This window comes from Pseudomonas sp. DWRC2-2 (assembly GCF_049897885.1).
In the GTDB taxonomy this organism is placed as follows: domain Bacteria; phylum Pseudomonadota; class Gammaproteobacteria; order Pseudomonadales; family Pseudomonadaceae; genus Aquipseudomonas; species Aquipseudomonas azotoformans_A.
Map to the genome: position 1 here is coordinate 1332872 of NZ_JAFCXD010000001.1, position 113109 is coordinate 1445980.

General features: G+C 60.0%; 105 protein-coding genes, 4 tRNA genes, 2 pseudogenes and 1 riboswitch (2 of these 112 only partly in view). Of the genes and pseudogenes, 47 read left to right on the forward strand and 64 right to left on the reverse strand.

Annotated elements, in window-relative coordinates; genetic code table 11:
- A protein-coding gene (locus ACP7EW_RS06535) for a Maf family protein (protein WP_426216010.1) crosses the window boundary here: on the forward strand, positions 1–153 show its 3' portion. The gene continues 426 nt to the left of window position 1, outside the view; 153 of the gene's 579 nt are visible here — the last part of the coding sequence; its start codon lies off the left edge, out of view; it ends in the stop codon at positions 151–153.
- Between the two features lie 48 nt (positions 154–201).
- On the opposite strand, the gene ACP7EW_RS06540 is transcribed toward ACP7EW_RS06535, so the two are convergent.
- From ACP7EW_RS06540 to rluC, 3 genes are read right to left on the reverse strand one after another with little or no spacing between them, the layout of a single operon-like run.
- The gene (locus ACP7EW_RS06540; RefSeq protein ID WP_033901271.1) at positions 202–1185 is read right to left on the reverse strand and encodes a S49 family peptidase; all 984 of its coding nucleotides are present in this window, start codon (positions 1183–1185) and stop codon (positions 202–204) included.
- Positions 1186–1206: 21 nt separating this feature from the next.
- Positions 1207–1869, reverse strand: coding sequence for an HAD-IA family hydrolase (locus ACP7EW_RS06545; RefSeq protein WP_038846346.1), 663 nt, complete (start codon positions 1867–1869; stop codon positions 1207–1209).
- The gene (gene rluC, locus ACP7EW_RS06550) at positions 1856–2815 is read right to left on the reverse strand and encodes a 23S rRNA pseudouridine(955/2504/2580) synthase RluC (protein WP_033901273.1); all 960 of its coding nucleotides are present in this window, start codon (positions 2813–2815) and stop codon (positions 1856–1858) included. The genes ACP7EW_RS06545 and rluC overlap by 14 nt, the downstream gene beginning before the upstream one ends.
- Positions 2816–3574: 759 nt before the next feature.
- Between rluC and rne the strand changes: the two genes are divergently transcribed.
- Positions 3575–6721 (forward strand): ribonuclease E, encoded by a 3147-nt coding sequence (gene rne / locus ACP7EW_RS06555; RefSeq protein WP_426216013.1) that lies wholly within the window; start codon positions 3575–3577, stop codon positions 6719–6721.
- Positions 6722–6784: 63 nt separating this feature from the next.
- On the opposite strand, the gene ACP7EW_RS06560 is transcribed toward rne, so the two are convergent.
- The 3 genes from ACP7EW_RS06560 to ACP7EW_RS06570 form a co-directional block, all read right to left on the reverse strand.
- Positions 6785–7369, reverse strand: coding sequence for a nucleotidyltransferase family protein (locus tag ACP7EW_RS06560; protein WP_426216015.1), 585 nt, complete (start codon positions 7367–7369; stop codon positions 6785–6787).
- Positions 7366–8352 carry an XdhC family protein gene (locus ACP7EW_RS06565; RefSeq protein WP_426216016.1) on the reverse strand — a complete coding sequence of 329 codons (987 nt, stop codon included), beginning with the start codon at positions 8350–8352 and terminating at the stop codon, positions 7366–7368. The genes ACP7EW_RS06560 and ACP7EW_RS06565 overlap by 4 nt, the downstream gene beginning before the upstream one ends.
- Positions 8353–8491: 139 nt before the next feature.
- Complete coding sequence (locus ACP7EW_RS06570; RefSeq protein WP_426216017.1) at positions 8492–9823, reverse strand: dicarboxylate/amino acid:cation symporter; 1332 nt, start codon at positions 9821–9823, stop codon at positions 8492–8494.
- A gap of 339 nt (positions 9824–10162) precedes the next feature.
- Between ACP7EW_RS06570 and ACP7EW_RS06575 the strand changes: the two genes are divergently transcribed.
- Positions 10163–11161 (forward strand): AraC family transcriptional regulator, encoded by a 999-nt coding sequence (locus ACP7EW_RS06575; RefSeq protein WP_038846351.1) that lies wholly within the window; start codon positions 10163–10165, stop codon positions 11159–11161.
- Between the two features lie 25 nt (positions 11162–11186).
- On the opposite strand, the gene ACP7EW_RS06580 is transcribed toward ACP7EW_RS06575, so the two are convergent.
- The 3 genes from ACP7EW_RS06580 to ACP7EW_RS06590 are packed head-to-tail and all read right to left on the reverse strand — an operon-like array spanning position 11187 to position 13534.
- Positions 11187–12533 carry an ATP-binding protein gene (locus ACP7EW_RS06580; RefSeq protein ID WP_426216019.1) on the reverse strand — a complete coding sequence of 449 codons (1347 nt, stop codon included), beginning with the start codon at positions 12531–12533 and terminating at the stop codon, positions 11187–11189.
- Positions 12530–13207: a response regulator transcription factor gene (locus tag ACP7EW_RS06585; protein ID WP_016973689.1), complete on the reverse strand. Its 678-nt coding sequence runs from the start codon at positions 13205–13207 to the stop codon at positions 12530–12532. Before ACP7EW_RS06585 ends, ACP7EW_RS06580 begins: the two co-directional genes overlap by 4 nt.
- A gap of 18 nt (positions 13208–13225) precedes the next feature.
- Entirely contained in the window at positions 13226–13534 is a 309-nt protein-coding gene (locus ACP7EW_RS06590) for a hypothetical protein (protein ID WP_016979766.1), read from the reverse strand.
- A 146-nt stretch (positions 13535–13680) separates the two neighbouring features.
- Between ACP7EW_RS06590 and ACP7EW_RS06595 the strand changes: the two genes are divergently transcribed.
- Complete coding sequence (locus ACP7EW_RS06595; RefSeq protein ID WP_426216021.1) at positions 13681–14397, forward strand: 4'-phosphopantetheinyl transferase family protein; 717 nt, start codon at positions 13681–13683, stop codon at positions 14395–14397.
- Here ACP7EW_RS06595 and ACP7EW_RS06600 read toward each other — a convergent pair.
- Positions 14394–16004: an ATP-binding protein gene (locus ACP7EW_RS06600; RefSeq protein WP_426216023.1), complete on the reverse strand. Its 1611-nt coding sequence runs from the start codon at positions 16002–16004 to the stop codon at positions 14394–14396. The genes ACP7EW_RS06595 and ACP7EW_RS06600 overlap by 4 nt on opposite strands.
- The gene (locus ACP7EW_RS06605; RefSeq protein ID WP_269131769.1) at positions 16001–16726 is read right to left on the reverse strand and encodes a response regulator; all 726 of its coding nucleotides are present in this window, start codon (positions 16724–16726) and stop codon (positions 16001–16003) included. The genes ACP7EW_RS06600 and ACP7EW_RS06605 overlap by 4 nt, the downstream gene beginning before the upstream one ends.
- Positions 16727–17279: 553 nt before the next feature.
- Between ACP7EW_RS06605 and ACP7EW_RS06610 the strand changes: the two genes are divergently transcribed.
- Positions 17280–20177: a ribonucleoside-diphosphate reductase subunit alpha gene (locus ACP7EW_RS06610; protein ID WP_426131628.1), complete on the forward strand. Its 2898-nt coding sequence runs from the start codon at positions 17280–17282 to the stop codon at positions 20175–20177.
- A gap of 91 nt (positions 20178–20268) precedes the next feature.
- Here the strand turns inward: ACP7EW_RS06610 and ACP7EW_RS06615 are convergent, their stop codons facing one another.
- The 7 genes from ACP7EW_RS06615 to ACP7EW_RS06645 form a co-directional block, all read right to left on the reverse strand.
- The gene (locus ACP7EW_RS06615; RefSeq protein ID WP_426216025.1) at positions 20269–21354 is read right to left on the reverse strand and encodes a hypothetical protein; all 1086 of its coding nucleotides are present in this window, start codon (positions 21352–21354) and stop codon (positions 20269–20271) included.
- Between the two features lie 184 nt (positions 21355–21538).
- On the reverse strand, positions 21539–22849 hold the full coding sequence (gene flgE / locus ACP7EW_RS06620) for a flagellar hook protein FlgE (RefSeq protein WP_177074043.1): 1311 nt from the start codon (positions 22847–22849) through the stop codon (positions 21539–21541).
- A 31-nt stretch (positions 22850–22880) separates the two neighbouring features.
- Positions 22881–23609, reverse strand: coding sequence for a flagellar hook assembly protein FlgD (gene flgD, locus ACP7EW_RS06625; RefSeq protein WP_426216028.1), 729 nt, complete (start codon positions 23607–23609; stop codon positions 22881–22883).
- A gap of 16 nt (positions 23610–23625) precedes the next feature.
- On the reverse strand, positions 23626–24069 hold the full coding sequence (flgC, locus tag ACP7EW_RS06630) for a flagellar basal body rod protein FlgC (protein ID WP_010208347.1): 444 nt from the start codon (positions 24067–24069) through the stop codon (positions 23626–23628).
- 3 nt (positions 24070–24072) lie between these two features.
- Positions 24073–24480 (reverse strand): flagellar basal body rod protein FlgB, encoded by a 408-nt coding sequence (gene flgB / locus ACP7EW_RS06635; RefSeq protein WP_010208346.1) that lies wholly within the window; start codon positions 24478–24480, stop codon positions 24073–24075.
- A 311-nt stretch (positions 24481–24791) separates the two neighbouring features.
- Complete coding sequence (gene cheR / locus ACP7EW_RS06640; RefSeq protein ID WP_016979774.1) at positions 24792–25619, reverse strand: protein-glutamate O-methyltransferase CheR; 828 nt, start codon at positions 25617–25619, stop codon at positions 24792–24794.
- A gap of 43 nt (positions 25620–25662) precedes the next feature.
- Positions 25663–26595 (reverse strand): chemotaxis protein CheV, encoded by a 933-nt coding sequence (locus ACP7EW_RS06645; RefSeq protein WP_033901287.1) that lies wholly within the window; start codon positions 26593–26595, stop codon positions 25663–25665.
- Positions 26596–26689: 94 nt separating this feature from the next.
- On the opposite strand from ACP7EW_RS06645, the gene flgA reads away from it, so the two are divergent.
- The 4 genes from flgA (at position 26690) to ACP7EW_RS06665 (ending at position 29284) form a co-directional block, all read left to right on the forward strand.
- Positions 26690–27454: a flagellar basal body P-ring formation chaperone FlgA gene (flgA, locus tag ACP7EW_RS06650; protein WP_426216030.1), complete on the forward strand. Its 765-nt coding sequence runs from the start codon at positions 26690–26692 to the stop codon at positions 27452–27454.
- Positions 27455–27595: 141 nt separating this feature from the next.
- Positions 27596–27919 carry a flagellar biosynthesis anti-sigma factor FlgM gene (gene flgM, locus ACP7EW_RS06655; RefSeq protein WP_033901289.1) on the forward strand — a complete coding sequence of 108 codons (324 nt, stop codon included), beginning with the start codon at positions 27596–27598 and terminating at the stop codon, positions 27917–27919.
- A 48-nt stretch (positions 27920–27967) separates the two neighbouring features.
- Positions 27968–28438, forward strand: coding sequence for a flagella synthesis protein FlgN (locus tag ACP7EW_RS06660; protein WP_426131621.1), 471 nt, complete (start codon positions 27968–27970; stop codon positions 28436–28438).
- A gap of 96 nt (positions 28439–28534) precedes the next feature.
- Entirely contained in the window at positions 28535–29284 is a 750-nt protein-coding gene (locus ACP7EW_RS06665; protein WP_426216033.1) for a flagellar brake protein, read from the forward strand.
- Positions 29285–29345: 61 nt separating this feature from the next.
- On the opposite strand, the gene ACP7EW_RS06670 is transcribed toward ACP7EW_RS06665, so the two are convergent.
- Together ACP7EW_RS06670 and ACP7EW_RS06675 are read right to left on the reverse strand one after the other, a co-directional pair.
- On the reverse strand, positions 29346–30731 hold the full coding sequence (locus ACP7EW_RS06670; protein WP_426216034.1) for an MFS transporter: 1386 nt from the start codon (positions 30729–30731) through the stop codon (positions 29346–29348).
- Between the two features lie 269 nt (positions 30732–31000).
- A tRNA-Arg gene (locus ACP7EW_RS06675) sits at positions 31001–31077 on the reverse strand.
- Positions 31078–31402: 325 nt separating this feature from the next.
- On the opposite strand from ACP7EW_RS06675, the gene ACP7EW_RS06680 reads away from it, so the two are divergent.
- The 3 genes from ACP7EW_RS06680 to ACP7EW_RS06690 all read left to right on the forward strand — a co-directional run bounded on the left by ACP7EW_RS06680 (position 31403) and on the right by ACP7EW_RS06690 (position 32525).
- Positions 31403–31630, forward strand: a complete 228-nt coding sequence (locus ACP7EW_RS06680) for a hypothetical protein (protein WP_061449300.1) — start codon at positions 31403–31405, stop codon at positions 31628–31630.
- 10 nt (positions 31631–31640) lie between these two features.
- A complete protein-coding gene (locus ACP7EW_RS06685) occupies positions 31641–31820 on the forward strand; it encodes a PA3371 family protein (protein ID WP_269131776.1) in 180 nt (59 codons plus the stop codon).
- A 378-nt stretch (positions 31821–32198) separates the two neighbouring features.
- The gene (locus tag ACP7EW_RS06690) at positions 32199–32525 is read left to right on the forward strand and encodes an Arc family DNA-binding protein (RefSeq protein ID WP_003175643.1); all 327 of its coding nucleotides are present in this window, start codon (positions 32199–32201) and stop codon (positions 32523–32525) included.
- Between the two features lie 102 nt (positions 32526–32627).
- Here the strand turns inward: ACP7EW_RS06690 and mgtE are convergent, their stop codons facing one another.
- The 8 genes from mgtE to ltaE form a co-directional block, all read right to left on the reverse strand.
- Positions 32628–34070 carry a magnesium transporter gene (gene mgtE, locus ACP7EW_RS06695; protein WP_033901295.1) on the reverse strand — a complete coding sequence of 481 codons (1443 nt, stop codon included), beginning with the start codon at positions 34068–34070 and terminating at the stop codon, positions 32628–32630.
- Positions 34071–34410: 340 nt separating this feature from the next.
- Positions 34411–34487, reverse strand: a tRNA-Arg gene (locus ACP7EW_RS06700).
- A 72-nt stretch (positions 34488–34559) separates the two neighbouring features.
- Positions 34560–34636, reverse strand: a tRNA-Arg gene (locus tag ACP7EW_RS06705).
- Positions 34637–34744: 108 nt separating this feature from the next.
- Positions 34745–34835, reverse strand: a tRNA-Ser gene (locus ACP7EW_RS06710).
- Positions 34836–34897: 62 nt separating this feature from the next.
- Positions 34898–35086, reverse strand: a complete 189-nt coding sequence (csrA, locus tag ACP7EW_RS06715; RefSeq protein ID WP_003175645.1) for a carbon storage regulator CsrA — start codon at positions 35084–35086, stop codon at positions 34898–34900.
- Positions 35087–35261: 175 nt separating this feature from the next.
- The gene (locus tag ACP7EW_RS06720; RefSeq protein WP_010208327.1) at positions 35262–36503 is read right to left on the reverse strand and encodes an aspartate kinase; all 1242 of its coding nucleotides are present in this window, start codon (positions 36501–36503) and stop codon (positions 35262–35264) included.
- A gap of 95 nt (positions 36504–36598) precedes the next feature.
- Positions 36599–39217 (reverse strand): alanine--tRNA ligase, encoded by a 2619-nt coding sequence (gene alaS / locus ACP7EW_RS06725; RefSeq protein ID WP_426216037.1) that lies wholly within the window; start codon positions 39215–39217, stop codon positions 36599–36601.
- 146 nt (positions 39218–39363) lie between these two features.
- Positions 39364–40368, reverse strand: a complete 1005-nt coding sequence (gene ltaE / locus ACP7EW_RS06730; RefSeq protein ID WP_426216039.1) for a low-specificity L-threonine aldolase — start codon at positions 40366–40368, stop codon at positions 39364–39366.
- A gap of 191 nt (positions 40369–40559) precedes the next feature.
- Positions 40560–40729, forward strand: a riboswitch (FMN riboswitch).
- Positions 40730–40825: 96 nt separating this feature from the next.
- Between ltaE and ACP7EW_RS06735 the strand changes: the two genes are divergently transcribed.
- Together ACP7EW_RS06735 and ACP7EW_RS06740 are read left to right on the forward strand one after the other, a co-directional pair.
- Positions 40826–41332 (forward strand): 6,7-dimethyl-8-ribityllumazine synthase, encoded by a 507-nt coding sequence (locus tag ACP7EW_RS06735; protein ID WP_056861672.1) that lies wholly within the window; start codon positions 40826–40828, stop codon positions 41330–41332.
- Positions 41333–41470: 138 nt separating this feature from the next.
- Positions 41471–42946: a M91 family zinc metallopeptidase gene (locus ACP7EW_RS06740; RefSeq protein ID WP_426216041.1), complete on the forward strand. Its 1476-nt coding sequence runs from the start codon at positions 41471–41473 to the stop codon at positions 42944–42946.
- Here the strand turns inward: ACP7EW_RS06740 and astE are convergent.
- The 7 genes from astE to ACP7EW_RS06775 form a co-directional block, all read right to left on the reverse strand.
- Positions 42943–43947 (reverse strand): succinylglutamate desuccinylase, encoded by a 1005-nt coding sequence (astE, locus tag ACP7EW_RS06745; RefSeq protein ID WP_426216043.1) that lies wholly within the window; start codon positions 43945–43947, stop codon positions 42943–42945. The genes ACP7EW_RS06740 and astE overlap by 4 nt on opposite strands.
- A gap of 11 nt (positions 43948–43958) precedes the next feature.
- On the reverse strand, positions 43959–44249 hold the full coding sequence (locus ACP7EW_RS06750) for a hypothetical protein (protein ID WP_003214319.1): 291 nt from the start codon (positions 44247–44249) through the stop codon (positions 43959–43961).
- A gap of 24 nt (positions 44250–44273) precedes the next feature.
- Positions 44274–45620 carry an N-succinylarginine dihydrolase gene (astB, locus tag ACP7EW_RS06755; protein WP_426216045.1) on the reverse strand — a complete coding sequence of 449 codons (1347 nt, stop codon included), beginning with the start codon at positions 45618–45620 and terminating at the stop codon, positions 44274–44276.
- A gap of 47 nt (positions 45621–45667) precedes the next feature.
- Positions 45668–47137, reverse strand: coding sequence for a succinylglutamate-semialdehyde dehydrogenase (astD, locus tag ACP7EW_RS06760; protein WP_426216403.1), 1470 nt, complete (start codon positions 47135–47137; stop codon positions 45668–45670).
- A complete protein-coding gene (gene astA, locus ACP7EW_RS06765) occupies positions 47134–48159 on the reverse strand; it encodes an arginine N-succinyltransferase (protein WP_426131609.1) in 1026 nt (341 codons plus the stop codon). Before astA ends, astD begins: the two co-directional genes overlap by 4 nt.
- A gap of 51 nt (positions 48160–48210) precedes the next feature.
- Complete coding sequence (aruF, locus tag ACP7EW_RS06770) at positions 48211–49230, reverse strand: arginine/ornithine succinyltransferase subunit alpha (RefSeq protein WP_003175655.1); 1020 nt, start codon at positions 49228–49230, stop codon at positions 48211–48213.
- Positions 49231–49353: 123 nt separating this feature from the next.
- A complete protein-coding gene (locus ACP7EW_RS06775) occupies positions 49354–50574 on the reverse strand; it encodes an aspartate aminotransferase family protein (protein WP_426216047.1) in 1221 nt (406 codons plus the stop codon).
- Positions 50575–50877: 303 nt separating this feature from the next.
- On the opposite strand from ACP7EW_RS06775, the gene ACP7EW_RS06780 reads away from it, so the two are divergent.
- Positions 50878–53493, forward strand: coding sequence for a dermonecrotic toxin domain-containing protein (locus ACP7EW_RS06780; protein WP_426216049.1), 2616 nt, complete (start codon positions 50878–50880; stop codon positions 53491–53493).
- Positions 53494–53527: 34 nt separating this feature from the next.
- Positions 53528–55882, forward strand: coding sequence for a leucine-rich repeat domain-containing protein (locus ACP7EW_RS06785; protein ID WP_426216051.1), 2355 nt, complete (start codon positions 53528–53530; stop codon positions 55880–55882).
- A 7-nt stretch (positions 55883–55889) separates the two neighbouring features.
- On the opposite strand, the gene argR is transcribed toward ACP7EW_RS06785, so the two are convergent.
- From argR to acs, 7 genes are all read right to left on the reverse strand, one after another.
- Complete coding sequence (argR, locus tag ACP7EW_RS06790; RefSeq protein ID WP_065909207.1) at positions 55890–56870, reverse strand: transcriptional regulator ArgR; 981 nt, start codon at positions 56868–56870, stop codon at positions 55890–55892.
- A gap of 116 nt (positions 56871–56986) precedes the next feature.
- A complete protein-coding gene (locus ACP7EW_RS06795) occupies positions 56987–57751 on the reverse strand; it encodes an ABC transporter ATP-binding protein (RefSeq protein WP_016973723.1) in 765 nt (254 codons plus the stop codon).
- Positions 57752–57778: 27 nt separating this feature from the next.
- Positions 57779–58891, reverse strand: a complete 1113-nt coding sequence (locus tag ACP7EW_RS06800; protein WP_426216054.1) for a succinylglutamate desuccinylase/aspartoacylase family protein — start codon at positions 58889–58891, stop codon at positions 57779–57781.
- A 1-nt stretch (position 58892) separates the two neighbouring features.
- Positions 58893–59591: an ABC transporter permease gene (locus ACP7EW_RS06805; RefSeq protein ID WP_038848988.1), complete on the reverse strand. Its 699-nt coding sequence runs from the start codon at positions 59589–59591 to the stop codon at positions 58893–58895.
- Positions 59588–60277, reverse strand: coding sequence for an ABC transporter permease (locus tag ACP7EW_RS06810; RefSeq protein ID WP_010208305.1), 690 nt, complete (start codon positions 60275–60277; stop codon positions 59588–59590). The genes ACP7EW_RS06805 and ACP7EW_RS06810 overlap by 4 nt, the downstream gene beginning before the upstream one ends.
- 91 nt (positions 60278–60368) lie before the next feature.
- Positions 60369–61154, reverse strand: a complete 786-nt coding sequence (locus tag ACP7EW_RS06815; protein ID WP_038848991.1) for an ABC transporter substrate-binding protein — start codon at positions 61152–61154, stop codon at positions 60369–60371.
- A gap of 560 nt (positions 61155–61714) precedes the next feature.
- Positions 61715–63670, reverse strand: a complete 1956-nt coding sequence (gene acs / locus ACP7EW_RS06820; protein WP_033902234.1) for an acetate--CoA ligase — start codon at positions 63668–63670, stop codon at positions 61715–61717.
- A gap of 412 nt (positions 63671–64082) precedes the next feature.
- On the opposite strand from acs, the gene ACP7EW_RS06825 reads away from it, so the two are divergent.
- From ACP7EW_RS06825 to ACP7EW_RS06835, 3 genes are all read left to right on the forward strand, one after another.
- Positions 64083–64352, forward strand: coding sequence for a DUF2790 domain-containing protein (locus ACP7EW_RS06825; protein ID WP_124528183.1), 270 nt, complete (start codon positions 64083–64085; stop codon positions 64350–64352).
- Positions 64353–64836: 484 nt separating this feature from the next.
- Positions 64837–66087, forward strand: a complete 1251-nt coding sequence (locus tag ACP7EW_RS06830) for a ribonucleotide-diphosphate reductase subunit beta (protein WP_005790649.1) — start codon at positions 64837–64839, stop codon at positions 66085–66087.
- A 297-nt stretch (positions 66088–66384) separates the two neighbouring features.
- The gene (locus ACP7EW_RS06835) at positions 66385–67029 is read left to right on the forward strand and encodes an HAD-IB family hydrolase (RefSeq protein ID WP_426216058.1); all 645 of its coding nucleotides are present in this window, start codon (positions 66385–66387) and stop codon (positions 67027–67029) included.
- A gap of 144 nt (positions 67030–67173) precedes the next feature.
- Here ACP7EW_RS06835 and ACP7EW_RS06840 read toward each other — a convergent pair whose 3' ends face one another.
- Positions 67174–68133: a LysR family transcriptional regulator gene (locus tag ACP7EW_RS06840; protein WP_426216060.1), complete on the reverse strand. Its 960-nt coding sequence runs from the start codon at positions 68131–68133 to the stop codon at positions 67174–67176.
- A gap of 193 nt (positions 68134–68326) precedes the next feature.
- Between ACP7EW_RS06840 and argH the strand changes: the two genes are divergently transcribed.
- The 7 genes from argH to ACP7EW_RS06875 all read left to right on the forward strand — a co-directional run bounded on the left by argH (position 68327) and on the right by ACP7EW_RS06875 (position 75105).
- Positions 68327–69754 (forward strand): argininosuccinate lyase, encoded by a 1428-nt coding sequence (argH, locus tag ACP7EW_RS06845; RefSeq protein WP_426216062.1) that lies wholly within the window; start codon positions 68327–68329, stop codon positions 69752–69754.
- 119 nt (positions 69755–69873) lie between these two features.
- Positions 69874–70752 (forward strand): amino acid ABC transporter permease, encoded by an 879-nt coding sequence (locus ACP7EW_RS06850; RefSeq protein WP_314534478.1) that lies wholly within the window; start codon positions 69874–69876, stop codon positions 70750–70752.
- 24 nt (positions 70753–70776) lie between these two features.
- On the forward strand, positions 70777–71541 hold the full coding sequence (locus ACP7EW_RS06855) for an amino acid ABC transporter ATP-binding protein (RefSeq protein ID WP_010208290.1): 765 nt from the start codon (positions 70777–70779) through the stop codon (positions 71539–71541).
- Positions 71542–71566: 25 nt separating this feature from the next.
- Positions 71567–72388 (forward strand): ABC transporter substrate-binding protein, encoded by an 822-nt coding sequence (locus ACP7EW_RS06860; RefSeq protein WP_426216064.1) that lies wholly within the window; start codon positions 71567–71569, stop codon positions 72386–72388.
- An 86-nt stretch (positions 72389–72474) separates the two neighbouring features.
- Positions 72475–73644, forward strand: a complete 1170-nt coding sequence (locus tag ACP7EW_RS06865; RefSeq protein ID WP_426216066.1) for an MFS transporter — start codon at positions 72475–72477, stop codon at positions 73642–73644.
- Positions 73645–73698: 54 nt separating this feature from the next.
- Positions 73699–74646 (forward strand): hypothetical protein, encoded by a 948-nt coding sequence (locus ACP7EW_RS06870; RefSeq protein ID WP_426216068.1) that lies wholly within the window; start codon positions 73699–73701, stop codon positions 74644–74646.
- Between the two features lie 93 nt (positions 74647–74739).
- Positions 74740–75105: an XRE family transcriptional regulator gene (locus ACP7EW_RS06875; protein WP_426216070.1), complete on the forward strand. Its 366-nt coding sequence runs from the start codon at positions 74740–74742 to the stop codon at positions 75103–75105.
- A 4-nt stretch (positions 75106–75109) separates the two neighbouring features.
- On the opposite strand, the gene ACP7EW_RS06880 is transcribed toward ACP7EW_RS06875, so the two are convergent.
- Entirely contained in the window at positions 75110–76048 is a 939-nt protein-coding gene (locus ACP7EW_RS06880) for a GlxA family transcriptional regulator (protein ID WP_033901940.1), read from the reverse strand.
- Between the two features lie 114 nt (positions 76049–76162).
- On the opposite strand from ACP7EW_RS06880, the gene ACP7EW_RS06885 reads away from it, so the two are divergent.
- Complete coding sequence (locus ACP7EW_RS06885; protein WP_426216072.1) at positions 76163–76966, forward strand: SDR family NAD(P)-dependent oxidoreductase; 804 nt, start codon at positions 76163–76165, stop codon at positions 76964–76966.
- Here ACP7EW_RS06885 and ACP7EW_RS06890 read toward each other — a convergent pair.
- The 3 genes from ACP7EW_RS06890 to ACP7EW_RS06900 all read right to left on the reverse strand — a co-directional run bounded on the left by ACP7EW_RS06890 (position 76950) and on the right by ACP7EW_RS06900 (position 80468).
- A complete protein-coding gene (locus ACP7EW_RS06890; protein ID WP_426216074.1) occupies positions 76950–78452 on the reverse strand; it encodes an amidase family protein in 1503 nt (500 codons plus the stop codon). The two genes, ACP7EW_RS06885 and ACP7EW_RS06890, sit on opposite strands and share 17 nt — an antisense overlap.
- Before the next feature lie 97 nt (positions 78453–78549).
- On the reverse strand, positions 78550–79311 hold the full coding sequence (locus ACP7EW_RS06895; RefSeq protein ID WP_426216076.1) for a hypothetical protein: 762 nt from the start codon (positions 79309–79311) through the stop codon (positions 78550–78552).
- A gap of 107 nt (positions 79312–79418) precedes the next feature.
- Positions 79419–80468, reverse strand: coding sequence for an MBL fold metallo-hydrolase (locus ACP7EW_RS06900; protein WP_426216078.1), 1050 nt, complete (start codon positions 80466–80468; stop codon positions 79419–79421).
- A 123-nt stretch (positions 80469–80591) separates the two neighbouring features.
- On the opposite strand from ACP7EW_RS06900, the gene ACP7EW_RS06905 reads away from it, so the two are divergent.
- From ACP7EW_RS06905 to ACP7EW_RS06925, 5 genes and pseudogenes are all read left to right on the forward strand, one after another.
- Positions 80592–81218 carry a TetR/AcrR family transcriptional regulator gene (locus ACP7EW_RS06905; RefSeq protein WP_033896259.1) on the forward strand — a complete coding sequence of 209 codons (627 nt, stop codon included), beginning with the start codon at positions 80592–80594 and terminating at the stop codon, positions 81216–81218.
- A gap of 193 nt (positions 81219–81411) precedes the next feature.
- Positions 81412–82470 carry a diguanylate cyclase gene (locus ACP7EW_RS06910; RefSeq protein WP_033896260.1) on the forward strand — a complete coding sequence of 353 codons (1059 nt, stop codon included), beginning with the start codon at positions 81412–81414 and terminating at the stop codon, positions 82468–82470.
- A gap of 265 nt (positions 82471–82735) precedes the next feature.
- Positions 82736–83503, forward strand: a pseudogene (locus ACP7EW_RS06915) (PAS domain-containing protein); the annotation flags it as partial.
- Between the two features lie 117 nt (positions 83504–83620).
- Positions 83621–84055: pseudogene (locus ACP7EW_RS06920) on the forward strand (methyl-accepting chemotaxis protein); the annotation flags it as partial.
- A gap of 76 nt (positions 84056–84131) precedes the next feature.
- Positions 84132–84650 (forward strand): DUF1003 domain-containing protein, encoded by a 519-nt coding sequence (locus tag ACP7EW_RS06925; protein ID WP_426216081.1) that lies wholly within the window; start codon positions 84132–84134, stop codon positions 84648–84650.
- Here ACP7EW_RS06925 and ACP7EW_RS06930 read toward each other — a convergent pair.
- On the reverse strand, positions 84647–85525 hold the full coding sequence (locus ACP7EW_RS06930) for a LysR family transcriptional regulator (RefSeq protein WP_426216083.1): 879 nt from the start codon (positions 85523–85525) through the stop codon (positions 84647–84649). The genes ACP7EW_RS06925 and ACP7EW_RS06930 overlap by 4 nt on opposite strands.
- Positions 85526–85605: 80 nt before the next feature.
- Between ACP7EW_RS06930 and ACP7EW_RS06935 the strand changes: the two genes are divergently transcribed.
- Positions 85606–86307 carry a CTP synthase C-terminal region-related (seleno)protein gene (locus ACP7EW_RS06935; RefSeq protein WP_426216085.1) on the forward strand — a complete coding sequence of 234 codons (702 nt, stop codon included), beginning with the start codon at positions 85606–85608 and terminating at the stop codon, positions 86305–86307.
- On the forward strand, positions 86304–86627 hold the full coding sequence (locus ACP7EW_RS06940) for an antibiotic biosynthesis monooxygenase family protein (RefSeq protein WP_426216087.1): 324 nt from the start codon (positions 86304–86306) through the stop codon (positions 86625–86627). The genes ACP7EW_RS06935 and ACP7EW_RS06940 overlap by 4 nt, the downstream gene beginning before the upstream one ends.
- Here ACP7EW_RS06940 and ACP7EW_RS06945 read toward each other — a convergent pair.
- Positions 86624–86947: a DUF2025 family protein gene (locus ACP7EW_RS06945; RefSeq protein WP_033896266.1), complete on the reverse strand. Its 324-nt coding sequence runs from the start codon at positions 86945–86947 to the stop codon at positions 86624–86626. The two genes, ACP7EW_RS06940 and ACP7EW_RS06945, sit on opposite strands and share 4 nt — an antisense overlap.
- Before the next feature lie 232 nt (positions 86948–87179).
- On the opposite strand from ACP7EW_RS06945, the gene ACP7EW_RS06950 reads away from it, so the two are divergent.
- Both ACP7EW_RS06950 and ACP7EW_RS06955 read left to right on the forward strand, forming a co-directional pair.
- Positions 87180–88307 carry a glycerophosphodiester phosphodiesterase family protein gene (locus ACP7EW_RS06950; protein WP_033896267.1) on the forward strand — a complete coding sequence of 376 codons (1128 nt, stop codon included), beginning with the start codon at positions 87180–87182 and terminating at the stop codon, positions 88305–88307.
- On the forward strand, positions 88308–88961 hold the full coding sequence (locus ACP7EW_RS06955; protein WP_426216089.1) for a helix-turn-helix domain-containing protein: 654 nt from the start codon (positions 88308–88310) through the stop codon (positions 88959–88961).
- Here the strand turns inward: ACP7EW_RS06955 and ACP7EW_RS06960 are convergent.
- On the reverse strand, positions 88953–89816 hold the full coding sequence (locus ACP7EW_RS06960; protein WP_426216091.1) for a sterol desaturase family protein: 864 nt from the start codon (positions 89814–89816) through the stop codon (positions 88953–88955). The two genes, ACP7EW_RS06955 and ACP7EW_RS06960, sit on opposite strands and share 9 nt — an antisense overlap.
- Before the next feature lie 153 nt (positions 89817–89969).
- Here ACP7EW_RS06960 and ACP7EW_RS06965 point away from each other — a divergent pair, with 153 nt between their 5' ends.
- Together ACP7EW_RS06965 and ACP7EW_RS06970 are read left to right on the forward strand one after the other, a co-directional pair.
- The gene (locus tag ACP7EW_RS06965) at positions 89970–90275 is read left to right on the forward strand and encodes a PepSY domain-containing protein (RefSeq protein WP_033896270.1); all 306 of its coding nucleotides are present in this window, start codon (positions 89970–89972) and stop codon (positions 90273–90275) included.
- Between the two features lie 183 nt (positions 90276–90458).
- Complete coding sequence (locus tag ACP7EW_RS06970; RefSeq protein ID WP_426216093.1) at positions 90459–91631, forward strand: GAF domain-containing sensor histidine kinase; 1173 nt, start codon at positions 90459–90461, stop codon at positions 91629–91631.
- Here the strand turns inward: ACP7EW_RS06970 and ACP7EW_RS06975 are convergent, their stop codons facing one another.
- Complete coding sequence (locus tag ACP7EW_RS06975; RefSeq protein WP_426216095.1) at positions 91632–93260, reverse strand: methyl-accepting chemotaxis protein; 1629 nt, start codon at positions 93258–93260, stop codon at positions 91632–91634.
- Positions 93261–93523: 263 nt separating this feature from the next.
- On the opposite strand from ACP7EW_RS06975, the gene ACP7EW_RS06980 reads away from it, so the two are divergent.
- Positions 93524–94546, forward strand: coding sequence for a transporter (locus tag ACP7EW_RS06980; RefSeq protein WP_016978332.1), 1023 nt, complete (start codon positions 93524–93526; stop codon positions 94544–94546).
- A gap of 101 nt (positions 94547–94647) precedes the next feature.
- Positions 94648–96264: an inorganic phosphate transporter gene (locus tag ACP7EW_RS06985; RefSeq protein WP_426216097.1), complete on the forward strand. Its 1617-nt coding sequence runs from the start codon at positions 94648–94650 to the stop codon at positions 96262–96264.
- A 49-nt stretch (positions 96265–96313) separates the two neighbouring features.
- Here ACP7EW_RS06985 and ACP7EW_RS06990 read toward each other — a convergent pair whose 3' ends face one another.
- From ACP7EW_RS06990 to ACP7EW_RS07000, 3 genes are read right to left on the reverse strand one after another with little or no spacing between them, the layout of a single operon-like run.
- Entirely contained in the window at positions 96314–97288 is a 975-nt protein-coding gene (locus ACP7EW_RS06990) for a biotin-dependent carboxyltransferase family protein (protein WP_426216099.1), read from the reverse strand.
- Positions 97285–98163, reverse strand: a complete 879-nt coding sequence (locus ACP7EW_RS06995; protein WP_426216101.1) for a 5-oxoprolinase subunit B family protein — start codon at positions 98161–98163, stop codon at positions 97285–97287. The genes ACP7EW_RS06990 and ACP7EW_RS06995 overlap by 4 nt, the downstream gene beginning before the upstream one ends.
- A gap of 57 nt (positions 98164–98220) precedes the next feature.
- Positions 98221–98979 (reverse strand): 5-oxoprolinase subunit PxpA, encoded by a 759-nt coding sequence (locus tag ACP7EW_RS07000; RefSeq protein ID WP_122685439.1) that lies wholly within the window; start codon positions 98977–98979, stop codon positions 98221–98223.
- A gap of 120 nt (positions 98980–99099) precedes the next feature.
- Between ACP7EW_RS07000 and ACP7EW_RS07005 the strand changes: the two genes are divergently transcribed.
- The gene (locus ACP7EW_RS07005) at positions 99100–100017 is read left to right on the forward strand and encodes a LysR family transcriptional regulator (RefSeq protein ID WP_016978327.1); all 918 of its coding nucleotides are present in this window, start codon (positions 99100–99102) and stop codon (positions 100015–100017) included.
- Here ACP7EW_RS07005 and ACP7EW_RS07010 read toward each other — a convergent pair.
- Positions 100014–100910, reverse strand: coding sequence for a LysR family transcriptional regulator (locus tag ACP7EW_RS07010; protein WP_426216104.1), 897 nt, complete (start codon positions 100908–100910; stop codon positions 100014–100016). The genes ACP7EW_RS07005 and ACP7EW_RS07010 overlap by 4 nt on opposite strands.
- A 106-nt stretch (positions 100911–101016) precedes the next feature.
- On the opposite strand from ACP7EW_RS07010, the gene ACP7EW_RS07015 reads away from it, so the two are divergent.
- Positions 101017–101775 (forward strand): SDR family NAD(P)-dependent oxidoreductase, encoded by a 759-nt coding sequence (locus tag ACP7EW_RS07015; protein WP_426216106.1) that lies wholly within the window; start codon positions 101017–101019, stop codon positions 101773–101775.
- On the opposite strand, the gene ACP7EW_RS07020 is transcribed toward ACP7EW_RS07015, so the two are convergent.
- A complete protein-coding gene (locus ACP7EW_RS07020; protein ID WP_426216108.1) occupies positions 101674–102186 on the reverse strand; it encodes a multidrug/biocide efflux PACE transporter in 513 nt (170 codons plus the stop codon). The two genes, ACP7EW_RS07015 and ACP7EW_RS07020, sit on opposite strands and share 102 nt — an antisense overlap.
- Before the next feature lie 88 nt (positions 102187–102274).
- Between ACP7EW_RS07020 and ACP7EW_RS07025 the strand changes: the two genes are divergently transcribed.
- Complete coding sequence (locus ACP7EW_RS07025; RefSeq protein WP_426216110.1) at positions 102275–103129, forward strand: LysR family transcriptional regulator; 855 nt, start codon at positions 102275–102277, stop codon at positions 103127–103129.
- A 10-nt stretch (positions 103130–103139) separates the two neighbouring features.
- Here ACP7EW_RS07025 and ACP7EW_RS07030 read toward each other — a convergent pair whose 3' ends face one another.
- The gene (locus ACP7EW_RS07030) at positions 103140–103982 is read right to left on the reverse strand and encodes a LysR family transcriptional regulator (RefSeq protein ID WP_426216112.1); all 843 of its coding nucleotides are present in this window, start codon (positions 103980–103982) and stop codon (positions 103140–103142) included.
- 111 nt (positions 103983–104093) lie between these two features.
- Here ACP7EW_RS07030 and ACP7EW_RS07035 point away from each other — a divergent pair, with 111 nt between their 5' ends.
- A complete protein-coding gene (locus ACP7EW_RS07035) occupies positions 104094–104819 on the forward strand; it encodes an SDR family oxidoreductase (protein WP_426216114.1) in 726 nt (241 codons plus the stop codon).
- Position 104820: 1 nt separating this feature from the next.
- On the opposite strand, the gene ACP7EW_RS07040 is transcribed toward ACP7EW_RS07035, so the two are convergent.
- From ACP7EW_RS07040 to ACP7EW_RS07055, 4 genes are read right to left on the reverse strand one after another with little or no spacing between them, the layout of a single operon-like run.
- Complete coding sequence (locus tag ACP7EW_RS07040) at positions 104821–106029, reverse strand: RNA polymerase sigma factor (protein WP_426216116.1); 1209 nt, start codon at positions 106027–106029, stop codon at positions 104821–104823.
- Positions 106026–106502 carry an SRPBCC family protein gene (locus tag ACP7EW_RS07045; protein ID WP_426131549.1) on the reverse strand — a complete coding sequence of 159 codons (477 nt, stop codon included), beginning with the start codon at positions 106500–106502 and terminating at the stop codon, positions 106026–106028. Before ACP7EW_RS07045 ends, ACP7EW_RS07040 begins: the two co-directional genes overlap by 4 nt.
- A gap of 34 nt (positions 106503–106536) precedes the next feature.
- Complete coding sequence (locus ACP7EW_RS07050; RefSeq protein ID WP_033896286.1) at positions 106537–106881, reverse strand: YciI family protein; 345 nt, start codon at positions 106879–106881, stop codon at positions 106537–106539.
- Between the two features lie 42 nt (positions 106882–106923).
- A complete protein-coding gene (locus ACP7EW_RS07055; protein WP_016978317.1) occupies positions 106924–107343 on the reverse strand; it encodes a YybH family protein in 420 nt (139 codons plus the stop codon).
- 149 nt (positions 107344–107492) lie between these two features.
- Between ACP7EW_RS07055 and ACP7EW_RS07060 the strand changes: the two genes are divergently transcribed.
- The gene (locus ACP7EW_RS07060; protein WP_061449321.1) at positions 107493–107993 is read left to right on the forward strand and encodes a GNAT family N-acetyltransferase; all 501 of its coding nucleotides are present in this window, start codon (positions 107493–107495) and stop codon (positions 107991–107993) included.
- Positions 107994–108053: 60 nt separating this feature from the next.
- Here ACP7EW_RS07060 and ACP7EW_RS07065 read toward each other — a convergent pair whose 3' ends face one another.
- Positions 108054–108536 carry a GyrI-like domain-containing protein gene (locus tag ACP7EW_RS07065; protein WP_426216119.1) on the reverse strand — a complete coding sequence of 161 codons (483 nt, stop codon included), beginning with the start codon at positions 108534–108536 and terminating at the stop codon, positions 108054–108056.
- 196 nt (positions 108537–108732) lie between these two features.
- Here ACP7EW_RS07065 and alaC point away from each other — a divergent pair, with 196 nt between their 5' ends.
- Entirely contained in the window at positions 108733–109950 is a 1218-nt protein-coding gene (gene alaC, locus ACP7EW_RS07070; RefSeq protein WP_269131821.1) for an alanine transaminase, read from the forward strand.
- A gap of 45 nt (positions 109951–109995) precedes the next feature.
- On the opposite strand, the gene ACP7EW_RS07075 is transcribed toward alaC, so the two are convergent.
- Positions 109996–111348: a GntP family permease gene (locus tag ACP7EW_RS07075; RefSeq protein ID WP_017738791.1), complete on the reverse strand. Its 1353-nt coding sequence runs from the start codon at positions 111346–111348 to the stop codon at positions 109996–109998.
- A gap of 84 nt (positions 111349–111432) precedes the next feature.
- Positions 111433–111966 carry a gluconokinase gene (locus tag ACP7EW_RS07080; protein WP_033896292.1) on the reverse strand — a complete coding sequence of 178 codons (534 nt, stop codon included), beginning with the start codon at positions 111964–111966 and terminating at the stop codon, positions 111433–111435.
- Between the two features lie 212 nt (positions 111967–112178).
- On the opposite strand from ACP7EW_RS07080, the gene ACP7EW_RS07085 reads away from it, so the two are divergent.
- Positions 112179–113109 carry the 5' portion of a LacI family DNA-binding transcriptional regulator gene (locus tag ACP7EW_RS07085; RefSeq protein WP_426216405.1) on the forward strand. Its footprint extends 101 nt past the window's final position, so the window shows 931 of its 1032 coding nt (coding positions 1–931); it begins with the start codon at positions 112179–112181; its stop codon lies beyond the right edge, outside the window.

Genomic DNA, 113109 nt, shown 5'->3' on the forward strand with positions numbered 1-113109 from the left:
CAGCCGTATGACTGTGCGGGCAGCTTCAAGGCTGAGGGGTTGGGCGTGAGCCTGTTCCAGAGCACAGAGGGGCCGGATGCGACGAGCCTCGTAGGCCTGCCACTGATCCGACTGGTGGATATGCTGCTGGCGGAAGGCGTACAGATCCCCTGACGTACGAAAAACCGGCCGCAAGAGCCGGTTCTTTTTGACCTTGGACTGTCAGCGCAGCGTCGGGCCCTGAAAGCCCATATACAACGCCAGCTTCTCTGCCACGCTGGCACCCAGCCGCTTGGAGAACCGGTCAAATGGCGACTCTTCGACGGTGAAGTCCACCAACTCTTTCTCGCCAATCACATCCCGCGCCACCGAACTGGCACTGCCCAGGCCGTCGATCAGGCCCAGCGGCAACGCTTGTTCGCCCGACCACACCAGGCCGGAGAACAACTCCGGGTGGTCTTTGTCCTTCAGACGATCGCCGCGACCCTGCTTCACGCTGGCGATGAACTGGCGATGAGTGGTGTCGAGCACACCCTGCCAGAACTGGGTCTCGTCAGCCTTCTGCGGCTGGAACGGATCCAGGAACGACTTGTGCTCGCCCGACGTGTAGGTGCGACGTTCTACACCGAGCTTCTCCATGGTGCCGACAAAGCCGTACCCGGCCGCCGTCACACCGATGGAACCCACCAGACTGGCTTTGTCGGCGTAGATCTGGTCGGCAGCACTGGCGATGTAATAGGCACCCGACGCCCCCAGGTCGGAAATCACCGCATACAGCTTGGTATCCGGGTGCAGGCCACGCAGGCGGCGAATCTCGTCGTACACATAGCCGGACTGCACCGGGCTGCCGCCTGGGCTGTTGATGCGCAGGATCACGCCCTTGACCTTGGGGTCTTCAAACGCGGCACGCAGGCTGCTGACGATGTTGTCGGCGCTGGCGGACTCCTTGTCGGCAATCACCCCGCGCACTTCGATCAGGGCGGTGTAGTTGGCACCACGGGTTGCGCTTTTTTCCATGTCCATCAGCGGGCTGAACAATGCGAGCATGGCGATAAGCCAGACGAACGTCAGCAGCTTGAAGAAAATCCCCCAGCGCCGTGCACGGCGTTGTTCCTGGACGCTGGCCAGGAGGGTTTTCTCCAGCAATTTCCAGCTTTTGTCGTCGCTGTTTTCAGCCTTTTCGGGCGCTTTCCACTCGTCACTCATGCCATCAACCCCAGCAAAGACTTATTGGGCCCGGCTGAGCCAGGCCTGCAATTCGGAAAAATGATCGATCGTCAGACGCGGCTCGTATTGCTGCAAGGCCTCGGCAGCCTGGGCGCCATAGCTGACCGCCACACTGTCCATGCCCGCATTGCGCGCCATCATCAGGTCGAAGGAAGCATCACCCACCATCAAGGCCTGGCGTGGCGACACGCCGCAATGAGCCAGGATCTGCTCCAGCATCAGAGGGTGAGGCTTACTGGCAGTTTCATCGGCGGCGCGGGTGATATCGAAATAATCTTCCCAACCGTGAGCCTTGAGCACCCGATCCAGCCCGCGACGCGCCTTGCCGGTGGCGACCGCCAGGTGATAACCCTCGGCGCGAAACGCCTCCAGAGACTGCACCACACCGTCGAACAACGGCGAAGGCGTGGCCTCCAGGGCGATGTAGTGGTCCGCATAGTGATCACGGAAGGTGACCAGTTCGGCGTCACTGATCTCGGGGTACAAGGTACGAATCGCCTCAGGCAGGCCCAGGCCGATGATGCCCTTGACCGCGTGATCGGTGCACAGCGCATAGCCCGAGCGGGTCGACGCCGCGTGCATCGACTCGACAATCCGGCCAATGGAGTTGGCCAGGGTACCGTCCCAATCGAAAATCAGCAGTTTGTAATCAAGGTGCGACACTCAAACGCTCCACGGTCTTGGCCCACATCTCATCGACCGGCGCCTGCAGCTTCAACTCGCCACCATCAGGCAGTGGCACCGTGAGCATGTAGGCGTGCAGGAACAGGCGCTTGCCGCCCAGGTCGCGGATTTCCTTGGAGAAATCCTCGTCGCCGTACTTGGTATCACCAGCAATGCAATGGCCGGCGTGCAAGGTGTGCACGCGAATCTGATGGGTACGCCCGGTCACAGGCTTGGCCTCGACCATGGTGGCGAAGTCACCGAAGCGACGCAGCACCTTGAACAGGGTCAGGGCCTCTTTGCCCTCCTCATCCACTTCCACCATGCGCTCGCCGGAGCGCAAGTTGCTCTTCTGCAACGGCGCGCGGACACTCTTGATGGAACTGGCCCAGTTGCCACGCACCAGCGCCATGTAGCGCTTGTCCACGCCATCGCCACGCAGGGCGGTGTGCAGGTGGCGCAACATGCTGCGTTTCTTGGCGATCATCAGCAGGCCGGAGGTGTCGCGATCCAGGCGATGGACCAGCTCCAACTCCTTGGCATCCGGGCGCAACTGACGAAAGGCTTCGATCACACCGAAATTCAGCCCGCTGCCGCCGTGAACCGCAATACCGCAAGGCTTGTTGATCACGATCAGCTTGTTGTCTTCGAAGACAATCGAGGCTTCCAGGCGTTGCAACAAACCCTGGGCCAAGGGCACAGGCTCGTCACGCTCGGGCACGCGAACCGGCGGAACACGGACGATATCGCCCGCCTGCAACTTGTACTCGGGCTTGATCCGACCCTTGTTCACCCGCACTTCACCTTTACGCAAGATGCGGTAAATCAAGGTCTTGGGCACGCCTTTGAGCCTGGCCAGGAGAAAATTGTCGATGCGTTGGCCGGCATATTCCGGCGAGACCTCGAGCAGCTGGACGCTGGGGGTCTGGGGGGCGGTAGTCGTCATGGCGGCGATGATAACAATTTTTTATGGAATTGAAGCACTTAATCATTGCTGCTATAGTCGCGAACGCCGCCAAAAGCGGCCTGGACAGAGGACTTGCGGCAAACTGCCGGCCCTGACCATCGCAATTCATCAGGACGCGAGGCCGTCCTACGGGGCTTTCGCCACCCTGGAAGGCTCAAGATTGTAACAAGCGCAGGTGACATGAGGCCTGAAGCGAGTGCAGAAAGCAGAGTGAATACTCGCATTCTGCGCCGATATTTACGGCCAGTTCACAAAGTGCAGTCAGTCTTGGACCAGACCACGGCGAATGCTTCGGAAACAACGCCTGTTAAGAGCTGAGTGAGAGCGCAACCGCCCACACCTAGTCTTGTTTAGCCATGAGCGTGGACTCCCCATTGGAGAACACGGTAAATGCCAACCCGCTGCGGATTCTGCGCGCGGCAGCACCCGAATTATCAGGGATACGTGTAGGGTGGAGATGCACAACCGTCGGACCGTGTAGCACTAGGCTTATATTTAGACGCTTCATCTCGTCCACAGTCGCCGGTTGATTCCTCCTCCTGACCTTAGCTTTTGTTGAAGTGGTGCCTTTGTCACCACCGCTAACAAGCAGGACGCGTCCGTCGCGATACCGGCCCAATTGGCTGGTTTTTGCTGGACACTGGAGTGGCCAACCACTCTTGACGCACCTGACACCGACCGTGAGAAGTCGTGTGTGCCGAACGCCGTTTCCGGCAGCCCGGAAACCGACGGTACAACATGAAAAGAATGCTGATTAACGCAACTCAACCCGAAGAGTTGCGTGTTGCACTGGTAGATGGCCAACGCCTCTACGACCTGGACATCGAATCCGGTGCGCGCGAGCAAAAGAAGGCCAACATCTATAAAGGCCGGATTACTCGCATCGAACCAAGCCTTGAGGCTGCCTTTGTCGATTTCGGCTCCGAGCGCCACGGCTTCCTGCCCCTCAAGGAAATCTCCCGCGAATACTTCAAGAAAGCCCCTGAAGGCCGCGTGAACATCAAGGACGTCCTGAGCGAAGGCCAGGAAGTCATCGTCCAGGTCGAAAAAGAAGAACGTGGCAACAAGGGCGCAGCCCTGACCACCTTCATCAGCCTGGCTGGCCGTTACCTGGTCCTGATGCCGAACAACCCACGTGCCGGCGGCATTTCCCGTCGCATCGAAGGCGAAGAGCGCAACGAACTGCGTGAAGCGCTGAACGGCCTGATCGCACCGGCCGACATGGGCCTGATCGTTCGCACTGCAGGCCTGGGCCGCAGCAGCGAAGAAATGCAGTGGGACCTCGACTACCTGCTGCAGCTGTGGACCGCTATCAAAGAAGCGTCCCTGGATCGTTCCGCGCCGTTCCTGATCTATCAGGAAAGCAACGTGATCATCCGCGCCATCCGCGATTACCTGCGCCAGGACATCGGCGAAGTGCTGATCGACAGCGTTGAAGCCCAGGACGAAGCCCTGACTTTCATCCGCCAGGTAATGCCGCAGTACGCCAGCAAGATCAAGCTGTACGAAGACAGCGTTCCGCTGTTCAACCGTTTCCAGATCGAAAGCCAGATCGAGACCGCCTTCCAGCGCGTGGTCGAACTGCCTTCCGGTGGTTCCATCGTGATCGACCCGACCGAAGCCCTGGTGTCCATCGACATCAACTCGGCGCGTGCGACCAAAGGCAGCGACATCGAAGAAACCGCCCTGCAGACCAACCTGGAAGCGGCTGAAGAAATCGCCCGCCAGCTGCGACTGCGTGATATCGGCGGCCTGATCGTGATCGACTTCATCGACATGACCCCTGCCAAGAACCAGCGTGCCGTGGAAGAAAAAGTCCGCGAATGCCTGGAAGCTGACCGTGCCCGCGTACAGGTCGGCCGCATCTCGCGCTTTGGCCTGCTGGAAATGTCCCGTCAGCGCCTGCGTCCATCCCTGGGCGAGAGCAGCGGCATCGTCTGCCCGCGTTGCAACGGCACCGGCATCATCCGTGACGTTGAATCGCTGTCCCTGGCGATCCTGCGCCTGATCGAAGAAGAAGCCCTGAAAGACCGCACCGCCGAAGTCCGCGCGCAAGTGCCGATCCCGGTTGCCGCCTTCCTGCTCAACGAAAAACGCAACTCGATCACCAAGATCGAACTGCGCACCCGTGCCCGTATCGTCATCCTGCCGAACGATCACCTCGAAACCCCGCACTTCGAAGTGCAACGCCTGCGTGATGACAGCCCGGAAGCCCACAGCGGCCAGTCCAGCTACGAAATCGCCGCTGCCGCCGCCGAAGTAGAAGAAGTCCAGCCAGCCGCCGCGACCCGCACCCTGGTTCGCCAGGAAGCTGCGGTCAAGACCGCGCCGGCCCGCGCCAACGCACCGGTTCCAGCTGAAGTTGCCGCGCCAGTTGCCGCGCCGGCCGCCCTGCCTGAGCCAAGCCTGTTCAAAGGCCTGGTGAAATCGCTGGTCAGCCTGTTCGCCACCAAGGAAGAGCCAGTGGCTCCGGTCGTGGTTGAGAAACCGGCCTCCGAGCGCCCTGCGCGCAACGAAGAGCGTCGCAACGGTCGCCAACAGAGCCGTAACCGCAACGGTCGCCGTGACGAAGAGCGTAAGCCTCGCGAAGAACGTGCACCGCGTGAAGAACGCGCGCCACGTGAAGAGCGTGCCCCTCGCGAAGCCCGTGAAGAAACCCCGACCGTAGAACGTGCACCCCGCGAAGAGCGCGCACCACGTACTCCGCGCGCCCCACGTGAAGACCGCAAGCCACGTGGCGAGCGTGAAGAGCGTGTGCGTGAACTGCGTGAGCCGCTGGACGCAGCTCCTGTTGCCGTAGCCGGTGCCGCCGCTGCTACCGAAGAGCGCCCAGCTCGCCAGCCGCGTGAAGAGCGTGCGCCACGCGAAGAACGTCAACCTCGCGCCCCGCGTGAAGAGCGTCAACCGCGTGCCGAACAAGCCGCTGCCGCCAGCGAAGAAGAAGTGCTGACCGGTGAAGAGCAACTGCAGGAAGACGGCCAGGAAGGCGCCGAAGGCGATCGTCCACGCCGCCGCTCCCGTGGCCAGCGTCGTCGCAGCAACCGTCGTGAGCGTCAACGTGATGCCAACGGCAACGTGATCGAAGGCTCAGAAGAGACCGGCGAAAACGCAGAAGCCGCTACCAGCGAACCGACTGGCGCCGAACTGGCTGCCGGCCTGGCCGTTACCGCGGCTGTTGCCAGCTCGGTCATCAGCGCTCCTGCTGAAGCCCAGGCTCACGAGCAGGCTGAACGCGCTACTGCTGCTGTCGAAGAAACCGTAGTGGTTGAAGCACCTGCTGCCCAGACCCCAGTAGTTGAAGCGCCGGTTGTTGAAGCACCAGCAGTTGAAGCGCCAGTTGTAGAGGCACCGGTTGTCGAAGCCACTACCCCAATCGAAGCGCCGGCTGTTCCGGAAGTGGAAGTTGCCCAGGCACCTGAAGCCCAGCCAGAAGTTGAAGTGGCGGTCGTTGAGCCTGCCCCTGTGGTTGAGCCCGAGCCAGTGGTTGAAGCACCGGTTGTCGAAGCCGCTCAAGAAGTTCGTGAAGTTCGTGAAGAACAGACCGCCTTCCAATGGACTGCCGAGCCAGCCGCTCCGGTTGAAGCGCCAGAACCTGCCCCAGTGGTAGAAGAAGCGCCGGCACCGGTTGCCGAAGTCGTGGTTGCCGAGCCAGCCCCAGTGGTTGAGCCTGCTCCGGTCGTTGAAACTGCGCCCGTGGTTGAAGCGCCGGCGGTTGCCGAAGTGGCAGCGCCAGTGGTTGAAGCCGCGCCGGTCAGCGCCCTGACTGAAAACGGCCGTGCACCGAACGACCCACGTGAAGTGCGTCGTCGTCGCAAGGAAGCTGAAGCCGCAGCAGCTGCTGCCGCGGCACAGGAAGCAGAACACGAGAGCAAACCTCTCGCCTGATTCGAGCAGCCACTAAAAAGCCCCGCCTGAGTGATCAGGCGGGGCTTTTTTATATTTGCTCGGTCAGGAATAGCGCAACAACGCTGGCACATCCACATCCCATAACACGCCGGGGTCATCGACTGGCACCTCCCACACCGTCGCCTGAGCAAACAACGGCTTGGCGCCACGATCACCGGCCAAGGCCATCAGCCCAGGTCCCAATGCTTGGCCAAACGCCACGGGATGCCCGTAGCGTTCATCCTGCACCGGCACGCTGATACCGCCCGCCTCCAGCCCATCGATTACGCGCTCAATACTCGACGACCGGATAAACGGCATGTCCCCCAGCAGCACCAGCCAGCCATCTGCCGGGCCACTGGCCGCCACCGCCGCTGCAATACTGTCGCCCATACCAGCCGAACGCAGCAGCAGGACGTCACAACCATAGGCTTCGGCCAACCGAATGACATCCGCACGATCAGGTGACGTCACCACCCAACGCCTCACGACGCGCTCAGGCAGGTTCACCAGCACCTGCTCGATCACCGGCCGCACCACGCCGTCCAGGCCAACGCAATCCGCCAACAACTTATCCTGGTCCGCCCCGGCTTCAGCGCGGAAACGACTGCCCTGCCCTGCCGCCAGCACAATCGCCGTGACGGTCACCCTGCGACCACCGGCAACGGCTTCTTCTGCATCGGCGCTACGCCATTCTTGATCGCGATAATTTCCGCCATCAACGACAACGCGATTTCGGCCGGTGTGTGGCTGCCGATATGCAAGCCGATCGGCCCGTGCAGGCGCGCAATCGCCTCCGTCGATAAGCCAAGCGCCGCCAGGTTTTCCCGGCGTTTCTGGGTGTTGACCCGCGAACCCAGGGCGCCAATGTAGAACGCCGAGGAATTCAGTGCCGTGAGCAACGCCATATCATCCAGACGCGGGTCATGGGTGAGGCAGACGATGGCCGTACGCTCATCGGTCTGGATGTTCAGCACCGCTTCATCGGGCATGCCCGGCACAAAGCGACCGTGCTGTTCTTCCCAGCCGTAGACGAACTCGTCGCGTGGGTCGCAGATCAACACTTCGAAATCCAGCAAACGCCCCATTTCCGCCACATAACGTGACAGTTGGCCGGCGCCGATCAGCAGCAGGCGCCAGCGCGGGCCGTAGATGGCGCGCAAGCGTTCTCCGTCGAAGGTCACGACATCAGTCTTGCTCGCGTCGCTCAGGGTGACTTTGCCACTGGTCAGCTCCAGCTCACGTGCGACGATCTGGTGATCTTCACATCGCGCCAGCAAGTCGGCTACCCACGCCCACTCGTCCACGCGCTCCTCGGTCAGGCGCAAGGTGCCACCGCATGGCAGGCCAAAACGCGCGGCTTCATCGCGGGTAACGCCGTAGGTCACCAACTGCACCGGTGGCCCATCTTCAGGTAAGCGACCATCCTGCAGGCGTGCAATCAAGTCATCCTCGATGCAACCGCCCGACACCGAGCCGATCACCACGCCATCGCCGCGCAGCGCCAGCATCGCCCCAGGCGGCCGTGGTGCGCTACCCCAGGTCTGGACCACGCTGTACAACACCACTCGCTGCCCGGCGCGGCGCCATTCGAGCACGCTGCGCAGGACATTCAAATCAACACTGTCCACATAACCTCCTGCAAGCGTTACAACCGAATCACTTACTGTAAAACAAAAGCCGCCAAAGTAATGCGCCAGAAACGCAAACGCCCCGAACGAGTCGGGGCGTTTGCGGGTTGCTGTGGCGTCAGGTCACGCCAGCAGCAGCTTACTTGACGGCAGGTGCAGGGCCTTCGGCCACGCCCAGGTCGTCGATTTCGCGGGTTTCCGAGATACCGGTTCCGCCGGACGCCAGCTCGCTTTGCAGCTTGTCGGTGTCCAGTTCCTTGACCCACTTGGCCACAACGATGGTGGCAACAGCGTTACCCACCAAGTTGGTCAGCGCGCGGGCTTCGGACATGAAGCGGTCGATACCCAGGATCAGCGCCAGACCGGCAACCGGCAGGTGGCCTACGGCCGACAGGGTCGCAGCCAGTACGATGAAGCCCGAACCGGTCACGCCAGCAGCGCCTTTGGAGGACAGCAGCAGCACCAGCAGCAGAGTGATCTGGTGGGTGATGTCCATGTGGGTGTCAGTCGCCTGGGCGATGAACACGGCAGCCATGGTCAGGTAGATCGAAGTACCGTCGAGGTTGAACGAGTAGCCGGTTGGGATCACCAGGCCTACGACGGATTTCTTCGCGCCCAGACGCTCCATCTTGATCAGCATGCGTGGCAGTGCGGATTCGGAGGAGGAGGTACCCAGAACGATCAGCAGCTCTTCACGGATGTAGCGAACCAGTTTCAACACGCTGAAACCGTGAGCGCGGCAGATACCACCCAGCACCACCAGCACGAACAGCAGGCAAGTGATGTAGAAGCAGATCATCAGTTGGCCCAACTGCACCAGGGAACCTACGCCGTAGGCACCGATGGTGAACGCCATGGCGCCCAGGGCACCGATTGGCGCGAGCTTCATGATCATGTTGATGATGTTGAACATCACGTGGGCGAAGCGATCGATGAAGTCCAGCACCGGCTTGCCGTAGGCACCCAGGCGGTGCAGGGCGAAACCGAAGATCACCGAGAACATCAGCACTTGCAGGATGTCGCCGTTGGCGAAGGCGCCGACGATGGTGTTAGGGATCACATTGAGGATAAAGCCGACGATGCTCTGGTCTTTACCGGCAGTGACGTAGGCCGCCACTTTGGAAGCGTCCAGGGTCGCTACGTCGATGTGCATGCCGGCGCCCGGCTGCACAACGTTGACCACGATCAGGCCGATCAGCAGTGCGATAGTCGAAACGATTTCGAAGTACAGCAGCGCGTAGCCGCCAGTCTTGCCGACCGATTTCATGCTTTGCATGCCAGCGATGCCGCTGACAACGGTGCAGAAGATGATCGGGGCGATGACCATTTTGATCAGTTTGATGAACCCGTCACCCAGCGGCTTGAGGGCCACACCGGTCTGCGGGTAGAAGTGACCGAGCAAAATACCGATAACGATTGCGACGATCACCTGGAAATACAGGGTTTTGTAGAATGGCTGACGAGTCGTCATTGCAAAGTTCCTCAATCGTCCCGTGTGGCAAAGATCCGCCATTGCCCACGACACTTGAATTGCGAACCCTCCTGCACTGGAGGGATTTGTTGTTTGCGAGCCCTGTAGAAACAAGCCTGCGCTGTAATCCTTATCGCAAACGCCGTGCCACTTTGCTTAAAAACCCTGAAGGCCTTTAGACATCAGGGCTGGGGGTTCAAGGGCGCCCTCCCCCGCGCCAAAACAGGTGGCGGATTTCCGCCCACTCGACCCATCCCGTCCTACAATTTGGCGGATATCCGCCTTGTGACCGCATCCTCGGCTGGCTACCATCGGCCCCTCCATGGACGAGGCCTTCGCATGCGTGAACGTACCATCGCCAGTCATTACGCCAGGGCCGCCCTCGGCGGGGCGCGTCGGGCCGGCTATGACTACTCGGGCCTGCTGCAGCAGGTGGGCATCACCCCGGAACTGTTGACCGAACCCCGCGCCCGCATCGCGCCGGAACAGTTCACCCGCCTGCTGCAAATGCTCTGGCTGGCACTGGACGACGAATACCTGGGATTCGCCGACGGTCCGAGTAAACGCGGCACCTTCGCCATGATGTGCCACGCATTGATCCACTGCCGCACCTTGGAAAAGGCTCTGGAACGCGGCTTATTATTTTATAGCTTATTCCCACAAGGCCCGCGCTGGCAGCTGACACGCGAAGGCGAAATGGCCCGCTTGAGCCTGGACGACTCGCAGTTGTGGGACCCGGATCATTTCTTGAGTGAGTGCCTGTTGGTGATCTGGCATCGCCTCGGCAGTTGGCTGATCGGCCAGCGTATCCGGTTGCATCAGGCCACTTTCAGCTACCCAATGCCGGCGCACGCCAGCGAATATGACCTGTTGTTTCCCTGTGCCCAGGTATTCGGTGCACCGAACAGCAGCCTGGTATTTCCCGCGCGCTACCTGAACCTGCCGTTGTTGCAGGATGAACGCACCCTCAAGCACTTCCTGGAACGCTCCCCCGCCGATCTGCTGTCGCGGCCGGACGAAGGCGACAGCTTGAGCAGCCAACTACGCCGCCTGCTCAGCCGCGACCGCACGCCCTGGCCGGACCTGGAAGCCGTGGCCCAGCACCTGCACATCAGCCCGCAGACCCTGCGCCGGCATTTGCGCGAAGAAGGCACCAGCTTTCAGGCACTCAAGGATGAGCTGCGGCGGGACATCGCCATCTATCATCTGGGCCGGGCGGATTTGTCGTTGCAGGAGATTGCCGAGCAGCTCGGGTTTTCCGAACCGTCGGCGTTTCATCGGGCGTTCAAGAAGTGGACGGGGCTGACGCCGGGGGCGTATCGGGCCCAAGAGAGTTAGAGGAGAAAGATATTTCTAAAGCTGATCAAGCGGCCGGGAAGTGAATCTTGAAGGCGGCGCCGCCCAACGGCGAATCACCCAAGGTCAGCCGCGCGCCATAGCTTTCAATGATGTCCTTGACCACCGCCAACCCAATACCTTGCCCCGGATGCTGGCGATCAAGCCGCTCGCCCCGCTGCAGAATCCTTGCCCGCTGATCCGGCGGCACGCCTGGGCCATCATCTTCAATACACAGCTCACTGCCTTCGAGGTTTTCCACAAAGCTGATGCGCACTTCGCCCAAACACAGGCGGTAGGCGTTTTCCAGCAGGTTGCCGAGCAACTCCAGCAAGGCGCCCTTCTCGATCGGCACGTCGCACTCTTCCGGTAACTCAAAGGACACGGTGACACGCTTGTCGCGGTAAACCTTGTCCAGCGTATCGCACAGGCTTTGCAGCACCGGCTCCAAGCGCACCTGGTGCCGCACCAAGCCACTTTTACGCAGGCTGGCACGTTGCAACTGGTAGCTGATCTGCTGGCTCATGCGCTCGATCTGCGATTGCAGCACCCAGGCCTGGTCGCGGTCTTCCGGGCGCTGGGCCATGTCTTCGCTCACACCTTGCAGTACGGCGAGCGGGGTTTTCAGGCTGTGGGCCAGGTCGTCGAGGGAATCGCGGTAACGCGCCCGTTGCTCACGTTCGCTGTGCAGCAAGCGGTTGAGGGAGCCGGTGAGGCGCAGCAGTTCGCGAGGATGTTGTTCGGACAGGCTTTCGCGAGTCCCGCCTTCGATCTGGTCAAGCTCCTGGCTCAGCCGTCGCAGCGCCTGCAAACCCCAGGTCAGCCCCAGCCAGAGCAAGGTCAGCAGCACCAGCAACGCGGCGCCAAAGCCCAGGTAGAGGTTTTCGCGCAGGCCTTCGAGGGTCAGTTGGTATTCGCGCACCGGTTGCAGGGCGACAATACTGAAGGCCGCGCTCTTGCCGCCGAGCAGCCTGACCTCCACGTCATAAACAAAGAACTCCTGACCGTTGGCCTCGCGAATCCGCGCAAATTCATTGCCGCGCCCGTCGTAGCGCGGTTTGTAGTTGATATTTTCTTCCTTGGTCGCCCGCGAACGCCACACCAAGTGGCCTTCACGGTCGTAGATATAGCCGAGCAGGCGGCTGTCAGTGAGATTGAAGCGTTCGTCCGGCAACTGTGCCGGCATCAACAGGCGGTTGTTTTCGACCCGCGCGGCAGAGATCAGCGTCGTGACGTCCGAGGCCAGGCGTTGCTCGATAGAATCCTGCAACGCCAGGCTGAACGCTCCTTGCATGGCCGGCAACAAGCCCAGCATGAACAGCACGGCCAGGGTCGCGGCCGCCAGCATCAAGCGCACGCGTAACGAGCGAATCAACGGCAGCGCTCATTGAACAAGTAGCCCAGGCCACGCACCGTGTCGATTGGCTTGAACCCGGCCGGACCTTCCAGCTTGCGACGCAGGCGGCCGACCAGCACTTCGATGACATTCGGATCACGCTCGTCGTCATCGGGATAGAGCTGTTCCATCAAGCGGTCCTTGGCCACCACTTGCTGGTGGTGACGCATCAGGTACTCAAGGATTCGGTATTCGTAGGCCGTCAGCGCCAGGGGCTGTTCGTCGAGGGACGCCTGCTTGCGGTTGAGGTCCAGCAGCAGCGGGCCTGCGACAATCGTCGACTGGGTAAAGCCACTGGAGCGGCGCAACAACGCGTTCATCCGCGCCTCCAGCTCTTCGAACTGGAACGGCTTGACCACGTAGTCGTCGGCACCGGCCGCCAGGCCTTCGACCTTGTCCTGCCAGTTGCCACGGGCGGTGAGGATCAGGATCGGGAAGGTCTTGGCCTGGGTGCGCAGTTGGCGGATCAGGTCCAGGCCGCCCATGCCGGGCAGGCCCAGGTCGATGATCGCCAGGTCATGGTTGAACTGGCCGGTCTGGTACAGGGCCTCTTCGGCATTGGCCACGGCCTCGACCACATGCCCGCTGTCGGTCAGGCGGGTCAACAGGTGATGACGCAGCAGCGCCTCATCTTCCACCACCAGCAATTTCATAAGGCTCTCCAAAGCAAATCAACTGTCCGACAGAGGGATATCATAGCGGCCCTGCAAGTCTTGCGGGCGCAGTTTAATGCCATTGAACTGGCCGGTCAGGTGTTCATAGCCGGCGCGATAGGCCGGCTGCGGGGTTGCCAGGCCCAGGGACTGGCCCCAGGGCGTGGGTTGGCTGGCAGATTCTTCGAAACTGACACGCTGGATCAAGGTGCTGGATTTCTTGGTTTTCTCACCGCCGAACGCGGCAAAGGCACGATCGCCTGCCTGGGCTCCGGCAGTGGCACTGAGCATGGTTAACGCCAACATCAGCTGTTTGATCACGGTCATGGTGTTACCTCTACGCGTTTGGCTGCTGCCCTAGTGAGAGTTCCAGACTACGCAGGCGCCCCTGAACTCCCCCTGAACAGGCTCTGAACCTCGCCTGAACCGCAGCGGGCTATCCTGTTGCCCGTCAACTCGGCAAAATACCGCCCATGAATTCCCTACCCGCTTGCTGCACCCCACTCGACGCCCATTGGCCGCTGCCCGAACCCTTGCCAGGCACGGTGTTTCTCAGCACGCGCTTTGACCCTGCCTTATTAACGGCCGGCGATTTCCAACGTAGCGCCGTACCGCCACCGGCCAGCATCCAGCGCTCGGTGGCCAAGCGCCAGGCCGAATTCCTGGCCGGTCGAGTGTGTGCCCGCGCGGCCCTGCAACAACTCGATCACCTCAACTATATCCCGGCGATCGGTGAAGACCGCGCGCCGGTGTGGCCTGCGCATATCTGTGGCTCCATCACCCACAGCACCGGGCATGCGGCGGCGATTGTCGCGCACAAGGCGCAATGGCGTGGGCTGGGAATGGACTTGGAGAATGTGCTGACGCTGGAACGGGCGGAGCGCTTGGCCGGGGAGATCCTGACGGCAGATGAACTGCAACGTATGGCAACGCTACCGCGAGAGCAGATCGCACAATTGGTGACATTGACGTTTTCGGCCAAGGAGAGCCTGTTCAAGGCGCTCTATCCAATTGTGCAGAAGCGTTTCTATTTTGAGCATGCCGAAATGCTCGAATGGTCTGACTCGGGCCAGTTGCGGCTGCGGTTGCTGACGGATCTGTCCAGCGAGTGGTGCGATGGCAAAGAGCTGATGGCGCAGTTTTCGGTGAATGATGGGCAGTTATTGAGCCTGGTAGCCATCCAGGCTTAGGACTTTTCCTGATCCCTGGGCCAACTGAGACTGAAGCACGCCCCACCCAGGTTATTGCTCTTGCCAATCAGCGCCCGCCCGCCGTGCCAATAGATGATCCGCCGCACGATCGACAACCCCAACCCGTGCCCGCCAGACGCACGGGTGCGGCTGTCGTCCAGGCGCAGGAACGGCGTGAAGATCCGCTCCCAGGCACTCTCAGGCACACCGGGGCCATCATCTTCGACATCGATGCGGCAACGCACCTGACCCACCTGATAACTGATCAACACCTGGCCCTGGGCATGGCGCATGGCATTGCTCACCAGATTCTGCAGCGCACGGTGCAGGTAACGTGGCTCGGCATCCACCCACGCATCGTCCCAATGCGCCGAAGACAGGCAAATGCCCCTGCTCACCCTAACCTGCGGACGCAGTGGCGATAATTCGCCTATCACCTGATCAAGCAGCGCATCGAGGTCGACCCGCTGGAAATTCAGCTCCGGCGAGCCTTGTTCCAACCGCGCATACGTGAGCATTTCATCGACCAGGCCATCGAGGTCCTGGATATCGCTGTCCATGCCTTCGAGGTATTTGCGCCGCGCCTCGGCCGTAGTGGCATCGCCGACCATCTCCAGGCCGAACCGCAAGCGCGCCACCGGTGTGCGCAGTTCATGGGACACCGCGCGTACCAGCTCACGCTGGATCGCCAGCAACTGCTGCAAGTGCTCGGCCATGCCATTGAACGCCGCGGCCAGACGCCCCACCGAGTCAGCGCCACGGGCCGGCACACGCACTTCCAGGTTGCCCTTGGCGATGCGGGTGGCGGCGGCTTCCAGGCCGCGCAGCCGACGCTCAAGCTGACGCACCAATAGATAGACGATCAAACCGATCAGGGTCAGGCCGATCAACGCGATCAGGATCAGCCATTGCGGCGGGTAAGGGTTCATCTGATACAAAGGCCCCAGTTCCAGCACCCACGGCGTGCCGACCATGCCAGCGAACACGCGGATCGAATCGCCGCCCTTGCCCAGGGCCATCACTGTGTCGCCTTCCGAGACGCGGCGGCGCTGGTCTTCGTCCATATCGGCCTGGTCGAGGGTCATCAGGTGCATGTCGAAGCCAAACCCTTTGGCGTCTTTTATATCCGCCAGGCGTTGCGGCTGTTCAGCCACCGGAAAGCGCACCAGTTCGTCGGCGAGCAGGTAGATAGTCGCGCGCGCCAGCTGTTCGCTGATCTGCTGCACTTCGCCCGTGAGTACCAGTTGCGACTGATCACTGACCAAGCGCAGCACCCGCGCGGCGTGAGGCCCGGTCTGCTCGACCAGCACCTGGCCGCGTTGCAGGCGATTGCGCTGGCTCAAGTCCAGCTGCGCATCGGCCAGGGGGCGCAGCTCCAAGGGAATGCCGAGCAAGCGCTCCCACACGGCCAAGGCGCGCTGGCGTTCGATGGGGCTCATGGGTTGCAGGTTGTCGCCCATCAAGGCGAAGGTGCCGTGGGCCAGGCGCTCGCGGTATTGGCCGCTGCGCACCTCGTTGAGCAGGTGCAGGGCCAGCACGCCGAGCAGCGCCACCAGGATCAGCGCCGCGCACATGCCGCCGTAGATGCGCAGGAAGATCGAGTTCACAGCGGCATGTCGGCGGCGGCTTCGGGGACGAACAGGTAGCCCTTGCTGCGAATGGTCTTGATCAGGCGCGGATGGATCGGGTCATCACCTATCTTGGGGCGGATGCGTGAGATACGCACGTCGATGGAGCGGTCCTGGCCGTCGTAACCGATACCGCGCAAGGCGATGAAGATTTCTTCGCGGGACAAAATGCGCCCGGCATTAGCCACCAGCAGCCACAGCAGGTCGAATTCGGCACTGGTCAGCTCGATACCGTCGTTGTTCAGCCAGGCTTCGCGCAGGGCATTGTCCACCACCAAGGGACCGAATTGCAGGCGACGCTGATTCTCCACTGCCGCCGGTTCCGCCGGTTCGCTGCGCCGCAGCAAGGCCTGAATACGGGCCAGCAACAGGCGCGGGCGCACGGGTTTGCACACGTAGTCGTCGGCGCCCATGTCCAGGCCCAGCACCTGGTCCATGTCATCGGTGCGCGCGGTGAGCATCAGGATCACGCCGTCATAGCGCTCGCGCACCTTACGGCAGATGCTCAAGCCGTCTTCACCGGGCAGCATCAGGTCGAGGATCACCAGGTCAGGCTGCTCGTCGATGATGCGCGCCGCGGCCAGGGCGCCATCGCCTTCCACGGACACCCGCAGGCCGTTGCTCTCCAGATACTCACGGGTCAATTCGGCCAATCGCTGGTCGTCTTCGACTATCAATACCTGCCAGGCTTCTTGCTCCACGGGTGACCTCAATGTCTGTCATAAAAGGCGGGCATGATCTGGGTAACTGCACAGCCCGATGCGGCCGATTGTAGCCATGGGCCAGCCCTCAAACACAAGCCGGGAAATCCATTCGGTGATCGCGTTTTTTTGTGATAGGGTTCGCGCCCTTCGAAAATGGGCAGGTTGTTTTAAGCCCGAAACATTTAATGACAAACGGCGTAATCCAGCAGCAGTGCGGCCTACACACCCATTCAACCTTTCTTACACATTTTACCCACAGCGTTATCCACAGGTTACTGCGTTGCTAACCCCTCAAAAACGCATTATCTTGTACCTCGGCACTGGAGAAGACCCTACATGTGGGGTTTTCGAAGAAAGCGCCCAACCACACAAGTGGCAAGAAATTCAAGCGTTTTATTGCTAGCGCAGCATGGAACCAACCGATTTTCAGTAGACCAAACCGCTCACGCGGATGGCAGCTGTTTCCCATCCCCGATATGGAAAACGGTACGGGTGTTGCAGGAAGAGCCTGGCACTCGCAATCAAATATAGAACGTGGAGACAACCCCCCATGCAAACCGACACAACTCGCGAGAACCCGCAAGGCTCCGTGCCGCAGGCCGCCGATTCGAACCTGGATCTGTCCGCCACTGCACCCGGCCAATTGCGTGTGATCAAGCGTAACGGCACTGTCGTTCCTTACACCGATGACAAAATCACCGTCGCCATCACCAAAGCGTTTCTTGCAGTTGAAGGCGGCACCGCTGCCGCCTCGTCGCGCATCCACGACACCGTTGCCCGCCTGACCGAACAAGTCACCGCGACCTTCAAGCGTCGCATGCCTTCGGGCGGCACCATCCACATCGAAGAAATCCAGGACCAGGTCGAACTGGCCCTGATGCGTGCCGGCGAACAGAAAGTTGCCCGCGACTACGTGATCTACCGTGACGCCCGTTCCAAGGAACGCGCTGTACGCACCCCAGCTGAAGAAGCTGCGGTACAAGCTCACCCATCGATCCGCATCACCCTGGCCGACGGCACGTTTGCACCGCTGGACCTGGGCCGCCTGAACACCATCGTCACCGAGGCCTGCGAAGGCCTGGAAGAAGTCGACGGTGACCTGATCCAGCGCGAAACCCTGAAGAACCTGTACGACGGCGTGGCCCTGACCGACGTCAACACCGCCCTGGTGATGACCGCCCGTACCCTGGTTGAACGCGAGCCGAACTACTCGTTCGTGACCGCGCGCCTGCTGATGGACACCCTGCGTGCCGAAGGCCTGGGCTTCCTGAAAGTCGCCGACAGCGCCACCCACCACGAAATGGCCGACCTGTACGCCAAGGCGCTGCCTGCCTACATCGCCAAGGGTATCGAATTCGAATTGCTGAACCCGGTCCTGGCCACCTTCGACCTGGAAAAACTCGGCAAGGCGATCAACCACGAGCGTGATCAGCAGTTCACCTACCTGGGCCTGCAAACCCTGTACGACCGTTACTTCATCCACAAGGACGGTATCCGCTTCGAACTGCCGCAAGTGTTCTTCATGCGCGTGGCCATGGGCCTGGCAATCGAAGAGAAGCAGAAAGAAGACCGTGCCATCGAGTTCTACAACCTGTTGTCGTCCTTCGACTACATGTCGTCGACCCCGACCCTGTTCAACGCCGGTACCCTGCGTCCACAGCTGTCCAGCTGCTACCTGACCACCGTGCCGGATGACCTGTCGGGCATCTACCACGCGATCCACGACAACGCCATGTTGTCCAAATTCGCTGGCGGCCTGGGCAACGACTGGACCCCGGTGCGTGCACTGGGTTCGTACATCAAGGGCACCAACGGCAAGTCCCAGGGCGTTGTACCGTTCCTGAAAGTGGTGAACGACACCGCCGTCGCCGTGAACCAGGGTGGCAAGCGCAAAGGCGCTGTGTGTGCCTACCTGGAAACCTGGCACATGGACATCGAAGAGTTCATCGAGCTGCGCAAGAACACCGGTGATGACCGTCGTCGTACCCACGACATGAACACCGCCAACTGGATCCCTGACCTGTTCATGAAGCGTGTCTTCGACGACGGCCAGTGGACCCTGTTCTCGCCTTCCGAAGTGCCGGACCTGCACGACCTGACCGGCAAGGCTTTCGAAGAGCGCTACGAGTACTACGAAGCCCTGGCTCAGTACCCTGGCAAGATCAAGCTGTTCAAGACCATCCAGGCCAAAGACCTGTGGCGCAAAATGCTGTCCATGCTGTTTGAAACCGGCCACCCATGGCTGACTTTCAAAGACCCGTGCAACCTGCGCAGCCCGCAGCAGCACGTGGGCGTGGTCCACAGCTCGAACCTGTGCACCGAGATCACCTTGAATACCAACAAGGACGAGATCGCCGTTTGCAACCTGGGCTCGATCAACCTGCCGAACCACATCGTCAACGGCAAGCTGGACACCGCCAAGCTGGAACGTACCGTCAACACCGCCGTGCGCATGCTCGATAACGTGATCGACATCAACTACTACTCGGTGCCACAGGCGCAGAACTCCAACTTCAAGCACCGTCCGGTCGGCTTGGGCATCATGGGCTTCCAGGACGCGCTGTACCTGCAGCACATTCCTTACGGTTCGGACGCTGCGGTCGAGTTCGCCGACAAATCCATGGAAGCGGTCAGCTACTACGCGATCCAGGCTTCCTGCGACCTGGCCGACGAGCGCGGCGCCTACGAGACGTTCCAGGGTTCGCTGTGGTCCAAAGGCATCCTGCCGCTGGATTCGCAACAGATCCTGATCGAGCAACGTGGCCAGAAGTACATCGACGTTGACCTGGAAGAATCCCTGGACTGGGCGCCAGTACGTGCCCGTGTGCAGAAAGGTATTCGTAACTCCAACATCATGGCCATCGCGCCGACCGCGACCATCGCCAACATCACTGGCGTATCGCAGTCGATCGAACCGACTTACCAGAACCTGTATGTGAAATCGAACCTGTCGGGCGAATTCACCGTGATCAACCCGTACCTGGTTCGCGACCTGAAAGCCCGCGGCCTGTGGGACTCGGTCATGATCAACGACCTGAAGTACTACGACGGTTCGGTACAGCAGATCGAGCGCATCCCGCAAGAACTCAAAGAGCTCTACGCGACGGCGTTCGAAGTGGACACCAAGTGGATCGTTGACGCCGCCAGCCGTCGTCAGAAGTGGATCGACCAGGCTCAGTCGCTGAACCTCTACATCGCCGGCGCTTCGGGCAAGAAGCTCGACGTGACCTACCGCATGGCGTGGTACCGTGGCCTGAAAACCACTTACTACCTCCGTGCCCTGGCCGCGACCAGCACCGAGAAGTCGACCATCAACACCGGTAAGCTGAACGCGGTTTCCAGCGGCGGCAACCACGGTGATGATTCGGTGCTTGCAGCGCCAGCCGGCCCGGCCCCCGTGCCAAAGGCCTGCGCGATCGATGAGCCGGATTGCGAAGCTTGCCAATAAGCTGAGTCGGTTCCGGGTCGCAATGATCCGCAACTGAAAAAACGCCGACAAACCTGAGCATGATTGGGTTTGTCGGCTTTTTTATGGCCGCTTAGAAAAGCACCGTGTAAATACCTGGTCCTGGCGCACCGCCTCGCCCTCCCCAGAGCTCCTTACGATTGCCAATCACCGCCATGGAATGCGCATTCGTTTCATAAGTCCCCACCATCCCCCGCGCAAAATCACTTTGAAAGCCCGGCCTGTAGTGATCTTTCAGCCCAAGCCTGTGCAAGCCTTCACGGGAGTGCTCGCCATCATTCAAGCTGATCAGCGCATCCTTGAAGCTTCTGGTGGCATTTCTGTCGTTTTCGCCAGGAGAGCCACTATTCCCTTCCATCTGCGCTCGCTTGGCACTCGCCGCATACATAAAGTTGGCGTTGGTCATTAAGGTCGGGTCATCGCCCTTGAAGCGCGCCTCTCGCGCAGCCATGCGCAGCTCATCCTTGGTCAGCTTGAGTTTGAATCCATCACGCATCTCCACCTCATAGGTATTGCCCTTCAACTCGACATTCTTGAAAACATCTTTGGGGTCCTGGCCGAAATGCTGCATGGCAGCCTTGATAGAAGAAACCGTCGTGCAATTACCTTCGTAGCCTTGAGAGAAACCACTCCAAATGTTATCCGGCTTTTTCCCACGCACACTTTTATCAGGCTGGTAATCATGGTACTTCGCCCCCTCAGTGATGGGCTTGTTGCTCATGGATTCGGAAGGGCCAAAATTCTCCGGGTTCACACGGCCGCCACCGCCACCTCCTCCACCGCCACCAATGTCTGGAGGGGCCGGTGGAGAGGGCGATTCATCATCTGCAAACAGCTCTGGAAAAAGCGCCTTCAAAAATGCGAGCCAACTGTCAGATGCGTCTTTTTTTAACGCCTCGATAATCGCCTTGAACTTCTCCTCTCCGAGTTTCTTGCGCACCTCATTGAGCTTGTCACGCAAGTCCTGGACGGTTTGGCTCTTGGAGGTTTTCTGCGCCTCCTCCAATGCCTTCAGAAGATTGGATACCACCGCCTTATCGGCATCCAGGCTGTGAACACCATCGGTTTTGTCCTGGGTGTTTTCAACACCAAAAGCAGCGGTTCTGTCGCTAAAATAAACCCGAGCCGTTTGGCCTGATATCTGTTGAGCCCATTGCATAAATTTCCCCCGCCCGTAAGCCACCGTTGGTGTACTTGGTAGGGAAAAGTGCGTCGGCCGTTCCAGTAAAAACGAGTGGTCTCGTAGGGACGCAGGCAGTACGAAAAGTCGCGCCTACAAAATGAACGCGCAAAAAAAACCCCTCGTTGAGGGGTTTTCTTTCGCCAGCGTCAGACCAATGACATTACGTCATCTGAATGATGGTCTGCATGATGGTGCTCTGGGTGGAGATGGTCTTGGCGTTCGCCTGGTAGTTGCTCTGGGCCTTGATCAGGTCCACCAGCTCGTTGGTCAGGTTGACGTTGGAGTTCTCCAGGGAGTTGGCCACGATCGACCCCAGGGTACCGGCTTGCGGGGTGTCATAACCTGGCTGGCCCGAAGCGAAGGTCTCTTTCCAGGTAGTACCGCCGTTCGGCTGCAGGCCCTGTTCGTTGTTGAAGCTGGCCAGGGAGATCTGGCCGATGGCCTTGCTCTGCTGGTTGCTGAACGTTGCGAACAGTACACCGCTGCCGTCGATTTTCAGGCCGGTGATCTGGCCGGTGGCGTAGCCATCGGTGACCGGCGGGTTGCGGTAGGTGGCCGAGTTGTACTGGGTGATGTTGGCCATGTTGACGGCGATGCCGGTCGGGTTGGCATTCGCGCCGTTGGCCTTCCACACACCATCAGTCACAGTGCCAGGGACCCAGCCGGTAATAGTCAGAGTCTTGTCGGACACACCGCCGGTCACGACGCTAGTCAGCTTGCCATTGCCATCAAAGGTCAATGCCGACGGCACTGGCGGAGTCGATGGCGTGCCGGTTGGCGCAGAACCGTTAGGGTTGCGACCATCGATCAGGGTATAGGCATTCCACTTATTGCCGTCGGTTTTCACCAGGTACTGCACCATCGGGTGTGCGTTGCCCTGGGAGTCGTACAAGGTGGTGCTGTACTGGGTAGTGAAGGTGCTGGTGTCGTTCGGGTTGAACGGCTTGGCCACCTGGTCGATCACCGGCTCCGAGGAGTTCAGGTTACTGGTGGAGTCCACTTTGGTAGACGCCTTCGGCGGCAGGTTCGACAGGTTCAGTTGCAGGTCGGTCAGGCCGCCCTTGATGATCTTGCCGTCTGCGTCTGCCGCATAACCTTGCAGCCGCGAGGTGCCGGTGTTGTTGGTGATGTAGCCGTCTTTGTCGGCACGGAAGGCACCACTGCGGGTGTACTCCAGCGAACCGTCGCTGCCCTTCTGCACGAAGAAACCGCCACCCTGGATCGCCATGTCCAGGATGCCGCCACTACCGTTTACATCACCTTGGGTGAACTGCTGGGATACCGCCGCCAGGTTCACACCATTGCCGATACTGTTCTGGCCGGTGCCCAGCTTGGAGGCGGCGTAGATGTCCGCGAATTCCGCACGGGACGATTTGAAGCCGGTGGTTGCGACGTTGGCGATGTTGTTGCCCGTCACGTCCAGTTGTTTGTTGGCCGCATAGAGGCCGCTAAGGCCGATGTTAAAAGACATGTTTCTCTCCCTCTGCCGTATTTAGCCGGCTCTATGTACCGATAGTCTGAATTTGCGACAGCTTGACGCTGCCCATGCCGCCAGCCAGGTTCAGCAGCATTTCGCCGCCGGTCTTGTTCAGGGTTACGCTCGTTACCGTTGCTGGCAGCGAAGTGGTCAGGGCCACGGCGTCGCCCTTGTCATTCTTGGTGGTGGCATTGAAGGTGTAGGTGCCCGCAGGAGCGACCTCGCCCTTGTCGTTCTTGCCATCCCAGATAAAGCTCTGGTTGCCAGCACTCTGGGCACCCATTTCGATGGTGCGCACCAGGTTGCCGTCTTTGTCGGTGACCTTGACGGTGACGTTGCCCGTCGCCGTTTTCACATCCACCGAACCGGTCATGCTCTTGCTGGTATCCACCATGGCCTTGTCGGTCTGGATGATGATCGAGCGCCCTACCAGCGACGACGCCTGCAGCGCTTGCGACGAGCTGAAGTTGCTGGAGATCGCATTGACCGAGTCATTCAGGGTGTTGATGCCTTCCAGGCTGCTGAACTGCGCCAGCTGGGCCACGAACGCGCCGTTGTCTTGCGGCGACAACGGGTTCTGGTTTTTCAACTGGGTAACCAGCAGTTGCAGGAACGCATCCTTGCCCAGCGACTGTTTGCCGGTCGCGGCCTTGGAAGCGTCACCCAGGCTGCTGGCGTTGTCTGTCGCGGTCTTGACCTTGGAGTTGAAAAGGTCCTGGACTGGCGTGTTGTTACTCGTATCAACAATGGCCATTATTTGGCGCCCCTTATCACTGACCCAGGGTCAGGACCTTCTGCATCATGGTTTTGGCGGTGTTCATCATTTCCGCGTTGGTCTGGAACGAGCGGCTGGCGGAAATCATGTCGGCCATTTCCTCGACCACGTTGACGTTCGGGTAGTAGACATAACCCTTTTCGTTCGCGGCGGGATGGTTGGGTTCGTAGCGGGCTTCAAGGTTGCTTTGGTCTTCGACCACGCCGAGCACTTGCACGCCGGAGCCTGCTGCACCTTGATCCTGGAACAACGAATCGCTGCCGCCCGCCTGGCCGCCCTGGAACATGGTGGCGAACACCGGGTGACGGGCGCGGTAGGTCTGGTCAATGCTCGAAGACACGGTCTCGGCGTTGGCGATGTTACTGGCGACGGTGTTCAAACGCGTGGTCTGCGCGCTCATGCCACTGCCGGCAATATTGAAAACACTGGACAGGGACATGGCTTACTCTCCACGCAGGGCTGACATCAGCCCTTTGAATTTGCTGTTAAGCAGGGTGAAGCTGGCTTGAAAGTTCACCGAGTTCTCGGCGTAGGCCGACTGCTCCAGCTGCGCGTCGACGGTGTTCTGGTCGATCGACGGCTGCATCGGCGTGCGATACAGCAACGACTCGTCACCATTGCTCAGGCCTTGCGCTTCGATATGACGGCTGTTGGTCATGTTCAAGGCGAAGGTGCCGTTCTTGGTCTTGTCCTGCTGTGCGGCGAGCACGGCGGAGAAGTCCAGGTCCCGAGCCTTGTAGTTCGGGGTGTCGGCGTTGGCAATGTTGTTGGCCAGGACTTCGGCACGCTGGGCGCGGAAGCCCAGGGCTTGTTCGTGGATACCGAGCGCTTTATCGAAGCTGATGCTCATGGCGGAAACCTTTAAGGGCTGACCTGCTTTTCGTTAACTGGGTTATAGCAAGGTGTGTGCCAGTTTGTGGGAAGCCCGTATTTAAAGGGCTTGGGGGCGGATTGCCGGGCGGCAATGCCAGAAAAGCGGCAACGGGTTTCCGCGTGGTGCCAGTAAAGCGGCAATCCGGGTTGCCGCTATTGAAAGGTTTGCCGCAAAAACAAATGTGGGAGCGGGCTTGCTCGCGAATGCATTCTGTCAGTTGATACATGCATCGACTGACACTGCGCTTTCGCGAGCAAGCCCGCTCCCACATTTTTACCGCGTACAACTTACTTCGCCTGGTAGATGATCCCCGGACTGCACTGCACCATCTGGTAATGATCCGGCAGACCGTTCAGCGCTTCGGAAGCACCGAGGAACAGATAACCGCCACGCTTGAGCGTGCCATGGATGCGCAGCAGGATGTCTTTCTTCACTTCGGCCGAGAAGTAGATCAGCACGTTGCGGCAGAACACCATGTCGAACTTGCCCAGGCTGGCGTAGCTGTCGAGCAGGTTGAACGAGCGGAATTCCACGCGGCTCTTGATCGGCGCCTTGACCGCCCAACGCCCTGCCCCTTTCGGGTCGAAGTAACGCTGCAGGCGCTCCTGGGACAAACCACGGCCCAGGGCCAGGCTGTCGTACTCGCCGGTCTTGCAGTTGGTGAGCATGGTGCCGGACAGGTCGGTGGCGACGATTTGCGCCCCCGCCTTCAACTGGCCCATGTTGGTCCGTTCGAACTCATCGATGGACATCGAAATCGAGTACGGTTCCTGCCCCGAAGAGCAGGCGGCCGACCAGATGCGCAAGCGCTGGCCGGGGCTGGCCTTGATGGCCTCCGGCAGCACTTTGCTCTTGAGCACTTCAAACGGGTAGGTGTCGCGAAACCACAGGGTTTCGTTGGTGGTCATGGCATCGACCACCATCTCCTTGAGCCCGCTGCGCGGCTGCCCCTGGATGCGCTGGACCAGCTCACCCAACGACTTGATGCCCTGCTGCTCCATCAGTTTGTTGAGACGGCTGGATACCAGGTACTGCTTGTTTTCACCGAGCAATATGCCACAGGCTTTCTCCAGGAAGACCCGGAATTGTTCGAAATCCAAATTACCCGTAGACAATGATACCGCCTCTTAAATCGTGTGACCGCCAGGGGAAATCCCCCTAGCCGTGATCTGCTGCCTTGATCCGGTCGACTACCCGGGATGCCAGGTCATCAGGACGGAATTTGGCCAAAAAGTCATCGGCACCGACCTTCTTGACCATCGCCTGGTTGAAGACACCCGACAACGAAGTATGCAGGATGATATGCAATTTTTGCATGCGTGGATCGTTGCGTATCTCGGCCGTGAGGGTGTAGCCGTCCATTTCCGGCATCTCGATGTCGGAGATCATCATCAAGAATTCTTCTTCCGGCTTCTTGCCGTCATCCACCAGCTTGCGCAGGTAATCCAGCGCCTGGCGACCATCGTTGAGGGCCACCACTTCCACACCGACGGTTTGCAGGCAACGGGTCACCTGTTTACGCGCCACCGAGGAATCGTCCACCGTCAACACACGCAGGGAGATTGCCTTGTGCGCGGTTTCAGCGTCCACCACCCCCACGGAAATTGACTCCGATGTGGGCGCCACTTCAGCAAGGATCTTCTCCACGTCGATGATTTCCACCAACTGGTTATCGACCCGCGTCACCGCCGTGAGGTAGTGATCGCGACCGGTGCCCTTGGGCGGCGGATGAATCTCTTCCCAGTTCATGTTGACGATGCGCTCCACCGAGCGCACCAGGAAACCCTGGGTCTTGGTGTTGTACTCGGTAATGATGACGAACGGGTTCTCGCGGTCCTGCAAACCCGCCGAACCGGTGGCCAGGGCCAAGTCAAGAATCGGGATCGTCGCGCCACGGATGTTGGCGACGCCACACACCACCGGGCTCGATTTGGGCATGATCGTCAGCTTGGGACATTGCAGCACTTCCCGCACCTTGAACACGTTGATGCCATACAACTGCTTGCCATCCAGGCGAAAAAGCAACAACTCCAGGCGATTCTGCCCTACCAGCTGTGTGCGCTGGTTTACTGAATCCATTACTCCTGCCATGCCTTGACTCCCACGCTAAAACCTTTGGCCATACCTATAAGGGCAGTGACGCGCACCCAACTCTAAACGGCACGGCCTTTGCTATTTATTGGTCATGGATATTAAAACGACAGTTTCCCGACGCCCCATCCTGACACGGTACCGCAGCTTGCTCTGCGTACCGCTGGCGTTGCTCGCCTTAGGCCTGGGCGCCACGGCCCGCGCAGACAACGTCACCTTGCCTGATCTACTTATCGGCGTCACTCAAGGCTTTCTTGAGTTCACTGTAGAAGATTATCTGGCGACTACCCAGACGCCAGGGCGTTATGAAATCCAGGTCAACCAGCTGGACCCACGTTTGCGCATGCCCATGTGCGACAAGGAATTGACAGCCACCCTGGAAAGCCCCGCCCAGCCCATCGGCCGCGTGACGGTCAAAGTGCGCTGCGACGGCGCCTCGCCCTGGACCGTGTTCGTGCCGGCGCAGGTCAAGCTGTTCCGCGATGTGGTAGTGGTTGCTCGGCCATTGAAACGCACCGGCATCATCGGTTTCGACGACGTTGTGCTGCGCGAACGCGACATCAGCATGATCAGCCAGGGCTACCTGACCTCCCTCGACCAGGCGGTCGGGCAGAAATTGACCCGACCAGTGGTCACCGACCAGGTCATTACTTTGGTGCATCTTGAGCAGGCAGAGGTGATTCGCAAAGGCGACCAGGTGGTGATTTCCGCCAGCAGCGGTGCGTTGCAGGTCAAAATGCCGGGGGAAGCGTTGTCCAAAGGCGGCATGAGCGAACAGATTCGCGTCAAGAACCTTAACTCCAACCGGGTGATCAAAGCGCGGGTCACCGCACCGGGTCAGGTGGAGGTGGCTTTATAGATTACTGGTATCGGGCGCGCGCTTTTCCTACACTGTCGGTTGGATGCTGGCCTGTAGGTTTTATTGTCAATCGAGCCTAAAGTTTGTCCGGGTATGGCCGAAAACATGGCAAGCGTCCAAATACCCAGAGGTTTTTTGATCATGGTCATCGATTTCAGTCGTTTAAATAACACCCCGACCACGTCGGCCCCTACGCGAGCCACTGTCACCAAGGACAGCGTAGAAGCCAAGGCCCAGCCACTGCCCGCCAAGGCAGAACAGGCCAGCGCCAGCCAGAGCGGGGAATCCGTACACCTGAGCAATGAGGCTCAACAGTTGCAGAAGGTCACTGACTCGCTGCGCGATCAACCGGTGGTCAATAAAGCCCGTGTGGCCGAATTGAAACAGGCAATCGCCGATGGCAGCTATAAAGTCGACAGCAACCGTGTAGCCAGCAAGCTGCTTAATTTCGAAGCCGAGCGCTAGGCTAAGGCCTGCGCCGGGCTTTTGGACGCTTAAACCCCAAGGCCAGCCATGCATCACGACGAAAATCTGCTTCAACTGATCATTGATGATCTTGCGCCGACGCAACAGCTGCTCGAGCTGCTCAGGGAAGAATCCCTGGCCCTCTACGGCCGGGACATGCCACTGCTGGAAGAGATCCTGGCGCGCAAGCAGTCGCTGATTGTCCTGCTGGAACAGCACGGCAAGAAACGCAGCCAGATCCTCGCCAGCCTGGGCCTGCCGGCAGACCATGACGGCCTGGCGCAACTGGCCAGCCACTCTTCGGTTGGCGATCAATTACTGGCCCAGAGCAAAGAACTCAATCAATTGCTCAGCCAGTGCCAGGAAGCCAACCTGCTCAACGGTCAGTCGATCCAGCTTCAGCAAGCCACGACCGCCAACCAGTTGCGTATACTTCACGGCGGAGAGCCTCCGGCGCTTTACAACGCCCAGGGTTCCACCTCGCGCCTGGTCAAGCCAAGCACCCGCAGCCAAGCCTGACGCCGGTTTACAGCGCGACCTATCCAAGGCGCGCCACATACTGGCAGAATGCCTGCTCTTGCGTGTAGTCGTATTTTGTCTGGAGATGGAAGAACCGTGTTCAACGCCCTTAATGCGGAAGATGCCCCGCAGCCACCCAAGGTCCTCACCACGCCTCTGGAAATCGCCAGCACCTTGCGGATGCTGCAAGACAGCCATGACCCGCTGATCATCACCTTCCACGAACGCAGCCAGCGCTTCCAGAGCTACCTGGTGGACGTTGACCGGGACAGCAAGACCCTGGCGCTGGACGAAATGATCCCGCGCGACGGTGAGCGCTTCCTCGAAGGCGGCGAACCGTTTCGTATCGAAGGTTTTCATGAAGGCGTGCGCGTCGCATGGGAAAGCAACGGCACTTACACCATCAGCGAAAAAGACGGTCACCGCATCTACACCGGCGCCATGCCCGACGAAGTGGTCTACCACCAGCGCCGCAATGCGTTCCGCGCCGCCTTGAAGCTGGCCCAACTGGTCAATATTGAATTGGGTGGCGAGAAGCTCAAAGCGCCCGTCAGCGGCAAACTGCTGGATATTTCCGCCACCGGCTGCAAACTGCGCTTTGAAGGGGATATCTCCGAGCGCCTGCAACTGGGCCAGGTCTACGACCGTTTTATCGCCGCCCTGCCCTTTGGCAGCATGACCACCTCGGTCGAACTGCGTTACCTGCACTTCGAAGAGAAGATCAACACCACGTTCGCCGGCGTACGCTTCCACAACATGAGTGGCTTGGTGCAGCGCCAGGTCGAACGCTTTGTGTACCAGTTGCAACGCGAAGCACGACGCTTCGACAAAGACGACGATTTTTAAAGCTTAAAGATCGCGTAAAAAAAACGGGCAGATCCTGATGGGATCTGCCCGTTTTTTGCTTTCAGGGACGTGCCCTACTCAAATCGTGAGGGTGCTCGTCTGGCCCCACAGGTTCAGGAGGCCCCACGAAGGGCGGTTCCTCTGCCTCCGGACTTGGCTCCGTTTGCGGTTCAGGCTCCGGGGCCGTGGTTTGCATTTGTTCCTGCACCACCGCCTCGTCCACCCGCGGATCAAGTGCGGCGACCAACGGCGAACTGGACATGCTGTCGGGCATTGCCACATGGTGCAGTGGTGCGTCGTCCACTTGATGCAGGTTGGTCACCGCTTTCGGCCGGATGCGCCACACCAGGATCAACGCGCACAAGCTGAAAAACGCATACAACATGTGGCTGCCGAACAGCTTCATCACCACACCGGCCAGCAAAGGCCCGACACTGGCGCCAACACCGTACGTCACCAGCAGCATGGCTGTCAGCGATACGCGGCGATCACCCTCCACGTGGTCGTTGGAGAACGCCACCGCCAAGGGATAAAGACAAAACTGCACCAGGGAGCAGACGAAGCCTGCCACGAACAACACTTCCAGCGGCACCTTGGTCAGTATCGCCAACGGCAACGCCGCCACTGCCAGGCACAGCGCAAAGCAACGGATCAGCAGCGCGCGATCATAACGGTCAGACAACCAGCCCAATGGCCACTGCACCACCAGCCCGGCAAAAATACAGCTGCCCATGAACAGTCCCACTTGCTCGGTGGTCAAGCCTTGCTGAGAGGCATAGAGCGGCGCCAGACCGTAGAATGAACCAACGATCAACCCCGCCCCAAGCACCGTACTCAAGGACTGCGGCACGCGCTTGATAAAGAAGCGCGGCTCCATCGGCGCGGGGTGCAGAGGCGCCGGGTGAATCCGTCGCGTCATGGCCACCGGCACCAGGCACAGCGCAAAGCACAGCGCGACCAGCATCAGCAACTCAAGCCCCAGTTGAGGGTGCATGACCAGGATCAACTGACCGAGCACCAGGCCCAGGTAAGACGCGATCATATAACCACTGAACACCACGCCGCGCTGCTTGGCGTCGGCCTGCTCATTGAGCCAGCTTTCGATGACCATGTACTGGCACATCATGCCCAGGCCCACGATCATCCGCAGCACGATCCAGGCCGGCAGCCAGTCAATCAGACCATGCCCCAACACCGCCGCACCGACGATCCCGGCACAGGTGGCGTAGGCGCGGATATGCCCGACCCGGGCAATCAGGCGATGCCCGATCTTGCCACCCAGCACCAGGCCAAAATAGTTGGCCGCCATCAACGCACCGACCCACAGGCTGTCGACATGATCGGCCGCCAGGCGCAGGGCCAGGTAAGTACTGAGCAGGCCGGAGCCGATCAGCATCATCAAGGAGGCGAAATAAAGGGCTCGAAAAGATTTCCAGATCTGGCGCATCGGCGTTCCGAGCGGCTCCTTGCGGTGAGAGACAGGGCTATCGGCATGATAGTCCGGGGTGGCCGGGTCCGGACAGGCGGTATGCGCTGTTTCCGGGGATTATTTTGCTTCAAGGCTCTGACGCTGCCTGGCTGCTCGCGGGATACACGGATTGCTATAAATACACGATGCCAGGGCTGTGAACCCATAACCCCGGCAAGGTTCGACCCATCTTCGGAAAACGCCCACAAAAAAGCCCCGCCAGACGGAACTGTGCGGGGCTTTGAATGTGGTGTCCCAGGGCCGGTTCGAACGGCCAACCTTCCCCTTAGGAGGGGGATGCTCTATCCAATTGAGCTACTGGGACAAATGACAGCCGCAGCGCTAAAGGCGCGGCGACGGACGGCGTGCATGTTAACGGCCGAGGTGGGTTTTGTCATGTCGTCCGTGGGCTTTTTGAATGTAGGTCGATGCCAGCCTTATTTATCCTGCCTTGACCCCGCAAACACGGGACTGTGAGGCCATCGTGCAAAATGCACTCCCCCAAAACGCCCTCATTGCAAATTGCAACCGTCCAGCCACTTAAAGTAGACTCAAGCACTTGTTTTTATTGAATAAATAGATTGGCACGACACCTGCAATACTTCTCCTACAAACCCAACAAGCCACGGCGTTAAGCGGAGAACATGACCATGAACAGTGCCTTTCTGTTAGCCCTCAACACCGTAGCCTTGGCTGCATTACTGATGTTTCACTTTCAATCGACCGGCAGCAATGACCCTGCGCAGATCAGCCAGGCTGTGCCACATCACCTGCAACAACGCCCGCAACTGGCGGTGATGACACCTAATGCACAATCCCCCGTGCGCCTGACCCAAGACACTCAGTCCGCACCCGCCTCTGAACACTGGGTTTTCTGAGGAAGCTTTGATGAACAAATTTGCCTGGCTGTTTTTGTGCCTGACCGCAATAACAGGGATTCTGGGCCTGAATGCCGAATCCCACGATAGCCAAACCACTGCATTTATCGCCAGCGGCGTCTTCGCCAGCCTATGGCTGCTCACCCTGATCGTGGGTCGACGCATCAAATTCGACCCAGTCCTGCGCTAACTCCCCTCCTACCTTATGTCGCCTCCCTCTCGCTAATCGGCAAATTGCCACTAGTCTTAAACTTAAGGGCAAAAGGCCACTTTGCTATAGGATGTGCGGCCTCAAACCCTGTGGTGGCCTGGACTTACGGGAAGTTCCTTCGCAGATTCACGCGTTGAAAAGTTTTCCAACCAGTCCGCAAAAATGCAAATGAGTGCTGGCATAAAGCCTTTAGGCAGTTCAATATTTGTCACAGAATTGACGCCAAGGAAATGTCAAATCTGAGGCATGATGCGGCCTCTTTGCAATTCGGGTTGAACTTTGGTCGTGAGCCTTGTCTTAACACTCATCTTGCGGCCAATTCCAAAAACCGCTCCCCTGAACTAACCGGTTAAATATATGCGCCCATTGAAACAGGCAATTTATTCCAGCCGTACGGCTGACAAGTTCGTCGTACGTCTGCCAGACGGAATGCGGGAACGCATTGCCGAGGTGGCTCGCAATCATCACCGCAGCATGAACTCCGAAATCATCGCGCGCCTGGAACAAAGCCTCATTCAGGAAGGTGCGCTGGGCGACGAGTTGAGCATGCGCCTGGACAGCCCCGAGCTGTCGCTGCACGAACGCGAACTGCTGCAGCGTTTTCGTCAGCTCTCCCACCGCCAGCAAAATGCTCTCGTCTCGCTTATCGCGCACGACGTTGAGGCGGCCGCAGAAGCCAATTGATCTGCAACTGAAAGCCGAAGCCAGCCATGTGCTGGCTTTTTTTTGCGTGAAATTCACGAAGAGAATTTGAAGCGGGGGCAGATTTGCCCCCGCAGGATGGAATCAGAGCAGGAAGATCGTCGCCAAGCCCAGGAAGATGAAGAAGCCGCCACTGTCAGTCATGGCGGTGATCATCACGCTGGCACCCATTGCCGGGTCGCGCCCAAGGCGGGCAAGCGTCATTGGGATCAATACCCCCATCAACGCCGCCAGCAGCAAGTTGAGGGTCATGGCGGCGGTCATCACCACACCGAGCGACCAACTGCCATACAGCAAGTAGGCCACCACACCGATCACCCCACCCCACACCAGGCCGTTGATAAGACCTACCGCCAACTCTTTGCGCAGCAGGCGCGACGAGTTCGCCGTACTCACTTGGTCCAGCGCCATGGCGCGCACGATCATGGTAATCGTCTGGTTACCCGAGTTGCCGCCGATCCCGGCCACAATCGGCATCAGCGCAGCGAGCGCCACCAGCTTCTCGATCGAACCTTCGAACAAGCCAATAACCCGCGACGCTATAAAAGCGGTGATCAGGTTAACGGCCAGCCACGCCCAACGGTTATGCAGTGAGCGCCAGACCGAGGCAAAGATGTCTTCCTCTTCACGCAGACCCGCCATGTTGAGGACTTCGGTCTCACTCTCCTCACGAATCAGGTCGACCATTTCATCGATGGTCAAACGGCCGATCAGCTTGCCGTTCTTGTCGACCACCGGCGCCGAGATCAAGTCATAACGCTCAAACGCCTGGGCAGCCTCGTAGGCGTCTTCATCCGGGTGAAAACTTACCGGATCGCTGGCCATGACGTCGGCCACTTTTTTCTCAGGGTCGTTGACCAGCAGGCGCTTGATCGGCAGCACGCCCTTGAGAATGCCCTCATAGTCGACCACAAACAGTTTGTCGGTATGGCCTGGCAATTCTTTGAGACGACGCAGGTAACGCAAGACCACTTCCAAACTGACGTCTTCGCGGATGGTGACCATCTCGAAGTCCATCAGCGCGCCGACCTGATCCTCGTCGTAGGACAGCGCGGAGCGCACACGCTCACGCTGCTGGCCGTCGAGGGCCTCCATCAGCTCATGGACAACATCACGAGGCAGTTCGGGAGCCAGGTCAGCCAGTTCGTCGGCGTCCATCTCCTTGGCAGCAGCCAGGAGCTCGTGATCGTCCATGTCGGCGATCAGGGTTTCACGGACCGAGTCGGATACTTCGAGCAGGATGTCGCCGTCGCGGTCAGCCTTGACCAACTGCCAGAGGGTCAGTCGATCATCCAGTGGCAAGGCTTCGAGAATGTAGGCGACGTCGGCGGAGTGCAGGTCGTCGAGCTTGCGTTGCAGCTCGACGAGGTTTTGCCGGTGAACCAGATTTTCGACCAGGTTGTTGTTCGGGCCGTCCTGGCGATGCGTAAGGTCTTCGACCACACGCTGGCGCTGCAGCAGCTCGATGACTTGAGCCAGGCGATCCTGCAGGCTTTCTTGTGTTTTCTTTACTTCTACTTCGGTCATAGGCGAACTCCACTCCCAGCAGCGGGGCACGCCGGAAGGATCAATCAGTCAATTCATGATTGGTAAAGCGGGGTACTGAGCAACTACTGGGTAAGTCCATGGAGGTATTCCACAAGCCCCGGCGGGGCTGACGGGCGCAATGATACACCGCCCGGCCACTTTAAACGTCAAAAAACTGGAAAGAACAAGCGCTTGCGAGCCAAAGCTGAGCATTGGCTGCATCTATGAACTGCGACGACGCAGTGGAGAAGGAGAACACATGAAGGCGAGAGAAAAAGAAAAAATCCTACACAAACCCCAGACGGCAAAAAGCCCGCACTAGGCGGGCTTTTTGTTTGTATGGTGCACTCGACAGGATTCGAACCTGTGACCGCTCGGTTCGTAGCCGAGTACTCTATCCAGCTGAGCTACGAGTGCAGATTGTGTTTTTAGACCAGATCACAACTGGTTGTAACCGAATCACCTGCATGACTGCAACTGACTCTTAAATGGTGCACTCGACAGGATTCGAACCTGTGACCGCTCGGTTCGTAGCCGAGTACTCTATCCAGCTGAGCTACGAGTGCATTTGTTGCCGCGCATTATAGGCCGTTCAATCTCTATGTAAAGCTATTTTTTCGTTAATTTTCAACAACTTAGCGAAAAAACCAGATTGCAACGTACTAAGCAAATAATGGCGGAGAACGGGGGATTCGAACCCCCGACACCCTTTTGAGGTGTACTCCCTTAGCAGGGGAGCGCCTTCGGCCACTCGGCCAGCTCTCCGCAACACGGGGCGTATATTAACCACGTTCATCCCCGTTTGCAAACATAAAAAACGATAAAAATTAAAGGCTTGGTTCTTCGTCCTTCTCTTTCTTGATCCGCAGGTAGATTTCCTCGCGGTGTACCGCTACCTCTTTCGGAGCGTTAACCCCGATACGCACTTGATTGCCTTTGACGCCGAGCACGGTCACGGTGATTTCGCCATCACCGATAATCAGGCTTTCTGCGCAACGACGAGTCAGAATCAGCATACCTTTCTCCTCACGCATTTCAGTTCAGGAACAACAGTCTGCAAAAAAAAGGCCTTCGACCTACAACCCAAGGGCCATAGCCCTACCCGCCTAAGTATTGTCGAGCGCACGCAAAAGAACATGCGCCCTACAAAAAAAGGAAAGGCGCGGTAAACCGCGCCTTCCTGGCACTGCATCACTCGCCCTGTCGGGCCGGAGCGTCCAACTCAAAGGCGGTATGCAAAGCGCGTACAGCCAGTTCCAGGTATTTCTCTTCAATCACCACCGAGACCTTGATTTCCGACGTGGAGATCATCTGGATGTTGATGCTTTCCTTGGCCAGGGCTTCGAACATGCGGCTGGCAACGCCCGCGTGAGAGCGCATGCCCACACCCACGATCGACACCTTGGCGATCTTGGTATCGCCGACCACTTCACGAGCGCCAATCTCCTTCGCAGTGTTCTGCAGGATCCGCTCCGCCGCATCGTACTCGTTGCGGTGCACGGTGAAGGTGAAATCGGTGGTGTTATCGTGCGAAACGTTCTGCACGATCATGTCGACTTCAATGTTCGCGCCGCTGATAGGGCCCAGGATCTTGAAGGCCACGCCCGGGGTGTCTGGCACGCCACGGATAGTCAGCTTGGCTTCATCACGGTTGAAAGCGATACCGGAAATGATCGGCTGTTCCATGGATTCCTCTTCATCAATAGTAATGAGGGTGCCCGGACCCTCTTTGAAGCTGTGCAATACGCGCAGCGGAACGTTGTACTTGCCGGCGAATTCCACCGCACGGATCTGCAACACCTTGGAACCGAGGCTGGCCATTTCCAGCATCTCTTCAAAGGTGATCTTGTCCAGGCGCTGGGCCACGGACACCACACGCGGGTCAGTGGTGTAGACGCCGTCCACATCGGTGTAGATCTGGCATTCATCGGCCTTCAGCGCCGCTGCCAGCGCCACGCCGGTGGTGTCCGAACCGCCACGTCCAAGGGTGGTGATGTTGCCCTGCTCGTCCACACCCTGGAAGCCCGCTACAACTACCACGCGACCGGCTTTCAGATCCGTACGGATTTTCTGATCGTCGATCTGCAGGATGCGCGCCTTGGTGTGCGCGCTGTCGGTCAGGATGCGCACCTGGCTGCCAGTGTAGGACACCGCCGGCACACCGCGCTTGTTCAGCGCCATGGCCAGCAAGGCGATGGTCACCTGCTCGCCGGTGGACACGATCACATCCAGCTCACGCGGGAGCGGCTGTTGATCACCACTGATTGCCTTGGCCAGATCGATCAGGCGATTGGTCTCGCCGCTCATGGCCGACAGCACCACCACCAGGTCGTCGCCGGCATCGCGGAATTTCTTAACCTTGTCGGCCACCTGCTCGATTCTTTCGACAGAACCGACCGAGGTGCCTCCAAATTTCTGTACGATCAAAGCCATTTCTAAGCCGCCTCAGCCCGTAAAGGGGCGCCTAATATCCAATCAACCAGCACCGAACAGGCCCGTGACTAGACCACGGGCCGGTTAACAGTGCCTTAAATACCTGCCTCGACAAACGGCACGGTCAGGGCCAGGGCTGCGTCCAGGCTGCCGGCGTCTACACCACCGCCTTGCGCCATGTCCGGACGACCACCGCCCTTCCCGCCCACTGCCGCGGCGGCTTGCTTCATCAAATCACCGGCCTTGAGTTGGCCAGTCAGGTCCTTGGTTACACCGGCAACCAGAACGACCTTATCCTCATGGACACCGCCGAGCAGGATCACTGCGCGGCCGAGCTTGTTCTTCAACTGATCGACCAAGGCCAACAGCGCCTTGCCGTCCTGACCGTCCAGGCGTGCGGCCAAAACCTTCACATCCTTGACGTCCACCGCCGAAGCCGACAGATCTTCGCCCGCCGCGCTGGCTGCCTTGGCTTGCAACTGCTCCAGCTGTTTCTCCAGGGCGCGGTTACGCTCCAGCACAGCGGACAGTTTGTCGATCAGGTTGTCGCGGCTGCCCTTGACCAGGCTGGCCGCTTCCTTGAGTTGTTCTTCTGCTGCATTGAGGTAGGCCAGGGCCGCAGCGCCGGTGACCGCCTCGATACGACGCACACCGGACGCCACGCCACCTTCGCTGATGATCTTCAGCAGGGCGATGTCGCCGGTACGGTTGGCGTGGATACCGCCACACAGTTCTACCGAGAAGTCGCCACCCATGCTCAGTACGCGCACGCTGTCGCCGTACTTCTCGCCGAACAGCGCCATGGCGCCCTTGGCTTTTGCAGTCTCGATATCGGTTTCTTCGGTTTCTACCGCAGTGTTCTTGCGAATCTCGGCGTTGACGATGTCTTCCAGGGCCTTGATCTGCTCCGGCTTGATCGCTTCAAAGTGGCTGAAGTCGAAGCGCAGGCGCTGGCTGTCGACCAACGAACCCTTTTGTTGCACGTGATCGCCCAGTACCTGACGCAGCGCAGCGTGCAGCAAGTGCGTGGCCGAGTGGTTCAGCGAGGTGGCGTGACGCACATCGGCGTCCACCTGTGCATCCACCGGCGAACCGACGGTGAGGCTGCCCGAAGCCAGCACACCGTGGTGCAGGAATGCGCCGCCGGTCTTGGTGGTGTCGCGCACGTCAAAACGACCGGACGCGGCTTTCAGGAAACCACAGTCGCCAATCTGGCCACCGGATTCGGCGTAGAACGGCGTCTGGTCCAGGACCACCACACCGTCGTCACCTTCATTCAATACGTCAACCGACTGGCCTTCTTTATAGAGGGCAACCACTTTGGCCGAACCGCTGGTGGCCTTGTAGCCGGTGAACTCGGTGGCCACGTCAACCTTGACCAGGCTGTTGTAGTCCATGCCGAACGAGCTGGCCGAACGAGCGCGCACACGCTGGGCATCCATCTCACGTTCGAAACCTTCCTCGTCGAGGGTCAGGTTGCGCTCACGGGCAATGTCGCCTGTCAGGTCCATCGGGAAACCGTAGGTGTCGTAGAGCTTGAACACCACATCGCCCGGCACCACGGTGCCTTGCAGGTTGGCAAGGTCTTGCTCGAGGATCTTCAGGCCCTGCTCCAGGGTCTTGGCGAACTGCTCTTCTTCGGCCTTCAGTACGCGCTCGATGTGCGCCTGGTTCTGCTTGAGCTCCGGGAAGGCTTCGCCCATCTCGGCCACCAGGGCCGCGACGATCTGGTAGAAGAAGCTGCCATTGGCGCCCAGCTTGTTACCGTGGCGGCAAGCACGACGGATGATGCGACGCAGCACATAGCCACGGCCTTCGTTGGACGGCAACACGCCGTCGGCAATCAGGAAGCCGCAGGAACGGATGTGGTCAGCGACGACTTTCAGCGAAGCCTGGTCTTCATTGGCGCAACCAATGGCCTTGGCTGCTGCGGCCAGCAGGCTTTGGAACAGGTCGATCTCGTAGTTGGAATGCACGTGCTGCATCACCGCACTGATCCGCTCCAAGCCCATGCCGGTGTCTACCGACGGCGCTGGCAACGGATGCAACACACCATCGGCGGTGCGGTTGAACTGCATGAACACGTTGTTCCAGATCTCGATGTAACGGTCGCCGTCTTCCTCTGGCGAGCCCGGTGGGCCACCCCAGATGTCAGCGCCGTGGTCGTAGAAGATCTCGGTGCACGGGCCACACGGGCCGGTGTCGCCCATGGTCCAGAAGTTGTCGGAGGCGTACGGGGCGCCTTTGTTGTCGCCGATGCGCACCATGCGCTCGGCCGGCACGCCGACTTCCTTGGTCCAGATGTCGTAGGCCTCGTCATCGCTGGCGTAGACGGTGACCCAGAGTTTTTCCTTCGGCAGCTTCAGCACGCCGGTGAGGAAGGTCCAGGCGAAGTTGATCGCGTCTTGCTTGAAATAATCGCCAAAGCTGAAGTTGCCGAGCATTTCGAAAAAGGTGTGGTGACGGGCGGTGTAGCCGACGTTTTCCAGGTCGTTGTGCTTGCCACCGGCGCGGACGCATTTCTGGCTGCTGACGGCGCGGGTGTACGCGCGCTTTTCCTGGCCCAGGAAGCAGTCCTTGAACTGGTTCATCCCCGCGTTGGTGAACAGCAGGGTTGGGTCATTGCCTGGGATCAAGGAGCTGGAGGAGACACGGGTGTGACCTTGCTCTTCGAAGAAGCGAAGGAAGGCTTCACGGATTTCTGCGCTTTTCATTAGGATCTTCCACGGAGGCTGCGGCCAAAGGCCAGTGCGCAACATCATCAGACGGAGCGACGGCAAAGGGCCGCATTATATCGGCCCTTTGCCGGTGGTACAGCGTGTTTACACGATTGAAACGTTCAATTAGACGGTCTGCACTGTCATTTCCGCGAAAATTCGACGAATGTCTGCGCGACCTGCTCGATCTGCGCCCGGCTGACATCCAAATGCGTGACCATGCGCAGGCGCGGGGCGGCGCTTAACGTGATCTCGCGTTCGGCGGCAAACGCCTTCAAGGCCTGGGCCTGGTCACCGATCTGCACGTAGACCATGTTGGTCTGCACTGGCTCCACCTCATAACCGGCTTGGCGCAACGCATCGCCCAGCCATTGGGCGTTGGCGTGGTCGTCGGCCAGGCGCTGAACCTGGTGATCCAGGGCATACAACCCTGCTGCCGCCAACGAGCCGGCCTGGCGCATGCCGCCGCCGACCATCTTGCGCAGGCGCCGGGCCTTGGCGATCAACGCCGTGGAGCCGCACAACACCGAGCCAATCGGTGCGCCGAGGCCTTTGGACAGGCACACCGACACCGAATCGAAATGCTGGGCAATCTCGCGCGCCTCCACGCCGAGCTTGACCGCTGCGTTGTAGAGCCGCGCGCCATCCAGATGCAGGGCCAGGTCATGCTCACGGGTGAACGCCCGTGCCTTTGCCAGGTAATCCAGTGGCAATACCTTGCCTTGCATGGTGTTTTCCAGCGCCAGCAAGCGGGTGCGGGCGAAGTGGAAGTCGTCGGGCTTGATCGCCGCCAGTACCTGGCCCAGGTCCAGTGAGCCATCGGACTGCACGTCCAGGGGTTGCGGCTGGATCGAACCGAGCACCGCCGCGCCACCGCCTTCGTATTTGTAGGTATGAGCCTGCTGGCCGACGATGTATTCCTCGCCGCGCTCACAATGGGCCATCAACGCCAGCAGGTTGCTCATGGTGCCGGTCGGAACGAACAACGCAGCGGCAAAGCCCAGGCGCTTGGCCAGCTCGGCTTCGAGGTGATTGACGCTGGGGTCTTCGCCATACACGTCATCGCCGCTGAGGGCAGCAGCCATCGCGTCCCGCATGCCGGGGGTGGGTTGGGTCACGGTGTCGCTGCGCAGGTCGATCACAGACATGAAACAAGCCTCTGAAGGGTTGAGTAAGTTCCTTTTGAGTGTGATTACTGCGGGCAATGCCACGGAATATCAAGCCCCCATTGCATTCAATCGAATACCAACCAAACAAACCGATATAGGTTATCGATACGGCAATCGTGCAGTTTTCGAAAAAGCGTGTTAAAAACTCTCCGCCGCCAGGGTTCTGGTGGCAACGTTCTCAGGGCGGGGTGCAATTCCCCACCGGCGGTAATTACACGCAATGTGTATAGCCCGCGAGCGCTTGGCGCCTCGAACTGCTCAGGCAGGACGGCGACAAGGTCAGCAGACCCGGTGTGATCCCGGGGCCGACGGTCATAGTCCGGATGAAGAGAGAACGGGATTGGCACCTAAGGGCCGCGCACGAAGTGTGCTTGCGTACCCTTAAATCCCATTCGATTCATAACGCCCTGTTTTTTTCTTAAACAGGAGTCAGAACATGCAACCCACCGCCATCGACAGCAAAAGCAAGAACCACCACGGCGAGCGCGTCGCGTTTATCCAGGCCTGCTGGCACAAGGATATTGTCGACCAATCGCGCAAAGGCTTCCTCGCCGAAATGATCGCCCAGGGCTACCAGGAATCGGACATCGATTTCTTCGAAGTCGGCGGTGCCTTTGAAATGCCCCTGCACGCCAAGCTGCTGGCCAAGACCGGCCGTTACGCCGGTATCGTCGCTGCCGCGCTGGTAGTGGACGGCGGCATCTACCGCCACGAATTCGTTGCCCAGTCGGTGGTCAGCGGCCTGATGCAAGTTCAGCTGGAAACAGAAGTGCCGGTGTTCTCGGTGTCCCTGACGCCGCATCACTTCCATGCGGGCAGCGAGCACCACACCTTCTTCTACGAGCACTTCGTGCACAAAGGCCAGGAAGCTGCACGCACCTGCGCCGACACCCTGCACAAGGTCCGTGCGATCCGCCGCAGCGAGCAAAAACTGGCGGTCTGACACATCCGCAGCCCGTGATTAAAAAATGCCCCGACAGGTCTCTGTCGGGGCATTTTTTTGACGCCTGCATATCTACCGTTTCAAGCACTCACTCCTGCGGTTTAGTAAGGCCTGCCCTTAAACGCAAGGAACTGCGACATGCTCCCACATCAAAATGCCGAAGGCGTCTACGTCATTGATGCGCTTATACTCACCCCCGACCCCAGGCGCGAACCTACCAACGAACGCCCCGACGGCCCAGGCTTTATCGAAGTCCACGAAGTACTTGAAAATGAAAATGTGCGCATCGAACGTAAGTTGTTCAGGGATGAAGACGTCGATCAACTGTGCCTCACCACTTTCAATACACACGACACGCTGAACATCTTCGCCGCCCCTCACCTAGACGCTCAACTGACACTGACGGTGCAGATCAACCAGTCCCGCTACGAGATCACCCTCAACTGGCGCACGCAAACACTGGTGCTGTATACCCAAGGCGGTAACGATCGAATTCATATTGAAGATAACGTGATTGTGCCGATCTTTGTGTACAGCGGCGAAGGCGACGACCGAGTGGTCAGCGCCGCCAAAACGGCCACCCTCTACACGGGCCCCGGCGAAGACTTCATCGCTGTCGTCAACGGCACTTGCCATGTGGAAGCGGGCGAAGGCAATGACGAAGTGCACGGTTTTCAAGACACCCACATGACCGTGTATGGCGGTCCCGGCGCTGACGAAATCAGCGGCGGCAACGGCTCTTGCTTCATTGATGGAGGCCAGGGCGATGATCATATTGTCGGGGGGCGAGGATCGAATATCCTCAGTGGTGGCCCCGGTAATGACCGGATCAAGGCGGGGCCCGCCGGCAACGTCATCTACACAGGCGATGGGCTCAACGATGTCACACGCCTCAAGGCGGACGACGTCACATACTACAACTTCAAGAGCAGCCTGACAGTTGACTGTGCCTTGATGATGCACCCGGACGTGCCGGATGACCTTCCTCCCGGCCAGTTGGCTTCCCATGCGGTTCATTTGGAGCCCAAACCCCTGAACCAGAGCGGACTAGTTGTGCAAGGCAGTGCGCAATTCGTCCAGCGGGTCAATGACGATTTAAGCCTGCTGCTCAGTTCACCGACCGGGCAACGATTGCTCGCGCAACTGGAGCGTGCCGCGCACGACAGCGGACAACCCATCACCATTCATGAGTTCTACCCCAAGCTCAACGGGCACTTCGTCCCTGCGCCCGGCACCCGGGACTGGCCGTTTATCGATAATGACCTGCCCGGCCAGCCGTCTTTTGGCGGGAAAATCTGGTACAACACCACCGACATAACGCCCGGAACGCCAAGCATCATCAACCTGTTCCATGAGCTGTGCCACGCCTGGAACCACATCAGCGGCACGCTGTTGCGTGGCGAGAGCCTGGACGGCATCGACGGCACCAAGCCGCGCTACCCGGTAAAGAACCCCGAACTGCAAGCCGTAGGCCTGCCAACAACGGCACCGCCGTTCGACTTTGACCGCGACCCAAGCACCCCGCCCAGCAACACCAACCCGCCGCAATTCAGCGAAAACGGGCTACGCAAGGAACTCGGGTTACCGCTGCGCAAACAGTACCTGAATAATTAAACCAGGCCGTGCTCGGTGGTGGGCACAATCAAAATTCCCGCGCGCAAGCCATTCTTCACCTTCGGATTAGGGAAGATGATGCGCGCACCGTCTTCTTCGATCACCCAACGGGTCTTGGCCACGTCTTCAGCGAGCAGATACCCCTGCGCCAGCGGCGAGAAGTTTTCTACGTCAGCAGGCAGGTGCATCAGAAAGGCGTCGCTGTGCTTGATGACCTCACGGGACACGGCAAACAGTTTCAATCCATCCAGGCTGGATGTCTCAGGTTCAGTGCCTTCGATGATCTGCTTCAGGCGGATCTCCAGGCGCGACACATCCACGCCCTGGTTCTGTCCGAACGGTCTCGCCTTACCCAGTTCCAGCGTGAAGGCTTCGGCCTCCAACTGCTCGTAGGTAAACGCGGTGAAGGTGATCGAGGTCTTGTTCTGCAACAGCACCGCTTCCATGCCGGCGGCACGCAGACGGGCCAGTTCATGGCGCGAATGCTGACGGCCCTCCTTCCACGGGTACAGCGCAAACTGTTCGATTTTCGAGCCGCGTATGGCAGTGTGCAGGTCGTAATGCAGGCGCGAACGGCCCGGCAGGCTGAAGAAGGTACGGGCCAGTTGCTCCAGCTCGGCGGCGCGCATGGCTTCGGGGCCGATGTTGTTTTCATGACGGCCATTGAATAGCCGGTTGACGTCCAGTTCGAGGTAACGCTCGCCGCGGCGCATGGCCTCGGGGTTGCCGAACAGGAACAAAATACGGGTGCGGGGCTTGATCTCCCCACGGGCAATGCCATGCAACAGGCGGTCGAGCAGTTCGATCGGTGCCGTCTCGTTGCCATGGATGCCGGACGACAACAGCAGGTCACTGCCATTGTCTTGAGCCTGCGGCGGACGCACTTCAAGCGCGCCCTCGCTGAGCCAGCGCATCTGCACGCCGTCGACAGTCAGTTGAATTTTTTGCGCCGGTTCGCGACCGGCGAGGGTCAGTTCAAGCAGTTTGCCGAGGGCGAGCATACGCAGCTTCCTTAGTGGTTGCAGCCTGGGCCGTGGACGTGATCGTCGTCATCACCTTCAACGTCGGCCGGTTCCATTTCCAGTTGCAGGCTCATCAGGTTGGTGGCCAGTGGGCGCATCAGCAGGTTGGCGTATTCGGCGTCGCCTTCTTCCACGTCCACACCGATCAGCAGTTGGCCACGGCCGTCGTGCTGGATCCAGATCTCCTTGCCCTGCCAGACCACGGCGACGCGGGTGCAGGAAGTTTCCAGCTGGGTGCCGTCGGTGTCTTCAAGAATCAGTTTCAGGGTGTCGGTGGTCATAAATAGCTCTCAGCCATGCGGCGTTTAATTGATCTGGAAAGGATAAACAGCGCCCAGTTTAAGGATTTGCGTCAGTTCATCCAGTGCCGTCCGGCATTCAAGCAGCAATTGCGGGTCAGCCAAGTCGCTTTCGCGCAGGCTGTCGCGGTAGTGCTTGCCTACCCACTGAGTCAGTGTTTCGTACAACGGCGCGGTCATGATAACCCCTGGATTCACCGCCGCCAGTTCCGTTTCGTTCAACGCCACACGTAAACGCAGGCACGCCGGGCCGCCGCCGTTCTGCATGCTTTGCTTGAGGTCGAACACCTTCACTTCGCGGATCAGGCCACCGGCGGCAGTCAGGCCTTGCAGGTACTGCCAGACGCGCTCATTGGCACGGCACTCTTCCGGCACGATCAGCAGCATCGAGCCGTCAGCGCGACTCAACAATTGGCTGTTGAACAGGTAGGAACGTACCGCGTCTTCGACACTGACCTGGGCGCGGGGCACGCAGACGGACTGGAAGTTGCCGCCCAACTTGCCCAATTTTCCTTGCAGTTCGGCGAGCATCTGCTCGGTATTGAGGAACGCATCCTCGTGATAGAACAGCACTTCGCCGTTGCCGACCGCGATGACGTCATTGTGGAACACGCCGGCATCGATTACCGCTGGGTTCTGCTGGGCGTAGACCACGCCGTCATCCTTCAAGCCGTGCAGGCGTGCGACGGCCTGAGAGGCTTCAAGGGTCTGGCGCGCCGGATATTTCTGCGGCGCCGGGTAACGGGGGTCGAACGCGCTGCGACCAAACACAAAGAACTCGACGCCCGCTTCGCCATAGTCACGGCAGAAGCGCGTGTGGTTGGCCGCGCCTTCATCACCGAACTGCGCCACCGCCGGCAACGCGGCGTGGTGGGCGAAGTACTTCTGATCGGCAAACATCGCGCCCAGCACACGGCTGGTGGTCGGGTGCTCGATGCTGCGGTGGTATTTGCAGTTGAGGTTGGCGGCGGTGAAATGCACGCGGCCGTCAAAGGTGTCGGCGCTTGGGCTGACGGTGGCGGCGTTGGCCACCCACATGCTCGATGCGGAGCAACTCGCGACCAGCAACGGCATCGCATCCTTGGCCGCTTGCTGGATCACTTGGGCGTCGGTGCCGCTGAAACCCAGGCTGCGCAAGGCGGCCACATCAGGACGTTCCTGAGGTGCCAACACCCCTTGCACAAAACCCATGTCCATCAGGGCTTTCATCTTCTGCAGGCCCTGCAACGCCGCTTCCTTGGGGTTGGAATGCTGCTGGCTGTTGCTCTGGGACGCGACGTTGCCGAAGGACAAACCGCCGTAGTTATGGGTCGGCCCCACTAGACCGTCAAAATTGACTTCATAGGATTTCATCAGCGAGGCTCCACGAACATCTGTATTTTTATAGGCATCAATAGCAATCAGGGCAATCGCACGCCGGGTGTCAGCGCGGCTGGCAACACCAGGCTCGGGGTCTCAAGCGAGGCCACCGGGTACGCGCAATAATCCGCCGCGTAATAGGCACTGGCGCGATGGTTGCCCGACGCCCCTACTCCACCAAACGGCGCGGTACTGGCGGCGCCGGTCAGTTGTTTGTTCCAGTTGACGATGCCCGCGCGGCTTTCCAGCCAGAACTGCTGGTAGCGTGCTTCGGAGTCCGACAACAAACCGGCGGCCAAGCCGTACTGGGTGTTGTTGGCCTCGGCAATCGCCGCTTCGAAATCAGCGTAGCGGATCACCTGCAACAGCGGGCCGAACAGTTCTTCGTCTTCGCGCTCGCTCACGCCAGTCACGTCGATGATGCCGGGGGTCAGCAGGGCGGCCTGGTCCTGGGGCTGAGTCATTTCCAGCAGCGCCACGGCGCCATTGGCGAGCATCAGTTCCTGGGCGTCCATCAAAGCTTTGGCCGCCGCGAGGGAGATCACCGAGCCCATGAACGGTGTCGGCTGCTGGTCGAACGCACCCACTTCAATTGTCGAGCTGACCGCCACCAGACGCGCGAGCAACGCATCACCCCACGCGCCTTCCGGCACCAACAGGCGACGGGCACAGGTGCAACGCTGGCCGGCCGAGATAAATGCCGATTGGACAATGGTGTACACCGCCGCATCCACATCCGCGACTTCGTCCACCACCAACGGGTTGTTGCCGCCCATTTCCAGCGCGAGGATCTTGTCCGGGCGCCCGGAGAATTGCTGATGCAGATGATTGCCAGTGCGGCTCGAGCCAGTGAAGAACAACCCGTCGATACCGGGGTTGGCCGCCAGCGCGATACCGGTTTCCCGCGCGCCTTGCAGCAGGTTCAACACACCCGCCGGCAACCCGGCTTCGATCCAGCATTGCACGGTCAGCTCGGCAACCTTGGGGGTCAACTCGCTCGGCTTGAACAGCACGGTGTTACCCGCCAGCAGCGCCGGGACAATATGGCCGTTGGGCAAATGGCCAGGGAAGTTGTACGGGCCAAACACCGCCACCACGCCGTGCGGCTTGTGCCGCAGCACGGCGGTGGCGTCGCCCAGGGGGCCGCTCTTCTCGCCGGTACGCTCGCGGTAGCTTTGCACCGAGATCGCGATCTTGTTGGCCATGCTGGTGACTTCAGTGGCCGATTCCCACAGCGGCTTGCCGGTTTCCTCACCGATGCAACGGGCGATTTCGTCGGCGCGGCTTTTCAGGGTGGCGGCGAAGGTTTCCAGAATAGCGATGCGTTCTTCCAGCGGGCGCTTGGCCCAGGCCGGAAACGCCTGGCGTGCAGCCTGCACGGCAGACTCAACCTGCTCCGCCGTCGCGCCGGTGCCAGCCCACAGCACCTGCTGAGTCACCGGGTTGCGCGATTCAAACAGCTCACCCTGGCCAGCCAACCAGCTACCTGCGATATACAGCGAATTCATTATTTCGACTCCCGAGCAGCAGACAACGGAACAGCACGCACTTGATCACCCACCACCAGTTGCAGGCGCTTGGCGGTCTGCGGATCGACCACCAGCGTGCCTGCCGCCAGGCGGGCCGGTGCGGCGGTGATGCGGCACTCTTCGCGCTTACGGTTATGGATCAGGAATGGCGTGGCATCATCCCCCGGCGTGCCGATGGCCAGCACCAGCGACTGGCTATCGCGTACGGCGCGGATCTTGGTGGTTTCACATTCCACTGCAGGTCCCGCGTCGAAGATGTCGACATAGCCCTGATAGCTGAAGCCTTCGCTCTTGAGCATGCTCAGCGCCGGCTCGGTGTCCGGGTGGACCTTGCCGATCACGTTGCGCGCATCCTCGGACAGGAAGCAGCTGTACAGCGGAAACTTCGGCATCAGTTCGGCGATAAACGCCTTGTTGCCCACACCGGTGAGGTAGTCGGCCTGGCTGAATTCCATCTTGAAAAAATGCCGGCCCAGGCTTTCCCAGAACGGCGAACGCCCCGCGTCGTTGGACACACCGCGCATCTCGGCAATGATCTTGTTGCCAAACAGTTGCGGGAACTCCGCAATAAACAGCAGGCGCGCCTTGGCCAGCATGCGGCCGTTGAGGCCGGTGCGGTAATCGGCGTGCAGGAACAACGAGCACAGCTCGGAGTTGCCGGTGAGGTCGTTGGCCAGGAACAACGTCGGGATCTCGCGGTAGATATTCAGCTCCTGGGAGGCGCTGACCGTCAGGCCGACCCGGAAGTTGTACCAAGGCTCACGCAGGCCAACGGCGCCAGCAATGGCGGAAATCCCCACCACGCGGCCTTCGTCGTTTTCCAGCACGAACAGGTAGTCGGCATCGCCGCGCCCGGCGTCGCCGCGAAAGGTTTTCTCGGCCCAGCCCACACGGTGGGTCAGGCGCTCTTCGTTGGCCGGCAAGGTGGTGAGGCCGGTGCCGGTGCTGCGCGCCAGATCAATCAGGGCCGGTAAATCGCTGCTGCGTACGGGACGAACGATCATGCTATCTCCTCGAACGGGCCGCTGTTGTCAGCCACCCGCGAAACTCTCTTTTTAAACCGCTACCAGGCGCACACTCGCGCCTTCGCCAACACCCAGGGCTTCGGCCGCTGCGAGGTCCAACGTCACCGGTTTACCCGGCGCGTAGTCCAGTTCCAGCATCACCGCGCGGTAATCCTGCAACTGCGCGTTGCTCACCAGGTACTGGCGACCGACACCCTTGACCATCTCACCAATCTTCACCGGCACCACGCGGCTCTGGGCAATCGAGCGAATGCCCGAAACCCGCGCATGCAGCGTCGGGCCACCGTCGAAGATGTCGATGTAATGGTCAGTCTCGAAGCCTTCGCGCATGAGGATGTCGAAGGTGATCTGCGCACGCGGGTGCACCTGGCCCATGGCTTCCTGGGCCTCGTCCGGCAGCAGCGGCACGTAGATCGGGTAGTGCGGCATCAGCTCGGCGAGGAAGGTACGGCTTTTCAGCCCGCACAGGCGCTCGGCGGCGGCATAGTTGAGGTCGAAGAAGTTGCGACCGATGGCGTCCCAGAACGGTGAGTCACCGTTCTCATCGCTGTAGCCGACGATCTCGGTCACCACCGAGTCGGCAAAGCGCTCGGGGTGGCTGGCCACGAACAGCAGGCGGCCACGGGAATTGAGTTCCGACCACGGCGAACCGACCAGCTCAGGCACCACGTAAAAGCTGGTGAGCAGGCTGTTGCCGGTGAGGTCGTGGCACTGGGAGAGCACGTGGATCTTGTTGTGGATCTTCAGCTCGCGAGAGGCGTGCACGAAGGTCTCGTTACGGAAGCTGTAGAAGGGTTCCGAGTAGCCGGCGGAGGCGACGATGGCCGAGCAACCGGCGAGCTTGCCGGTCTCGGTGTCTTCGAGCACGAAGAAATAACTCTCTTCGCCGTTGAAACTGACCTCGGCCGCGAAGGACGCTTCGCTGGCGGCGATCTTGTCGCTGAGGCGTTCCACATCGTCCGGCAAGGAGGTGACACCAATCGGGCTGTCCGCAGCCAGACGCTGTACCTCGCCCAGATCAGCCATTTGCGCGGGGCGCATCACCAGCATGGTGTCACTCCTTAACTCGAAAAACAGGCAGGCCTGGAGCCTGCACAGAGGAAAAAATGCCGGGCGGGCCCGGCACACACACAATTCGGTTCACCACCCGGCGTGCCAGGTGGTGAAGGGTCATCAGCCTTGCGTCAGCACTTTCACAGCACGCTCAAAACGGTCCAGGCCTTCCTTGATATCCGCCTCTTCCACCACCAAACTCGGCGCGAAACGCACTACGTCCGGGCCGGCTTGCAGGATCATCAGGTTTTCTTTCTCGGCCGCGTTGAACACGTCCTTGGCCTTGCCCTTGAACGCTTCGCTCAGTACGCAACCGAGCAACAGGCCCATGCCACGCACTTCGGTGAAGATGCCGTACTGCTTGCCGATCTGCTCCAGGCGCGCCTTGAACAGGTCGTGCTTGGCATTCACGCCAGCCAGCACTTCTGGGGTGTTGATCACGTCGATCACCGCTTCAGCCACCGCGCACGCCAACGGGTTGCCGCCGTAGGTGGTGCCGTGGGTGCCGACCACCAGGTGCTTGGCCAGCGCTTCGGTGGTGAGCATCGCCGCAATCGGGAAACCGCCGCCCAGGCTCTTGGCGCTGGTGAGAATGTCCGGGGTCACGCCGTAAAGCTGGTAAGCGAACAGGTGGCCGCTGCGGCCCATGCCGGTCTGCACTTCGTCGAACACCAGCAGCGCGTTGTTCGCGTCGCACAGCTCGCGGGCGCCTTGCAGGTAAGCCAGCTCGGCCGGCAGTACGCCGCCTTCGCCTTGGATCGGCTCCAGTACAACGGCGCAGGTCTTGTCCGACACGGCGGCTTTCAGCGCAGCCAGGTCGTTATAAGGAACGTGCGTGATACCGGTGATTTTAGGACCGAACCCATCGGAGTACTTGGACTGGCCACCGACGTTGACGGTGAACAGGGTACGGCCGTGGAAGCTGTTCAATGCGGCGATGATCTCGTACTTCTCGGTGCCGAAACGGTCGAACGCGACGCGACGAGCCAGCTTGAACGCAGCCTCGTTGGCCTCAGCGCCGGAGTTGCAGAAGAACACGCGCTCGGCAAAGGTGGCGTCGATCAGCTTATGGGCCAGGCGCAGCGCCGGCTCATTGGTGAAGACGTTGGAGACGTGCCACAGCTTGTTGGCCTGTCCGGTCAGTGCTCCGACCAGCGCCGGGTGGGCGTGGCCCAACACGTTGACCGCGATGCCGCCGGCAAAGTCGATCAGCTCGCGACCCGCCTGGTCCCAGACACGGGAGCCTTCGCCACGCACGGGGATGAAGGCGGCAGGCGCGTAGTTAGGCACCATGACCTGGTCGAAATCGGCACGTTGCACCGGGGCTTGCTCAACGGACATCGGAGTCTCCTGAAGAGGAACGCCTGCCTGGAACTGGCGGGCGATGCAGGGATTGTAAGGACAGTTTTCAGCGCGGCCTTGCCGCCAAGCGACAACTTCTTATAGCGCCAACCCGCGATTTTGGCGGGTTTACGCCAATGCGACAAATAGCGTCGCAATGGCGCAGTTTAAACGGTGTGCCGCTTGAGAGGCAGAGGCACGGCATGCTGATTTTCTTTGTACGCCCTAACTATTCGCTGCCCTTTCGGCTACCAGGCTTGATGTGATGACGCAGACGCTATTGATCACTGAAGGATTAGCCACGTGTCCACAGCTACTATCGCCCAAAGCCTTATCGACGCAGCAAGCAGAGTACCCGCTGGGGCTCACACCCACCTTCCAAAATGGCTCGGGAACGCTTCAAACGACAAACGCCAAGCCTTGCAGAACATCCGGCTCGAATTCAGCGATTGGCAGAGTGACGCCAATCGCTCGCAACACGTCCCCGTCAAAAATGCAGTGCAGGCCAGCTGGGAGGCGCAAAACCGGGTTGATACGGCCCTGGCGACGCTCCAGTCACCCCAGGCATTTGCGGCCCCTTTGCTGCAACAGGCACTCAAGCAACAATTTGATGTGGAGTCCGATGTCAGCACCACCTATCTGCGCCTGTATACCCCTTTGACCCTCCCCTTGCTTCCCATCGAGACCGGTGCAGTCAAGTCCTGGACGGTGTCGCTGGTGGCGGCGGCGCTGCACAACTTCGATGCGGATGAGAGCAAAGCAACGGCTTACACCCCAGAGTCGACCTTCATTACCGAACCGTCCGGCTCAGGGCAGTTCGACACGCTGCCTGCGGTACGCGACCAAATCAGCATCGCGCAATTCATCGGGTTGTGCCGCCAGCTGGATATTGGCACGCACTATCAGCGCTACCTGAAGCAATTTTTCGGTTTCCAGAACGCTGTTCTCAAGGCCCGATTGCGTAACAAGGTCATCCAGAGCCTGAAAGCCGAAGCACGGGCCAGCCTGCAAATGGCGCGGCTGAAAAAGGATGTGACGCCCACGGCCTTTCGTGCGTTGGAACTCTGCCTGAATAACTTTGGCGCCGAGCTTGCCGGCAAGAAGCTGTTCAGCCACGACCTGAGCCTGATGAACGCACCGCTGACCGGCATCGTATTGTTCGCCGCCGACCTGGAGTTACACCGCAGCGCAGTCCCGGTGGTGGCCTACATCCCCGGCGACCCGCAGTCCCCCCTCAAGTATTACCTCAACGGCACAGTGTTTATGCAGGACCTGGCCAACAAGCTACGCAACGCCGACTACCAGGCGTTTTTCAGCCGTTTCGTCAACCAGGAACACCGTGGCTACTTCTTTGCCGATCTCAACAACCGCTTGTCGCAAGTCGTCTGGCACGAGCAGATCGCCGGCGACTCACGGCCCACATGGCGCGACGAGCCGATAGCCAACCCCCAATTGCAATTCAACGCAGAAAAAATCAGCGGCAACCTGTACGAGCACCTGTACGAAAGCAAACTCGACAAACTGCTCAATGACGCGCGGGTGACGGCCATACCCACCGCCGACGCCGATAGCCAAGCACGCTGGCGACGCTGGGACATTGTGCAAAAAATCGGTGAATCCATTCTTGAAATCGCTGCGTTCATCGCCGCGCCTTTCGTTCCCCCGCTAGGGTTGCTGATGCTCGGCTATACCGCCTATCAACTGCTTGATGAGGTCTTCGAAGGCATCTTCGATTGGGCCGAAGGCCTCAAGCGCCAGGCATTCGAACACCTGATGTCCATCCTTGAGCAAATGGTTCAACTGGGCTTGTTTGCGGTCGGCGCACTGATTGCCGAGGGTCTGCTGCGACAGGCGCTGCCGAAGGAGCTGTGGGACTTTTTTGACTCGCTCACGCAGGTCAACACGGATGGTAAAGCCCGCCTGTGGAACCCCGACCCGGCCCCCTACGCCCATGACATTCAGCTCGCCGCCGGTTCACGCCCCGACCAGCAGGGGCTGCATGCCCACTCAGGTAAACAGATCCTGGCGCTCAACGGACGGCATTTTTCGGTCACGCAACAATCGGGCGACACGGTCCTTGCACACCCCACCCGCGCGCACGCCTACCGCCCACCGGTAATCGGCAACGACAAGGGGGCTTGGTTGATGCCGCATGATCGCCCGCTGACGTGGGATCGCACGACCCTGCTGAGCCGCCTCGGCCCACTGGCTGACGACATCAGTGAAGCGGGCCTTGAACTGGCCCATCGCATCAGCGGGGCCGACGACGGCGTTCTGCGCAAGATGTATATGGACCGCCAGCCGCCGCCCCCACTGCTGGTCGACACACTCAAGCGCGTCAGGATCGATGAGCAATTGCAAGACTTCATCGACCAGATGAACAGCGACGATCCTCTGGTTTATCGACAAGCCGATCCACAGACCCAACTGTGGCTGCTGAGCCAGACCGGCCTGTGGCCCGAATCCAAGACGCTGCGATTTCTGAACGCAAAAGGTGAAACCGTCTGGGAGCATCAAGGCAAGGCGAACGCCGCCGTGGCACAGATACACGAAGCCCAGATGAACAACGGCGACCTGTTGAAAACCCTGCTGGAAACCTTGAACGAGTCAGAGCGCAAAACCTTGCTGGAAGAAGATTTCGGCACCCCCATCGCTCAACTGCACGTGCGCGTCGCCAAACTGCGCAAACGGTTGGCACGCCAAGCCCAAAACAAACGCGCCAGCCTGTTTGACTCGCGCTATCGGACAGTGGAAATAACCGATGACCCGCGCGTGCAGAAGATCATGGACACCACCTCTGGCCTGCCAACGAGCATGGCCGAAGAAATACTACGCGGCGCCACCGGCCAAGAGCTGCTGGACATCGATCAAGGCAAAGTGCCCACGTCGCTGATTGAGCGCGCGCTGGGCCGCTCATGAAGTCCGAATCAGTCGGGCCCACGAAGGGCTGTACATGGACGCACTGGAAAGCAACGACACACACCGGCTCGCCCTGCATTCGCTGGAAAATCTGCCGGGGTGGTCGCCACAGGTGCGCCTGGTCGTCACCGATTTCAGCCGTACCGGCAAGGTGCGAGATGCTATCGGCAGCCTTCAGGCCCCCATACAACGCACCCTCGTGCGCACCGTCGAGGGCGATTACATTCCCGAGGACGGCAAAGGCACTTTGTTTGGAGAGACCGACTTTTACACGGCACTACTCCAAGCATTGCCTGACGAACAACGCAACGCACTGGGCATTCATATTGGCCAAGGTCCGCAGCTGAGACAAACCTTGCGTCAACACACTTTGGCGCGTGAAGCGCTGGGTAAGCTGCTGGCCGAACACCCTGTGCGCAAACCCTTTTACGACCCAAACTTGATGCGCCTGCCCGGCGGCATGGAGGGCTACGACGCGAACGCGGCACACCTGAACAGCCCGGAGGCGCAGTTGCTGCTTGAGCTATACCCCCGCCTGAACCCGGCACAAGTGAGCAGTACGCTGAGCTTCCTGCAAAACCTGCCCGGCTCGCCACTGCGCACGCTTCAGTACCTCAAGAGCGAGTTTTTACGGTTCGAAGACAGCCTTTCGGCCTGGTACCGAAATACTCCGCGCACCTTGCTTGGCACCGAAATACCGCTCCCTCCCCAGACCGCCACCGATGAGCGACTCAGCCGCTGGAGGTGGCGCCAACAACTGATCGGTGCCTGGCGCAATGAAACACCAGCGGACCCGACCTTTAGCGAAGGCCACCTATTGCAACTCGAGGCCGTGTATGGCGAACTGCCGACACTGGATGCGCGCTTCCACTTCATCTCCACCCTGAACCTGAAGGGCTATCGCACCACCCGGAACGCAACCGCCTTCCTGGCTAGCTTTCCCAAATTGCGCACACTGAATATCAGCGATCTTGCCATCACGGCCATCCCCCCCGAGATACTAGGGATGCCCGATCTCAACAGCCTGACGCTGCGCAACTGCAACCTCCACTTATCCATTCAAAACCGTGCAAACCTTGCGACGTTGACCGGGCTTCGACATCTGGACCTCTCCAACAACAACCAACTATCACTCTCTCCCGACCTCAGACCCATCACCCACCTGCAGACGCTGAACCTGAGCCGAACCAACATTGCCCAATGGCCCGAAGGCCTGCTCAACCGCCCTCGGCTGACCAGCGCCAACCTCAGTAACAATTACGTGAGGAGGCTGCCCGCCGCCCTCTTCGACGTACCCTGGGAAACCGCTAGAGCCATTGACTTGTCAGGCAATCCACTCTCACGCGCAACGCTTGAAAGCATAAAAAACTATTGCCAGAGAACCGGCGAACACTTTGGCGCAGACGCCCATCCTGCCGAACGTCGGCTAGTCCATGAGCTCTACCCCACCTATACCGACAATGAAGCCAATAACTTTATTTTCAGGCTGCCCGGCGGGCTGGATGACTCAATGGCAAGACTGGTACGCCTGAAAGCAGACTACGAGCGACTACAAGCAGACTTGGCAGAATGGGCGGCAAACGTACCCGACCAGCACGCCGGCGCCCCCATGGACGAAGAAACGCGGGCGCGACAACAAATCCTGCGGGACCGGTTCAAGGCAATGCTGGAGGAAGGCTGGCGACGGGAAACCAGCCTCAACGCTGAGCAAGGGCCATCGACAAACTCCCACGACATGACACTCGCCGTGCCATTGATCGGCGACCTGCCGGTACTTAGGGTTGATTTCGAGCATGTTTCAAGGCTGGAACTGCGGGGAGAAAACACCACATCGATCCCGACGGGATTTCTCGAGGGCTTTACCAACCTGGAAAGCCTGTTTATCCACCGCTACGCATTGCAAGACATGCCTGCCGGTGTATTCAACCTGCCGAAGCTCAAGCGACTCACCCTGACTCAAAGCGATGTCCGTTTGACGCAACACAGTGCCGCAGGCTTGAGCGAGCTGCACGCGCTTGAATACCTGGACTTGAGCGACAACACCAGCCTGGGAGTTTCTCCCGACGTCAGCAACATGTCCGACCTGGAGACCCTGATGATCGAAAATGCCGGCCTCACTGAGCCGCCTAATGGGGTGTTCAACCTGCCACGGCTTGAGATTCTGGACTTGAGCAACAACCAAATGACCGAGCTGCCTGACGACCTGTTTGAACTGGACGCGGACAGGGCCGACGGTTTCAATCTCAGCGGCAACCCCTTCTCTGCCGAGACGATCGCCAAGCTGCGCCATTATTATCGTCGTACAGCTGTGGACTTTGACGTGCCTGAAGCCCGGCAGCCAGAAGCAACAGACAACGGCACTTCCTCCGAAGAAGAAGGTGAGGAGTAAAAAATGCTCAACCGCGCTCGGAAGGCACCGACGACAACTCGAACGGGCTGCTGCTACGTCGCTGGTTACGGTCTTCACGCGGCGTGGCGCCGAAGAAATTGCGGTAGGCGCTGGAGAAATGCGGCCCCGAGGAGAAGCCGCACGACAGGCCGATCTGGATGATCGACTTGCTGGTTTGCATGAGCATCTGGCGCGCTTTGTTAAGGCGCAATTCCAGGTAGTACTGGCTGGGAACGCGATTGAGGTATTGCTTGAAGATGCGTTCGAGTTGTCGTCGCGACACGCAGACATGCTGGGCGATTTCGTCGGTGGTCAGCGGTTCTTCGATGTTGGCTTCCATCAGCAACACCGCCTGGGTCAACTTTGGATGGCTGGAGCCTAGGCGGTTTTGCAGGGGAATGCGCTGGCGCTCCCCGCCTTCGCGGATGCGCTCCACCACCAGTTCTTCGGACACCGCACCGGCCAGTTCGGCGCCATGATCACGGGCCAGCACTGCCAGCAGCAGGTCGAGTACCGACATGCCGCCGCAAGCCGTGAGACGGTCACGGTCCCAGTCAAACAGATGGCTGGTGGCGATAACCTTGGGGAAGCGCTCGGCGAAATCGTCCTGCCAGCGCCAGTGCACGGCGGCGCGGTAGCCGTCGAGCAGACCCAGCTGGGCCAACGGGTACACACCCGCCGACAGGCCACCGATCACGCAGCCTGCCCGGACAAGCTGCTTGAGCGCGGTGCTCAGTTGCGAAGCGATGACGGTGGGCGGTTCGTCCGCCAGCAGGAACAGCTTCTGGAAACCTTCCAGCTTGCCGGCCCACGGCTCGCCCGGCAGTTGCCAGGCGCCGTCGGTGGCCGGCTCGGCGAGCAGGAACGACAGCTCGTAGACCACGTCCGGATGCACCCGCTGAGCAACGCGCAAGGCCTCCTCAGCCAGCGCAAGCGTCAGTGCTTTTGTGCTGGGCCAAATCAGGAAACCAATGCGATGGGCGGTCATGGAGGGCTATCCGAAGCGAGTAACAGTGTTAAGGCCAAAAGTGGCAACCACCAACATAGTGCATGTTGCGCAAAGCGCGAAGCATGCCCTATATCAGTGCACAACGGCAGTCTTGATTATTTCAAGCTACCGGAAAGGAACTGCTGCAAACGCTCGGACTGCGGGTTCACCAGCACTTCACGCGGGTTGCCGCGCTCTTCGACGATACCTTTGTGCAGGAACACCAGCTGGTTCGACACTTCACGGGCAAAGCCCATTTCGTGGGTCACCACCACCATGGTGCGGCCTTCCTGGGCCAGGTCCTGCATCACCTTGAGCACTTCGCCGACCAGTTCCGGGTCCAGCGCCGAGGTGGGTTCGTCGAACAGCATCACCTCCGGCTCCATCGCCAGGGCGCGGGCGATGGCCACACGCTGCTGCTCGCCACCGGACATATGGCCGGGGAACGCATCCTTGCGATGGCCCACGCCGACTTTGGCCAGGTAATGCTCGGCCTTTTCACGGGCTTCTTTCTTCGACACGCCCAGCACGTGAACCGGGGCTTCCATCACGTTTTCCAGCGCGGTCATGTGGGACCACAGATTGAAATGCTGGAACACCATGGACAGGCGCGAACGCATGCGTTGCAGCTGTTTCGGGTCGGCGGCCTTCATGGCGCCGTCCTTGTTGGCGACCAGCTTCAGCTCTTCGTTGTTGAGCAGGATCTTGCCGGCGTGGGGCTGCTCCAGCAGGTTGATGCAGCGCAAAAAGGTACTTTTGCCCGAACCACTGGAACCGATGATGCTGATCACATCACCGGCTGCGGCGGCCAGGGACACACCTTTGAGCACTTCATGACTGCCATAGCGTTTATGCAGGTCTTGGACTTCAAGTTTGTACATGCGGTCGGTTCTCACAAAAACAGGTGGTCAGTCGTTGAGCAAGCGCCCGTGACGCAGCGCTTCGCGCCCCGCCACCTTGGCCAGCCAGAAACCCGCTTGGGCATAACGTAGCCGTTCAACGGCAAACAACACCCCCGAGGTGCCCGCGCAAATCGTGCTCACGCGGTCTTCAAGGGGGTCAATCACTTCAAAAATCGGCTCGCCTTTTTCGATCCATTCACCGGCTTTACGCAGGTAGCTGATCACCCCAGCGTGGGGCGCGAACAGCAATTCGGTGCCCTCGAAAGGCACGCCTTCGCAAGGTTCGAATTGCGGAGCAGGCCATTCGCCCTTGATCAGGCCCTGCTCGGCGAGGAACGCGAGAATACCTTCGGCGTGGAAAATCGCCTCGTCACGCCCGGTATCGGCCTGGCCGCCCAGCTCAAGCGTAGTCGCCATGCAGGCCAACGGGATTTGCGCCTCAGGAAACACCTGGGACAGACGCAGCCACGGCAGCGAACAGGCCTCATCAAACGAACTGCCACCGGAGTCTTCCGCCAGCAGGCCGACCTTCACATTCAAATGCGCCGACAACGAACGCCACTGCGGCCAATGCTGAGGCAGTGCGTACATGTGCAGCGCGGCTTCGGCGTCGCAGTGCAGGTCGAGCACCACATCGGCGGTGCAGGCATGGCTCAGCAATAGGCGCTGCATGCCTTGCAGCTGGCTGCTTGGCTCGGGCAACGCATTGAGCGCGTCAGACATTGCTTGACGGATCATGCGCACATTGGCGTGAGGATCATCGCCCAGCTTGCCGTTGAGCAACTCGGCAACCGGCTCGCTCAACTCCACGAAGTCGCGATTGAAATTCTTGCCGCTGCCCACCTCGAAACGTCCCTGGTGACTGCCTTGCAGCAGTTGGCCCAAGCCCATCGGGTTAGCCACCGGCACCAGCTCGATCACGCCGTTGAGCGCACCTTGCTGTTCCAGTTCGGTGAGGCGCTTTTTCAGCTCCCACGCGGCGCGCATGCCGGGCAATTCATCAGCGTGCAGGCTGGCCTGGATATAGGCCTTGCGCTCGCCCTGGCCGAAACGGAATACGCTCAGTTGGCGCTCGCAGCCCAGGTGCCCCCAGGGCAACAGATGATCAATACGTTCCATCTCAATGCTTCCGTGGAGCCAGGTAGCTCAGCCAGCGGCGCTCGGCCAACTTGAACAGGCGCACCAGGATGAAGGTCAGGCACAGGTAGAACACGCCGGCGGTGATGTAGGCTTCGAACGGCAGGTAGAACTGGGCATTCACCGTGCGCGCGGCACCGGTGATGTCGATCAGGGTCACGATGGAGGCCAGGCTGGTGGTCTGCAGCATCATGATCACTTCGTTGCTGTACTGCGGCAGCGCGCGGCGCAGGGCCGATGGCAGCAGGATGCGGCGGTACAGCTTGTAGCGCGACATGCCCATGGCCTTGGCCGCTTCGATCTCGCCATTGGGCGTGGCCTTGAGGCTACCGGCAATGATTTCGGCGGTGTAGGCGCTGGTGTTGATCGCAAACGCCAGGCACGCACAGAACGTGGCGCTGGACAGCAGTGGCCACATAAAACTTTCGCGCACGGCTTCGAACTGGGCCAAACCGTAGTAGATCAAAAACAGCTGCACCAGCATCGGCGTGCCACGGATCACGTAAGTGTAGAGCCAGGCTGCGCCATTGACGATCGGCTGCTTGGACACGCGCATCAAGCCCAAAGGCAAGGCGGCAAGCAGGCCGAAGAACAGCGAGATGGCGAGCAGTTTCAGGGTGGTCAGCAGGCCGCCAAGGTACAGCGGCATGGCCTCCCAGATGACGTTGTAGTCGAAGATCATAGATCAGCCGCCCTTACGCCTACCGAGTAGCGCTTCTCAAGATGACGCAAGGCCAGCAACGACACGCTGGTGATCACCAGGTACATCGCCGCCACTGCGAGGAAGAAGGTAAAAGGTTCGCGGGTGGCATCTGCCGCCTGCTTGGCCTTGAACATCATGTCTTGCAGGCCCACCACCGAAATCAGCGCAGTGGCCTTGGTGAGGACCAGCCAGTTGTTGGTGAAACCGGGGATCGCCAGACGGATCATCTGCGGCACCATCACCCGGAAAAACACCTGGAAGCTGCTCATGCCATACGCAAGGCCGGCTTCGGCCTGGCCCTTGGGAATGGCCATGAAGGCGCCGCGGAAGGTTTCCGACAGGTAGGCGCCAAAGATGAAACCCAGGGTGCCGATACCGGCGGCCAAGGGGTTCAAGTCGATATAGTCGTCGTAACCCAACATCGGCGCGACACGGTTGAGCAGGTCCTGACCGCCGTAGAAAATCAGCAGGATCAGCACCAGGTCGGGGATCCCGCGGATCACCGTGGAGTACAAGTCACCCAGCCAGGCCAACCAGCGCACCGGCGACAGGCGCAACGCGACCCCGATCAGACCCAGAACAATGGCCAAGGCCATGGACGACAAGGCGAGCTGAAGCGTCAACCATGCGCCATCGAGGATGACGGCCCCGTAGCCTTTCAACATGATTCAGGTCCTCGAAAAGGGGGATGAAAAAATGGCGCAAACCTCAGGAATTCTGTTGCTTGCGCCATTTCGGACAGACCGCTAAGACGATTTACTTGGCTTCAGGGCCGTAAATGTCGAAGTTGAAGTACTTGTCTTGGATAGTTTTGTACTTGCCACTGGCGCGGATCGCCGCGATAGCCGCGTTGATGCGGTCCAGGTTTTCCTTGTCGCCCTTGCGAACCGCGATGCCTACGCCGTCGCCGAAGTATTTGACGTCGGTGAAGGATGGGCCGGTGAACGCGTAGCCTTTGCCGGCCGGTGTGTCGAGGAAACCTTCCTGCAGCAGGGTGGCGTCAGCCACGGTGCCGTCGAGGCGACCGGCTTCCACGTCCAGGTAGATTTCGTTCTGCGAGCTGTAAGGCACAACCGTGGCGCCTTTAGGGGCAAGGACTTCCTTGGCGAAACGATCGTGGATCGAACCGCGCTGTACACCGATTTTCTTGCCTTTGAGTTCGTCCAGGCTGTCGCTGACCGCAGTGCCTTCCTTCAATACCAGGCGTGCAGGGGTCAGGTAGTAGCGATTGGTGAAGTCCACGGATTTCTTGCGGTCTTCCGTGATGGACATGGACGACAGGATCGCGTCGATCTTGCGCACTTTCAGCGCTGGGATCAGGCCGTCGAACTCTTGCTCGACCCAAGTGCACTTGACCTTCATCTCTTCGCACAGGGCGTTGCCGATGTCGTAGTCAAAACCGACGATGCTGCCATCGGGGGCTTTGGAGGCAAACGGAGGGTAAGCCGCTTCGATACCAATTTTCAGGGGCTTGCCTTCAGCGAAAGCCTGCATGGACAGCACGGACAGCGCCAGGGCGCCCAACAGCACGAGTTTCTTCATCTTGGGACTCCATCGGTATAGGGCAAAACAGCAGTATGAGCCATGGCCCACGATGCGACTTAAGGGAAACCGAATTGCGGTGCTGCGTCCTACACCAGCTACACACTGGAGACGACGAGCGAGTGATCGGCATTCTAACGACAGGCCGGAAGCCGATATTTCCTCAATGCGACAACAATTTACAGAAGCACCGAGAAAGCGGTTCCAGCTCATTGACAGCCTCTGTTTTTTATGCAGAGACAAAAGACATTAAACCTGTAGACGCTGCAAATTGCGGGCCTATTATTCGCAAACCCTTCTAGCACGGCAAGTCTGGCGTTTAATCTTATTTAGCGGCGTGTCTAAAACGCGGTTTTTCGGGGCATGGGCGTAGCACTTTGCCTCATGTTTGGGCGACGGGTTACACATTTGCGTTCGACGGTAACATTCAGAAACCTCCTACGAGAGAAACCGATATTTATTGGCCTCCGATCAGATATCACTCACCACAACAGCCTGTCCTGAACACAAAAAACCCCACCCGGCCTACGCCAAATGGGGCTTTATCTGACTATCGCGCCTTACGCGACGTTCATGGTCTTGTGCGTCTCAATCAAATGCGCGACCACGCCCGGATCCGCCAGGGTGGAGATATCCCCCAGCCCGTCGTACTCGGCCGTGGCAATCTTGCGCAGGATACGGCGCATGATTTTCCCCGACCGCGTCTTCGGCAAGCCCGGTGCCCACTGGATCACGTCCGGCGAAGCGATCGGTCCGATCTCCTTGCGCACCCAGTTTTTCAGCTCCAGGCGCAGGGCTTCGTTGGGCTCTTCGCCGTTCTTGAGGGTGACATACACATAGATGCCCTGGCCCTTGATGTCGTGGGGCACACCGACGACGGCAGCCTCGGCGACTTTCGGGTGGGCAACCATGGCGCTTTCGATTTCGGCAGTGCCCATGCGGTGGCCGGACACGTTCAACACGTCGTCCACGCGGCCGGTGATCCAGTAGTAACCGTCTTCGTCACGACGCGCACCGTCACCGGTGAAGTACATGCCACGGAAGGTCTTGAAGTAGGTGTCGACGAAGCGGTCATGGTCGCCGTACAACGTACGTGCCTGGCCTGGCCACGAATCGAGGATCACCAGGTTGCCTTCGGCAGCGCCTTCGATCAGGTTGCCCAGGTTATCCACCAGCGCCGGCACCACGCCGAAGAATGGCCGTGCCGCCGAACCCGGCTTGAGCGCATGGGCGCCCGGCAGCGGGCTCATCATGTTGCCGCCGGTTTCGGTCTGCCACCAGGTGTCGACAATCGGGCAACGGGATTGGCCGACGTTCTTGTAGTACCAGTCCCACGCTTCCGGGTTGATCGGCTCACCCACCGAACCGAGCAGACGCAAGCTGCTGCCGTCTGCGCCTTCGCACGCAGCGGTGCCGGATGCCATCATGGCGCGGATTGCAGTCGGTGCGGTGTAGAGGATATTGACCTTGTGCTTGTCGACGATCTTCGCCACCCGCGTGATATCCGGGTAGTTCGGCACGCCTTCGAACAGCAGCGTGGTCGCGCCATTGGCCAGCGGCCCGTAGACAATATACGTGTGGCCGGTGACCCAGCCGACGTCGGCGGTGCACCAGTAGATTTCGCCTGGGCGGTAGTCGAACACGCGCTCATGGGTCAGGGACGCATACAGCAGGTAGCCGCCGGTGGTGTGCTGCACGCCCTTGGGCTTGCCGGTGGAACCCGAGGTGTAGAGGATGAACAGCGCTTCTTCGGCGCCCATCTCTTTTGGCGCACACACAGTGCCCGCGACTTTCATCAGGTCTTCGTACCAGATGTCGCGATGCTGGTTCCACTTGATGTTGCCATTGGTGCGCTTGCAGACGATGACCTTCTGGATGCTGCTGGTTTCCGGGTTGGTCAGGGCGTCGTCGACGTTGGCCTTCAGCGGAATCTTCTTACCGGCGCGGATACCTTCGTCAGCGGTGATTACCACCTTCGACTTACAGTCGATGATGCGACCGGCCAGGGCTTCCGGCGAGAAACCGCCAAACACCACGGAATGGATCGCACCGATGCGGGTACACGCCAGCATGGCGACCACAGCTTCGGGGATCATCGGCATATAGATAGTCACCACGTCGCCGCGATGCACATCCTGGCCGCGCAGGGCGTTGGCGAACTTGCAGACTTCTTCATGCAGCTCACGGTAGGTGATGGTGCGGCTCTCGGCAGGGTCATCGCCCTCCCAGATGATGGCGGCCTGGTCACCGCGCTCGGCGAGGTGACGGTCCAGGCAGTTGTAGGAAACGTTCAGGGTGCCATCGGCGAACCACTTGATGTCGACATGGTGATCGTCGAACGAGGTCTGCTTCACCGTGGTGAAAGGCTTGATCCAGTCAAGGCGCTTGGCTTGCTCGCGCCAGAAGCCATCGGGGTTGACCACCGACTGCTGGTACATGGCCTTGTAGGTCGCCTCGTCGGTCAGCGTGTTGGCTGCTACTTCGGGGCGAACGGGGTACAGGGAAGCCGCACTCATCTTTCTTACCTCGGTGACATAGTTGTTTTTGTATGGCCCTGTTGTAGCCGGGGCCGACCTATAGAACCATTCGACGATGGTAGTAACAAGCCCCTACAAATTGCCCTGATATCCCCTTGTGCACCTCTAGCCCGCGGGCTGCGGCGCTTGGCCGCTTTGTTAAAAAAGCTTTACCACGGGATTGTTACAAAAACCGCCAATAGTGTTTATCAAAAGTACGGGTATATGAATATAACCCAGGGGCCTAAAATCACTTCCGTCAACACGACACTGTGGTTAACACAGCAGCGATTAACAACGCAACAGCCCCCACGAAGGCAACGTTAATCCGAACTTCCCAACTTTTAAGTTACACACGCGGCCTCACAAGGACCCCGTGACCCCACTCGCCCTGAATAAGGTAAATAGAGAAATGAAAGCTTTAGTAGTTATGGCCCTCAGCAGCTTGTGCGCCACCGCCGCCCTGGCCGACGAAGCCCCGACTGACGTAGCTAGCCGCAACACCCCGATCGTCGAGGACTACACTTACAGCACCCACTTGGATGTGGCCAAAGTATTGTCCATGAGTAGTATTCCGGAAGTCTGCGAAGTTGTACCGGTGAAGATGGAATATGAAGACTCACAAGGTCAGCGTCATATTCTTAATTACCACGTGATGGGCAATGGTTGCTCTAACGGGTAATAACCTGAAGCGTTCGATCTGAACCTGATCTTATTCGCCGCAAGAAATCGTTCTTGCGGCAAAGAACCCGCCTCCTCCTCACCTCGCTGTGCCCCCTCGAAAAAAATCCCGCCGCTCGTCCCTCCGGCCAACCCCAGCAAACCCGCGTCCTGGCTTGAAAAGCAGGCTTTTTGTCTGCGATCCGTGACCATCCGCCACAACACAAAGTCGATTTTTTCCCTATAATGCGCGGGTAAATCGGGCCTGCAATATCCCTTTACACTGGGATGAAGAGCCAGACCTGAGGCCTCCCGCGGGAGCAAGCACCTACCGCTCCGCACCTCAAGCCTCACGCAGACCACCCGTAACCCTATTCCGTTTAATGCGTGCGCTAGCTGCAACAAACGATTCCTTAAGATCCACCGCGGCCTCAGGGCCGTGTGAACACCCAACCATCCGGTTTCACACGGGCACCTTTGAGCCCTCACGCAGGAGACGACACGTCATGCTGAGCTGGGACGAATTCGACAAAGAAGAAGAAGGCGAAGTAGCCACCAAAGGCGCCAACGCCGGCCACGCCACCGAAGCCAACATGGATCGCCTCGACGGTGCTGGCGCCGCCGCCGCCATCGAAGCCCGCGCCGTCACCGCCAGTGACTCCGCCGCCATCGTGCGCGCCAAAGCCGCCCTCGACAAACTCGACGTCGCCGAAGGCCTCGCCGAGCTGGAAGGCTCCGCCGCCCGCGTCGCCGTTGACGAAAAACGCATGATCAACTGCCGTGCCGACCTCAACCAACTCGTACCCTTCAAGTACGACTGGGCCTGGCAGAAGTACCTCGACGGCTGCGCCAACCACTGGATGCCGCAAGAGGTCAACATGACCGCCGACATCGCCCTATGGAAAAACCCCGAAGGCCTGACCGACGACGAGCGTCGTATCGTCATGCGCAACCTGGGCTTTTTCTCCACCGCCGACTCCCTGGTGGCCAACAACCTGGTGCTGGCCGTGTACCGCCTGATCACCAACCCGGAGTGCCGCCAGTACATCCTGCGCCAGGCCTTCGAAGAGGCGATCCACACCCACGCCTACCAGTACTGCATCGAATCGTTGGCCATGGATGAAGGCGAGATCTTCAACATGTACCATGAGATCCCATCGGTCGCCAAAAAGGCTGCCTGGGGCCTGAAGTACACCCGTTCGATCTCCGATCCGAAGTTCGAAACCGGCACCGTCGAAACCGACAAAGAGCTGCTGCGCAACCTGGTCGCCTACTACTGCGTGCTGGAAGGCATCTTCTTCTACTGCGGCTTCACCCAGATCCTGTCCATGGGCCGTCGCAACAAAATGACCGGCGTCGCCGAGCAGTTCCAGTACATCCTGCGTGACGAGTCGATGCACCTGAACTTCGGTATCGACGTGATCAACCAGATCAAAATCGAAAACCCACATCTGTGGGATGCGGAGATGAAGGAAGAAGCGACCCAGATGATCCTGCAAGGGACTCAGCTGGAGATCGAATATGCGCGCGATACCATGCCGCGTGGCGTGCTGGGGATGAACGCGGCGATGATGGAGGACTACCTCAAGTTCATCGCTAACCGTCGTCTGTCGCAGATTGGCTTGAAGGAAGAGTATCCAGGTACCACCAACCCGTTCCCGTGGATGAGCGAGATCATGGACTTGAAGAAAGAGAAAAACTTCTTCGAGACCCGTGTGATCGAGTACCAGACTGGCGGCGCGCTGAGCTGGGATTGATTCCGGAGCTCATCAACCCCATTAAGCCCTGACACGTTCAGGGCTTTTTTATGCCCGGTGAATGGCCACTTCTTGAAGCATATCAAGCTGACCACCTCGCCCCAAAGGGTTCGGATCGCATCACCAATGCTGTAGCCTTGTGCCCCAATTGACATCAGCGTAGTGATCGGGATGCCTTCACCGAGGTGGCTTTACGCCAAAGTCGGAAGATTGGCACGGGAGTAAACTCCCGCTGTCACACCTGATGCACACTCAAAAAATACCAGATAGGACCGAGGCCAACCCGTGACCCCAGACATGCTCGAAGCCGGCCCCGCTGACGCCAAAGTACTTTCCGTCTTTGACTTCGACGGCACCCTGACCCACCACGACAGTTTCGTGCCCTTCCTCAAGTTTGCCTTTGGCCCTGGCGAGTTCTATGGCCGGATGGTCAAGCTGGCGGTGCCGGGGCTGCGCTTTTTGGTGCGGCAGATCAGCCGGGATGAGTTGAAGGCGCAATTGATCCGCACCTTTATGACCGGGGTGGAGAAGGCGTGGGTGCAGCAGAAGGCCGAGGAGTATTGCCAGAAGACCTGGGCGCGGCTGATGCGGCCGACGGGGGTGTTGTCGGTTGAGCAGGAGTTGGGCTCCGGGGCGGAGGTCACGCTGTGTTCGGCGTCGCCGGCGTTGGTGTTGCAGCCGTTTGCCAATCGGCTCGGGATCAAGTTGATCGGGACTGAGCTTGAGGTGGTGGATGGAGTGCTGACCGGCAAGCTCACCGGGAACAACTGCCGCTGTGAGAACAAGGTGCTGCGGCTTGAGGCGGTGTATGGGGATTTGGGCGAGTATCGGCTGCGGGCTTGGGGCGATACGCGTGGGGATCGGGAGTTGTTGGCAGCGGCGCAGGATGCGCATTTTCGGCATTTTCATGCGAAGAAGAAGCGGGTGAAAGCGCTGCGCTGACCATTGTGGTTAGCGGGCTTGCCCCGCGCTGGGGCCCGTAGCGGCCCTAAAACCAAACGCCGCATTCTGTCCGACAGCATGCGGCGTTTTTATTGGCACTGCTGCGCAGCCCAGCGCGGGGCAAGCCCGCTAACCACAAGTTGATCAGACAGTGGCCTTGAGGTCCACGCCCAGCGCTGTGGCGAAGGCTTTTACCATCGGGCTTCTGGGAGCGTTGTGGCGCAGGATGAGGTTGAAGGCGGTGCTGAGGTGAATCTGCTCCGGGCACAGTGCGCGCAGGCGCCCTTCTCTCACCAAGGGCATGGCGTAGTGTTCGGGCAAGAAGCCGAGGAAACGCCCAGTAAGGATCAGGATCGCGACGGCTTCGACCTGTGAGGCCGAGGCGGACTGGCTGTCGTAGTTGACGAAGTTGGCCTTGTCGCGGTGGATCGCATACCGGTGGTTCACCACTTCGTACTGGCGCAGCAGTTCCGGTGTGATGTCACTCGCGTTGAACAGCGGATGTCCTACAGCACAGTAAGCGTGGGCCTTTTCTTCATACAGCGGGAAATAGTCGAATTCTTCGCGGCGCTGGTACACCGGCACGATACCGACAATCAGCCGCCCTTCCACCACGCCGCGTTCAACTTCGTCCAATTGCGAGGCATGTAGGCGCAATCTAATCTTGGGGGATTCGCTATGTAATGTCCCCAACGCGGTAATCAGCGGGGAATTAACGTCGGACACGGTGTTATCAATAACGCCGACACTAAGGTCACCAATAAGCTCGTTTTGCGCCGAACTAAGCTTGTCGCGAAAACTGTCCACCGAGGTAAATAATTCGATGGAGGCTTGATATACCAGCTTGCCTTCTTCGGTCAACCCGAACCCTTCCCGCCCCCGTGTACACAGGCGCATGCCGATGCGGATTTCCAGGTCGGAGATCTGTTTGCTGATCGCCGCCAGGCCCACGTTCAGCTCGTTTTGCGCGGCACTGAAGCCGCCCGCTTCGACCACGGCCATGAACACGCGCAGCAATTTGAAGTCCAGGCCGCTCAGTTGCAGGGGCGGTCTTGAGCCGGGTTTTGGCGGCAGGTTTCCAGAAGTGGAAAGTGGGGTTTCCATAATACGCGTTGACCTCAAGTGCCATATTCAACAGGCTTCAACCCAATCCTTGAACATAGCCAGGCGGCGATAATGAACATAAACATCCGCCCTTGGCAACCTTGAATACGGCGCGTCAGACGCCGGTTCAGTCTAGTTGAAAACTTATTTTTACTGCCTCCGACTCTTCTAAAAACAAGCGTGAGGAATACCCATGTCCCAGCCCACCGACCGCCTTTGGGGCGCTCGTTTCAAGACCGGTCCGTCTGCTGCATTGGCCGCATTGTCCCGTTGCCCTGAGCGCTATTTCCGCCTGACGCCCTACGACCTGGCCGGCTCGCGTGCCCATGCCCGTGAGTTGCAGCGCGCCGGTTTACTGGACGAGTCGGAAACCCTGCGCACCCTAGAGGCCCTGGACGGTATTGGCGCAGATTTCGCTGCCGGCAACCTGCATCCAACCCTGGATGACGAGGACGTACACACCTTCATCGAGCGCGTATTGACCGAGCGGCTCGGCGCCCTGGGCGGCAAGTTGCGCGCCGGGCGTTCGCGTAACGACCAGACCGCCAATGACCTGCGCCTTTTCCTACGCGACCATGCGCGCACCATCACCACCGAGGTGCTGGGTTTGCAGCAGGCGTTGGTGGAACAGGCTGAGCAGCATATCGAGAGCATCTGCCCCGGCTTTACCCATTTACAGCAAGCGCAACCGATTGTGTTTGCTCATCACTTGCTGGCTCACGCGCAGTCAATGTTGAGGGATGTGCAACGTCTTGTGGATTGGGATGCGCGCACGGCCTTGTCGCCCTTGGGCGCTGCCGCGATGGCTGGTTCTGCGATTGCCCGTCAGCCGGAACATTCCGCCAAGGAAATGGGCTACACCGGGCCGTGCGAAAACTCCATTGACGCGGTCGCCAGCCGTGACCACGTGGCGGAATTCCTGTTTGTCGCGGGCATGCTCGGGGTGAATATTTCGCGCTTGTCCGAAGAGTTTTGCCTGTGGTCGTCACGGCAGTTTCGCTGGGTGGTATTGGATGATGCCTACGCTACGGGCAGTTCGATCATGCCGCAGAAAAAGAATCCGGATATCGCTGAACTGGCGCGAGGCAAGGCGGGGCGGTTGATTGGCAACCTGACGGGATTGATGTCGACGCTCAAGTCGCTGCCACTGTCGTACAACCGCGATTTGAGTGAAGACAAGCACAGCGTGTTGGACAGTGTGGATACCTTGCTGCTGGTGTTGCCGGCAATGGCTGGAATGGTCGCGACCATGAAGGTGCAGGTGGAAGAACTGCGGCGTCAGGCGCCGATGGGCTTTACATTGGCGACGGAAGTGGCCGATTGGTTGGCCACCCGTGGTGTGCCGTTCAAAGAGGCGCATGAGATTACCGGCGCATTGGTGCAGGCCTGTGAGAAGCATGAGATTGAGTTGTGGGAAGCCTCGCCGGCGATGTTGGCCGAGGTGGATGCTCGGTTGACGCCTGAGGTGCGCGACTGCCTGACATTGGAAGCGGCGATTGCAGCCCGCAGTGGTTGGGGTGGGACGGCGCCGGATCGGGTTCGGGAGCAGATTGGGCGGTTGAAAGTGGCATTGGCCGAACAGCAGACGTGGGCCGAGAGTTACCAGGGATTTCGCATTTAAGCCTGTGGGTGATGAGGTGTCTGGCCGGGCGCTTTCGCAGGCAAGCCAGTTCCCACATTGGATCGGGTTTTAACAGTTGGACCGAGTGCAGCGGTAGTCGCTTTTTTTGGAGATTCACCATGAACCAAACCCCGGCAGAGCGCTTGGAAGCCGAGCGCAAGTTGTCCGAGAACCAGTTCGATATTACGCAGTACGAACACGTGCCGCGTCGCTATTACGGGCGGATGTTTTTTGCCACCGTGATCGTGATCGTGTTGGCCGCGCTGTTGCGTGCATTCGCCAACGGCCAGATCGAATGGTCCTACATCGGGCAGTTCCTCACGTCTGAGGCCATCCTCTGGGGCCTGGTGAACACCATCGTCATGTCGATTCTGGCAATGGCGTTGGGCGTGGTGATCGGGGTGATCACGGCGATCATGCGCATGTCGGCCAACCCGATCCTGCGTTACGTGGCCATCACCTACACCTGGCTGTTCCGCGGCACGCCGCTGATCCTGCAACTGCTGCTGTGGTTCAACCTGGCGTTGATCTTCCCGGTGATCGCGATTCCCGGCCTGTTCAGTATCGACACCGTCGACCTGATGACGCCATTCGTGGCCGCCCTGCTCGGCTTGAGTATCAACCAGGGCGCCTACACCGCCGAGGTGGTGCGCGCGGGTTTGCTGTCGGTGGACACCGGCCAATACGAAGCCGCCAAGTCCATCGGCATGCCAAGCCTTCAGGCGCTGCGTAGGATCATTCTTCCGCAGGCGATGCGCGTGATCATTCCGCCTGTAGGCAACGAGTTCATCAGCATGGTGAAAATGACCAGCCTGGCCAGCGTGATCCAGTACTCGGAGCTGCTGCACAACGCGCAAAACATCTACTACGCCAACGCGCGGGTCATGGAGCTGCTGATTGTGGCCGGCATCTGGTACCTGGCAGTGGTGACTGTTCTTTCATTTGGTCAAAGCCGCCTCGAGCGTCGTTTTGCCCGCGGCGCCGGCAAGCGTTCGTAAGCCTGGGTTGAGGAGATTTGCCCCATGAGAAGCATCGTCAAGGCCGTCAACCTGAACAAGTATTACGACCAGTATCACGCGCTGCGCGACATCAATATCGAGGTCGAGCAAGGCGAAGTGATGTGCATCATCGGCCCGTCGGGTTCCGGTAAAAGCACCCTGCTGCGTTGCGTCAACCAGCTGGAAAAAATCGACAAGGGTGGCCTGTGGGTCGACGGCGAACTGGTGGGTTACCGCGTCGTCGGCAACAAACTGCATGAGATGAATGAATCACAGATCGCCCGCCAGCGCCTGGCCACCGGCATGGTGTTCCAGCGCTTCAATTTGTTCCCGCATATGACCGTTTTGCAGAACATCATCGAAGGCCCCTGCCAGGTGCTCAAGCGCTCGCCCAAGGAAGCCATCGAAGATGCGCTGGAACTGCTGGCCCGCGTCGGCCTGGCGGACAAGCGCAATGCTTACCCGGTGGAGTTGTCCGGCGGCCAGCAGCAACGTGTGGCGATTGCCCGCGCGTTGGCCATGCGCCCCAAATTGATGCTGTTTGACGAACCCACGTCAGCCCTCGACCCGGAGCTGGTAGGCGAAGTGCTGTCGGTGATGCGCGACCTGGCCACCACCGGCATGACCATGATCGTGGTCACCCATGAGTTGGGCTTCGCCCGTGAAGTGTCCAACCGCATGGTGTTCATGGATGCCGGTCAGATTGTGGAAGCCGGCAGCCCCGAAGAAATTCTAATAAGCCCACAAAACCCACGTACCCAAAGCTTTATTTCTGCCGTTCGCACTTAACTAAAAAACAAACGAGAACGCCCCCATGAAAAAATTGTTTATCCCAACGTTGCTCGCAGGCCTGATGGCCTCCTCCGCTGTTTTCGCGGCGCTGCCGGCGGCAATCAAGGACAAGGGTGAGATCAGCGCGGCCATCGTGCCGAACTATCCGCCGATGGATTTCAAGGACCCGGCCACCAACAAGATCACCGGCCTGGACTTCGACCTCGGCAACGCCCTGGCCGAGCGCCTGGGCGTGAAGATCAAGTGGCAGGAAACCGGCTTCGAGCAGATGCTCAGCGGCCTGACCACCAAGCGCGTGGACATCGTACTGTCGGGCATGACCGACACCGCCGAACGCCAGAAGTCCGTGACCTTCATCGACTACTTCACCAGCGGCCCGCAGCTGTACACCCTGGCCAAGCGTGAAGACCTCAAGGCATTGACTGACCTGTGCGGTAAAAAAGTCGGCACCAGCCGCCGTACCACCTGGCCGTCGGAAATCGCCGCGTGGAGCAAGGAAAACTGCGAAGCGGCAGGTAAGCCGGCGATCGTGGTGATCGGCACTGAAGGTTCGGCGGACGCGCGGGCGCAGTTGCAGCAGAACCGGTTGGATGCGGCGATGCAGGGCAGCGAGACCATTCCTTATTTGATGTCGTTGGATAAGGGCAAGTACAAGCCGGTGGGTCTGGCGATTTCCAAGCAGTTCACCGGGCTTGGGATCGAGAAGAGCAACACTGAACTGGTCACCGCGATCAGTGAAGCGTTGCAGGGCATGATCGATGATGGCACGTACGGCAAGATCCTGAAGAAGTGGGATCTGGAGCAAGGTGCTGTAGAGAAGATCACCATCAACTCCGGCCAGTAACCCAATCTAAATGGGGGAGTTGGCTTGCCTGCTCCCCCATTTGATGTGTGTTGCGTTGGAAAAACAATAAGGACACTCGCCCCGCCGTGGCCACCTACTCCCTGGTAATCCGCCGCCTGATGATTTGCTCGCTGACCATCGTCATCAGCCGGGCCATGACCAGTCCCTTGATGACCTTGCTGCTGAGCCGACGCCTAGGCCTCGACCAGCAGGACATCGGCTTGCTGATGGGCATCGCGGTATTCACCGCCACCTTGATGGGTTTGTATGGCGGCTACGTCATCGACCGCATGGAAAAGCGCAAATTGCTGATCCTGGCGATGCTCTCCAGTTCCATTGGTTTTCTGTTGCTGACCTTTGCCACCAACCTCTACCTCACCACTTTGACGCTGGTGATTACCGAGTCGGCATCGGCGCTGTTCCTGATCGGCTCCAAAGCGATCATCAGCGAAAACCTGCCGGTTGAGCAGCGCGCCAAGGTGTTTTCCCTGCGCTACACCCTCACCAATATCGGCTATGCCACGGGCCCTATGGTCGGCGTGGTGATTGCCGGGCAAATGCCGCTGCTGCCATTCATGCTGTCCAGCGCCATCGCGTTTATCAGCGTGTTCCTGATGATCGGCATCCCGCCCACCCAGCGTGATGAAAGCAGCAAACCCTTGAGTTTTCTCAGCACCCTCAAGACCCTGCGCAACGACCGCAGCCTGGTGCTGTTCACCGGCGGCAGCCTGTTGAGCACCATCGTGCATGGCCGCTACACCTTGTACCTGTCGCAATTTCTGTTGGTGATCCACAACCCGGATGATGCGCTGAAGATTCTTTCCGCAGTCCTAGCCTGTAACGCCATTACCGTGATGTTGCTGCAATACCAGATCGGCCGCTTCCTCAAGCGCGAGCAATTGCGCTACTGGATCCTGCTGGGCACTGCGCTGTTCATCGGTGGCCTGATCGGCTTCAGCCAGGCAAACAGCCTGCTGTCGTGGTGTGTGGCGATGTTCGTGTTTACGTTGGGCGAGATGATTATCTTCCCATCCGAGTTCCTGTTTATCGACACCCTCGCCCCCGAGTCGCTGCGGGGCAGTTACTACGGCGCACAGAACCTGGCGGCCTTCGGCGGCGCGCTGAGCCCGGTGATTTGTGGCTATCTATTGATCAACTCACCGCCGACCACGATGTTTTATGCGCTGGCCGGGTTGACGGCGGTGGGCGGAACGCTGTGTTTCTTGAGCGGGCGACGGGTTGCAGGTTCTTGCTGATATTTACGTAAGATCCCGCTATTAATAGCGAAACCTCTCACGGACCCGAGCCCCATGAAATTCGACACGGCCTACAGCCTGAGTCTCGATGACAAGCTGTCGATCTACGACGTACGAGACCTGAATTTCGACGAAACAACCGACTTCGATTCAGACAAGGACAGCTTCCTCTGCCCCAATGATGAGTGTCGCGCGGCGTTTGATACCGGCAACGCGCTGAGCACCTTCAACGCCAAAAACGTCAATTACCTGCGCACGCCGCATTTCAAGAACAAGACCAGCACCCGGCATATCGACGGTTGCCGTTACGCCAGCACTCACAAGGCTGCGACAGGTGAAAATGAAGACGAGCGTGAGGACAATTTCCCATCGGAGTTTGTACTCACCCGTCGTCAGTACGAACGCAAAACGCCGCTTGTCGGGGCAGAGGGAAACATCTCACACGATCCCGTGAAGGCGCCTTCAAATCGAAGCTATGCCTCCCACAGCACCAGTGACAGCACTCCAGACAAAACCAGCGTGTTCGCCCACCCCGTGGAATGTTTCGTGTCTAACATCGACGACAAGGACAAGCTCAGGTCCATGCCGTTGAAGATCGGTGAGCACGCCGCAACCTACTGGACGTTTTTCAAGAAGATCGAATACCTGCAGGACAACAAGGGCCTTATCTACTGGGGCAAGATCAAGGCGATCAAGGACTACACCAGCAGCTTTCGCATCGACTTCGAAAAGAAGGTGTGGCTCGACAAGAAGCCCTACTCGGTCAACGTTTACTTGAGCAAAAAGCTCATCGAGAACTACCGCAAGCGCAAAGCATTTTTAGAGCAGATCAAGGCAGCGGTGGACAGCGAGCGCGCGTTGTACTGCTTCTTCTATGGGGTGACGCCGGAACTGAAACAGGTGCCGAGCAAGAAGAACCCCGAGCAAACGTTCGGGGTCTTCAGCGCGAACATCGAAAATCTGGACCATCTGATCATTCGGGAGGCGCCAGGGGTGGAATAGCGGGTCCGCGAGAATCCAGTTGATGAGCGGTCAAAACAACTGTACAAAAACACAGTATAGTTTGTCCTCCCCCGTCGAACCTGGAGAAAACCCATGTCCTCTCTGGCAATGAGCTCTTTCGTAGAACAGCAGATCGTCCTGCATCAATTCACCGCCAAGCACAGCGTTCAGGCCCGCGCGATGCTGGGCTGGAGCCGGGAAGACCTGGCTTGCCAGGCCGGTGTGGCGGTTGAAGCGGTTCAACAGTTTGAACACCATCATGACGTAGGTGATGAAACCCGCCTGGCCTTGGCGTTTCGGTTGGAGGCTGAAGGGTTGGTGTTCTTCCCAGGGTTTGCGCCGGGGTGGGGGATGAGTGTGCGCCGGTTTGACACCGAAGAATCAGAGCCTGTAGCGCAAGGCATCCTCTCTCGCTTGATAGGACCGACGTCGGCCCCCTTTGAACCTAGTGGTGCATAGAGCCTCAAGCCTGCAATTGCAGCGCCCGACGCATCATCTGCGGCGGTTGGCCAAAGGCCCTCAGGAAGGCGCGGCGCATGCGCTCCGGGTCGCCGAAGCCCGTTTCGCGGGCGATGATGTCGATGGAGTGATCGCCAGATTCAAGCAGCAGGCGGGCTGCCTCGATGCGCAACCGCTCGATAGCCTTGGCGGGAGACTGGCCGGTTTCGGCACGGAACAATCGGCTGAATTGGCGCGGGCTCAAGTGCGCAACTTCAGCCAACTGCTCTACTGAGAGATCGTCCTGCAAGTGCTGCCGAGCGTAGACCAGGGCGGTTTGCACGCGGTCGGATTTGGGATCGATCTCCAACAGTGCGGAAAACTGTGACTGGCCACCTGCGCGTCGATGGTAAACCACCAATTTACGCGCTACTGCACGTGCAACCTCGACACCCAGGTCATGCTCGACCAAGGCCAGAGCCAGGTCGAGGGCGGCAGTCAGGCCGGCGGAGGTCCAGAGCGGGCCATCGACGGTGAAGATCCGGTCTTCCTCCAGCCGTACATTCGGGTAGGCCTGACGAAAGGTGTGGGCGTGGTACCAATGGGTCGTCGCTTTGCGGCCCTCCAGCAACCCGGCAGCGGCCAGATAAAAGGAGCCGGTGCAGGCCGATGTCACGCGACGCGAAGTGAGCATGGCTTGCTGCAGGTAAGTGAGCATGCCGGGCGTTGCTTGCAGCAGTTCGTTGTCTCCCACTACCAACAGTGTGTCGTAGTGCTGTTGGCCGAAGGGCATGGTAGCGATGGCGAAGCCCATGGAGCTTTTGATCGGCCCACCATGTTCCGACAACAGGTCCACGCGATAGAACGGCTGGTCCAACTCGAAGTTGGCGAATTCGAACACGGTACTGGTGCCCAGGCTGAGCATCTGGAACCCGGGAAACAGCAGAATACCGATGGATACCATGGCGAAACCTCATGTCCCGAAAGGAGGGATATACGACATTGCAGCCAATACATTACACCCATAATCTTGGCTCCAACAAGGCCGCCCTTCCCCGGCCCTTCTGGAGCAACTGCAATGACTCAATCCAAAGGTTATGCCCTGATCACTGGCGCTTCGTCCGGGATCGGTGCCGTGTATGCCGACCGCCTGGCTCGCCAGGGTTACGACTTGATTCTGGTGGCACGCAATCAGCAACGACTCGACCAACTGGCGGCCCGACTGAAAGTCGAGACCCAACGGGACATCCAGGTAGTGGCCGCCGATCTCAACTTGCCTGCCGACCTGGCGCGCATTGAACAGATTCTGCTTGAAGACAGCCGCATCAGCCTGCTGGTGAACAACGCCGGCGTTGGTGCGACGGCGTCATTGCTGGCCTCTGACCCGGACAAGATGGACGCCATGATCCTGCTCAATGTCCTCGCGCTCACTCGCCTGGCAAAAGCCGCCGCGACAAACTTTGTCGCCCAGGGCCGTGGCACCCTGATCAACATCGGGTCGATCGTCGCGGTCGCGCCTAAGTTGTTGAATGGTGTGTACGCCGGCACCAAGGCTTTTGTGCAGGCGTTCAGCGAATCCCTCGACCATGAGCTGAGTGACAAGGGGGTCAGTGTTCAAGTGGTGCTGCCAGGCGCCACCGCCACCGAGTTCTGGGATGTTGCGGGGCTGCCCGTGAACAACCTTCCCGACACCATCGTCATGAGCACGGAAAATCTGGTGGATGCGGCACTGGCAGGCCTTGCCCAGGGCGAAAAGGTGACCATCCCGTCATTGCCCGACAGCCTCGACTGGGACGCTTACGAAACAGCACGCCTTGCCCTGGGGCCCAACCTGTCGCATCGCTCCCCCGCGGCACGCTATGGCGTCAAAGTTGCGGCTTAACCGCTACTTGAGCGGCCTGTTCATACCCATGGGCCACCGCCAGCAAGGTGGGTTCGGTCCATTGGGTACCAAAAAAGTAGGCACTGGTGGGTAGGCCATCCTCATCTACACCAGACGGTACGGCGATTCCAGGATAGCCAGCCGCCGCGACACCGAAGTAACTATTGGTGTCGAAATCCGACACCATCGCGTCCAGGTTTTCTGCCTTGATCGGGTCATCGATCGTGTTTCTGAAATCCTGAATGAGCGCATCCCAAAGTGGCTTGCGTTCCTCTGGCGTCAGGGTTGAGGCGCTGATTTCCTTGAGCACTGGCTGATGATCCGTCTCACTGCCGTCACGTAGATCATTGAACCGGATCAACTCGGTCAACGATTTGACCGGCAACCCAGAACGTTTGCCCAGGTAGGTGTTCAGCTCCTCTTTCACATCCGAGAGCAGCAACTCATCGTAGCGCGAGGCATCAGCCAGCCGCAGGTTGACCGGCACCAACACCGCGCCTTGCTCGCGAAGCACTTCCAGTGTCCGATTGAACTGCGCGCTGTTCTCCACAGGCAAGGTTTCACCCTCTTTGGAGAACGTGGCGGGATAGCCGATACGCTTGCCTTTCAAAGCGCTTGGAACCAGCAACTGCGTGTAATCGATACCTTGAGGCGCTCCCACACTTGCCGGGTCCTTAGGATCACTGCCAGACATGGCATTGAGCATCAGGGCAGCGTCGTACACGGAACGCGTCATCGGGCCGGGTGTGTCCTGGTGATGGCTCGCGGGAATAATCCCGTTGCGGTCCAACAGGCCGACAGTGGGCTTGAGCCCGACAATACCGTTGCGTGCTGCCGGCACAATGATCGAACCGTTGGTTTCCGCCCCCACCGCCAAGGGCGCCAACCCGGCTGCAACAGCAGCGGCAGAACCGGAACTGGACCCTCCAACATCGGCATCTGATCGATGAGGGTTGCGGGTTTGCCCACCCCGGCTGCTCCAGCCATCCGGGCCTCCACGGAACCCCGCCATTTCGGTCATATTGGTTTTGCCGAGGATCACCGCGCCCTGCTTGATGAGGTAGTCCACCAATGGCGCATTCTTGCCGGCCGCTGCACCGACTAACCCAAACGCACCGGCACTGGTTTGCATACCTTCGGTTTCGATCGTGTCCTTGAGCAAGATCGGAATACCATGCAAGGGCCCGCGCACCTTGCCGCTGGCTCGCTCACGGTCCAACTCACGTGCGGTCTCGAGCGCCGCGGGGTTGAACTCGATGACGGAGCTGAGTTGCGGATCCAACCTGCGGATCCGTTCCTGCAGGTAAGTGACCAGACTGGTCGAGGTGAGCCCGCCCGGCCGGGCCATGTGCGCGCCCAGCTCTTTGACGCTCAGGTACTCAGTGCCAGCGGGCACGGGTGCTGAAGCAGAGGGTGAGTGGTCTCCAGCAATGGACTGTATGACTTGCCGAACTATGGAGCCCATCCCATATGCGATACCTAACATACAACCTCCCCAGGAGTAAGAAATGAAGAAGGACCAACGTTGATCCGTGGCCCAGTCTAAAAACTCCACTCCTCCCTGGCAGCGCGATGCAGGCGATTCAGCGTGTGGGATAGTTCAACGCAGCGGGTGGCTCATCCGGCAGATCCACCACACGGCAGACGCTTCGATACCCCTGCACCAAGGCCGGCAACCAATCCCTGGCCCATCGTGCGCCGTAGAACCACAGCGTCGCGCCACCCCCCAGTGGCTCGCCAAACCCTGGATAACCACTCCAGCACGCCCCGTGGAATGCGCTGCTGCGGCTGTCGGAAACCAGGGCGTCCAGGCGGAATGCGCGCACCAGTTCATCGATTTCGTTGCGGGAATACAGGGTGTGGTTGGCCCGGTGTGCAGGCACCGGTACCAGCTCAGTCCCAGACCGGCGCAGGATATCCAAGGCTCTCAGGAAAGAGGGGTGGTGCTCGATCTGCTCATGTTGGTCACCCTCCACAAACCGCTCGGCAAACCCCACGCGTCTGCCGCCGAGCGCGTGATCCGCCGTGAAGGTCGTGTTGTTTTCCACCAGGGGGACTTCCACCATCACCGGCCCAGAAGGATCAACTCCACTCAAGGCAATCAGTGACAGCGACGGGTCCCGCGAGGGTTTCAGGGGAAGACTTGGCGCGTCATATCCAGGAATCGGGACGCTTCGCCCAGGGTTGTCACGAGCCAGCGGCTCGACACCAAAAGCGATACCTCGCGGATTCACTTGCTCGTTGAGCGTAGTCGCCAGGCCAGACGCTTCAGCGAGCACTGAAGCAGGTTGGCCCGTCGGGCAAGCCAGACCCGCCTGCCAATATTTCTGACACTTACTCTCCATAAAAACCGTCCCCGAAAAATGACTTTCCGGGGATCATCGCACCGTTGACTGGCGTCTGTCGCAGCTCTGAAACAGCTTGAAAACTCCTTTTTCCGACGCCTCTTCCTTCAACTGACGAGGCGCTCCTCTACACCTTGATTTTCCACCTCCAGCCACCACGCATACCCGCGCTCAGGCTGGTTCAAACTGAACGCCTGGCCCATCTGCGGTGTGGTGATAAACACGTTGCGCTCCCAGGCCAGGGCCATGATGCGGTCGAACGGTTCGTGCCAGGCATGGAACGCCAGGTCGAAGGTGCCGTTGTGAATCGGCAGCAACCAGCGCCCTTTGAGATCGATATGCGCTTGCAGCGTTTGCTCAGGTTGCATGTGCACGTGCGGCCAATCGACGTTGTAAGCACCTGTTTCCATCAGCGTCAGGTCAAACGGGCCGTACTGTTCGCCGATGCGTTTGAAGCCGTCGAAATAACCGGTATCACCGCTGAAAAAAATCCGTCGCGCACCCTCGATCATCACCCAGGAACACCACAGCGTCTGGTTGGCATCAAACAGGCCGCGCCCGGAAAAATGCTGCGCAGGCGTGGCAACAAACCGAATGCCGCCCACCTCAGTGCCCTGCCACCAATCCAGCTGGCGCACTTTGCTGGCGTCCACACCCCATTTGACCAGAATGTCCCCGACGCCCAGCGGCGCGAGAAAATAGCGGGTCTTATCAGCCAATTGGACGACAGCCTTGCGGTCAAGATGGTCGTAGTGGTTGTGGGAAAGAATCACTGCTTCTAGCGGCGGTAGCTCTTCAAGACTGATCGGCGGCTGATGGAAACGCTTGGGCCCCGCCCAACTGAACGGCGACGCACGCTCGGCGAACACCGGATCGGTCACCCAGAATTTGCCGCGCATTTTCAGTAAGACGGTGGAATGCCCGAGGCGGAACACGCTGTGATCAGGCGCCGCCAGCAACTGCCCGCGGGTCAGCGGTTGTACCGGAATCTGCCCCACCGGCCGCGTGCTGCGCGGCTTGTTGAACAGCATGTTCCAGAAAATACGCAAGGTCTTGCCGAAGCCGCCCTGCTGCACGGGCGCCTCGTTGCTGAAGTGCCCCAGGTCTTGCTTGGGCGCTGCCGGCGAAGAATCGACACGGGACGAAATCGTAGCCATTTACAGGTGACTCCTACAGACCGCTCTTGAATTACACTGCACAGTGTAGTTTCAAGATTGCAACAAAATACACAGCAAGTAAACTACCGAGTGTAACTTTCCTTGACGAACCGAGCGCCCTCCATGACTGCCCCTCAACGCCTCACCGACCGTAAACGCGAAGCCATCGTGGCCGCGGCCATCGCTGAATTTCGCGAGAACGGTTTCGAGGTCACCAGCATGGACAAGATCGCCGCCACCGCCGGCGTTTCCAAGCGCACGGTGTACAACCACTTCCCAAGCAAGGAAGAATTGTTCGCTGAAATTCTTCATCAACTCTGGGCCAGCAGCGTGGCCCAGCTGGACGTCAGCTATGCCAGCGACCGCCCGCTGCGCGAACAATTGCGCGGCTTGCTGGAAGCCAAGATGAAGATGATGGCGGATGCCAATTTCCTCGACCTGGCCCGGGTCGCCATCGCCGCCACCATCCATTCGCCGGAGCGTGCGCAAGACATGGTCACCCGCCTGAGCAAACGCGAAGAAGGTTTTACCCAATGGGTCCGCGCCGCCCAAGAAGATGGTCGGCTCAACTGCAGCGACCCGGCCTTTGCCGCCCACCAGATTCAGAGCCTACTCAAGGCGTTTGCCTTCTGGCCGCAGATTACCCTGGGGCAGCCTGTCCTGGACGCCGCCAGTCAGGCCAGTGTTATCGAGTCGGCCATCGACCTGTTCCTGGCCGGCTACGAAGTCAGCCAATCCCGCCAACCGTAAAAACCTGTTGTGTGAACGACATTCCTGGTCGTTTTTTGACATATTCGCACGCCGTCCTACACAAATGGCTTGGAAGGACACTGATTATTCCCACGCGAATAACTGACAATATTCACAACTATTATCCGATCAACGGTTCGACCCGCTGACGCATCTTGCCGCACCTGCAGAAAAAGAACGGCTCCAGGAAATTATGGAAAACAGACGAGGCAAAGGGCTTTCATTTGCCAGACGTATCTACAAGCCAAGGATTATCGGCTTGGGCATCGGCTGCATCAGTGTCACAGGCGCGCTTTATCCACTCGCAATGCCGGGCTGGGTCTGGGTATTCCTGCTGTTCAACGGTTTCGCCTGGGCGCATGTGGCCTACCAACTCTCGGTGCGCTCGCAATTCCCCTATCAGACCGAGCAACGCAACCTGTTGTACGACTCATTGTTCGGCGGGTTCTGGGCCGCCGCCACGCAGTTCACACCACTGACAACCGTCACCATCCTTTCCATGATGACCATGAACAACGTGGCAGCGGGTGGCAAGCGGCTGTTCCTGCGCGGGCTGCTGGCGCAAGTGGCCGGTATCGGGGTGGCGTGCGCGCTTTTCGGCATCCGGTTCAACCCCAACGTCAGCCTCACCCAGGTCTACACCTGCCTGCCGATGCTAACGCTCTACCCCATGGCCATCGGCACGGTCTGCTACCAGTTGGCGATCAAATTATCGGAACACAAACGCGCACTCAGTGCCCTCAGCCGAACCGACAGCCTCACCGGCCTGCTGAACCACGGCTCCTGGAAAGACTTGCTGCACCTTAAATTTCATAAGTGCCAACAGCAGCAAAGCCATGCCACCATCGCGTTGATCGATATCGATCACTTCAAGCAGATCAACGACACCCACGGCCACATCGTCGGCGACGCCGTTCTGCGTCAACTGAGCCTGGAACTGCGACGCAACCTGCGTGAAAACGACCTGGCCGGGCGTTACGGGGGCGATGAGTTCTGCGTGATTCTTCCGCAAGTTCCGCTGGAAGAGGCGGCACAGGTGATGGAACGCATGCGCGAGACCTTCAGCAATTACCGCAACCCGCAGATCCCTGAGTTGCGCGTGAGCCTGAGCATCGGCCTGGCTGATTTCCAACCCTTCTTTACCGACGCCGCCATGTGGCTGAATGCGGCGGACCGGGCGCTGTATGCCGCCAAGGACACCGGACGCAACCGGGTCAACATCAGCGAAGCAGTGATCGCTCATTCCGCCTGAGGTTGTCCTACGACTCCTCGTCTGAATCCTCCTGCCTGTGCGCGAGGAGAAAGCATAATGCCACCACTTGTCGGCTACCCAAAAAAGGTCCTGCCCCTGAGGCGAACTTCTTGCCAGGCTGATCACTCTGAACCCGTTGTTCCCCCCCCCCCGCTGTCGGCACAAGGAAGCTGACAATGAGCAAGTCAACCGTATAGCGAATGCCTTACGGGGGCAGGCGCATATCCAAGGAAATCCAGAAGCTTGCTTGCCCGAGCACCCGAACATGCTATTCAACGCCCATAAAAAAACCATCAATGCCCTGCAACACACCGTCGCCCAACAGGCCAGCCTGCTGGATGCCATCGAGCGCTCCATGGCGGTGATCGAATTCGACCTGTCCGGCACTGTGCTGCGGGCCAATGCCAACTTCCTCCAGACCATGGGCTACCGCGCCGAGCAGATCGAGGGCCAGCCCCACCGTATGTTCTGCACCCCCGCATTCGCCCGCAGCGCCGAGTACAACCAGTTGTGGTCGAACCTGCGTAACGGCCAGTTCCAGTCCGGCACCTTTGAACGGGTGGCGGGCGATGGCCAATCGGTTTGGCTGGAGGCCAGCTACAACCCGGTGCGTGACGAAGCAGGCCAAGTCACCAAAGTGGTGAAGTACGCCATGGACGTTACGCCGCGCCTGCAGGCTGAAAGCGAAGCCAATGCCAAACTGGCCGCCATCGGCCGCGCCATGGCGGTGATCGAGTTCAACCTCGACGGCACCATCATCACGGCCAACACCAATTTCCTGCAGCGCATGGGCTACACCCTGGCGCAGATCCAGGGCCAGCATCACCGCATGTTCTGCAGCCCGGCCGTGGCCAGCAGCTCGACCTATAGCGACTTCTGGAAGCGCCTGAACCAAGGCGAAATGTTCAGCGGCCAGTTCGAACGGGTGGATAAGAACGGCCAGGCCGTGTGGCTCGAAGCCAACTACAACCCGGTGTACGACGCCGGCGGACGCCTGTGCAAAGTGGTCAAGTTCGCCTCCGACGTGACTGCCATGGTGCAGCAACATACCGCCGACGCCGCCAGCGCGGCCCAGGCGTACCACATCTCCCTGAGCACTCGGGACATCGCCGAAAAAGGCGCCGAAGTGATCCAGCAAAGCGCCAGTGGCATGCGCGATATTGCGGCGGACATCGACGGCTCCTCGCAGCTGATCGCCAAGCTGGGCGAGCGTTCGCAGCAGATCACCGCCATCGTCAACACCATTCGCGGCATCGCCGACCAGACCAACCTGCTGGCGCTCAACGCCGCCATTGAGGCGGCGCGGGCCGGCGAGCAAGGTCGTGGGTTTGCCGTGGTAGCCGATGAAGTGCGGCAACTGGCTGCGCGCACCAGCGGCTCCACGGCGGAAATCTCCAGCATGATCGCGATGATCCAGGACGAAACCCGCCAGGCCATCCACAGCATGGACGGCACCCGCGACCGCGCCGCCCTGGGTGTGGAGCTGGCTAACCAAGCCGGTACCGTCATCGTGCAGATCCGCGAAGGCACCAGCGAGGCCGTGCAAGCGGTGAGTGCATTCGCCAATGAGCGCGGTGGCAACTGACCCGATCTTCATACGGAGCGCTGGGGGCTCGGTCTATAGTGCTTGCTTGTCTTCAAGCAAATGATCCGAGCCTGCCATGACCCCAGAAAAGACCGAAACCGCTCCCGTCGACCACCTGCGTTTCCACCGCCCTCATGCCCACCTGGCACCGACCTTCGGCAACGACACCTTTGCGCTCAAGGCCGAAGCGTTCGCCCGATTCTTCGGCACGCCCACCTTCCTCGGCGCGCAAACCGCCATCGTGGTGTTGTGGGTGGTGCTGAACATGACCGGCGTCACGCACTTCGACGTGTACCCGTTTATCCTGCTCAACCTGGCGTTCAGCCTGCAATCGGCCTATGCCGCGCCGCTGATCCTGCTGGCCCAGACCCGCCAGGCGGCTCGCGACAAAGCGCAGTCAGATGCCGACGCGCAACACCGTGAAGCCCTGGCCATAGCCAACACCGAGCGCCAGGCCCAGGCCGCGCAAACCACCAAACAGTTGCTGGAACTGCTCGAACAAAACACCCGGCTGACGGAAATGACCAGGCAGCTGACAGAACACATCGAAAGCTTGACCTGCGAAATGCACGAGCACTTTGTGCGAAAAACCTAAGGTAACCGTAGGTGTCGCCCCAACTCGTCAAACAGCGTCACCACCGAGCGCAATGCTCGACAATCGGGGCGTGTGAGCAACCATAACGCCGTGTCGTGCCCCGCCAATGCGGGGCCCAGCGGTTGCAGGCCGTTGCCCAATAGAAAGTCCGGCAACGCCGCCACTCCCAACCCCGCGCGTACCAGTTCGGTGACCGACAACATGCTGTTGCAGCGATAGCTGGGACGCACGCCCGGCAGTTGCTCGCGGCGCCAGACGACGGTGGGGTGATCGGGCAGAAAGTCATCCGGGGCAATCCAGGGCAGGTCTGCCAGCTCGCGGCCTTCGTGCAGTTGGGCGAAACCCGGACTGGCGCACACCTGGTACGCCACATTGCCCAGGCGCCGCCCCACCAGATGCTCCGGCGGCGTGCGGGTCAGGCGCAGGGCGATATCCGCGTCGCGGCGGCTGAGGTTGGCGAAATCATTCGACGTACTCAGTTCCAGGGTCAACGCTGGGTACTGCGGCATGAACTGCGCCAGGGCCGGTAACAGCAAGCCTTGCAGCACCGAGTCAGTACAGGTCAGGCGCACCGTGCCGCTGATCACTTCACCGCCCTGCTCCACACCAATGCGCGCGGCCTCCAGCGCCTGCTCGGCGCGTTCCGCCTGCTGCGCCAGATGGCTTGCCAGGCTGGTGGGCAGGTAGCCGGCGCGGCTTTTTTCGAACAACGTCTGACCCAGCGCCGCCTCCAGGCGCCGCACCGCGCGGAAAACCGTGGACACGTCCACCCGCAACAACGCGGCCGCCCGTGCGAGTGTGCCGCCGCGCACCAGGGCGAGGATCAGCGAGAGGTCCGGGTAGTCGATTGAATAGTGCGTGACTGCATTGAACATATGCTAAAACGCCAATATTGATTGCGTGAGCGCCAATCTATAGTGCGCCCCAGGACACCACAAGCCATGGGATGAACACAATGAAAACCACGCCTCTGCACCTCGCTCTGATCGGCGATTACAACCCCGATGTCATCGCCCACCAGGCCATCCCTGTGGCGCTGCAACAGGCGGCCGAGACCCTCGGCCTGAACGTTCATGTGCAATGGCTCGATACCGATAACCTGCCCCAATCACTGCATGACTTCGACGGTTTCTGGTGCGTCCCCGCCAGCCCTTACCGCGACACTGAAGGCGCAATGCGGGCGATCCGGTTTGCCCGCGAGCAACGCCAACCGTTCCTCGGCACGTGCGGCGGTTTTCAGCATGCGGTGCTGGAATACGCACGCAATGTTCTGGGCTGGAAGGATGCCGAGCATGGCGAACTCGCACCGCAGGCCAAGCGCGCGGTGATCGCGCCACTGAGCTGCACCCTGGTGGAAGCCACCGACACTGTGCGCCTGGCGCCCTACACCCGCATCGCCGAGGCTTACGGAACGCTGGATGTACAAGAAGGTTATCGCTGCCGTTATGGCGTGAACCCCGAGTTCCTCGATGCCTTGCTCGAAGGCGACCTGATCCCCAGCGGCCATGATTCGGCCGGCGACCTGCGCGCGGTGGAACTGCTCGACCACCCGTTCTTCGTCGCCACCCTGTTCCAGCCCGAACGTGCCGCGCTGGCAGGCAATACCCCGCCCTTGGCGATGGCCCTGCTCAAGGCTTGCCAGGCGGTGTCCGCATGATCGCCCGCACACCTTCGCCGCCCTACTACGCGGTGATCTTCAGCTCACTGCGCACCGAAGGCGATCAAGGCTACGGCCAGGCGGCCAGCCGCATGCTGGAACTGGCGCGTGAACAACCGGGGTTCCTCGGCGTGGAGTCCGCGCGGGAAGACGGCCTGGGCATTACTGTGTCGTACTGGGAGAGTGAGGCGGCCATCCTGGCCTGGAAGCAGCAGGCCGAACACCGGGCAATGCGCGAACAGGGGCGCGCTGCCTGGTACTCAGCCTTCCAGACGCGGCTATGCAAAGTCGAACGGGCCTACCGTTTTGAAGCGAGCTAGCTCACCAGACTGCGCAACGCACTGATCTGCGGTATCTCCACCCGGCGCATATACACCCGCAACGGCTCGGTGATGTTGATGCGGTCGTCGATGTTCTGGTCCAGCAGCAATTGGATGCGCTCGCGGGACAGGGTCATGGTCTGCTCCGGGGCCGGCAGCCAGACGAATTCGGCGGTGGGGATGATGCCGTCATCGGCCACGTCCATGCCGAAGGCGTCTTCGCTGAAACGCACGATGTACTGGCCGGTCTTGCGGTTGAGGCCAACAAACCCGTGGAGCTGGTCGGCAGCCTGGCAGATAAGTTCGGAAGTGATGCGCATGGTAAACCTCACTGAAAAGTCCCAAAGGGACTGGAAAGATGGTTTACACGCGTGGCGGAAAGTACCGCCCTCTAACGGGGCAGCTTCGGGCAAGAATACTGCAATGCCTGGCAAAAAATCCGAGAAAATTGAAGCCTGCGCACGTTAATGTCGGTTTGGTGATAGCGCCTTTCGCAATCAATTGTTAAAAAGGAGGCCTTCTCAAAGCTACCTCCACGAAAGGACTTCGCATATGCCTGTCACGTTTACCAAGAGCGCCCTGCTGCTCGCCCTGATGCTCGGCCTTGGCCAGGCACATGCGCAAGACCCGATCAGCCCGGCTGAATTGGCAACCAATGAAGGCATTCCGTACCCGGCCGTGATCGCCCACCGTGGCGCCTCCTTTGATGCTCCGGAATCCACCGCCGCCGCCTACAAGATCGCCCGCGACCTGGGTGCCGACTACCTGGAAATGGACCTGCAGCGCAGCAAGGACGGCGTGCTGTTCGCCCTGCACGACAACAACCTGCAGCGCACCACCGACGTGGCCACCAAGTTCCCGGATCGCAAGGACGCTCCAGCCAACGAATTCACCTGGAAAGAACTGCAAACCCTCGACGCCGGCAGCTGGTTCAACGCCGCCTACCCGGACCGTGCGCGCCCAGGTTTCGTCGGCCTGAAAATCCAGAGCCTGGACGACATCATCAAGATCGCCGAAGGCAACCCGCAGCACAAACCGGGCCTGTACATCGAAACCAAGGAGCCCAAGCAATTCCCTGGCATCGAAGCCGACCTGAAGAACAAGCTGCTCGACAAGGGCTGGCTGAGCTCCGCTGGTTCCAAGCTGGGCAAGAGCAACACCGGCGTCGGCCAGGGCAAAGGGCGCGTGGTGCTGCAAACCTTCGAAGTGGCCAGCCTGAAAGAGCTGCAGAAAGAAATGCCGAACACCCCGAAAATCCTGCTGCTGTGGGTGGGTGAAGGCAGCATCGAGCCGAAGAACAAGCAGACGTTCGCGGAGTCCGGCGAAACCACCAAGGCCGCCTACTACGCCAAGCAAGAGCCGAAAGACGCGGCCGAGTTCGAAAAGTGGGTCGACGAAGCCAAGAGCCTCGGCGCCATCGGCACCGGTCCCTCGGCTGAGCTGACCCACCACGGCGACCAGAGCTATTCGGACCTGGTTAAACCGGAGATGAACAAGCTGACCCACGACAAGGGCCTGCTGGTGCACGTCTACACCGTGGACGAGCCGGTGGACTTCGACAAGGTGATGAAGGCTGGCGTGGATGGCATCTTCACCAACCGCGCCGCCGAACTGCTGAAGTTCTACAAGCGCTGGCCGTCGTCCAGCGTGCAAGACCTGCTGAACGACTATAAGTACTGAGTGAAGGCCGAATGGTCAGGCCGCCTGTGGTTGGGTCGTGACTACGGCCTGATCCTCGGCGAGCTGGGGCGCACTGCGCCCCATGCGCACTACGCCGACCAACTGATGTGCTCCAAAGGCGCACCGATCACGGTCAGCCTCGATGGCCAGGTCACCACGGCCCATCGCCTGTTCATCCCGTCGCGACAGACCCACGCCATTCTTGAAACTCAAGGTGAGGTCTCGGTGCTGTACGCGGAACCTGCCGTATTTGATATCGCCCCTTTGCTGCACCAGGACCTGTCCCTGGATGCATTGCGCCAACTCCCTCGGCGCAGCCTGGAAGATCCGCGCCTGGAGCGCGCCCTCGCCGCTCTGGATCAGCAACTCAACGGCAAAGTGTCAGCCCAGGCCCTGGCCCAGGCCGCACACCTGTCATTGAGCCAACTGGAGCGACTGTTCGCCCACCAACTCGGTTTACCCGTGCGTCGTCTGGTGCTGTGGCGACGATTGCGCATCGCCCTGCAGTTGGCGCTTTTCGGAGGCACGCTGACCGAAGCGGCTCACGGTGCGGGTTTTGCCGATTCGGCGCATTTCTCGCGGACCATGAAGCAGCTGTTTGGCGTCACGGCGGCAGCCTCATTGCGCCAGCTGGATGTTCAACTGTTAACGTAAATCGTCCGGCAGTGACGGTTCCTTGCTCAAGCGAACCGGCATGAAGGGATCACGCAACTGTGCCCCATAGCCCACCGGGAAATCCGGTCGCCTGCCAATCCCCAGATCCCCCGGCCCCATGCGATAGCGTTCGCGGTAATACGCCGTGCCCAGCAGCCAATCCCACAGGTTGAAGAACAGACCGAAATTCACATCCCCGGCGCGGCCATATTTCATGTGGTGAAACCGATGCACCGGCGCCCAGGCGAACACCCAGCGCAACGGCCCCAGGCGCATGTCCACATTGGAATGCTGCAACAGCAGTTGCAGGGCAATGGCCAACGCCAGCAACTGCGCCACGTCCAGGGGAATCCCCAGCAGGATCAACGGCAGCAACCCGGCCGTGGCTTCCAGCATCTGGTGCAGCGGATGCTTCATCAGCCCGTTGAAACCATACAACCGCTGCACGCTGTGATGCACCGCATGGAGTCGCCACAGCGGCCGGATGCGATGGCTGGCGTAATGCATCAAGGTGATACCGGCATCGGCCAGCACGATGGCCATCAGCAGTTGTTCCCACAACGGCCAGCCACGCGGCCAAATGCCTTCGAACGCCAACAGCGCCGTGAGCCCCGGCAGGATCAACAAGCCCAGCGCGTTCAGGCTTTCGTTGACCAGGGCGTGCAACGCATCGCGCCGACGATCGCCCAGGCTGCGATTCCACTGCGGTTCATAGGGCAACCAGTGTTCTGTCAGGAATGACACCGCGACCGCAATCACAAACAGCAGAATCAAGCTGTCCGGCTGCCAAAGCGCGTAACTGAGAAACCCCAGCAGGAATGCAGGGGCGTAGAGCCAACTCACGAATCGTTTCATGCCGAGTCTCCTTTGAAGTGAGTCTCCAGCATGAAATTCCCTGCGCGTGGCGGATTGAACAAACTGCGCAACCGCTTGAAATAATTAAGGGTGAATTAAGTTGCGCTGGATAACCTGATCCCACTTAAACAGCTCACCAGAAGGACACACACCATGAAAACCCTGACCGCTTTGTTCGCCGCTACTGCTCTGACCCTGACCGCCGGCCTGGCCCAGGCCGATGTTCGCCCCGACCAGATTCCAAGCCTGTTGCAATCGGGTGCGGTGAAGCCTTTCGAGCAGCTCAACAAAGACGCCCTGGCCAAACATCCCGGCGCCGTGATCAACGACACCGAGCTGGATAACGAAGCCGGCCGCCTGGTCTACGAAGTCGACCTGACCGACACCACCGGCAAAAAGTGGGACGTGAAGCTCGATGCAAAAACCAGCGAAGTGCTGGAAAACAAACTCGATACTTGAGTTCGCCTACTCCAAAAACCGCGCCACCTCAGGGTGGCGCGGTTTTTTTGTGCGCGCTCGTCGGCAAGCTGTAGGAAATGTACCTTGGAGACGAATGAAATTACCCCCACACAGTACAAGGCCGTTAGACTCTCAAATTACAGCCAAGGCATAACGCCATTGCACCCGAACAGGGACCGTTACATGGGGCAAAAAGCCGCCGACATCGCCGCTATCGGGCGTATCAGCGCCGTACCGGCCATGCTCAAGGTGATCAGTGACATGACCGGCCTGCGGTTTGCCGCTGTTGCTCGCGTGACGGAAGACACCTGGACGGCCTGCGCGGTGCTCGACAGCCTGGGTTTCGGCCTGGGTGTGGGAGGCGAGCTGGACCTGACCACCACGATCTGCCACGAAATCCGCGGTTCGCACGTGTCCGTGGTGATCGACAAAGCCAGCGAAGACCCGCTTTACCACGACCACCACACGCCACGTATCTATCAGTTTGAAAGCTACATTTCCGTGCCGGTGTTCCGCACCGATGGGCGCTTCTTCGGCACTATCTGCGCGCTGGACCCCAACCCCGCGTCACTGCGCGGCAGCACCATCCAATCGACCATGGAGTCGTTTGCACGCGTGCTGTCGCTGCAGATCGAAGCTGAAGAAAGCCAGCAACAAACCGAAGCCGATTTGCAGGAAGAACGTGGCACCGCCGAATTGCGTGAACAATTCATCGCGGTGCTCGGGCATGACTTGCGTAACCCGTTGTTCGCCATAAACTTTGGCGCTGAGCGACTGCTGCGCAAACACCCCGACCCCGCCTCAGACAAGATCGTGCGGCATATCCTCACCAGCGGTCGGCGCGCGGCGCAACTGGTGGAGGACGTGCTGGATTTCGCACGCGGGCGCATGGGCAGCGGCATTCCCTTGAGCATGGGTGATTGCCAGGGCTTGCAGGCTGCGTTGCAACATGTGGTGTCGGAGGTGCAGAGCGTTCATCCACAACGCGAAATCGTTGCGCATATCGGCGAACTTCAAGGGCTCAAAGGTGACCGGGAGCGACTGGCGCAACTGCTCTCCAACCTGGTCGCCAACGCCATTCACCACGGCAGTCACGATGGCCCGGTTGAAGTCACGGCAAGGGTCGAGCAGTCGCAGTTCACGCTGACGGTGAAAAACCCGGGGCAGATCAGCGCACAAGCCCTGCCGCGATTATTCCAGCCCTACGCGCGGCCGGTTACCGATGCGCCCCAAGCCGGGCTCGGCCTGGGGTTGTACATCGTCAAGCAGATTGCCGATGCCCACGGTGGTGAGCTGAGCGTGTCCACCACCGAGCAGCACGGCACCGTGTTCACGTTCAGCTTGCCGACCGCTTGATCAGGCGCCAAGGCGCGCCGTCACCTCATTCAACTCACCTGACAGCCCGCGTAGGTTGTGACTTGCCGCTTCGGTACGCTTGACGTTATCGAGATTGGCCGTGGCCACGGTGGTGATCTGCGTGATGTTGCGCGAGATGTCCTCGGCCACCGAGGTCTGCTCTTCGGCCGCCGTGGCGATCTGACGATTCATGTCGCGGATCGCCTCCACTGCCTGGGTGATGTGCGCGAGCATGGCGCCGGCCTGTGTGACCTTCTCCACGCTCTCATCACTGCACGACTGGCCACTCACGATGGCTTCAGCCGCATCCACCGCGCCGGTCTGCACCGCTTCGATAATCCCATTGATCTCGATGATCGACGCCGCCGTGCGTTGCGCCAAGCTGCGCACTTCATCGGCCACCACCGCAAAACCCCGGCCGGCTTCACCCGCGCGTGCGGCTTCAATCGCAGCGTTGAGCGCCAGCAGGTTCGTTTGTTCGGCAATGCCGCGAATCACTTCCAGCACCTTGCCGATGCGCACGCTGTCGGTTTCCAGGCGGCGGATGATGGTGCCGGTATTAAGGATCTCGTTGCGCATCTGGCCGATGGTGGCAATGGTGACTTTCATCACTTCACCGCCTTCGCGGGCCGAGTGATCGGCCTCGTCCGCCGCGCGTGACGCACTCGCGGCGTGGCGCGCGACTTCCTGCGCGGTGGCCGACATTTCCGTCATGGCCGTGGCCACTTGATCGGTACGGTTGAATTGATCGTTGGTGCCCGTCGCCATCTGCCCGGCGATGGCATTCAACTCGCCGCTGGCGCTGACCAGGTCGGTCGCACTGCGCTGCAAACGGCTGAAGGTTTCGGCCAGGAAATCGCGCAAGGTATTCGCGGCAGCGGCCAGGTGGCCCAGCTCATCCTGACGACGGCTGGCAACACGCTCGGCAAAGCGACCATGACTCAGTTGCGTCACGTAGTCGATCAAACCACGGATCGGCAGGATCAGGTTGCGGTTGATCAGCCACAGGCTGAACAGTCCGATCAACACACCGGACAACAACATGATCGCCAGCCCCACCAGCACGGTGCGTTCAGCATAGGCGCTGATGGCCTTGGATTGCTGGCTGCCTTGTTCGCGCAGGTCGCCGACCAATGCACTCATCTGCTCACTGGCGGCGCGATCCACACCTTTTACCGCTGTGTCGCCGGCCGTTGCATCGCCACCTGCGGCCACATAGGCATCGCGGCCCTTCTGGTAAGCCACGCCGAGTTGCTGGTGTTCCTGACGCAGGGTTTCGATGCGTCGGCTCAGGCTCGGGTCGCTGCTGGTCTGGGTGACTAGTCGGGTGAGGATACCTTGCACATCGCGCTGGCGGTCCTGGAACTGGCCCCAGTATTTCTCCATGTCCTGGGGCTGTTTGCCGCGCAGCAGGACGTTTTTCCATTCCTGCACCTGCACCTTGAATTGCAGGTTGGCCTCGTCAATCAGCTGTGAAGTCAGCAGCGGCCCATCGATCAAGCTGCGATAGCTCTGCACCCCGTTGGACAAAAAGTTGAAACAGGCCAGGGCGATCAACAGCATCGCCAACAGGCTGCCACCGAGCAGCGACAGGATTTGTGCTCTCAAGGAGGTTCGCAAAACATTCATCGGGGAAAAGCCTCGATACAAGGAATGGGTGCATGCACGCGTAACGTCCTTGTCATCGAAAGGCACCGCCGGTCCACTGCGGTTCGTAACGCCTTGAATCGGCCGATTTAGAGCCTTCTTGAACGGTTGCTGACAAACGGTCAAATAAATGTCACCACAACGAAATAAATCCAAAACCGTCACAAAACTGTCAAATCCCCTTGCAATGATTCGCGCATGCGAACCTGTGAAATCTCCTACAGGCGCTTTTTCTGCGAGCCCTCATGAACCACAGCATCGATCACAGCCACCAGGATTCCGACCTGTTTGGCTTGCTCTACGGTTTTCGTTTTCGCCCAGGGGAAAAGGGTGAGCAGATAGATTCGGCGGCGGCGCTCCAGGCGTTGCGCCAACCGGGCGACCCGGAGGAGTTTTTGTGGCTGCACCTGAACCTCGCCCACGCCGCGTGCGAGCGTTGGATGCAGGCCCACCTGGACCTGCCGGAAGAATTCTTCGAAGCCCTGCATGAAGGCTCGCGCTCCACGCGCATCGAACACGTCGACTCGGCCTTGCTGGCGGTGGTCAACGACGTGGTGTTCAACTTCAGCAGCATGGTCTCGTCGGACATTTCCACGCTGTGGGTCTGCGCCCGCAGCCGCCTGTTGATCAGCGCACGCCTGCAACCCTTGCACTCGGTGGACAAGTTGCGCTCATCGGTGAAGGCCGGCGAAAGCTTTCGCTCGCCACTCGCCTTGCTCGTGCATTTGCTGCGCGACCAGGGTGAAGTACTGACCCAGATCGTGCGCAAGACCAGCATCAGCGTTGACCATATCGAAGACCAGTTGCTGTCCTCACGCCTGTCCACCAACCGTGCTGAACTGGGCGCCGCACGCCGGGTGCTGGTGCGCCTGCAACGCCTGCTGGCGCTGGAACCGGGCTCGCTGCTGCGCCTGCTCAACCGCCCGCCGCAATGGCTGCAAAAGGAAGACGTGAAGGAGTTGCGCAAATCCACCGAGGAGTTTGCGTTGATCATCAACGACCTGATGGCCCTGGGTGAACGCATCAAGCTGTTGCAGGAAGAAATCGCCGCCAACCTCAACGAGCAAAGCAACCGCACGCTGTTCACCCTCACGGTGGTGACGGTGCTGGCGCTGCCGATCAACATCATCGCCGGGTTTTTCGGCATGAACGTGGGCGGCGTGCCGCTTTCCCAGGACCCGGAAGGCTTCTGGATATTGGTGGCGTTGGTCGCGACCTTTACCTTGATAGCCGGGCGCTGGGCGTTCAGGAAGCGCAAGGATTACTGACCAGCGGCCGACTCAATCACCCAAACACTGATGTATGGCAGCATCTCTGTAACATCTTGCAATGATCATGAACGACATCCTCCCAACATGGATGCTCCGGCATGGCCACCCCTTCCCTGACTGCCTCCACCCACGCCTCACCTGCAGACCCAAAACCCAGGCTGGACAAGAAACCCGGCCTGGTGACGGTAATCATCTTCTTCGCCGTGCTCGCCATGGGCCTGTTGTTCACCGCCTACAGCCTGATGCATGACATGCATGAAATGGGCGCCCAACTCACCACCTGGACGCCCTTCTTGCTGCTCGGCGTGGCGCTGTTGATCGCCCTGGGGTTCGAGTTCGTCAACGGCTTCCACGACACCGCCAACGCCGTGGCGACGGTGATCTACACCAACTCGCTGCCGCCGCATTTTGCGGTGGTGTGGTCGGGCTTTTTCAACTTCCTTGGCGTGCTGCTTTCCAGCGGTGCGGTGGCGTTCGGCATCATTGCGTTGCTGCCGGTGGAGTTGATTTTGCAGGTGGGTTCTTCCGCCGGTTTCGCGATGATCTTCGCCCTGTTGATCGCCGCGATCCTGTGGAACCTCGGCACCTGGTGGCTGGGTTTGCCGGCGTCGTCGTCCCACACGTTGATCGGCTCGATCATCGGCGTCGGCGTGGCGAATGCCTTGATGCACGGGCGTGACGGCACCAGCGGCGTGGACTGGAGCCAGGCGATCAAGATCGGTTACGCCTTGCTGCTGTCGCCGCTGATCGGTTTCGCATTTGCGGCGATGCTGTTGCTGGCCCTGCGCGCGTTCGTCAAGAATCGCGCGCTGTACAAGGCACCCAAAGGCGACACCCCGCCGCCGTGGTGGATTCGCGGCCTGCTGATCGCCACGTGCACCGGCGTTTCTTTCGCTCACGGTTCCAACGATGGGCAAAAAGGCATGGGCCTGATCATGCTGATCCTGGTGGGCACATTGCCGATGGCCTACGCGCTGAACCGCACCATGCCCGCCGAGCAGTCGTTGCAGTTTGCGGCGGTGGCCGAAGTGACCCAGGTCGCCCTGGTGAAAAGTGCGCCGCAAACACTGGCCGGCGACCCGCGCCCGATCCTCTCGACCTACGTGCGCACCAAGGAAGCCACGCCAGAACTGGTCCCCGCCCTCGCCGCCCTGGCCGGGCAGATCGGTGATGAGGTGAAAGGCTACGGCTCCCTGGCCAAAGTGCCCGCCGAAGCCGTAGGCAACGTGCGCAACGACATGTACCTGACCAGCGAAACCATCCGCCTGATGGACAAGGGCAAGGTCGGCAATTTCGACGCGGATACCCAGGGCAAGCTGCAACTGTTCAAGCAACAGATCGACAGCTCCACACGCTTCATTCCACTGTGGGTGAAGATCGCCGTGGCCATCGCCCTCGGCCTGGGCACTATGGTGGGCTGGAAGCGCATCGTGGTCACCGTCGGCGAGAAGATCGGCAAGACGCACCTGACCTACGCCCAAGGCGCTTCGGCGGAAATGGTGGCGATGCTGACGATTGGCGCGGCGGATATGTATGGGTTGCCGGTGTCGACCACGCATGTGTTGTCGTCCGGTGTCGCGGGGACGATGGTGGCGAATGGCGGTGGGTTGCAGATGCGCACGATCCGCAACCTGGCGATGGCGTGGGTGCTCACATTACCGGCTGCGATTCTGCTGTCGGGCAGCCTGTACTGGCTGTTCACCAAACTGTTCTGACACAACACCGAGCAAAATGTGGGAGCTGGATTGCCAGCTCCCACACTTTTTAGCCGGCGAACAACCCCGACATCATCTTCAACCGCTTCTTGTACACCCGCCGCGCCTCCAACGCCTCTTCCAGCGTCACCGCCACAAACCCCGCCCGCTGGTTCGGCTGCATCTGCCCGATCAGGTCCAGGTCGGCGCTGATCACCGTGCCTATCATCGCGTAGCCTCCGCCCGACACTGCATCCCGGTGCAACACTATAGGTTCCAATCCTGCCGGCACCTGGATCGAACCAATCGGGTAGCAACTGTCGACGATATTCGACGGATCCGACCCCGCGCCAAACGGCTGCTCCCGTCGCTGGAAGCTCAACGCACTGCCGCCCTTGAAGCGATAACCGATGCGGTCGGCTTCGGAACCCACGGTCCAGGGTTCGGCAAAGAAGCTGCTCTTGGCGGCATCAGTGAGGCGCTCGTAATACAACCCCGGCACCACACGCAGTGTCACGTCGCCGCCCACTGATCGGCGCAGTGCCATCGGCAGACTGTTGCCCGCCCGGCCCGTGCCACTGGCTGTACCGATGGGCAATTCATCGCCTTCCTGCAAGCGCCGCCCGCTAAATCCGCCAAGCGCGCCGAGGGTATAAGTCGAGCGGCTGCCGAGCACCAACGGCACGTCAATGCCACCGGCCACCGCAAGATAAGTCCTCGCGCCCGCCTTGGGAAATTCAAAGCGCAACACCTGCCCGGCGCGCACCTGGAACGCGGTGTCCTGGTGCACCACTTCACCGTCCAGGCGCGGCGACATCAAGGCGCCGCTGAGGGCTACCAGCGCGTCTTGCTGGAACTCCAGCTCGGGGCCGATCAATGTGCATTCCAGGCCCGCCGCGCCGACGGGATTACCCACCAGGTGGTTGGCCGCACTCAACGCATATTGATCCAATGCACCCGACGGCGGGATGCCCAGGTGGTAATAGCCTTCGCGGCCAAGGTCCTGCACGGAGGTGGCGAGGCCGGGTTTGAGGACCTTGATCATGCCAGGGCCTCCTGCAGGGATTTCGGATAACCGATGGGGTCGGCGAGAAAAGCATCGAGGGAAAATTCCACAGGGCGGATGCGCAGGTCGAAACGTCCTGCGTCGACTTCGGCAACGGCCAAGTCGTAGGCCTCCCGGTCCATGGGTGTGAACTGCACAATATCGCCAGGACGGAAGAACACCATGTGTTCCTTGAGGTACGCCAATTGCTGCGCCGGGTCGTAGATCGGCGCCGGGGTCACGCCGAACATCTGGTAACCACCGGCACCGCGTACCGAGTAAATGCAACCAAAACAGCCGCCATGGCCGAGGGTGAGTTTCGGCGTGTCAGTGCGTGGACGCAGGTACTTGGGCACCTGAAGTTGCCGCTCACGCTCAACCATCTGGAACATGAACGGCAGGCCCGCCACAAATCCGACCATCGACACAAACCACGGCGCCCCACTGTGGGCGGCAACAAACGCCTCCACATCGGCCAGGCCGTTGATGCGCGCAGCGTACTCCAGGTCCGTACCGCTGGGGTCTTGATGGCGGTCGCGAAAACGCATCAGGGTCTCAAAGGTCCACGGGTCGTTGTACAGCACCGGGATTTCGATGATGCGCGTGTGCAAGGTGCGCTCAGCCACGGCCTGGGCTTCGGCGGTCTGCACCGCATCAAGCAGAACGTGGGGTGCGATGCGGTCGGGGTCGAAGCGGATCTGGAACGACGCATTGGCCAGGCACACATCCAGCACACCCTCCAACGCCAGGCGCTCCACGGCGCGGGTCACGGCCATGCCTTTGAAAAAGGCCTCCAGGGACATGCTGTCGCTCACCTCGGCAAACAGGTGTTCATCACCGCCGAAGCTGTAGCGGATGGGGGATGTTTCAGCCATGTCTGTTCCTCTTGGAATCATTGTAGAAAGGCAGGCGAAAAAATTGAGGGATCGTTTTTATTGGGGTGTTTTGACGGTGATGCCCGCTCGGTCCAACGCTTCGCGGGTCGCCTCTACCAGCTCAAGGGCACCGGGGGTGTCGCTGTGCAGGCAGATGGAATCAAATTCTATAAACAGGTCTTCGCCTTCCACGGTTCGCACCAGCCCGGTCTGACAAGCCCGCAGGACACGCGCCGCCACCGTCGCAGGATCCAATGCCCGCACGTTGCGGGTAAACACAATGGAGCCGGTCAGATCGTACTCACGGTCGGCATAAAACTCCCGCACCACTGGCTGCCCCAACTCCTTGGCCACGCGCCAGATCACCGAGTTGGGCATGCAGTACAGCAGCAGGGTCGGCTCGATAATTTGCAGGTTCTGCACCAGCAGCCGCGCGGCCTCTTCATCGCGCGCCAGGTGCATGTAGAGCGCGCCATGGGGTTTGATATGTTGCAGCGTCACGCCTTGGGCGCGGGCGATTTCACGCAGCGCACCGAGCTGGTAGAGCATGTCGTCCACCAGCTCTTGGGCCGGTGCGTTGATGTGGCGACGGCCAAAACCGACCAGGTCCCGAAAGCCCGGATGCGCGCCGATGGCTACGCCCAGTTGCTTGGCGCGCTCGACCGTGCGGCGCATCGTGCCGGGGTCGCCGGCGTGGAAGCCGGTGGCGATATTGGCCGAGCTGATGTAGGCCATCAGCTCCGCGTCAACGCCATCACCGATGGTCCAGGGGCCAAAGCCTTCGCCCATGTCTGAGTTGAAATCCACTGCCTGCATCAAAGTCGCTCCGCCTAAGTGATGGACGAAAAGTAGGCTGCGGCTTGACCCCTTGGGAAGATCTATTATCAGATGGCCCATCTTCTGAAAATCAGATAGCCCTATGTTTTGGAGAGACTGATGTCCCTCACCTTGCGCCAGATTCGTTATTTCGTCGCCACCGCCGAAATCGGCCAGATTTCCCAGGCGGCCATCCACCTGAACATCTCGCAATCGGCGGTGACCACGGCGATCAAGGAGCTGGAGGCGATGCTCGGCGTGCAGCTGTTCGTGCGTTCGGCCCAGGGCATGAACCTGACCGACGCGGGCCGGCATTTTCTCAACCGTGCCTACGTGATCCTGCGCAGTGTCGATGACGCGCTGAACAGCCCGCTGCCCGACTACCGCGCCCGTGGCGTGCTGCGCTTGGCGGCCAGTTACACGGTGCTCGGTTACTTCCTGCCGCACCACTTGCAACGCCTGGAACACTGGCACCCGGACGTGACCATCGAAGTCTTCGAACAGGAACGCCAGGCCATCGAACAGGGTCTGCTCGACGGCCAGTTCGACATGGCGGTGGTACTCACTGCCAACCTGACCCACCCGGATATCGTCTCGGAAATCCTGTTCAACTCAGAGCGCCGCCTGTGGCTGCCCAGCCATCATCCCTTGTGCGAACGTGGCGCCGTGAGCCTGGCGGATGTGGCCCAGGAGCCGTATATCCTGCTCACGGTTGACGAGGCTGAACACAGCGCCATGCGCTATTGGGAACAGGCCGGGCAGACGCCCAAGGTGCGCCTGCGCACCAGTTCGGTGGAGGCAGTGCGCAGCATGGTCGCCAACGGCAGCGGCGTGGCGATCCTGTCGGACCTGGTGCACAGGCCCTGGTCCCTGGAAGGCAAACGCATCGAAACGCTCACGGTCACCGATCCAGTGACGCCGATGAGCGTGGGCCTTGCCTGGCACCGCGAGCGCGCGTTTACCCCGGCAATGCAGGCGGTGCGCGATTATTTCCACGACGCGTTCCTGGCACCGCAGCAGTTGTCGGCACGGCGCTAGAGGTGGGCTTGCAAGGTCGCCGCCAACCAGTCCATGAACACTCGCACCCGCAACGGCAAATGCCGCTGGCCGGCGTAGAGCAATGACACGTCCAGCGGCGGCGCCGGGTAATCCGGCAGCACCGACACCAGCTCTCCAGTGGCCAACAAGGTGCGAATCCCCAGCAGCGGCACCTGGGTAATGCCGAAGCCGCCCAGGCACGCCGCCTGGTAGGCATCGGTGCTGTTGACGGTGACACGCCCGGCCATCGGCACCCGCTGCACTTTGCCGCCCGCCTGATATTCGAAGCCGGACGAACGCGCGCCCAACGGCCGTACGTAATGCACCAATTGATGATCCGCCAAGTCCGCCAGGGTCTGCGGCACACCATAGCGTTGCAGGTAGGCCGGGCTCGCGCAGTTGACCATCGGCATGCTGCACACCCGGCGCGCCACCACGGTTTGATCGGGCTGGGCGCCCACCCGCAACACGCAGTCGAAGCCTTCGGCGATCAGGTCCACCTGGCGGTCCGAGCTGCTGATTTCCATCTGGATCAGCGGATGGCGCTCCATGAACAGCGGCAGGTGCGGCAGGATCATGCCGCGCGCCATCACGTTGGGCATGTCCACGCGAATACGGCCGGTCAGCTGCGCCTCATCCTGGCGAAACAACCCCTCCAACTCTTCCATGTGCGACAGCAAATCCTTGCTGCGCTCATACAGCACACGGCCATCCTGGGTCGCCTGCACCTTGCGCGTGGTGCGTTGCAGCAAGCGCGCGCCGAGCAATTCCTCCAGCGCCTGCACGTGCTCCGACACGGTGGAACGCGGCAGGCCCAGGCTCTCGCCGGCCTGGGTGAAACTCGACAGTTCGGTGACGCGCACAAAGGTGCGCAGCAGCTCAAGCTTGTTCATGGGATTGTTCGCCTTATCCGGCCAGTGATTCCGGTATAGCGCTGTTTATCACGTTATGGGCGAATAAATACACTCGCTGCCACTGATCACCTGAGAGGACCGCACCATGACCCGTAAAATCGCACTCATCACCGGCGCCAGCCGTGGCCTGGGCAAAAGCGCCGCGTTGCACCTGGCGGCACAGGGCGTTGACATCATCGGCACCTACCACAGTGCGGCAGCTGAAGCCCAAGCAGTGGTCGAGCAGGTTCAGGCCCTGGGTGGCCGCGCCGCCATGCTGCAACTGGATGTGAGCCAGAGTGGCCGCTTCGATGGTTTTGTCGGTGAAGTCGGCCGCTTGCTCAAGGATGTATTCGCACAGGATCACTTCAACTTTCTGATCAACAATGCCGGCATCGGCGCCCACGCCAGTTTTGCCGAGACCACCGAAGCCCAGTTCGACCAACTGGTGGCGATCCACTTCAAGGCACCGTTTTTCCTCACGCAAAAACTGCTGCCGCTGATCCGCGATGGCGGGCGCATCGTCAATATTTCCAGCGGCTTGGCGCGGTTCAGTCTGCCGGGGTATGCGGCGTACGCGTCAATGAAAGGTGCGATGGAAGTGCTGACCCGCTATCAGGCCAAGGAGTTGGGCGGGCGTGGGATCACCGTGAACATCCTCGCGCCCGGCGCCATCGAAACCGATTTCGGCGGCGGCGCCGTGCGCGACAATGCGGCGCTCAACACGATGGTCGCCAACAACACAGCCCTGGGCCGGGCAGGCTTACCGGACGATATTGGCGGTGCCATCGCCGTCCTGCTGGCCGACGGTAGCCACTGGATCACGGGGCAGCGCCTCGAGGCGTCGGGCGGCATGTTTCTTTAAAAACTTGTCGCGCAGTACGTCATAGCCCCAGTGATAGACATAGGTATACGGCAGGAAAAACAGCAGTACACCAATGTCGAGCATAAACGCCTGGACCAGGCTGATATTCAGCCACGCCGCAATCAACGGCACCGCGACGATGATCAGTCCGCCTTCGAACATCAGCGCATGCAACACCCGCGTCCAACCGCCACCCGAGAGTTGCAGGCGCACCTTGAGGCGGTCGAACAGGCTGTTGAAAATGATGTTCCAGGTCAGCGCCAACAGGCTCAAGCCCAGGGTCACCGCGCCCATTTCCAGGGCCGGCCGCCCGGTGATCCAGACTAGCAGCGGTGTACAGATCAACAACGCCAGGCCTTCAAACCCCAGGGCTTGGCAAACACGTTCAGTAATCGACTTGGTGGGGTGCATGACCCTTCTCCGTGAGTGACGATGGTTGCCATGATTACCCTTTGAATCGATACTTCATAACTAATAACCATCGATCAAGGCGATAGTCATGGCCTCCCACGAAGTGCTGCAAGCGTTTGTCCAGGCCGCGACCCAAGGCTCCTTTTCTGCCGCAGCGCGCAAGCTGGGCAAGAGCCAGTCCACTGTCAGTGCGGCAGTAGCGAGCCTGGAGATTGACCTGGATGTGGTGCTGTTCGACCGCAGCAGTCGCAAACCGACACTGACCCCGGCCGGGCATGTGCTGCTGCAACGCGCCGAGCAGGTGCTGGAGGCCAGCAGTCGTCTGGAGTTGGCGGCGAGCCAGTTGGCCCAGGGGTTGGAGCCGAAGGTGACGATCGCCATGTCCGACACCTACCAGTCGGAACGCTTCGAACTCGCCCTCAAGGCGTTCGAACAACGCTACCCGGACCTTGAGCTGGAATGGCTGATCGCCGAGTGCGAAGACCTGATCGCCCTGGTGCAGAGTGGCCGCGCACAGATTGCCTTGATCGAAGCCCAGGCGGTTTACCCGCCCGACCTGACCCGCTCGCCCGTCGCCGAACGCACGGAAATCGCGCTGTTCGTCGCGCCCGACCACCCATTGACCCGCGTCGAAAACATCGACCCGCAAGCCTTGCAACAACACCGTGAACTGCGCCTGGCGAGCATCATCAGCCCTAACGAAACGCGCCCCTCGGGCCGTGTGTGGTCGGCGCCGAGTTTTCTGATGTTGATGGAGATGGCGCAACTCGGCTTTGGCTGGGCAGAGCTACCGCGTTGGTTGGTGGAGCGTTTTGGCAACGCCGGACTGGTTGAACTCAACGTCCGGGGTTGGCCCCGCTCGGTGGCGGTGGATGCGCTGTGGTCGCGGCAATATCCACCAGGGCCGGCGGGAAGCTGGATGCTGAGCCAGATGCTCGAGTAACCCTACAGGGTTATGCGGCCGACAACTGCGGCGGGCGGTGGGTCTGGAAATACTCGTGCAGCGCACGTAATGCGGGCGACTCCAAGGCTTGCGCAGCGAAACACAAGCCCACCCGACGCGTGGGGGCCGGTAAATGCCACTCCCGAATCACCACACCGGCCCGCTCCGCCGCCAGCGACTGCGGCAACATCGCCACGCCCACACCCGCCGCGACCATATGCAACGCCTGGGTCAGCGAACCGGCATGCCCGGCCACCGCTTGCGGCGAGCGACCGTACAAGGCCATCAAGCGCTGATGGGAATCGTGCTGCGGGCAGGTGATCCAGTCTTCAATCGGTGCCCAGGCCTGCTCCCTGCCCGACTGCGCCATGGGGTGCGCGACAGGCAACACCATCACGTAGGACTCTTCCCAAAGTGGCAGGAACAATTCGTCCTCACAGCACATTTCCTCCACGGCCAGACGCCCTTCGCCTTCGCAGCCTTCCTGCAAAGTCAGCAACAAGCCCGGCAGACCTTGGTGCGCCATGCGCAAGAAGGTTTCAATCTGGCTGTCGGCAATATCGCCTTCCACACCCAGTTCCAGCGCGATGCGATTTTCGCGTCCGCGAAACAAGCGGCTCAACGCCTCGGCTTCGGCCACCATGCGTCGCGCCTGAGGGTACAGCACACGCGCCTCGGCACTCACTTCCACACCCCGTGGCTGACGCACAAACAACGCCACGCCCAGCTCGTCTTCCAACTGCTTGATCGTCACCGACAACGTCGGCTGGCTGATAAACAACCGCTGGGCTGCCGCAGTGATATTGCGCTCTTCAAAGACTGCAAGAAATGCCTTGAGGTGACGAACATCCATAGCTTAATCCGATGACTGACAGAGAAATAAGGCATTTTTCAGCCTTGGCGACGGTAAATATACTGCGCCCACGATCCCGTTATCGATTTTTCTTATCTCAGGAGTTCATGCATGAGCAAGCCATTGATCATCATCACCGGCGCCAGCTCCGGTATCGGCGAAGCCACCGCCCGCCTGTTGTCGGCCGTCGGCCATCCGTTGTTGTTGCTGGCGCGTCGCATTGATCGCCTTAACGATCTGGGCCTGCCGAATACCTTGAACCGTGGTGTCGACATCACCGATCGCGCGGCCCTGGTCGCCGCCGTGCAAGAAGCCGAAGCCCAGTTCGGCCCGGCCGATGCACTGATCAACAATGCCGGCGTCATGCTGCTGGGCGCGGTCAGCGAGCAAGACCCGACGCAGTGGGAACAGATGCTGGATGTGAACGTAAAAGGCCTGCTCAACGGCATCCACGCCGTGGCCGGCAGCATGGTTGCACGCCAAGGCGGCACCATCATCAACGTCAGCTCGGTGGCGGGTCGCAAGACCTTCCCGAATCACGTGGCATACGTCGGCACCAAGTTTGCCGTGCATGGGATTTCGGAAAACCTGCGCGAAGAATTGTCGCCCAGCAACGTGCGCGTCATCACCATTGCCCCAGGTGCGGTGGAAACCGAATTGCTCAGCCATACCACCGATGAAGCGATCAAGACCGGCTATCAGACGTGGAAACAGGACATGGGCGGCACTGTGCTCAGCGCCGATGACGTGGCCTCGGCGATTGTCTATGCCTACCAGCAGCCGCAGCATGTGTGCATTCGCGAAATCGTATTGGCCGCCACCCGCCAGCAGCCTTGATTCAGAGTTCGGCCAAACGTTTGTCGATAAACCTGCGTTCGGGTGCTTGCTGGGTCAAGGCCAGCGCCCGTTCGTAGGCGACTCGTGCCTCTTCGACACGACCCAATTGCCGGTAAAACTCCCCGCACGCCGAGTGCGCCAGGTGGTAATCCAGCAACTCGCCACGCGCCAGAATCCCTTCTACCTGCTGCAATCCCGCCAAGGGTCCATCGCGCATGGCCAGCGCTACGGCGCGGTTCAGTTCGATCACCGCTGACGGCATCATCCTGAGCAACACATCGTAGAGCCCGACAATCTGCGGCCAGTCGGTTTCACCCGCACTGGGCGCTTCGGCGTGCACGGCTGCAATCGCGGCTTGCAGGCAATACGGACCAAAGCGCCGTGTGCTCAGTGCGTGCTCCACCAGTGCACAGCCTTCACCGATCATGGACATATCCCACAGCGAGCGGTCCTGTTCATCCAGCAGCACCAACTCTCCACTGGCCGAGGTGCGTGCCGGGCGACGGGATTCGTGCAGCAGCATCAACGCCAGCAGGCCCATGACTTCCGGTTCAGGCAGCAATTCCATCAACAATCGGCCCAGTCGAATGGCTTCACGGGTCAGATCCTCGCGGGTCAGGTCCGCCCCCATGGACGCGGAATAGCCCTCGTTGAACACCAGGTAAATCACCCGCAACACGCTCTCGAGGCGCTCGGGCAATTCGTCGCGGGATGGCACTTGGTAAGGGATCTTCGCCTCGCGGATCTTGCCCTTGGCCCGCACGATGCGCTGGGCAATGGTGGCCGGCGTGGCCAGGTACGCCCTGGCGATTTCTTCGGTGGTGAGGTCGCAGATCTCGCGCAAGGTCAACGCCGCCTGGGCATCGGCCGCCAACGCGGGATGGCAGCAGGTGAAGATCAGGCGAAGGCGGTCATCTTCCACGTCTTCATCGCTCCAGTCAGCCGCTTCCAGTGTATCGGCCTGCGCCTGCAACAGCGGGGTGAACCGCGCCTGGCGGCGCAGACGGTCGATGGCCTTGAAGCGCCCGGTAGACACCAGCCAGGCGCGGGGATTGTCCGGCACTCCGTCTATCGGCCAACGCTGTACCGCCACGAAAAACGCTTCGTGCAGGGCTTCTTCGGCCAGGTCGAAATCGCCCAGCAAGCGAATCAGCGTCGCGAGGACCCGGCGTGATTCGCCGCGGTAAATGGCCTCGACCGACAGGGTCAATCGCGCATGCCCTCGGTCACCAGGGTGACCAGTCGATCCAGGCTCTGGCCCCAGCCGTCATGAAAGCCCATGGCTTCGTGGGCCTGCTTGTCTTCGGCACTCCAGTGCATGGCGCGGGCGGTGTACAGCGTCTTGCCGTCGACCTCTTCGAAGGTCACTTCGGCGCTCATGAACGGCTTGCCCGAAGGGATCCAGCCGGGCATGAAGGCGTCGGTAAACACCAGCCGATTGGGCGCATCGATTTCCAGAAACACACCCTGGGTCGGGTATTCGGCGCCGTCCGGGGCACGCATCAAGGTGCGAAACAGGCCACCGACCCACAGGTTCATTTCGCACTCGGGGGTGGTCATGCCATGAGGCCCCCACCATTGCTGGAGCAAGGCGGGTTCGGTCCAGGCACGGAACACACGGCTGCGCGGTGCATCGATCACGCGGCTGATGGACAATTCAAACTCGGCAGGTTGCGTAGACATGGGGTAAACCTCTTGAGTCTTAGGGTTGTTGTATTCAGAGATTCAATTCACGCACAGGGCGCACTTCCACACTGCCGACCCGGGCGGCCGGAATGCCACCGGCCACCTGGATCGCTTCGTTCAAATCACGGGCCTCGATCAGGTAGAACCCAGCGAGCTGCTCCTTGGTTTCGGCGAACGGCCCGTCCGTGACCGACAACTTGCCATTGCGCATGCGCACAGTGGTGGCGGTGGTCACCGACTCCAGCGGCTCGGCGGCCAGCATGCGGCCGCTGGCCTGAACCGACTGCGCGTAGGCGAAACACTCCGGGTCTGCCGGGCTGTCCGGCGAGGTGTGCAGCACCTGTTCGTTGCTGTAGATCAGGCAGAGATATTTCATGGGTTTCTCCGTTTTCGGACGACTGACTATAGATCGCGCGGGTCAAGGTTTCAGGTCGAACAGACCAGCGCCGGTTTCCATGTCGAACGGCGCGGACCAGTGCTCATGCACCACTTTCCATTGGCCATCGATGCGCTGGTAGCCGGCGCTGACCCGCATCCAGCAGGTCTTGAGTACGCCGTCCGGGCCGGTGCCGCCGCAGTGGGCCAACCAGTGGGCGAAGGCGCTGTCTGCTCCGGCAACGATATGCAGCTCATGAAAGTCGAAAACGCCGGGGCCAGGGCAGAATTCCATGCAGGCCTGCCAATGCGCCTGGTACGCCGCCTTGCCTTTGAATTGCAGGGCGCCAACGGCGTCGAACGCGACGATATCGTCGGCGTAAAAGCTGACAATCTGCTCGACATCCTTGGCGGTGACAGCGTGTTTCCATTGTTCGATCAGGGTGTTGATGGCCGTGCTCATGGCGATACTCCTTGGGGTAGAAAACATCACGGAAGACACCCTTAGTCGAATGGCCCACCGGCCAATCGACAAGCCGCTTAAAAATAATTTCGCCCCCGGCAAACCCGCTAGAATCCACGCCTCTTTGTAGGATTTCGGATACGCCCCCGATGGAAACCCGCCTCGCCCTGTATGAGACGCTGAGCCTTGCGCAGAAACAGCAGCTCGACACCCTGCAAGTGCACCCCGAGCAACTAGCGTATTCCGGCGATATCTACTGTGCGCTGAACAGCCTGCTGGTCAATCCCCATCCTGACGCCATCAAAGGCTTCGCCCTGCTCGCCGACGAAACGCCCGTGGCCTTCCTCCTGCTCAAACGCCCGCCTTGCCTGCCCCACTGGGCGGATGAGCACAGCGCGACCTTGCATGCGTTGCAGGTGGATCGGCATCAGCAAGGGCGTGGCTTCGGCAAAGCCTGCCTGCAGGCGCTGCCCGCAGCGGCGTTGCAGGCGTGGCCGCAGATTCAGGGGCTGGAGTTGTCGGTGGACGCGGATAATGTGGCGGCGATGGGGCTGTATCTGAGGGCTGGGTGGGTGGATGGCGGAGAGGCGTATAAGGGGCGGATTGGGTATGAGCGCAGGTTGAGGTGGGTGTTTAACCCGGCCCCTTGATGTCACGTAAACATGACCTTCAGACGTCAATGTCCTGTTTACGTGACATCGCCTACGGCTTCAGCCTCTTTCGCCCACCGGCAACCAGATCTCCACCGTCCCGGTGCCCTTGCGCGCATCAAAATCTGCGCTGTAGCGCTCGAAATCCGCGCCCATCACCTTGTAGCCTGAGTGCGGCAGCCATTCGAACATGATGCGCTCGTAGGTTTGCTCAAGCGCCTGCACCGGCCCGTAATGGGGGAACACGGCGTAGTTGAGCGGGGGGAGTTCGATGACTTCGAAGTTGCCTGGCACATCGGCTTTGGTCGGGACTTCGACACCGGCCATGTAGTCGAACTCGCCGTGCTTGGGGTTATGGCAAACACCATAGGTCACACCGCCCACGCGCTTCTTGATGTCCTTGATGCAGGTGTCGAACAACTCCCACAGTTTGGGGATATCGCCCACGGTGGCCTTCGAATAACGCCCTTGCACCCCGGCGATCACCAGGGCTTTACCGGCTTCCATGCGTGGCTCTAACGGTTGTTTTGTCTGCTGATCCATACGAACAGTCTCCTTCTTATGAGGGAACAAACCCGCATCGAGTATAGGGGCATATCCGCGCTGGACTCCATGTAGAAAATTTTCCTGCGCATCTGGACAACCGGCCATCATCGACCGTATTGTCTGCCCCGCAGGCCACCGCAGTGGCCGACGTCGCTCGGACGGTTCCGGGCGCTTACGTACTCTCGAGGCAACAATGGCCGACCAAGGTTCGCCGCGCCGCTTTGCGCGCATAGATCGACTCCCCCCTTACGTTTTCAACATCACGGCCGAGCTGAAGATGGCTGCGCGTCGGCGCGGCGAAGACATCATCGACTTGAGCATGGGCAACCCTGACGGCGCCACACCCCCGCACATTGTTGAAAAACTCGTGCAAGTCGCCCAGCGTGAAGACACCCACGGTTATTCCACGTCCAAAGGCATTCCGCGTCTGCGCCGGGCGATTTCGCGCTGGTACAAAGACCGCTATGAAGTGGACATCGACCCCGAGTCGGAAGCCATCGTGACCATCGGTTCCAAGGAAGGCCTGGCGCACTTGATGCTGGCCACCCTGGACCAGGGCGACACCGTGCTGGTGCCCAACCCGAGTTACCCGATCCACATCTACGGTGCGGTGATTGCCGGCGCGCAAGTGCGTTCGGTGCCGCTGGTGCCGGGCGTGGACTTCTTCGCGGAGCTGGAACGGGCGATTCGTGGCTCGATCCCCAAGCCGAAGATGATGATCCTCGGCTTTCCGTCCAACCCCACCGCGCAGTGCGTGGAACTGGACTTCTTCGAACGTGTGATCGCCCTGGCCAAGCAATACGACGTGCTGGTGATCCACGACCTGGCCTACGCCGACATCGTCTACGACGGCTGGAAAGCCCCGTCGATCATGCAAGTGCCGGGCGCCAAGGACATTGCGGTGGAGTTTTTCACCCTGTCCAAGAGCTACAACATGGCGGGCTGGCGCATCGGTTTCATGGTGGGCAACCCGGAACTGGTCAACGCCCTGGCACGTATCAAGAGCTACCACGACTACGGCACCTTCACCCCGCTGCAAGTCGCGGCCATTGCGGCACTGGAAGGTGACCAGCAGTGTGTGAAAGACATCGCCGAGCAGTACCGCCAACGCCGCAATGTGCTGGTCAAGGGCCTGCATGAGTTGGGCTGGATGGTGGAGAATCCGAAGGCGTCGATGTACGTGTGGGCGAAGATTCCCGAGCAATATGCCGCCATGGGCTCGCTGGAATTTGCCAAGAAGCTGCTGCTGGAGGCCAAGGTGTGTGTGTCGCCGGGGATTGGCTTTGGCGAGTATGGCGATGATCACGTGCGCTTTGCGCTGATCGAGAACCAGGACCGGATTCGGCAGGCGGTGCGGGGGATTCGCGGGATGTTCAGGGCGGATGGGCTGGTGAAGAAGACCAGCGAATAACGAAAAAAGGGAGCCCAGCGGCTCCCTTTTTTGTTTGCGCGGCGGTCAGACCACCAGCGACAACAGCATGATGAAGATCAACGCCACGACGGACAGAATCGTCTCCATTGCCGTCCACGTCTTGAACGTCTCGGCTACCGTCATGTTGAAGTACTGCTTCACCAGCCAGAACCCCGCATCGTTGACGTGAGACAGGATCAACGAACCCGCGCCCGTCGCCAGCACCAGCAGCTCCCGGTTAACCCCCGGAATCATTCCCACCACCGGCACCACAATGCCTGCGCCGGTAATGGTCGCCACCGTGGCCGAACCGGTTGCCACGCGAATCACCGCCGCCACCAGCCATGCCAGCAGGATCGGGTTGATCTGCGCGTTCACCGCCATATGGCCGATCACGTCACCCACGCCGCTGGTCACCAGCATCTGCTTGAAGCCACCGCCGGCACCGATGATCAGGATGATCGCAGCGGTCGGCGCCAGGCTCGCATCGAGCAGTTTGAGGATCTGTTTGGAGTGGATGCCCTGGCGATGGCCAAAGGTGTACAGCGACAGCAGCAATGCCAACAACAGGGCGGAGATCGGGTGACCGATCATGTCCATCCAGTTGCGCACGATATGGCCGTCCGGCAAACCGATGTCAGCGAAGGTTTTGAGCAGCATCAGGAACACCGGCAACAACACGGTAATCAGGGTGATGCTGAAGCTCGGCAGGTTCTTGTGTTCCGACTCGCGGGCCAGTTGATCGACCAGTTCCTGGGACGGGTTGCCCGGAATGTACTTGGCGATAAACGTACCGAAGATCGGACCGGCGATGATGGCGGTCGGCAGTGCGACGATCAGGCCGTAGAGGATGGTCTTGCCGATGTCCGCGCCAAATACGCCGATGGCCAGCAGCGGGCCCGGATGCGGCGGCACCAGACCGTGTACCGCCGAGAGGCCGGCCAGCAGCGGGATGCCGATCTTGATCAGCGACACGCCGGTACGCCGTGCCACGATAAACACCAGCGGGATCAGCAGCACAAAGCCGATCTCGAAGAACAGCGGGATGCCCACCAGGAACGCGGCGAACATCATGGCCCACTGGACCTTCTCTTTGCCGAAGGCGCGGATCAGGGTCTGGGCGATCTGATCGGCACCGCCGGATTCGGCCATCATCTTGCCGAGCATCGTGCCCAGCGCAAGGATGATGCCGACAAAGCCGAGCACCCCGCCAAAACCGTCCTGGAACGCCTTGATGATCTTGTCCACGGGCATGCCCGAGGTCAGGCCGAGGAAGCCGGCCGCGATGATCAGCGCAATGAACGGGTGCACCTTGAACTTGGTGATCAGAACGATCAACCCAATGATTGTGACCACTGCATCAAGCAGCAGGTAGGACTCGTGGGACATGCCAAACATGGGGGGTCTCTCCTGTTTGTTGTTGTTATTAAAGCGGGTGTTGAATTTCCTGCCGGGGATAGCGCTATCTTTTCCGGCAAAAAATTAATGAGTAGGTTCAAAGCCGTGTTGCAGCCACCAGGCGTTGGTCTGCTCGGCCAGTTCCTCGACGCTGTCTTCACTGGCGTTGAGGGCCAGGGTCAGCGGTTCGCCTTTGGGCGATTCAAGGGTGGCGAACTGGCTGTCGATAAGGCTGGCCGGCATGAAATGCCCAGGGCGATGGGACACGCGGTCGGCGGCCACGGCGCGGGTCAGCTCCAAAAAGACAAAACCCAGGCCCGGCGCGGCTTCGCGCAGGTGGTCGCGGTATTTCTTTTTCAGGGCGGAGCATGTGAGCACGGGATGCTCGCCCGCTTTGAGCGAACGGCGCAGTTCATCGCAGAGGATGTCGAGCCAGCCGGCGCGGTCGTCGTCGTTGAGGGGGTGGCCGGCGCTCATCTTTTCGATGTTGGCGGCAGGGTGAAAGCTGTCGCCTTCAATGGCGGTGGCACCGTTCAGGCGGCACAGGGCCTCGCTGACGCTGGACTTGCCACAGCCGGAAACACCCATGATGACCAGGGCGGTAACAGGTTGACTCATGAAACACCTCAGGACGCAGATAGCGCTACCTTTGCACGCTGTAAGGCTAGTGCAAAAACAGGCTTTTCCCGCGCCGTCTTGTCATTTTTATGGAGTGACGCGTGCATCCGCTCCAATCATTTGAACCGGATCAGGCAACCCAAAGTTCAAGAATTTGCAGCCTTTTGGAGACAGCGCTACCTTAGTGCCTCGATTTTTGTTTGGCAAGCCGCCTGATGACCTCCAAGAACGATAAAAAATTGCGCACCACGGGTCGCCCGACCCTTAATGAAGTCGCCCGCCTGGCCGGCGTCAGCCCGATTACCGCCTCCCGCGCCCTGCGCGGTATCAGCACCGTGGCCACCGAACTGGTGGAAAAAGTGCAGCAGGCCGCCGCCGAACTCAATTATGTGGTCAACCCCGCCGCCCGCGCCCTGGCCTCGGCCCAGAGCCATTCAGTGGTGGTGTTGGTGCCATCGTTGTCGAACCTGCTGTTTATCGAAACCCTCGAAGCCATCCACCAGGTGCTGCGGCCCAAGGGCTTTGAAGTGCTGATTGGCAACTCCCACTATTCCCGTGATGAAGAAGAAAACCTGCTGCGCAACTACATGGCCTACCAGCCACGGGGTTTGCTGCTGACCGGGTTTGATCGCACCGAAAGCGCCCGACGGATGGTTGAGGCCAGCAATGTGCCCTGCGTCTATATGATGGATTTGGACCCGAACGCCGGGGTGAACTGCGTAGGGTTCTCGCAATTGAGCGCGGGCGAAACGGCGGCGGCGCATCTGTTGTCCCGTGGTTACAAACGCTTGGCTTACATCGGCGCGCAGTTGGACCAACGCACGTTGCTGCGCGGCGAAGGGTTCCGCCGAGCGCTGCAACAAGCCGGCTTGTACGACCCGGCGCTGGAATTGCTGACGCCGCGCCCCTCCTCCGTGGGCCTGGGCGGCGAACTCTTCCTGCAACTGCTGGCCGCCCATCCCGACGTGGACGCCATCTTCTTCGGCAACGACGACCTGGCCCAGGGCGCCTTGCTGGAAGCCCTGCGCCATGGCATCAAGGTGCCGGAACGTGTGGCCGTGCTGGGTTTCAACGACCTGCCCGCCTCGTCCTACATGGTGCCGCGCCTGAGCAGCATCAGCACCCCGCGTGAAGCGATTGGGC

What these genes read in the sequence shown, in the direction of transcription:
- ACP7EW_RS06540 (WP_033901271.1), bottom strand. Translation starts at nt 1,185, where the DNA reads ATGAGTGACGAGTGGAAAGCGCCCGAAAAGGCTGAAAACAGCGACGAC.
- rluC (WP_033901273.1), bottom strand. Translation starts at nt 2,815, where the DNA reads ATGACGACTACCGCCCCCCAGACCCCCAGCGTCCAGCTGCTCGAGGTC.
- rne (WP_426216013.1), top strand. Translation starts at nt 3,575, where the DNA reads ATGAAAAGAATGCTGATTAACGCAACTCAACCCGAAGAGTTGCGTGTT.
- ACP7EW_RS06570 (WP_426216017.1), bottom strand. Translation starts at nt 9,823, where the DNA reads ATGACGACTCGTCAGCCATTCTACAAAACCCTGTATTTCCAGGTGATC.
- ACP7EW_RS06575 (WP_038846351.1), top strand. Translation starts at nt 10,163, where the DNA reads ATGCGTGAACGTACCATCGCCAGTCATTACGCCAGGGCCGCCCTCGGC.
- ACP7EW_RS06585 (WP_016973689.1), bottom strand. Translation starts at nt 13,207, where the DNA reads ATGAAATTGCTGGTGGTGGAAGATGAGGCGCTGCTGCGTCATCACCTG.
- ACP7EW_RS06590 (WP_016979766.1), bottom strand. Translation starts at nt 13,534, where the DNA reads ATGACCGTGATCAAACAGCTGATGTTGGCGTTAACCATGCTCAGTGCC.
- ACP7EW_RS06595 (WP_426216021.1), top strand. Translation starts at nt 13,681, where the DNA reads ATGAATTCCCTACCCGCTTGCTGCACCCCACTCGACGCCCATTGGCCG.
- ACP7EW_RS06610 (WP_426131628.1), top strand. Translation starts at nt 17,280, where the DNA reads ATGCAAACCGACACAACTCGCGAGAACCCGCAAGGCTCCGTGCCGCAG.
- ACP7EW_RS06615 (WP_426216025.1), bottom strand. Translation starts at nt 21,354, where the DNA reads ATGCAATGGGCTCAACAGATATCAGGCCAAACGGCTCGGGTTTATTTT.
- flgE (WP_177074043.1), bottom strand. Translation starts at nt 22,849, where the DNA reads ATGTCTTTTAACATCGGCCTTAGCGGCCTCTATGCGGCCAACAAACAA.
- flgD (WP_426216028.1), bottom strand. Translation starts at nt 23,609, where the DNA reads ATGGCCATTGTTGATACGAGTAACAACACGCCAGTCCAGGACCTTTTC.
- flgC (WP_010208347.1), bottom strand. Translation starts at nt 24,069, where the DNA reads ATGTCCCTGTCCAGTGTTTTCAATATTGCCGGCAGTGGCATGAGCGCG.
- flgB (WP_010208346.1), bottom strand. Translation starts at nt 24,480, where the DNA reads ATGAGCATCAGCTTCGATAAAGCGCTCGGTATCCACGAACAAGCCCTG.
- ACP7EW_RS06645 (WP_033901287.1), bottom strand. Translation starts at nt 26,595, where the DNA reads ATGGCAGGAGTAATGGATTCAGTAAACCAGCGCACACAGCTGGTAGGG.
- flgA (WP_426216030.1), top strand. Translation starts at nt 26,690, where the DNA reads ATGGATATTAAAACGACAGTTTCCCGACGCCCCATCCTGACACGGTAC.
- flgM (WP_033901289.1), top strand. Translation starts at nt 27,596, where the DNA reads ATGGTCATCGATTTCAGTCGTTTAAATAACACCCCGACCACGTCGGCC.
- ACP7EW_RS06660 (WP_426131621.1), top strand. Translation starts at nt 27,968, where the DNA reads ATGCATCACGACGAAAATCTGCTTCAACTGATCATTGATGATCTTGCG.
- ACP7EW_RS06670 (WP_426216034.1), bottom strand. Translation starts at nt 30,731, where the DNA reads ATGCGCCAGATCTGGAAATCTTTTCGAGCCCTTTATTTCGCCTCCTTG.
- ACP7EW_RS06680 (WP_061449300.1), top strand. Translation starts at nt 31,403, where the DNA reads ATGAACAGTGCCTTTCTGTTAGCCCTCAACACCGTAGCCTTGGCTGCA.
- ACP7EW_RS06685 (WP_269131776.1), top strand. Translation starts at nt 31,641, where the DNA reads ATGAACAAATTTGCCTGGCTGTTTTTGTGCCTGACCGCAATAACAGGG.
- ACP7EW_RS06690 (WP_003175643.1), top strand. Translation starts at nt 32,199, where the DNA reads ATGCGCCCATTGAAACAGGCAATTTATTCCAGCCGTACGGCTGACAAG.
- mgtE (WP_033901295.1), bottom strand. Translation starts at nt 34,070, where the DNA reads ATGACCGAAGTAGAAGTAAAGAAAACACAAGAAAGCCTGCAGGATCGC.
- csrA (WP_003175645.1), bottom strand. Translation starts at nt 35,086, where the DNA reads ATGCTGATTCTGACTCGTCGTTGCGCAGAAAGCCTGATTATCGGTGAT.
- ACP7EW_RS06720 (WP_010208327.1), bottom strand. Translation starts at nt 36,503, where the DNA reads ATGGCTTTGATCGTACAGAAATTTGGAGGCACCTCGGTCGGTTCTGTC.
- alaS (WP_426216037.1), bottom strand. Translation starts at nt 39,217, where the DNA reads ATGAAAAGCGCAGAAATCCGTGAAGCCTTCCTTCGCTTCTTCGAAGAG.
- ltaE (WP_426216039.1), bottom strand. Translation starts at nt 40,368, where the DNA reads ATGTCTGTGATCGACCTGCGCAGCGACACCGTGACCCAACCCACCCCC.
- ACP7EW_RS06735 (WP_056861672.1), top strand. Translation starts at nt 40,826, where the DNA reads ATGCAACCCACCGCCATCGACAGCAAAAGCAAGAACCACCACGGCGAG.
- ACP7EW_RS06740 (WP_426216041.1), top strand. Translation starts at nt 41,471, where the DNA reads ATGCTCCCACATCAAAATGCCGAAGGCGTCTACGTCATTGATGCGCTT.
- astE (WP_426216043.1), bottom strand. Translation starts at nt 43,947, where the DNA reads ATGCTCGCCCTCGGCAAACTGCTTGAACTGACCCTCGCCGGTCGCGAA.
- ACP7EW_RS06750 (WP_003214319.1), bottom strand. Translation starts at nt 44,249, where the DNA reads ATGACCACCGACACCCTGAAACTGATTCTTGAAGACACCGACGGCACC.
- astB (WP_426216045.1), bottom strand. Translation starts at nt 45,620, where the DNA reads ATGAAATCCTATGAAGTCAATTTTGACGGTCTAGTGGGGCCGACCCAT.
- astA (WP_426131609.1), bottom strand. Translation starts at nt 48,159, where the DNA reads ATGATCGTTCGTCCCGTACGCAGCAGCGATTTACCGGCCCTGATTGAT.
- aruF (WP_003175655.1), bottom strand. Translation starts at nt 49,230, where the DNA reads ATGCTGGTGATGCGCCCCGCGCAAATGGCTGATCTGGGCGAGGTACAG.
- ACP7EW_RS06775 (WP_426216047.1), bottom strand. Translation starts at nt 50,574, where the DNA reads ATGTCCGTTGAGCAAGCCCCGGTGCAACGTGCCGATTTCGACCAGGTC.
- ACP7EW_RS06785 (WP_426216051.1), top strand. Translation starts at nt 53,528, where the DNA reads ATGGACGCACTGGAAAGCAACGACACACACCGGCTCGCCCTGCATTCG.
- argR (WP_065909207.1), bottom strand. Translation starts at nt 56,870, where the DNA reads ATGACCGCCCATCGCATTGGTTTCCTGATTTGGCCCAGCACAAAAGCA.
- ACP7EW_RS06795 (WP_016973723.1), bottom strand. Translation starts at nt 57,751, where the DNA reads ATGTACAAACTTGAAGTCCAAGACCTGCATAAACGCTATGGCAGTCAT.
- ACP7EW_RS06800 (WP_426216054.1), bottom strand. Translation starts at nt 58,891, where the DNA reads ATGGAACGTATTGATCATCTGTTGCCCTGGGGGCACCTGGGCTGCGAG.
- ACP7EW_RS06805 (WP_038848988.1), bottom strand. Translation starts at nt 59,591, where the DNA reads ATGATCTTCGACTACAACGTCATCTGGGAGGCCATGCCGCTGTACCTT.
- ACP7EW_RS06810 (WP_010208305.1), bottom strand. Translation starts at nt 60,277, where the DNA reads ATGTTGAAAGGCTACGGGGCCGTCATCCTCGATGGCGCATGGTTGACG.
- ACP7EW_RS06815 (WP_038848991.1), bottom strand. Translation starts at nt 61,154, where the DNA reads ATGAAGAAACTCGTGCTGTTGGGCGCCCTGGCGCTGTCCGTGCTGTCC.
- acs (WP_033902234.1), bottom strand. Translation starts at nt 63,670, where the DNA reads ATGAGTGCGGCTTCCCTGTACCCCGTTCGCCCCGAAGTAGCAGCCAAC.
- ACP7EW_RS06825 (WP_124528183.1), top strand. Translation starts at nt 64,083, where the DNA reads ATGAAAGCTTTAGTAGTTATGGCCCTCAGCAGCTTGTGCGCCACCGCC.
- ACP7EW_RS06830 (WP_005790649.1), top strand. Translation starts at nt 64,837, where the DNA reads ATGCTGAGCTGGGACGAATTCGACAAAGAAGAAGAAGGCGAAGTAGCC.
- ACP7EW_RS06835 (WP_426216058.1), top strand. Translation starts at nt 66,385, where the DNA reads ATGCTCGAAGCCGGCCCCGCTGACGCCAAAGTACTTTCCGTCTTTGAC.
- ACP7EW_RS06840 (WP_426216060.1), bottom strand. Translation starts at nt 68,133, where the DNA reads ATGGAAACCCCACTTTCCACTTCTGGAAACCTGCCGCCAAAACCCGGC.
- argH (WP_426216062.1), top strand. Translation starts at nt 68,327, where the DNA reads ATGTCCCAGCCCACCGACCGCCTTTGGGGCGCTCGTTTCAAGACCGGT.
- ACP7EW_RS06850 (WP_314534478.1), top strand. Translation starts at nt 69,874, where the DNA reads ATGAACCAAACCCCGGCAGAGCGCTTGGAAGCCGAGCGCAAGTTGTCC.
- ACP7EW_RS06855 (WP_010208290.1), top strand. Translation starts at nt 70,777, where the DNA reads ATGAGAAGCATCGTCAAGGCCGTCAACCTGAACAAGTATTACGACCAG.
- ACP7EW_RS06860 (WP_426216064.1), top strand. Translation starts at nt 71,567, where the DNA reads ATGAAAAAATTGTTTATCCCAACGTTGCTCGCAGGCCTGATGGCCTCC.
- ACP7EW_RS06870 (WP_426216068.1), top strand. Translation starts at nt 73,699, where the DNA reads ATGAAATTCGACACGGCCTACAGCCTGAGTCTCGATGACAAGCTGTCG.
- ACP7EW_RS06875 (WP_426216070.1), top strand. Translation starts at nt 74,740, where the DNA reads ATGTCCTCTCTGGCAATGAGCTCTTTCGTAGAACAGCAGATCGTCCTG.
- ACP7EW_RS06880 (WP_033901940.1), bottom strand. Translation starts at nt 76,048, where the DNA reads ATGGTATCCATCGGTATTCTGCTGTTTCCCGGGTTCCAGATGCTCAGC.
- ACP7EW_RS06885 (WP_426216072.1), top strand. Translation starts at nt 76,163, where the DNA reads ATGACTCAATCCAAAGGTTATGCCCTGATCACTGGCGCTTCGTCCGGG.
- ACP7EW_RS06890 (WP_426216074.1), bottom strand. Translation starts at nt 78,452, where the DNA reads ATGTTAGGTATCGCATATGGGATGGGCTCCATAGTTCGGCAAGTCATA.
- ACP7EW_RS06895 (WP_426216076.1), bottom strand. Translation starts at nt 79,311, where the DNA reads ATGGAGAGTAAGTGTCAGAAATATTGGCAGGCGGGTCTGGCTTGCCCG.
- ACP7EW_RS06900 (WP_426216078.1), bottom strand. Translation starts at nt 80,468, where the DNA reads ATGGCTACGATTTCGTCCCGTGTCGATTCTTCGCCGGCAGCGCCCAAG.
- ACP7EW_RS06905 (WP_033896259.1), top strand. Translation starts at nt 80,592, where the DNA reads ATGACTGCCCCTCAACGCCTCACCGACCGTAAACGCGAAGCCATCGTG.
- ACP7EW_RS06910 (WP_033896260.1), top strand. Translation starts at nt 81,412, where the DNA reads ATGGAAAACAGACGAGGCAAAGGGCTTTCATTTGCCAGACGTATCTAC.
- ACP7EW_RS06925 (WP_426216081.1), top strand. Translation starts at nt 84,132, where the DNA reads ATGACCCCAGAAAAGACCGAAACCGCTCCCGTCGACCACCTGCGTTTC.
- ACP7EW_RS06930 (WP_426216083.1), bottom strand. Translation starts at nt 85,525, where the DNA reads ATGTTCAATGCAGTCACGCACTATTCAATCGACTACCCGGACCTCTCG.
- ACP7EW_RS06935 (WP_426216085.1), top strand. Translation starts at nt 85,606, where the DNA reads ATGAAAACCACGCCTCTGCACCTCGCTCTGATCGGCGATTACAACCCC.
- ACP7EW_RS06940 (WP_426216087.1), top strand. Translation starts at nt 86,304, where the DNA reads ATGATCGCCCGCACACCTTCGCCGCCCTACTACGCGGTGATCTTCAGC.
- ACP7EW_RS06945 (WP_033896266.1), bottom strand. Translation starts at nt 86,947, where the DNA reads ATGCGCATCACTTCCGAACTTATCTGCCAGGCTGCCGACCAGCTCCAC.
- ACP7EW_RS06950 (WP_033896267.1), top strand. Translation starts at nt 87,180, where the DNA reads ATGCCTGTCACGTTTACCAAGAGCGCCCTGCTGCTCGCCCTGATGCTC.
- ACP7EW_RS06960 (WP_426216091.1), bottom strand. Translation starts at nt 89,816, where the DNA reads ATGAAACGATTCGTGAGTTGGCTCTACGCCCCTGCATTCCTGCTGGGG.
- ACP7EW_RS06965 (WP_033896270.1), top strand. Translation starts at nt 89,970, where the DNA reads ATGAAAACCCTGACCGCTTTGTTCGCCGCTACTGCTCTGACCCTGACC.
- ACP7EW_RS06970 (WP_426216093.1), top strand. Translation starts at nt 90,459, where the DNA reads ATGGGGCAAAAAGCCGCCGACATCGCCGCTATCGGGCGTATCAGCGCC.
- ACP7EW_RS06975 (WP_426216095.1), bottom strand. Translation starts at nt 93,260, where the DNA reads ATGAATGTTTTGCGAACCTCCTTGAGAGCACAAATCCTGTCGCTGCTC.
- ACP7EW_RS06980 (WP_016978332.1), top strand. Translation starts at nt 93,524, where the DNA reads ATGAACCACAGCATCGATCACAGCCACCAGGATTCCGACCTGTTTGGC.
- ACP7EW_RS06985 (WP_426216097.1), top strand. Translation starts at nt 94,648, where the DNA reads ATGGCCACCCCTTCCCTGACTGCCTCCACCCACGCCTCACCTGCAGAC.
- ACP7EW_RS06990 (WP_426216099.1), bottom strand. Translation starts at nt 97,288, where the DNA reads ATGATCAAGGTCCTCAAACCCGGCCTCGCCACCTCCGTGCAGGACCTT.
- ACP7EW_RS06995 (WP_426216101.1), bottom strand. Translation starts at nt 98,163, where the DNA reads ATGGCTGAAACATCCCCCATCCGCTACAGCTTCGGCGGTGATGAACAC.
- ACP7EW_RS07000 (WP_122685439.1), bottom strand. Translation starts at nt 98,979, where the DNA reads ATGCAGGCAGTGGATTTCAACTCAGACATGGGCGAAGGCTTTGGCCCC.
- ACP7EW_RS07005 (WP_016978327.1), top strand. Translation starts at nt 99,100, where the DNA reads ATGTCCCTCACCTTGCGCCAGATTCGTTATTTCGTCGCCACCGCCGAA.
- ACP7EW_RS07010 (WP_426216104.1), bottom strand. Translation starts at nt 100,910, where the DNA reads ATGAACAAGCTTGAGCTGCTGCGCACCTTTGTGCGCGTCACCGAACTG.
- ACP7EW_RS07015 (WP_426216106.1), top strand. Translation starts at nt 101,017, where the DNA reads ATGACCCGTAAAATCGCACTCATCACCGGCGCCAGCCGTGGCCTGGGC.
- ACP7EW_RS07020 (WP_426216108.1), bottom strand. Translation starts at nt 102,186, where the DNA reads ATGCACCCCACCAAGTCGATTACTGAACGTGTTTGCCAAGCCCTGGGG.
- ACP7EW_RS07025 (WP_426216110.1), top strand. Translation starts at nt 102,275, where the DNA reads ATGGCCTCCCACGAAGTGCTGCAAGCGTTTGTCCAGGCCGCGACCCAA.
- ACP7EW_RS07030 (WP_426216112.1), bottom strand. Translation starts at nt 103,982, where the DNA reads ATGGATGTTCGTCACCTCAAGGCATTTCTTGCAGTCTTTGAAGAGCGC.
- ACP7EW_RS07035 (WP_426216114.1), top strand. Translation starts at nt 104,094, where the DNA reads ATGAGCAAGCCATTGATCATCATCACCGGCGCCAGCTCCGGTATCGGC.
- ACP7EW_RS07045 (WP_426131549.1), bottom strand. Translation starts at nt 106,502, where the DNA reads ATGTCTACGCAACCTGCCGAGTTTGAATTGTCCATCAGCCGCGTGATC.
- ACP7EW_RS07050 (WP_033896286.1), bottom strand. Translation starts at nt 106,881, where the DNA reads ATGAAATATCTCTGCCTGATCTACAGCAACGAACAGGTGCTGCACACC.
- ACP7EW_RS07055 (WP_016978317.1), bottom strand. Translation starts at nt 107,343, where the DNA reads ATGAGCACGGCCATCAACACCCTGATCGAACAATGGAAACACGCTGTC.
- ACP7EW_RS07060 (WP_061449321.1), top strand. Translation starts at nt 107,493, where the DNA reads ATGGAAACCCGCCTCGCCCTGTATGAGACGCTGAGCCTTGCGCAGAAA.
- ACP7EW_RS07065 (WP_426216119.1), bottom strand. Translation starts at nt 108,536, where the DNA reads ATGGATCAGCAGACAAAACAACCGTTAGAGCCACGCATGGAAGCCGGT.
- alaC (WP_269131821.1), top strand. Translation starts at nt 108,733, where the DNA reads ATGGCCGACCAAGGTTCGCCGCGCCGCTTTGCGCGCATAGATCGACTC.
- ACP7EW_RS07075 (WP_017738791.1), bottom strand. Translation starts at nt 111,348, where the DNA reads ATGTTTGGCATGTCCCACGAGTCCTACCTGCTGCTTGATGCAGTGGTC.
- ACP7EW_RS07080 (WP_033896292.1), bottom strand. Translation starts at nt 111,966, where the DNA reads ATGAGTCAACCTGTTACCGCCCTGGTCATCATGGGTGTTTCCGGCTGT.